The following is a 114,229-nucleotide window of genomic DNA, read 5'->3' as shown; positions in this document are numbered from 1 at the left end:
GCCAGTCGGGGAAGTCGGTGTTCACGAGCACGTCCATGACGCCCCACGCGTGCGCAGCGAAATCGCCGACGTGCGTGCGCCCGATCGCCTCGCGCACGCCGCTGCGCGCACCGTCGCATCCGGCGACGTACTTCGCGCGCACCGTCCGCTCCTCGCCGGCGCGCTCGCCCGCGGTGTGCCGCAGCCGGACCTCGACCGGATACTCCCCCGCGTCGTGCACGGTGAGACCGACGAACTCGATGCCGTAATCGGGCACGATGCGCCCGGGACCGTGCGCGGCCGCCTCGGCGAAGTAGTCGAGCACGCGCGCCTGGTTGACGATGAGATGGGGGAACTCGCTGATCTTGAACGCGTAGTCCTCGGTGCGGGCGGTGCGCACGATGTCGCGCGGATTCTCGGGATCGGGGCCCCAGAAGTTCATGTAGGCGATGTTGTAGGCCTCGGCGACGATGCGCTCGGCGAAGCCGAAGGCCTGGAAGGTCTCGACACTGCGGGGCTGGATGCCGTCCGCCTGCCCGAGCACGAGCCGGCCGTCGCGGCGCTCGACGATGCGCGTGGTGACGTCGGGGAACTGCGCGAGCTGAGCGGCCAGGAGCATGCCGGCGGGACCCGAGCCGACGATGAGCACGTCCATCTCGTCGGGAAGCTCGGTCGGGCGGTCGATGCCGGTGCCGGCGGCGTCTTGGATGCGCGGCTCGCCCGAGACATAGCCGTAGTGGTGGAACTGCATGCGACTCCTCGTGCGACGTCATCGTTGCGGTAGATTCCATCGTGTTCTATATTCGAACGCGATGTTCTACTATTGAACAGATCGTATACGAAGCGCCCTCCCTCCGCCAGGCCTCCCCTTGCCGAGAACGCGCTTCTGTCCCCGAAAGGGTCCGATTTCATGACACAGGTGCGTTCTCGGCAAGAGCAGCCGGCGTCGCAGACGCTGAGCCGCGGCATCCGGATCCTCGAAGTCCTCGCCGACGCGCGCGAGCCCCTCTCGATCGACGACCTCGCGCGGCGCCTCGACGTGCACCGCTCCGTCGCCTACCGACTGCTGCGCACCCTCGAGGATCACGGGCTCGTCGCGCGCGACGGCACCGGACGCGTCGCCCTCGGCCCGCGGATGGCCGCCCTCGCGGCGGGCGTCGCTCACGACCTCCAGGCCGAGGCCCTGCCCGAGCTCACCGATGTCGCGAACGAGTTCGGAATGACCTGCTTCCTCAGCGTGCTCGACCATGACGAGTGCGTGACCCTCGCGAGCGTCGAGCCCCGGCACGCCGTCGCCTCGGTCGCACAGCGGCCGGGAACGCGGCATCCGGTCACCCGCGGAGCGCCCGGCAAGGCGATCCTCTCGCTCGTTCCCGGCGCGTCCTGGCCGGCGGACGCCGATGCGGGCCTGCGCGAAGAGGTGTCGGATGCCTCCTCCCGCGGCTGGTTCGAGAGCCACGACGAGGTCATCCCCAGCCTGCGGGCGATCGCGGTGCCGCTCGAGCTGCGCGGCCGCGGACCCGCCGCGATCGCGGTGGTCTATCTCGCGAGTCGCCACGAGCCGGCCGAGATCGCGGCACGACTGGCGCGCTCGGCAGCGGTCATCCGCGCGGCGCTCGGCGACTGAGCTCGGCCGTCCGGTGCCCCTCCGGTTCCGTTTGTGCGGGCAATAGCACGGAAGACGGCCCGCTCAGGCGTGCATTCGCCCGCACAAACGGAGCTCGTGATGGCGGGGTCAGGCGTACGACGTCGCGAACGTCATGAGCATCGCGGCAACCCGCTGCGGCACACCAGCGAACGCGGCGGCGCGCCCGTCGGAGGCCATGTACTCCTCCTCGAGCGCGAGGAACGCCGCCTCGTCGCCCTCGGCGCTGACCGCCCAGATGAACTCGTTCGTCTCGGGGATCCCGTACGCGAACTCGATCGCGAACCCGGCGGCCGGACGCACGTGCGGCATCCACTCCTCCCACCAGTCGACGAAGGCCTCGTACTCCCCCTCGACGAGCGTGTACCGGCGCAGCTGAATGGTCCTCATGCCTCCATCCTGCCCTCCCGGGCGGTATGGCATACTCGTGTCGTCCGGCGGGGACGAGCCCGCCGGTGCTCGAAAAATGGGCACGCAGCGCAGACGCGCGAGACACATACGGCCCCGATCCGTTCATCGTCTCGCAGGAGTCCCCTCATGCCGACCGTCTCCGCGCACGTCGCGCTCACCCTCGCCCGTCACATCGACCACGTGTTCGGGGTCATGGGCAACGGCAACGCCTACTTCCTCGACGCCCTCGAGCGCTCGACCGGCGCCGCCTTCACGGCGGTGCGCCACGAGGCGGGCGGCGTCGTCGCCGCCGACGCCTACCACCGCGCCTCGGGGCGCCTGGCGGCGGCCACAGCGACCTACGGCGCCGGCTTCACGAACACCCTGACCGCGCTCGCCGAGGCGGTGCAGGCGCACGTGCCGCTCGTCCTCGTCGTCGGCGACGAGCCCACCTCGGGCCCGCGCCCGTGGGATGTCGACCAGATCGCCCTCGCGTCGGCGGTCGGCGCGCGCACCTACACGGTCGGACGAGCGGATGCCGCCGCCACGACGGTCATCGCGATCGAGCACGCCCTCACCTACCGGGTGCCGACGGTGCTGGCGATCCCCTACGACGTCGCATCACGCGACGCCGGGCCGCTGCCCGAGGCGCCCGCCCCCCGCCTCCCCGCGCCGCTCTCCCCCGCCGGCCCCTTCGCGCGCGGCGCGATCGACGACCTTGCCGCCGCACTGTCGGCGGCGCAGCGCCCGTTCCTGCTCGCGGGTCGCGGTGCGTGGATCTCGGGCGCGGGCGAAGCACTCGGCCAGGTCGCCGACGCGGTCGGCGCGCTGACGGCCTCGACGGCGCTCGGGCGGGGGGTGTTCCCGCGAGCCGAGTACGACCTGGGCGTCACCGGCGGCTTCGGCGCGGAGGGCGCGATGGAACTGGTGCGCGCCGCCGACGTCGCCGTCGTGTTCGGGGCATCGCTGAACCAGTTCACGATGCGCTTCGGCGACCTTTTCGCGCCGGGGACGAAGGTGTTCCAGGTGGACGTCGCGCCGGCAGCCACCCACCCGCACGTGGGAGGGTACGTGCGCGGCGATGCCGCGGTGGTCGCTCGCGAGGTGCTCGCCGCCGTCCGGGCACAGGGCGCTGCGCCCAGTGGGTGGCGCGAAACCGCGGACGTCGCCGCGGCGCGCGCGTACGACCCCGGCGAGGGGCTCGCGCCCGACGGACGCCTCGACCCGCGCTCGGTCGCCGCGCGCATCGGCGAACTCCTCCCCGACGATCGCGTGGTCGTGTCGGACGGCGGGCACTTCATCGGCTGGGCGAACATGTACTGGCCCGTCGCCTCCCCCGATCGGATGATGATGATCGGCACCGCCTTCCAGTCGATCGGGCTCGGATTCCCGTCGGTCGCGGGGGCCGCCCTCGCACAGCCCGACGCGACCGTCGTGCTGACGACCGGCGACGGCGGAGGCCTGATGGCGCTCGCCGATCTCGAGACGGCCGTGCGCGTGGCCGGGGGCCGCGGGATCGCCGTCGTCTGGAACGACGCCGCCTACGGCGCCGAAGTGCACCTGTACGGACTCAAGGGTCTCGCGGAGGATCCGATGCGCATCCCCGAGGTCGACTTCGCCGCGCTCGCCGCCGGCGTCGGGGCCGAGGGCGTCGTCGTCCGGTCGATGGCCGACCTCGATCGCTTGGCCGCGTGGGCGGCGCAGGATGCGGCATCCCGCCCGTTCCTGCTGCTCGACTGCCGCATCTCGGGGGCCGTCGTGGCACCGTACCAGGAGGAGATCATTCGCGTGAACTCCTGAGGAGCCGCCGAGTCGGTGCGGGGGGCGTGGGGCGGCGGGGTCACTCGCCCGTGAAGTCGGGCTTTCGCTTCTGCTGGAACGCCTGGAAACCCTCGCGGTAGTCGGCGGTGGTGCGCAGCGACTCCTGGCCCCGCGCCTCTTCGGCGAGAGCATCCCACAGCCGCTCGCCCCGCAGGCGGGCGATGAGGCGCTTCGACGCGACGAACGCAGCGGTCGGACCGGATGCCGCCACCGCGGCGCGCTCGTCGGTGAAATCGAAGAGGTCCTCGACGGCCATCGCCCGGCTGAACAGCCCCGCAGCCACCGCCTCGGCACCCGACATCAGCTCGCCGGTGTAGATCAGGTCGAGCGCGCGGTGGGCGCCGAGCCGCTCGTAGAGGAGCGCGTGGCCACCCGAGTCGAGCATCGCTCCGAGACTCGCGAACGGCGACCCGATCTTGGCGTCGCCGGCGACGTAGACGACGTCGGTGGCGATCGCGAGACCGAGGCCGACGCCGAGGCACGCGCCGTGCACGGCCGCGAAGGTGGGAGCGGGGAACTCGGCGATGCGCCGCATCAGAGTCTCGACGCCTGCGAGGTACTGCGGGACGTCGTCGGTCAGCGGATCCACACCGGCGATGTCGCGGCCCGCACAGAACGCGCGACCCTCGCCGCGGAGCACGAGCGCCCGCACGCCGGCGTCCTCGGCGGTGCGGTACGCGGCATCCATCTCCCCCAGCGCCCGCAGGGACAGCGCGTTGAGCTTCTCAGGGGCGTCGAGCACGACCTCGGCGACGCCGTCAGCGATGTGCAGCTGGATCATGAGCGGGTCCTCACACGTCGTAGTCGACCACGACGCGGTCGGTCGTGGGGTGCGATTGGCAGGTCAGGATGTAGCCGCGCTCGAGCTCGTCCGGTTCGAGCGCGTAGTTCTCGGTCATGGTGACCGACCCCTCCACGAGCCGGGCGCGGCAGGTTCCGCACACGCCGCCGGCGCACGCGAACGGGGCGTCCGGCCGCACGCGCAGCGCCGCGTTGAGAATCGACTCGTGCGCGGCGACCGGGCTCTCCACGCTCGCCGACTGACCGTCGAGGGTGACCTCGATGCGGTGCACGGGCTCATCTGCCCTCACCTGCACCGCCCGGCCGGACGGCGCTTCGACACGACCGGCCTCACCGGTCGTGAACAGCTCGTAGCGCACGTGCGCGGGATCGACGCCGATGTCGGCCAGGGTGTCGCGGCACAGCTGCACGAGCTCGAACGGCCCGCACAGGAACCACTCGTCGACCGTGTCGGGGAGCACGAGAGCGTCGAGGATGCGTCGCAGGCGCTCCTCGTCGATGCGCCCCGACAGCAGCGGAGCGGCGCGCTGCTCGCGCGAGAGCACGTGGTGCAGCGCCAGGCGCGACGGGTAGCGGTCCTTGAGGTCGGCGAGCTCCTCGAGGAACATCACGTCCGTCGTGGAGCGATTCGTGTAGACGAGGGTGAAGCGGGAGGTCTCCGACCGCGCGAGCACGGTGGCCGCGAGCGCCATCAGCGGGGTGATGCCCGACCCGGCGGCGATGCCGGCGACGTGCATGCCGTCGAGTTCCGCGAGCGAGGACGTGAAGGTGCCCTGCGGGCTCATGACGTCGAGTTCGTCGCCGGGTCGCAGCTCGGTCTGCGCCCACGTCGAGAAGCGGCCCCCCTGATCGCGCTTGATGGCGACGCTGATCGTCCCCGTCCCCGTCGCGGGGTCGGCGCCGGGAGGACGGCACAGCGAGTACGAGCGGCGCACCTCGTGGCCGTCGAGGTGGGTGCGCAGCGCGACGTGCTGGCCGGCGAGGTAGCCGAAATCGTCGTGGAGATCCGCCGGGATCTCGAAGGTCACCTCGATCGCGGCATCCGTGAGCGGCCTGACCTCGGCCACCCGCAGGGTGTGGAACCGGGTGCGCCGACGGCCCGCGGCGGAGGGACCACCGACGGCGCTGGCCAGGAGGGCGTCGGCGACGCGCGCGGCCTCGGCGAGGTCGTGCTCGGCCGTCATCAGTGCACCTTGAAGTGGTCGAAGGGCTCGAGGCACGCGCGGCACTCGTAGAGCGCCTTGCACGACGTCGAGCCGAACCTGGCCAGCTCCTTCGTGTCGAGCGACCCGCACCGCGGGCACTTGACGGCGAGCGCGACGCGGATCGGGCCGACCGCCGCGCGTCCGGTCGGCGGAGCGATGCCGTACGCGCGCAGCTTCTCCTTGCCCGCCTCGCTCATCCAGTCGGTCGTCCACGCGGGCGCGAGCGTGACGCGCACCGCGACCTCGGCGAACCCCGCCTCGGTGAGCGCGAGCAGGAGGTCGTCGCGGATGGCGTCGACGGCCGGGCAGCCGGAGTAGGTGGGCGTGATGGTCACGGTCACCCGTCCCGCCTCGACGGACACGTCCCGCAGCACCCCGAGGTCCTCGATCGTGAGGACCGGCACTTCGGGATCGACCACTGCCGCGGCCACGCGGCGCGCGCGCTCGGTCGCGGAGGTCGTGCGCTCGGTCACCGCGGTCACCACGTCGCCCCCGGATGCTGTCGCGCCAGCACCTGCATCTCGGCGAGCAGGTAGCCGAGCGTCGAGAAGTGCGATCCGCGACGCCCGCCACCGGACGAGGTGAAGCCGGCGGGCCTCTCGATGCCGGCCTCGGCGAAGACCACGTCGATGACCGCGTCGAACGGGTCGCGCAGCGTCGACGGGCGCACGGCGACGCCGTCGAGCCGGTCGATCAACGGCTCGTCGCGGAAGAGCTCGTCGACGTAGGGCCACACGTCGGCGACGGCGCGCAGCATCCGCCCACGCGACTCCGCCGTGCCGCCCGCGAGCCGCAGCGTCCACTGCACGGCGTGATCGCGGTGATACTCGACCTCTTTCACGGACTTCGCGGCGATCGCGGCCAGCGTCTCGTCGGACGAGTGCTGCAGCGAGGTGTACAGCTCGAACTGGTAGACGGATGCCGCCAGCTGGCGGGCGATGGTCTGGGCGAAGTCGCCGTTGGGCTGCTCGAACAGCCATGCGCTGCGGAACTCGGGCTCGTCGCGCCAGTACGCCAGGTCGTCCTCGGTCCGGCCGTCCGCCGTGCCCGCGTAGTGCAGGAGCGAACGGGCGTGGCCGAGGAGGTCGAGGGCGATGTTTCCGAGGGCGACGTCCTCCTCGAGCTCGGGCGCGCGGGCGATCCAGGCGCCGAGCTGCTGCGACAGGATCAGGGCGTCGTCGCCGAGCCAGAGCGCGTATTCGGCGACGTCGGCGGAGGCAGCCGTCCCGCCCACGCCGGCGAGTTCGGCCGAGAGCTCGGTCTCGGCGACGGTGACGTTCCCGTGCGGGGTTTGGGGCGCATCCGGGCCGTCGGGGCGCGCGATGTCCGCCCCAACGGACGAATCGCGCCCCGAACGTGACAGGTCGGTCGTACTCACAGGTGCGGCACTCCCTCGGAGGCCGTGTAGTACACGGCGTGGCGGTAGTTCTTGCCCGCGGGGCTCTCGAAGAAGGCACCCTTCGAATCGGGATCGCTCGTGGTGATGGCGTCGGCGGGCACCACCCACACGCTCGTCCCCTCGCCGCGGCGCGTGTAGAGGTCTCGCGCGTTGCGCAGGGCGAACTCGGCGTCGGGCGCGTGGAGCGAGCCGGCGTGCACGTGACTGAGACCGCGGCTCGCGCGCACGAACACCTCCCACAGCGGCCACGTCTCGCGGGCCGAGGCTCCGGGGGTCGTCATCATGCCACCTGTCCTTCCGCACGCGCGGCCTGCTTGCGCGCGTACTCGGCTGCGGCCTCCCGCACCCACGCGCCGTCCTCGTGCGCGGTGCGCCGGTTGCGCAGTCGCTCGCCGTTCATCGGACCGCGTCCGCGCAGCACCTCGTGGAACTCGGTCCAGTCGATCTCGCTCGTGTGCCAGCGCTTCTCGTCCTCGATCCACCGCAGCTCGGGGTCGGGCAGCGTCACGCCCAGCACCTCGGCCTGTGGAACGAGCATCCCGATGAATCGCTGGCGCAGCTCGTCGTTGGAGAACCGCTTGATCTTCCACGCGGTCGACTGCGCGGAGTTCGGGGACTGGTCATCGGGCGGGCCGAACATCATCAGGCTCGGCCAGTACCAGCGGTTCACGGAATCCTGCGCCATCTCCCGCTGTGCGGGCGTGCCCTGCATGAGCGACAGCAGGATCTCGAAGCCCTGCCGCTGGTGGAAGGACTCCTCCTTGCAGATGCGCACCATCGCGCGGCCGTACGGACCGTAGGAGGCGCGGCACAGCGGCACCTGGTTGCAGATCGCGGCGCCGTCGACGAGCCAGCCGATCGCGCCCATGTCGGCCCACGTGGGCGTCGGATAGTTGAAGATCGACGAATACCGCGCCTTGCCGTCGATGAGCTGCTGCGTCATCTCGTCCCGCGTGATGCCGAGGGTCTGCGCGGCGGAGTAGAGGTAGAGGCCGTGGCCGGCCTCGTCCTGCACCTTGGCCATGAGGATCGCCTTGCGCTTGAGGCTCGGCGCCCGCGTGATCCAGTTCCCCTCGGGCTGCATGCCGATGATCTCGGAGTGCGCGTGCTGCGAGATCTGCCGGATGAGCGTCCGGCGGTAGGCCTCGGGCATCCAGTCGCGCGGCTCGATGCGCTGCTCGGCGGCGATGAGGTCGTCGAACCGCGCCTGCTCGGCGGCCTCGTCGGAGGCTGCCATGACCGGTTCCTGAGCCTGTCGAAGGGCGGGTGCAGTCATCGTCGACTCCTCAATTACAGACCGTTCGTTCAGTAAGTCTACTACGCGGGGCCGGCGGCCGCAGCCCGGCCCCTGTCAGTCGGCCGGATGCGAGCGGTGCGTCGTGAACGACCGGCCGCGGAACTCCGCGACCACGTCGCCGGTCTCGTCGGTCACCGTCACGTCGTACAGCCCGGTGCGTCCCGCCAGCGCGCGCCGGCGGGCATGGGCGGTCAGGGTCTGGCCCGCACCGGTCGCCTTGAGGAACGCGATGTCGGCGCCCGCGGCGACCGTGACGTCGTCGTCCTCGTTGCACGCGATCGCGAACGCCGTGTCGGCGAGCGCGAACACCATGCCGCCGTGGGTGATCGCGAAGCCGTTGGTCATGTCCTCGCGCACGCGCATGGAGACGACGGACTCCCCCGGCTCGTCGCGCTCGACGACCATCCCCAGCGCCGCCGACGCGCGGTCGCGCTGCATCATCGGACGCGGCGAGGTCGTCACGGCGCGACCTCGACGGGCTCCTTGGCCACCAGGGTCAGCACGTCGTACGTGGCCACGAGCTCGTCGTCCTGGTTGCGGATGACCGCGTCCCAGCGCACCTCGCCGTACGCGTCGGTCTCGCGCGGAGTGATCTGCTTCGCCGTGAGCACGACACGGATGTCATCGCCCGGCGACACCGGCGTGACGAAGCGGAGGTTCTCGAGGCCGGAGTTCGCGAGCACGGGGCCGGGGTCCGGGTCGACGAACAGCCCGGCCGCCCACGACACGAGCAGGTAGCCGTGGGCGACGCGGCCCGGGAAGAAGGGGTTGGCGGCCGCCGCCTCCTCGTCCATGTGCGCGTAGAACAGGTCGCCCGTGAAGTTCGCGAAGGTCTCGATGTCCTCGAGCGTCACCCGGCGCGACTCCGAGACGATCTGGTCGCCGATCGCGAGCTCGGCGAGCGACTTGCGGAACGGGTGGCGGCCGGTGCGGGATGCCGCGCCCTGGTGCCACACGCCGGTGAGGGCGGTCAGCATCTCGGGCGAGCCCTGGACGGCCGTGCGCTGCATGTGGTGGAGGACCGCGCGGATGCCGCCGAGCTCCTCGCCGCCGCCCGCCCTTCCCGGTCCGCCGTGCACCAGGTGGGGCACCGGGGCGCCGTGGCCGGTCGACGTGCGGGCGTCGTCGCGGTCGAGGAAGAGGATGCGGCCGTTGTACGCCGCGGTGCGCGAGAGCAGGGTCGCGGCTACGGCGGGATCGTTGGTCGCGACGCTCGTCACGAGCGATCCGCCGCCGAGGCTCACGAGGTCGGCCGCCTCCTCGACGGTGTCGTACGGCAGCACGCTGGCGACCGGCCCGAACGCCTCGACGCGATGCACGGCCGGGGCTGCGGCATCCGTGAACCCGATCAGGATCGGCTCGACGAACGCGCCCTGCTCGGCGACACTCGTCGTGCCGTCGGCGCGCACGACGGCCGGCGCCGCGGTCGATCCCAGCAGCAGCCTGCCGCCTTCGGCTTCGAGTTCGGCGACACTGCGCAGCACCTCGTCGCGCTGCGCGAGCGAGACGAGCGGACCCATCGTCACCGAGGCGGCGTGGGGGTCGCCGAGCACGACGCGCTCCGCGATCTTCGCGCGCAGCGCCTCGACGAGGGCGTCGACCTGCCCGGCCGGCACGATCGCGCGCCGGATCGCGGTGCACTTCTGCCCCGCCTTGGTCGTCATCTCGACGAGGAGCTGCCGCACGTAGGCGTCGAACTCCGGCGTGCCTGGCACGGCGTCGGGGCCGAGCACCGAGGCATTGATCGAGTCGGTCTCATTCGTGAAGCGCACACCGCCGGTCTGCACCGACGCGTGCGAGCGCAGGCTGTCGGCCGTCGAGGCGCTGCCGGTGAATCCGACGATGTCGCCGAGCCGGAGGTGGTCGAACAGTCCCGGCACGCTGCCGCTCACGAGCTGCAGCGATCCGTCGGGGAGCAGGCCGGTCTCGACGAGGATGCGCACCCATGCCTCGGCCACGTAGGCGGTCGGGGTGGCCGGCTTCACGAGGCTCGGCACACCGGCGAGGAAGGCCGGGGCGAACTTCTCGAGCGCGCCCCACATCGGGAAGTTGAAGGCGTTGATCTGCACGGCGACGCCCGGAAGGCGCGTGTAGACATGCCGCCCCAGGAACGACCCGTCCTTCGACAGCACCTCGACCGGCCCGTCGAGGTAGACGCGGCCGTTCGGCAGCTCGCGCCGCCCCTTCGACGAGTAGGTGAACAGCACGCCGATGCCGCCGTCCACGTCGTTGAGCGAGTCGCGCTCCGTCGAACCGGCGCTCTTGGACAGGTCGTAGAGCTCCTGCTTGCGCTCGGTCAGCGCCTGGGCGAACTGCTTGAGCAGCACGGCGCGCTGATGGAAGGTCAGCGCGCCGAGGCTCGCCTGCCCCACCGTGCGGGCGTGCTCGAGGGCGCCCTCGAGGTCGACGCCCGCCGTGCTCACGCGGCACACCGTCTCGCCGGTCGACGCATCGCGCACCACGGCGCCGGTGGACGCATCCGTGGGCGTCCACCACTGGCCGCGGAGGTAGCTGGGGAGGAGATCGGTCACTGGTCGCTCCATTCGTAGAATCCGGCGCCGCTCTTTCGCCCGAGGCGCCCCTCGGCGACCATGCGCCGCAGCAGCTCGGGCGGCGCGAAACGGTCGCCCAGCTTCGCGTGAAGCTCCTCGGCGATGCCCAGCCGCACGTCGAGACCGACGATGTCGGTCGTGCGCAGCGGACCGGTGGGATGCCGGTACCCGAGCTCCATCGCGGCGTCGATGTCGGCGGGCGAGGAGACGCCCTCCTCGACCATGCGGATCGCCTCGAGCGCGAGCGCGACGCCCAGGCGGCTGGACGCGAAGCCGGGCGCGTCGCGCACGACGACGGCCGTCTTGCCGAGCGCGGCCACCCAGTCCCGCGCATCGTCGACGAGCGACGGGTCGGTCGCCGAGCCGATCACGACCTCCACGAGGGTCGACGGCGGCACCGGATTGAAGAAGTGGAGCCCGAGGAAGCGCTCGGGCCGGGCGAGCCCCGCGGCGAGGTCGTCGATCGAGATCGAGGACGTGTTGGTCGCGAGAGCCGCGTCGATGGCGACGGACTCGACCCGCCGCAGTCCCTCGAGCTTGAGCTCGCGATCCTCGGGGACGGCCTCGATCACCAGCGCGCATCCGGCGAACGCCGCGGCATCCGTCGCGATGACGAACGCCTGCGCGAGCTCGTCGACGGTGCGGCCGGTGGATCCGCGCTCCACCGCCTTCTCGAGGCTGGCACGGAGGCGAGCGGATGCCGCGCCCGCCGCGTCGTCGTCGCGTTCGACGACGACGACCTCGGCACCGGCGAGGACGAAGGCGTGAGCGATGCCCGCGCCCATCCGGCCGCCGCCGAGCACGCCGACCCGGGACGGAACGCCGGCGCCGGTCATCGGGCGCGCCGTTCGAGGAAGGCGGTCATGCGGCGGTCCTTCTCGGGGCTCTCGAAGAGCTCGGCCTGCAGTTCGAGCTCGATGCCGGGATGCGCGGCGGCCGGCGCGGCGAGCGCGCGCTTGGTGTGCTGCGTTGCGAGCGGGTCGTTCGCGGCGATGCGATCGACGAGGACGTGCGCGGCGGCGAGGAGGCCGTCGGGCTCGTGCAGCGAGGAGAGCAGACCCCAGGCGACCGCTTCATCGGCGTCGAGGATGCGTCCCGTCAGCAGGAGCTCCGCCGCGCGGGCTTCGCCGACGATCTGCGGCAGGCGCCAGGTGGCACCGGCGGCCGCGATGATGCCGAGCCCGGTCTCGGGATTCCCGATCTTCACGCGGGGCGTGCCGATGCGCAGGTCAGCCGCGTAGGCGAGCTCGGCTCCGCCGCCGAGGGCGTAGCCGTCCACTGCGGCGATCACCGGCATCGGGAGCGCGCGCACCCGCTCGAACGCGTGTGTGTTGATGCCGCGGCGCGCATCGGCGGCGCGGCGCTCCCGCAGCTGCGCGATGTCGGCCCCCGAGGCGAAGACGCCTCCGGATCCGATGAGGATGAGCGTGCGCGGGTTCGCCTCGAGCTCGGCGCACAGCTCGTGCAGGCGGTCGACCATGTCTTGGTCGATCGCGTTGCGCACATCGGGGCGGGCGAGCGTCGCGACGACGCGATCATCACGGCTCTCCACGTGCAGCGAGTCAGTCATCGGCATCCTCTCGATCCGCTCCGTCGCGGCCGCCTCCATATTACCTAACCGATCGTTCAGTAATAGTCCTCGCATCGCGCGCACGTGCACAGCGTCGGCACACCCGGCGCGGCCCGCCCGTCAACCCGCCAGGGACGGATCGACCGGGCCGGATCGCCGACGTTGTGCACGCGCCGGAAGCCGAGTGCGACACTGGGACGCATGTCCGCCACCACCGCCGAACCCACCGACGCCGCCGCACCGCGCCGCGGGCGCCCCGGGTACGACCGCGCGCAGGTGCTCGCGATCGCGGTCGCCCTGTTCATCGAGCAGGGCTACGACGCGACATCGGTGGCGGATGTCGCGGCACGCCTCGGGCTGACCAAGTCGGCGCTGTACCACCACTTCGATTCGAAGGAGCAGCTGCTCGCACTCGCGCTCGACGAGGCGCTCAGCGGCCTCGAGGGCGTGCTCGAGCTCCCCGATGCACGCCGGGGCCCGGCATCCGAGCGTCTCGCGGCGGTGCTGCACGGCGCGGTCGGCGTGCTCGTGGAGCGCCTGCCCTACGTGACCCTGCTTCTGCGTGTGCGCGGGAACAGCGCGGTCGAGCGGGCAGCGCTCGAGCGCCGCCGATCGTTCGACCATCGCGTGACCGCGCTCGTCGAGGAGGCGCAGCACGAAGGTCTCGTGCGGGACGACCTCGACGGGGCGGTCGCCACACGCCTCGTGTTCGGCATGGTCAACTCGATCGTCGAGTGGTACCGGCCCGGCGGTCCGGTCGACGCCGAGCGCCTCGCCCACGACGTCGTGGCGGTCGCGCTCGACGGCATGCGCACGCGCTGAGCCGCAGCATCCGCTCCCTCCCCCCAACGCGGTTCGACGGCACGAAACCGACCCCCGGCAGAGCGCCGAGAGTCGGTTTCGTACAGCTGAATCCTGCGCGGGGTCAGGCCCGGGAGAGGCCCCGGATGGGGCTGACCTCCTGCTCGGCCTCGTGATCGGGACCCAGCGGGATGCCGGTGCGATCGCGCAGCAGCAGCGTCGCGAAGAGGCCGATCAGCGTCATGCCGGCGAGGTACCACGTGACCGACATCGTCGTGCCGGTCTCGGCCACCAGCCACGTCGCGATCATCGGGGCGAACGCACCGCCCAGGATCGCGCCGATGGCGTACGAGATCGAGACGCCCGAGAAGCGGATGGATGCCGGGAACAGCTCCGAGTACAGCGCCGCCTGCGGGCCGTAGGTGAAGCCGAGCCCGATCGTGAGGATCACGAGACCCAGGAACAGCAGGCCGATCTCCCCCGTGTTGACCAGCGGGAAGAGCAGGAAGACGCCGGCGAGCTGCAGGATCCATCCGATGATGTACGTGGAGCGGCGCCCGATGCGGTCGGACACGAATCCGGCCGCCAGGGTGGACAGCAGCCACATCACGGCGGAGCCGGCGACGGCCCAGAGCACCGGTCCGCGCTCGAGCCCGATCGGGCCCTCGGGGTTCGTCGAGTAGTTCTGGATGTAGCCGCCGGTGGTCATGTACCCGACCGCGTTGTTGCCGGCGAACACGAGCGCGGCGATGAGGACGAGCAGCGCGTGCTTGCGGAAGAGCTGCACGATCGGCATCTGCGTCTGCTCCTTGCGCTCAGCGAGCTCCGTGAAGACCGGGCTCTCCTCGACGCGGCGGCGGACGTACCAGCCGACCAGGATCAGCACCACGCTGAAGAGGAACGGGATGCGCCAGCCCCATTCGAGGAACGCGTCGCCGGGGGCGATCATCGCCATGACCGCCATGACGCCGGACGCGAGCAGCAGGCCCAGCGGCACGCCGATCTGCGGGGAGGCGCCGAACGCGCCGCGACGGGTCTTGGGGGCGTGCTCGACCGCCATCAGCACGGCGCCGCCCCATTCGCCGCCCGCGGACAGGCCCTGCAGGATGCGCAGCAGCACCAGCAGGATCGGGGCCCAGACGCCGATCGCCTCGTAGGTCGGCAGGACGCCGATGAGCGCGGTTGCGGCGCCCATGAGGATCAGCGTCCACATGAGCACCACCTTGCGGCCGTACTTGTCGCCGAAGTGGCCGGCGAGGAACGCGCCCAGCGGACGGAACAGGAAGCTCACGCCGACCGTGGCGAACGACACGATCAGGCTGTTGGCGCCCAGCGGGGCGAAGAACAGCTGGGTGAACACGAGCGCCGCGGCGGTCGCGTAGATGAAGAAGTCGTACCACTCGACGGTGGTTCCGACGACGGTGGCGAAGACGACGCGGCGCCGATCGACGGGGCTCGCGATGGTTCCGGTGGGCGTGAAACCCACGTCTGACTGCGGACTGCTCATGTGCGTGACTCCTGTGTCTGGGGGTTGACGACTTCGTCACCGGCGATGCGCGCGAGGGGTTGTTGCCGGATGTGCGACGATCATATACGATTTCGGATACGACGCAAGAGTGAGGACGCTCATGATGGACGACACGACGACGGATGCCGCATCCCCCGGCTCCGATCCCCGGTTCGCCGCCCTTCCCGGGCGCCCCGGCAAGGTGATCGCGATCCACCTCAGCTTCGCGTCGCGTGCCGATCAGCGCGGACGTCGGCCGCAGCATCCGTCGTACTTCTTCAAGCCCTCCAGCTCGCTCGCCCCCAGCGGCGCGACCATCGAGCGCCCCGCCGGCACCGAGCTGCTCGCCTATGAGGGCGAGATCGCCCTCGTGATCGGCTCCCCCGCTCGACGCGTCTCGCCCGCCGAGGCGTGGAGCCACGTCGGCTGGGTGACCGCGGCGAACGACTTCGGCCTCTACGACCTGCGCGCGAACGACAAGGGCTCGAACGTGCGCTCCAAAGGCGGCGACGGCTACACGCCGATCGGCCCGGCTCTTCTCGACGCACGCTCGGTCGATCCCTCGAACCTGCGCGTGCGCACCTGGCGCAACGGCGAGATCGTGCAGGACGACTCCTCGGCCGGGATGATCTTCCCCTTCGCGCAGCTCGTCGCCGACCTGTCGCAGCACTTCACCCTCGAGACCGGCGATGTCATCCTCACCGGCACTCCCGCGGGCTCGTCCGTCGCCGCCCCGGGCGATGTCGTCGAGGTCGAGGTCGATGTGCCCGGCGGGCCGACCTCCGGCCGCCTCGTGACGACCGTGGTGCAGGGCGGCATCTCTTTCGACCCGTCGCTCGGATCGCTCCCCGCCGTCGACGACCTGCAGCGCACCGAGGCCTGGGGCTCCCGCGAGGCGGCACGCCTCCCGGCCGAGCCCGTCTCGCCCGAGTCAGGCGATTCGCCGCAGTCAGGACGATCCGGCACCGACTCACCTGATCCGGGCGCATCGCCTGACTCCGGCAGCGCGTCGGGGCCGCGACTCAGCCCGGAGCTGCGGGCGAAGCTCGCGGCCGTGCCGGTCGCCGGGCTCTCGGCGCAGCTGCGCAGGCGCGGACTCGACAACGTCACGATCGACGGCGTGCACCCCCTCCACCCCGGCGCGAAGCTCGTCGGCACTGCCCGCACGCTGCGGTTCGTGCCGCTGCGGGAGGACCTCTTCCAGAGCCACGGCGGCGGCTACAACGCGCAGAAGCGCGCGTTCGACGCGGTCGGCGACGGCGAAGTCATCGTCATCGAGGCGCGCGGCGAGACCGGCTCCGGAACGCTCGGCGACATCCTCGCCCTCCGCGCGCACGCGCGCGGCGCGGCCGGCATCGTCACGGACGGAGGCGTGCGCGACGCCGACGCCGTGACGGCCGTCGGCATCCCGGTGTACACCGCCGGCGCCCACCCCGCGGTGCTCGGGCGCAAGCACGTCCCCTGGGACCACGACGTGACGATCGGATGCGGCGGCACGACCGTCCAGCCCGGGGACGTCATCGTCGGCGATGCCGACGGCGTGATCGTCATCCCTCCGGCCCTCGCCGAGGAGGTCGCCGACGCGGCCCTTGCACAGGAGGAGGAGGATGCCTGGATCGCGCAGCGGGTCGCGGAGGGGCATCCGATCGACGGGCTGTTCCCGATGAACGGCGAATGGCGCGCGCGCTTCGAGGCCGAGCACGGAGGAAGCCGATGATCCCGCTCGCGGCCGAGACCCTCAGCAAATCGCAGCAGGCGTATCGGTGGGTCAAGGAGCGCATCGCGAACCAGGAGTTCACACCCGGTTACCGGCTCGTGCTCAGCACCCTCGCCGGAGAACTCGACATGAGCGTCGTGCCGGTGCGCGAGGCGATCCGCCAGCTCGAGGCAGAGGGACTCGTCACGTTCGAGCGGAACGTCGGCGCGCGGGTCTCGATGGTCGATGACTCGCAGTACCGGTACAGCATGCAGGCGCTGTCGATCCTGGAGGGCACCGCGACGGCGCTGGCGGCGCGGCGGCTCACCGCCGACGATGTCCGCAACGCCCGGCGCATCAACGAGCTGATGATCGAGACGCTCGAGCACTTCGACCCGCGGGCGTTCACCTCCCTCAACCAGGAGTTCCACGCGGCCCTGTACGAGAAGTGCGCCAATCCCCGCATGCTCGACCTCGTGCGCTCCGAGTGGGCGCGCCTCGGCCATCTGCGCGACTCGACCTTCAGCTTCGTTCCCGGCCGCGCGCAGGAGTCCGTGCGCGAGCACGAGAACATCCTCCAGCTGATCGAGAACTCCGCCCCGCTGGGCGAGATCGAGAAGGCCGCCCGCCGCCACCGCTCGGCCACCCTCGACGCCTACATGATCCACGAACACCCCGACGAGGCCCTGGGCCTCCCCGCGTTCTGACCTTCCGCGAAGGAGCATCACCGCCATGACCGACACCTCGACGCAGACGCGCCACGTGCCTGCCGATCTGCCCGATCACATCCGCCACTACATCGACGGGGAGTTCGTCGACTCGGTCGACGGTGACACGTTCGACGTGCTCGATCCGGTGACGAACGAGACCTACCTGCAGGCCGCGGCCGGCAAGAAGGCCGACATCGACCGGGCCGTCGCCGCGGCGCGCCGAGCGTTCACGGAGGGGCCATGGCCGCGGATGCTGCCCCGCGACCGCTCCCGGATCCTCCACCGCGTCGCCGACATCGTCGAGTCGCGCGACAAGCGCCTGGCCGAGCTGGAGTCCTTCGACTCCGGCCTCCCGATCACCCAGGCGCTGGGTCAGGCCCGCCGCGCGGCCGAGAACTTCCGGTTCTTCGCCGACCTGATCGTCGCCCAGACCGATGACGCCTTCAAGGTGCCCGGCCGGCAGCTGAACTACGTCAACCGAAAGCCGATCGGCGTCGCCGGCCTCATCACACCCTGGAACACGCCGTTCATGCTCGAGTCGTGGAAGCTCGGGCCCGCGCTCGCCACCGGCAACACCGTCGTGCTCAAGCCGGCCGAGTTCACGCCGCTGTCGGCGTCGCTGTGGGCCGGGATCTTCGAGGAGGCGGGGCTCCCGCAGGGTGTCTTCAACCTGGTGAACGGACTCGGCGAGGATGCGGGCGACGCCCTGGTGAAGCATCCGGACGTCCCGCTCATCTCCTTCACCGGTGAGAGCTCGACGGGGCAGCTGATCTTCGGAAACGCCGCACCGTTCCTCAAGGGGCTGTCCATGGAGCTCGGCGGCAAGTCCCCGGCGATCGTGTTCGCCGACGCCGATCTCGAGGCCGCGATCGACGCGACCATCTTCGGGGTGTTCTCGCTCAACGGCGAGCGCTGCACCGCCGGCTCCCGCATCCTCGTGGAGCGTCCGATCTACGACGAGTTCGTGCGGCGCTACGCGGCGCAGGCGTCGCGTGTGATCGTCGGCGACCCGCAGGACCCGGCCACCGAGGTCGGCGCGCTCGTGCACCCCGAGCACTACGACAAGGTGATGTCGTACATCGAGATCGGCAAGACCGAGGCTCGCCTGGTCGCCGGCGGCGGACGGCCCGAGGGCCTCCCGACGGGCAACTACGTCGCCCCGACGGTGTTCGCCGACGTCTCCCCCGACGCCCGCATCTTCCAGGAGGAGATCTTCGGCCCGGTCGTGGCGATCACGCCCTTCGACACCGACGAAGAGGCGCTCGCCCTGGCGAACAACACCAAGTACGGCCTCGCCGCCTACCTGTGGACGAGCGACCTCAAGCGCGCGCACAACTTCTCGCAGGCGATCGAGGCCGGCATGGTGTGGCTGAACTCGAACAACGTGCGTGACCTCCGCACCCCGTTCGGCGGCGTGAAGGCCTCCGGCCTCGGCCACGAGGGCGGCTACCGCTCGATCGACTTCTACACCGACCAGCAGGCCGTGCACATCACGCTCGGCCCCGCCCACAACCCCACCTTCGGCAAGCCCGCCGCATCCCACTGACCTCCACCCATGTCGAGTCGCCAAGACACGCCGCTCACCGAACGGCCAACCGGCGTGTCTTGGCGACTCGAGGAACGACACCACGCAAGGACGCGAAATGACCCACCGCGATGACATGACCCTCACCTCTTCGGGCTTCTACGTGAGCCAGGAGGCGCCGATCCGCTCCGACAACCCGGTGCCCACGCCGACGGCGCCCGCTCCCGACGTGCTGCGCTGCGCGTACATGGAGCTCGTCGTCACCGACCTGGCCGCCTCGCGCGTGTTCTACGTCGACGTGCTCGGCCTCTACGTCACCGAAGAGGACGACCAGGCGATCTACCTGCGCTCCACCGAGGAGTTCATCCACCACAACCTCGTGCTGCGGCAGGGCGACGTCGCCGCGGTCGCCGCCTTCTCGTACCGGGTGCGCACCCCGGAGGATCTCGACAGGGCGGTCGCGTTCTACGAGGAGCTCGGCTGCGAGGTGCGGCGCAATCCGGACGGGTTCGTGAAGGGCATCGGGGACTCGGTGCGCGTGATCGACCCGCTCGGCTTCCCGTACGAGTTCTTCTTCCAGACCGAGCACGTCGAGCGGCTGTCCTGGCGGTACGACCTGCACACGCCGGGCGAGCTCGTGCGCCTCGACCACTTCAACCAGGTCACGCCCGACGTGCCGCGAGCGGTGAACTTCATGCAGTCGCTCGGCTTCCGCGTGACCGAGGACATCCAGGACGAGGAGGGCACCGTCTATGCCGCCTGGATGCGTCGCAAGCCCACCGTGCACGACACCGCGATGACCGGCGGCGACGGGCCCCGCATGCACCACGTCGCGTTCGCGACCCACGAGAAGCACAACATCCTCGCCATCTGCGACAAGCTCGGGGCGCTGCGCCGCTCCGACGCGATCGAACGCGGCCCGGGCCGCCACGGCGTCTCGAACGCGTTCTACCTGTACCTGCGCGACCCCGACGGGCACCGCGTGGAGATCTACACGCAGGACTACTACACCGGCGACCCCGACAACCCCGTCATCACGTGGGACGTGCACGACAACCAGCGCCGCGACTGGTGGGGCAACCCCGTCGTGCCGAGCTGGTACACCGAGGCATCCCTCGTGCTCGACCTCGACGGCAACCCGCAGCCCGTCGTGGCACGCACCGACTCGTCCGAGATGGCGGTGACGATCGGCGCGGACGGGTTCTCGTACACGCGCCCCGGCGAAGACTCGATGCCCGAGTACAAGCAGGGCGAGTACAAGCTCGGCCACCAGCTGTAGCCCCGGCTTGCCGAGAACGCACCTGTGTCCCCCGAGCAGCCTCAAGATGTGACACAGGTGCGTTGTCGGCAAGCGAGACGAAGGAGGAGATCGGATGCTGTCACCCGAGCAGATCGCCGCGCTCGCGGCTGAGCTGGCCGAAGCCGACCGCACGCACGGCGTGATCCCGCGCATCACCGCGCGGCACCCCGAGGCGACGATCGAGGACTCGTACGCGATCCAGGGGGTGTGGCGAGACCAGAATCTCGCCGCGGGGCGCACGCTCGTGGGCCGCAAGATCGGCCTGACCTCGAAGGCGATGCAGCAGGCGACCGGCATCACCGAGCCCGACTACGGCGTGATGTTCGACGACACCGTCTACGCGTCCGGCGCGGAGATCCCGGTCGACCTCTTCTCCAACGTGCGCGTCGAGGTCGAGCTGGCGTTCGTGCTCGCGAAGCCGCTCGAGGGTCCCGACGCGACGCTCGACGACGCCCTCGCCGCGATCGACTACGCCGTCCCCGCACTCGAGATCCTCAACTCGCACATCGAGCTGGAGGGCCGCACGATCGTGGACACCATCAGCGACAACGCCGCCTACGGGGCGATGGTGCTCGGCGACGTCCGCAAGCGCCCCGACGAGATCGACCTCCGCTGGGTGCCCGGGGTGCTCTCCCGCAACGGCGAGATCGAGGAGACCGGCGTCGCCGCCGGCGTGCTCGGCCACCCCGCCACGGGAGTGGCGTGGCTCGCGAACAAGTTCGCACAGCATGGCGCGCGACTCGAAGCGGGTGAGATCATCCTCGCGGGGTCGTTCACGCGGCCCATGTGGGTCTCGCGGGGCGACGCCGTGCGCTGCGACTACGGACCGATGGGAGTCATCGAATGCCGCTTCGTCTGAATCCGACGTTCCGCGATGCGCTCGCAGCCGCCGACCGGCCGCTCGCCGGTATGTGGGTGTGCTCGGGCTCGCCGCTCGTCGCCGAGATCTGCGCCGGGGCCGGCCTGGACTGGCTGCTCATCGACATGGAGCACTCTCCCAACGGGCTCGAGTCGGTGCTCGCCCAGCTGCAGGCGGTCGGCGCGTACCCGGTCACCCCGGTGGTGCGCGTGCCGATCGGCGACGTCGTGACCCTCAAGCAGGTGCTCGACCTCGGGGCGCAGAACATCCTCGTTCCGATGGTGTCGTCGGCCGCCGAGGCCGAGGAGCTCGTCGCCGCCGTGCGCTATCCGCCGCGTGGACGCCGCGGCGTGGGCTCGGCCCTGGCGCGTTCGGGCCGGTGGAACCGCGTCGACGACTACCTCGCCCACGCCGACGCCCACGTGTCGCTGTTCGTGCAGATCGAGACCGTCGAAGGTGTCGCGGCGGCGGCCGCGATCGCCGCAGTCGACGGCATCGACGGCGTCTTCGTCGGCCCGAGCGACCTCGCCGCCTCGATGGGGCTGCTCGGACAGCAGACGCACCCGGATGTCGCGGCCGCCGTGCTGCGCGCCTTCGAAGCCGTCCGCGCCGCCGGAAAGCCCGTGGGCGTGAACGCCTTCGACCCCGCCGCCGCGCAGGCCTACCTCGACGCGGGCGCCGCGTTCATCCTCGTCGGAGCCGACGTCGCGCTCCTGGCCCGCGGATCCGAGCGCCTCGCCGCGGACTTCGGCGCCGGCGGCACGGAGACCCGCGCGTCGTACTGACCGGCCGGGCGCGGCATCCGCGCTGCATCCTCGTGCTGTCAACCCTCACACCTTCGCGCCGCAGGCATGACACGCTGTGCACATGCGAAGGGATGTCTCGAGCCGGATCACGCTCAACGTGACCGAACCTGCCGACCTCGTGTTCGCCGTGGCGGCGAGCGCGCAATATGCCGCGGTGGAGGAGGAGTTCTCGGCCACGGTGGGGGGCGTTCCGGCCGAGGTGCGGGAGGTCGCCGACGCGCACGGCACCCGACTGCACCGTGTGAAGGCCGGCGTCGGACGCCTCGAGACGACCTATCGCGCGACGATCCACGGCGAGGCGGAAGCCGACGCGACATCCGAAGCCGACCTTCTCGTGTACGGGAGGCCGAGCCGATACGCCGAGTCGGACGCGCTCGCACCGACGGCCGGGGGCGAGTTCGCGGGCATCCGCGATCCGGCCCAGCTGCTCGCGTCGGTGTCGTCGTGGGTGGGCACGCGGCTCGCGTACGTCTCCGGCTCGTCGCTGCCCACCGACGGCGCGACGCGGACGCTCCTCGCCCGGCAGGGCGTGTGCCGCGACTACGCGCACCTCTGCGTGGCGCTGCTGCGCGGTCTCGGCATCCCGGCCCGGCAGGTCGCGGTCTACGCGCCGGGCCTGATGCCCATGGACTTCCACGCGGTGGCCGAAGCATGGATCGACGGCGCGTGGCGGGTGGTGGATGCCACGACCCTCGCCCCGCGCTCGACTCTCGTGCGCATCGCGACCGGTCGCGACGCCGCCGACACCGCGTTCCTCACCGTCGTGTCGGGCCGTATCGAGCTCCTCGAGATCGAGGTCACGGCCACGGCCGACGTCCTGCCCGACGATGACATCGACGAGCTCGTCTCGATCGGCTGACGTCGCGGCCGATCTCGCGGGCCGGCCGCGCGACGTGGCACAGTGAGTCCATGAAGAAGTGGACCGTGCGATTCCTCTCGCTGCTCGTCTTCAACATCGTCGTGCTGCTGGTGATCGGATTCCTCACTCCCGCGCACGTCGGATGGTCGGCGCTGTGGGCCGCCGTCGTGCTCACCGCGATCTCCATCTGGATCAAGCCGGCCGTGCAGAACTGGTTCCGCACGATGGCGGCGAAGTCCGCGAACCAGCGCACCAAGGCCGGTGAGAAGCTCATCGAGTTCCTCCTGGCGTTCGCGCTCGCGTTCCTGGTGTGGATCGCCACCGTGCTGCTGTCGGGCGTCACGATCGGCGGCGGCTTCTTCGGTGCGTTCTGGGGCTACGTCCTGCCGCCCGTCATCCTGCTGATCGGATGGGCGATCTACGACGCGATCGACGACAGGGTCGAGGCGCACGCGGGCGCCCTGTACGACAAGGCGTCGGGTGGGCGGTCGGCGACGGCGACGGATGCTTCCGCCCCAGCGATTCCGCAGAACCCCGAGGCCTCCGGGGCCGGGCGCCGCGAGTTGGACGACGGCCTCACCGACGAGCAGCGCCGCATGCTCGACGAGCTGGGCAAAGGCTGATCGCGGCGACCTGTCGATCCGCGCCCGGCGCGATCGTCATCGTGGTGTCGCAGCACTGACGAAAGGACGACACCATGCGGTACACGCTTCTCCTGCACTACCCCGAGATGAGCGCCGACGAGCTCGGCCCCGAGGCGATGGCCGAGGGGATGCGCGAGTTCGACGACTACGCCAAGGCGATCGACGCGGCCGGCATCCTCCGCTCGGCCGAAGTTCTCCAGCCCTCTGCGGTGACGACGACGGTCAGCGCCGCGGACGGCACCCTGCGCGTCCAGGACGGACCCTTCGCCGACACCAAGGAGCAGCTCGGCGGCAGCTTCGTGGTCGAGGTGGCCGACCTCGACGAGGCGATCGCGTGGGCGGCGAAGGCGCCCTCCGCCGGGTGGGGCGCCGTCGAGATCCGTCCGACCGCGACGCGCTTCGTCGACGGCGCCTGGACCCCGTTCGCGGGCTGATGTCCGACGGCCACGACGTCCGGGCGGCCGCAGAGCATGCCGCCCGGGCGTCGTACGGCCACCTTCTCGCGCTCCTGGCGTCCGGCATCCGCGACCTCGCGCTCGCCGAGGACGCGCTCTCCGACGCCTTCGAACGGGCGCTGCGGACGTGGCCGGATGCCGGCATCCCCGCCAATCCCGAAGGGTGGCTCCTGACCGTGGCCCGCAACCGGCTCCGCGACGCGTTCGGCTCGGCCGCGCGCCGCACCGGCGTGGCACTGGACGACGTCGTCGCGGCGGCACTCGCGACCGACGACGCGCTCGATCCCTCGGCGGTGATCGAGCGCCGCAACGAGATCCCCGACCGCCGGCTCGAGCTGCTGTTCGCGTGCGCCCACCCCGCGATCGACCCGGCCGCGCGCACACCCCTGATGCTCCAGACCGTGCTCGGGTTCGACGCCGCGCAGATCGCCGCCGCCTTCGATGTGGCGCCCGCGACGATGGCCCAGCGGCTCGTGCGGGCCAAGCGCCGCATCCGCGACGCGGGGATCCCGTTCCGCGTGCCCACCCGCGACGACATGCCGCAGCGCCTCGCCGCGGTGCTCGAGGCGATCTACGGCGCCTACGCGATCGACTGGCTCGACCAGGGCGACACCCCGCGCGAGTCGATCGCCGACGAGTCACGCTGGCTCGCCGTCCTCGTGGCCACCCTCCTCGACGACGAGCCCGAGGCCTGGGGCCTGGCGGCGCTCCTCACCTACGCGCAGTCACGGGCGCCGGCCCGCGTCCACTCCCCCTGGCCGCCGCTGGACGAACAGGATCCGGCGGAGTGGGATGCCGAACTCATCCGAGAGGGCGCGGCGCTGCTGCGGCGCGCCTCAGCGCTCGGGCATCCGCTCGGGCGCTTCCAGCTCGAAGCGGCGATCCAGGCCGTCCATTGCGACCGCGCCCGTACCGGCGAGCTCGACCTGGATGCGCTCGTGACGCTCTACGGCGGGCTCGTCGTCGTCGCTCCGACCGCCGGAGCGACGGCCGCGCTCGCCGCGGTGCGGGCCCGCCGCGAGCGGGATCGCACCTGAGACCGCGCGCCAAGCCGTGGGTCGCGACCCGACGACGTCGAGCGGCCTTGTCAAGACCCGTGCGCGGCGGCGCCCCACCCGACAGTGTGGAGGGAAGGACGAAGGGATTCCCATGTCGGACACGAACGAGCACCCGCACCACGACGCCACCGCTGACGCCGAGCAGAGCACGGCCATGCCCATGCCCCACGGCTCGGACGACGCGACGCCGCCGGTGGATGGCGCGCTGCCCATGCCGCACGAGGGCGACGAGGATCCCGCTGTCGACGGCGCGCTGCCCATGCCGCACGAGGGCGACGAGAATCCGCCCGCCGACGGCGCGCTGCCGATGCCGCACGGCACCGAGGAGTAGCGCCTCCGGCAACAGGTGCACGCGCATCCTGTGCGCGGCCGAACATCGCCTCGGTGTAACAATTCGCCGCCGAACGATCCCGGCACGGCGTCCGCCCGCGAGAATGGGGTGACCGCGCCCGCCGCACAGCATTCGGCACAGCATCCGGCGCGGCATCCCAGCATCCCGGAGGCTCCCATGGTTCGCCGTTCCGTCCGCTTCGCCGTCGTCGGCGCCGCCCTTGTCCTGGCCCTGACCGGCTGCGCATCGAACACCCCCGCATCGCCGAGCTCCGCTCCCAGCGACGACGCGGCCTTCCCGGCCGATGCCCTCATCACGCCGGGCAAACTGACGATCGCGACCGGCGAGACCGCCTACGAGCCCTACGTGATCGACGACGCCCCCGAGTCCGGCGAGGGCTTCGAAGCGGCCGTGGCCTACGCCGTCGCCGAGGAGCTCGGCTTCGACGCGGAGGACGTCGTGTGGGTGCGCACCAGCTTCGAAGCGGCCATCGCGCCGGGCCCGAAGAGCTTCGATGTCAACATCCAGCAGTACACGATCACCGACGAGCGCAAGCAGGCGGTCGACTTCTCGTCGCCGTACTACGAGGCGAGCCAGTCCGTCGTCGCACTGCAGGGCGGCGCGGCCGAGGGCGTCACCGACATCGCGGGGCTCAAGGATCTCGTGCTGGGTGCCATGTCGGGATCGACGAGCGCGACGACCATCGAAGAGGCGATCGCCCCGAACGTCGAGCCGCAGCTCTACAGCTCGAACGAGGATGCCGTCGCTGCGCTGAGCGCGAATCAGATCGACGCGATCGTGCTCGATACGCCGACGGCGTACGTCGCGGCCAACTTCTACATCGACGACTCCTTCATCGTCGGCGAGCTGCCCGCGGCGGGCGTGCCCGACCAGTGGGGGCTGCTGCTGGCGAAGGACTCCCCGCTGACGGCGGCGGTCACGGCGGCGGTCGACACGCTCCGCGACAACGGGACGCTCGAACAGCTGGAGGAGGAGTGGCTCGGCGTCTTCACGGACGGCATCACCCAGCTGCAGTGACCTCGCGCCGCTCCGCTAACGTCGTCACGTGACCCTGCACCAGCCGAGTGCGCTCGAGCTCGATCGACGCGCCTTTCGAAGGCGGCAGTCGCAGCGATCGGTGCTGGTCGCGATCGGCTCGACCATCGCGTTCGCCGCGCTCGCGTGGGTGTTCGTCTTCAACACCGCCGGCTGGACGGCAGTGCAGCAGGCGTTCTTCAACCCCGCGGTCGCCGTCCAGGCGTTCCCGCGCGTGTGGGAGGGCTTCCTGCTCAACCTGCAGGTGCTGGGCTGGTCCGTCGTCACCGTCAGCATCTTCGCGCTGATCGTCGCGCTGCTGCGGACGCTCCGCGGCCCGGTGTTCTTCCCCGTGCGCTTCGTCGCCGCCGCGTATACCGACCTGTTCCGCGGCCTGCCGTTCATCATCGTGCTCTACCTGTTCGGATTCGGTCTTCCGACGATCCTCAACACCCGCATCTCCCCCGTCGTGCTCGGGGTCATCGCGGTCACTCTGACGTACTCCGCGTACGTGGCCGAGGTGATCCGCGCGGGCATCGAGTCCGTGCATCCGTCGCAGCGGCTCGCCGCGCGGGCCCTCGGGCTCGGGCACGTGCAGACGCTGCGACGCGTGGTCCTCCCGCAGGCGCTGCGCAAGATGACGCCGCCGCTCATGAACGACTTCATCTCGATGCAGAAAGACGTGGGTCTCGTCTCGATCCTGGGGGCGATGGATGCTGTCGCCGCCGCGCGGTCGGAGGCATCGCTGGCGTACAACTTCACGCCCTACGTCGTCGCGGGCGTACTGTTCGTGCTGCTCGCGTTCCCCACGATCCGGCTCACGGACTGGTACACCGCGCGGCTGCGCGATCGAGAGCAGGCAGGTTCGGTGCTGTGACCACACTGCTGCGCGCGGAGGGGATCTGGAAGTCGTTCGGCGACCGCCCGGTGCTCGAGGGCGTCGACCTGTCGCTGGATGCGCACGAGGTCGTCGCCCTCATCGGCGCGAGCGGATCGGGCAAGTCGACGCTCCTGCGCTGCCTCAACCTGCTCGAGCCGATCGACGACGGGCGGATCCTGCTCGACGACGAAGACATCTCCGATCCGCGCATCGACGCGAACCGCCTGCGTGCCCGCTTCGGGATCGTCTTCCAGAGCTACAACCTGTTCCCGCACCTCTCGGTGCTGGACAACGTCACCCTCGCGTCCCGCGTGGTCGGGCGAGTGCGGCGGGTCGACGCGGAAGAGCGCGGCATGCGGCTGCTCGAGCGCATCGGACTCGCCGACAAGGCCCACGAGCACCCTGATCGCCTGTCGGGCGGTCAGCAGCAGCGCGCGGCGATCGTGCGCGCGATCGCGACCGACCCCGAAGTGCTGCTGCTCGATGAGATCACCTCGGCCCTCGATCCCGAGCTCGTGGCCGACGTGCTCGACCTCGTGCGCTCGCTCGCCGACGACGGCATGACGATCGTGATGGCCACCCACGAGATGGCGTTCGCCCGCGACGTCGCGGACCGCGTCATGTTCCTCGACGGGGGGCGCATCCTCGAGTCGGGGACTCCGGCGGAGGTTTTCGGAGCACCGCGCGAGGACCGCACGCGCGAGTTCCTCGCCCGATTCACCGCGTGACGGTGAGAATGGCGTCATCGAGCACCGGCATCCGCTCGCGAGAAGTCAGCGGATGACGTACTCGGGTGAGGCCAGCGCGGATCGGACGGCCGCCACGGTCTGATCGACGTCGAGGGCGGTCGTGTCGATGGCGTGCCTTTCGAGCACGCCGAGCTCTGTGAACCTGCCCCAGAGATCGGCGACGACGTCGGCGTCGGTGAGGGCGTTCGCCGCCGTGCGCGATCGTGCCCGCTCGAGGGTGGCATCGAGCGGGGGCCTGAGGACGACGTACCGCAGCGGGATGCCCGGATGCTCCCGCGCCGCATCGCGGTAGTGATCGAGCATCCACGGCCCGACCACCCCGTCGGCGACGACGTCGTAGCCGCCCTCGGCATACGCGAACGCCGCGGCGGCAGTGGCCTCGAGCACGGTGTGGTTCTGCGCGTCGGATCCGGGCAGGTACGGCAGGATCGCGCCGGCCGAGATGAAGTCCCAGAAGTCGTCGGTGTGCAGGTGGACGGAGAGCTCGAGGGACGCGGCGAGCACCCTGGCCACCGTGCTCTTGCCCGCGCCGGCCGGCCCGGTGAGGATCGTGACGCTCCCGCTCACGCCGGCTGCCCCGCCGGCGCGTCGTCGTACTCCCGCCGGAGATACTTCGGCGCTTGGGTGCGCCAGGCCTCGGTGACGAGCTCGGCGAGATGATCGGCGTCGATGCCGCCCATGCGGAATGCGACCTTCGGCTCGCTCCATGCGGTGGTCGCCGGCAGGAACACGTCGGGCTGCATCTCACGCAGGGCGAGGGCGTCGACCCGGTCGGCGATCTTCACCGCGACGACGAGTTCGCTCGCGACGATCGCCCGCACCTCTTCGGGAATGCTCGGCCACGGGTGGCACTCCCAGGCGTACAGCTTGCCGCGCACGAACCACGCCGCCCCGCCGGTGGTCGCGCGCTCCTCGCTGCCCGGCAGGCGGTCCGCGGTTCGCCGGACGTCGTCGAGAATGGCCACACCGCGAGCGTAGGAGGACCCGCCGACATCCAATTCCCCGCTTGCCGAGAACGCGCCTATGTCCCGCCGGGGGCGTCTCATCGTGACATGAAAAGCCGGCTTGCGGGCGCCCGGATGCGAGGCGCCCGAACCAGTGTCAACCAGTTGACTTACGTCGAGTCAACTGGTTGACTCGCAGACGTGTCCGATCGACTGACCTTCACGCTCCACGAGCTGCTCGCCGAACTCGACGCGTTCGCCGACGCCGCACTGCAGCGCGGGTACGGCGTGACGTACAACCACTTCCAGTTCCTCGCGGTGCTCTTCGACGCGGAGCCGGCGGACATGACGACGCTCGCACACTGTCTCGGCGTCACCAAGGCGGCCGTCAGCAAGCGCGTCCCCGGGCTCGTCGACGAGGGATGGATCACGGCCGCATCGCAGCCCGGCGCGGGGCGCAGCATCCTGCTCTCCCTCACCCCGAAGGGTTCCGCGCTCGTCCGAGACGCGGGAGGCGTGCTCGAGCACGCCTTCGCCGAGATGCTCTCGCACCCCGCGCTCGCCGACGACCCCATCGATGCACCCCGCCTCAACGCCCAGCTCGTCGCCCTCACCGCCTTCATCAAGGGACAGCCCGGTCCCGTTCCTCAGGAGAACCGCACATGAACGCTCCCCGCATCCTCGTCATCGTCGGCACCCCGCTCGCCGGCAGCCTCACCCACTCCCTCGCCGACTCGTACGCGAGCGCCGCGCGGGCCGGCGGCGCCGACGTGCGCATGGTCGACCTCGCGCACGACGCCGTGCCGGAGCATCCGTCCGTCCGCGCTCAGCTTCGCGTCCCCCGCACCGACGACGAGGTGGCACTCAGCCCCGACGTCGCCGCGTACATCGCCGATGTCGAATGGGCCGACCACGTCGCGATCTTCTTCCCGCAGTGGTGGGGGTCGTACCCCGCAGCCCTCAAGACCTGGATCGACCGCGTCTTCGTGTCGGGCTTCGCTTTCCGCTACCGTCCCACCGGCCGCCTGTGGGACAAGCTGCTCACCGGCCGCACCGCGCGGATCGTCATGACGATGGACTCGCCCGTCGTCTGGAACGCCTGGACCTACCGCGACGCGCCGATCCGGTCGCTGCGCAACGCCACGCTGGAGTACTGCGGCATCAAGGTGCGCGGCGTGACGCGCCTGTCGGAAGTTCGCCACCGCACGGATGCCGATCGCGAGCGATGGATCGGCGGCATGGCCTCGCTCGGCGCGACCGATGCCGAGTCGGTCCGCGCACGCCCCCGCGAGGCATTCGTCGAAGCCTGACCGCGCAGAACTCAGGCGCGTTCGCGCACGACCCTCGCCGTCGCGGCGGGATCGGGGCGATGCATGACCGACTCCGGGACGATCACGAGCTCGGCGTGCGGCATCGCCGCTGCGAGGCGATCGGCCGCGGTGACGAGGATCGGGAAGGTCTGCTCGCCCCGCAGGATCGTGACCGGGGCGACCGCCTGCATCTCGGCCGTCGGCGTCGAGACCTGCGCGGTCAGCGTCGCGTCGTAGACCGTGGACTGCGCCAGCGGAACGAGCGTCGCGAAGAGATCGCTCTGCCGGATCTGCTCCACCATCGCCGGCGGCAGCTCGACGCCTTCGAGCTGGAAGGTGACTACGGCGTCTTCGAGCCTGCCGTCGTCGACGAGCTCCTGCAGCCTCTCGGCAAGCCGCGCATCGGGCTCGTCGACGCCGAAGCGGAACGGCGGCTCGGAGAGGAACACCCGGCGAAACGGCACCCCCTTCGACGCGGCGTACAGCGCGAGCACCGCACCCGACGAGTGGCCCAATGCGATCGCCTCCCCGCCCACAGCCTCGACCACGGCGGCGAGGTCGTTCACCTCGTCCGCAGGCGTGGAACCTCGGCGGTCTCCGCTCGAGCCGCGGGCGCGCCGGTCGACGGTCACGGCCGTGAAACCGGCATCCGCCAGCGCCTCAGCGATCGCGCGACCGTCGGAGGCCACCGAGAAGGCGCCGCCCACGATCACGACCGCGGGGCCCTCACCGACCCGTTCGAAGGCGATCACGGTTCCATCGGCAGAGTTCGTCGTCTCCATACCGATGAGTGAACCACCCGGTTCCGACAGCAGCCAGGGCAGCTCGAGGCGTATCTCGTCCGTCGGGGCGCATATCGCACGCCCCAAACGGGCGAAACGCGCCCCGAATTCGCCTTCAGGCGCCGCGCTCGGCGGCCTCCACGACGTTCGTCATCAGCAGGGCGACGGTCATCGGGCCGACTCCCCCGGGGTTGGGCGAGAGCCAGCCGGCGACCTCGGCGACGTCGGGAGCGACATCCCCGTGCACTTTCGACTTGCCCGTCTCGGGGTCGACCTCTCGGGTGACGCCGACATCGAGCACCGCAGCGCCCGGCTTCACGTCTTCGGCGCGCACGACGTGCTTCACGCCCGCCGCCGCCACGATGACGTCTGCCTGGCGCAGGTGATGCGCGAGGTCGGCGGTGCCGGTGTGGGTGAGCGTCACCGTCGCGTTGTACTCGCGGCGGGTGAGCAGCAGGCCGATCGAGCGACCGATCGTCACGCCGCGCCCCACGACGACCACATCCTTGCCGTGGAGGTCGTAGCCGTTGCGCGTCAGCAGCTCGATCACACCGCGCGGCGTGCACGGCAGCGGTGAGGTGATCCGCGTGTTCACGTTCAGCACGAGTCGGCCGAGATTCGTCGGGTGCAGGCCGTCGGCATCCTTGGCGGGATCGATGCGCTCGAGGATCGCGTCGGTGTCGATGTGCTTCGGCAGCGGCAGCTGCACGATGTAGCCGTGGCAGGCCGGGTCGGCGTTGAGCTCGTCGATCAGCGCCTCGACGTCGGCCTGCGTGGCCTCGGCCGGAAGCTCGCGCTGGATCGAGTTCATGCCGATCGACTCGGACTCGCGGTGCTTCATCCCGACGTACAGCTGCGAGGCGGGATCGGCCCCGACGAGCACGGTCGCGATGCCCGGAATGATGCCGCGCTCCTTGAGCGCGACGACGCGCACGGCCAGCTCGGCCTTGATGTCGGCCGCTGCGGCCTTGCCGTCCAGTCGGACCGCGACCATTACTGCTGAAGGCCCGGGTAGAGCGGGAAAGCGGCGGTCAGCGTCGCGACACGGGCCCGCAGCGCCTCGACATCCGCACCCGGGAGCAGCGCCAGCGCGATGACGTCGGCGACCTCGGTGAACTCGGCGTCGCCGAAGCCGCGCGTCGCGAGTGCCGGCGTGCCGATGCGCAGGCCCGACGTCACCATCGGCGGACGCGGGTCGTTGGGCACCGCGTTGCGGTTGACCGTGATGTGGATCTCGTGGAGGAGATCCTCGGCCTGCTTGCCGTCGATCTCGGCGTTGCGGAGGTCCACGAGGACGAGGTGCACGTCGGTGCCGCCCGAACGGACCGTGATCCCGGCATCCACGACATCCTGCTGGGAGAGCCGCTCGGCGATGATGTGGGCGCCGCTCAGGACCCGCTCCTGGCGCTCCTTGAACTCGGGGGTCGCCGCGAGCTTGAACGCGGTCGCCTTGGCGGCGATCACGTGCATGAGCGGGCCGCCCTGCTGGCCGGGGAACACGGCCGAGTTGATCTTCTTGGCGATGTCGGGGTCGTTGGTCAGGATGAAGCCCGAGCGGGGACCGCCGATCGTCTTGTGCACGGTCGACGACACGACGTGGGCGTGCGGCACGGGGTTCGGGTGCAGCCCGGCGGCGACGAGGCCCGCGAAGTGCGCCATGTCGACCCAGAGCAGCGCTCCGACCTCGTCGGCGATCGCGCGGAACGCGGCGAAGTCGAGCTGACGCGGATACGCCGACCAGCCGGCGATGATGACCTTCGGCTGGTGCTCGATGGCGAGCCGGCGCACCTCGTCCATGTCGATCGTCGAGGTCTCGGGGTCGACGCCGTACGCGACGATGTCGTAGAGACGGCCCGAGAAGTTGATCTTCATGCCGTGGGTGAGGTGACCGCCCTGGTCGAGCGAGAGGCCGAGCAGCGTGTCACCGGGGCGCGCGATCGCGTGCAGGACGGCGGCGTTGGCGGTGGCGCCGGAGTGGGGCTGCACGTTGGCGAACTCGGCGCCGAACAGCTCCTTGGCGCGGGCGATCGCGAGCTCCTCGGCGACGTCGACCTCTTCGCAGCCGCCGTAGTAGCGACGACCGGGGTAGCCCTCGGCGTACTTGTTGGTGAGAACGGAGCCCTGGGACTGCAGCACCGAGACCGGCACGAAGTTCTCGGAGGCGATCATCTCGAGGTACCCGCGCTGGCGGTCGAGCTCGCGCTCGAGAACCTGCGCGATCTCGGGGTCGACCTCGGCGAGGGGGGCGTTGAAGTACTGATCGGTCATGGCGATCTCCTTGACTGCGGCGATGAAACACTGCGGTTGTTGACGAGCCCGCGAAGCGCGCGTATCGAAACACACATCGGCCCAGGCGTGCGGTCGAATGCCGTAGTCCGTCGCTTCCCGGTGGTGACCCACCTCAACGCCAGTCGCGACACCCCGAGCATAACGGATGCCGCACCCCCCACCGAGTCGCCAAGACACGCCGTGACACGTTCCCCGCGCCGGCGTGTTTTGGCGACTCGCGATTCTGGCATCGGCGCTGTGAGGACGGTAGGCTGGCGTCACGCCTATTTGTTAGGACTCTTTACATGAATCGTCGCCGCAGACGGGCTGTCACCGCAGCCGTGCTTGCGGCCGTCGTGCTGGCGGGCTGCGCGCCCGCCGTCCAGAATGGAGCCACCGTGTCGATCGCCGTCGTCCCCGCCCCCGCCTCGCTCCAGCCGGCCGAGGGCGCACCCTTCAGACTCGAGTCCGCCTCGGTCACGGGAGAGGCGGATGCCGTCGCCACCCTCTCCGCGCTGGTCGCGGCCCGCTCGGGGATCGACCTCGCCGCCGATGGCGAAGGACCGGCGATCGACCTGCGCATCGAGCGGGGCGGCGCGGCCGAGTCCTACCGGCTCACGGCGGACGAGGCATCCGTCGTCGTCACGGGCGCCGACGCGGCGGGTCTCTTCTACGGCGTGCAGTCCCTCGGACAGCTCGTGCAGCCCTCCGGGGACGGATGGATCATCCCGGCCGTCGAGATCGACGACGCCCCCCGCTTCGCGTACCGCGGCGTGATGCTCGACGTCGCCCGCCACTTCCACTCGGTCGACACGGTCAAGGGGTACATCGACCGGGCCGCCGGACTCAAGCTGAACGCGCTGCACCTCCACCTCAGCGACGACCAGGGCTGGCGCATCCACCTCGCGTCCCGGCCGGAGCTCACCGAGCTCGCCTCGTCCACGGCGGTGGGCGGCGACGAGGGCGGCTTCTACACGAAGGACGACTACCGCGAGATCGTCGAGCACGCGGCATCCCGTCACATGATCGTCGTGCCCGAGATCGACATGCCCGGCCACACGCACGCCGTGGGGCTCGCGTATCCCGAGCTCGTCGAGGAGCCGGTGATCACCGACCACATCCGCGAGACCGCGCGGGACTACGGCGGGGAGCTGCCCGTGAAAGGCACGCCGTACGACGGCATGGCGGTGGGCTTCTCGTCGCTGAAGATCCACGACGAGGCGACCTACGACTTCGTCGCCGACGTGTTCGGCGAGCTCGCGGGCATGACGCCCGGCCCGTACCTGCACCTCGGCGGAGACGAGGCGCTCGGCACCCCCGAGGAGGACTTCGCGCTGTTCGTCTCGCGAGCGAGCACGATCATCGCCGATCTCGGCAAGACGCCGATCGCGTGGCACGAGGCCGGCTCCGCCGCCGACCTCGCCGATTCCACGATCGGTCAGTACTGGGGCTACGTGCAGCCCACCGACGGCATGGACGAGAAGGCCCGCGGCTTCGTGCGCAACGGCGCACAGCTGATCCTGTCGCCCGCCGACGCGATCTACCTCGACATGAAGTACCCGACCGGTCCCGAGCTGGGCCTCACGTGGGCGAACGGCCCGACGAGCGTGCAGCGCGCGTACGACTGGGAGCCGTCCGACGTCGTCGAGGGCATCGAGGAGTCCGACATCCTCGGCGTCGAGGCGCCGATGTGGGCGGAGACCATCCGCACCGCGGCCGACATCGACACCATGGCCTTCCCGCGCATCGCCGCGGCCGCCGAGGCGGCCTGGTCCCCGGCCACCGGCGACAGCGACCTGCGCACCTGGGAGTCGTTCCGCACACGCGTGGGCACCCTCGGCCCGCTGTGGACCAGCCTCGGCATCGGATTCCACCCGTCGGGCGAGATCCCCTGGGTCACCGAGTGAGCACACTCGTCCACTCCGTCCGCCTCGTCGACGACGACCACGTCACCGACGACGCGTGGATCCTCTTCGACCGCGGACGCGTGGCCGCCCGCGGCTCGGGACCGGCGCGTCCGGACGCCGACGAGCGCATCGACGGCGGGGGCGGATGCCTCACCCCCGGCTTCGTCGACATCCACGGCCACGGCGGGGCCGGCGTCTCCTACGACGACGGACCCGACGCGATCCGCTCGGCGCGCGCCCTCCACCTCTCCCACGGCACGACGCGGGCGGTCGTCTCCCTCGTGACCGCCTCGCTGGACGACCTCGCCGCCCGTGCGGCGATGGTGGCGGACCTCGCCGAGCACGACGACACGATCCTCGGCTCGCACCTCGAGGGGCCGTTCCTCGATCCCGGCCACAAGGGCGCCCACACCGAATCGCTCCTGCGGGCGCCGGACGCGGCATCCGTCTCCCGCCTGATCGAGGCGGGGCGCGGCACGATCCGCCAGATCACCCTGGCGCCCGAACTGCCGGGCGCCCTGGAGGCGATCACGCGCCTCACTCGCGCGGGAGTGGTCGTCGCGATCGGCCACACCGACGCCGACGCGGATGCCGCGCGGCAGGCGTTCGATGCCGGGGCGAGCGTGCTCACGCATGCGTTCAATGCGATGCGCGGCATCCATCACCGGGCCCCCGGGCCGGTCGTCGCCGCACTGCGCGATCCGCGCGTGACGCTCGAGCTGATCGCGGACGGCGTGCACGTCGACCTCGACGTCGTCGCCACGGCCTTCGCCGCAGCGGGCGGTCGCATCGCCCTGGTGACCGACGCGATGGCGGCCGCAGGATCGACCGACGGCCGCTACGAGCTGGGCGGACTCGCCGTCACCGTCGCCGACGGGATCGCCCGCCTCGCGGACGGCGGCTCGATCGCCGGTTCGACTCTCACCCAGGACGAGGCGCTGCGCCGCGTCGTCGCGGCCGGCGTCGCCCTCCCGACCGCGGTGTCGTCGCTGACGACCGTCCCGGCGCGCGCGATCGGGCGTCCCGATCTCGGACGACTCGACACCGGCGCGATCGCCGACGCCGTGCTGCTCGACGATGCGCTGAACGTGCTGCGCGTGTGGGTCGCCGGCGCCGGCGTCTGACAGGGGACGCCGCGGAAGCCGCCTAAACTGGAGGTCATGTCCGATCCCGTCAGCCCCGCGCCGCCCGCCGAGCCCGCACCCGGCACCCGCGCTCCCCTGTCGGCGATCGACATCCTGGCCTTCCTGTGCGAGCTGTTCGCGATCGCCTCGCTCGCCATCTGGGGTTTCGCCTCCTGGCCGTTCCCGTGGAACATCGTCGCCGGCATCGGCGCCCCGCTGCTCGCCATCCTCGTGTGGGCGCTGTTCGTCTCGCCGCGGGCGGTGTTCACCGTGCACCCGTTCGTGCGCGGGTTCGTCGAGCTGCTCGTGTACGCGGCGGCGACCATCGCGTGGTGGAGCATGGGCCAGGCGTGGACGGGTCTCATCTTCGGCGTGGTGGCCGTCACGATCGGCGTGATCGCCGGGAGGCGTCGCCTGTCGTGAGCGATGCGGAGGCGGTCCTCCAGCGTCTGATCGACGCTCTCGGCGAGCGCGTCGATCTCGCGCCCGAGTCGCGCCAGGCCGCCCGTGCCGACAAGTCGGGGCACGCGGCATCCGGGACTCCTGTGGCAGTCGTCCACGCCCGATCGGTCGAGGACGTGCAGGCGACGCTGCGCATCGCGAGCGAGACCCGCACGCCCGTCGTCACGCGCGGCGCCGGCACCGGGCTCGCGGGCGGCGCGAACGCGGGCGACGGCGAGATCGCGCTGTCGGTGCGGGCGATGGACCGCATCCTCGAGGTGCGTCCCGACGACCTCCTGGCCGTGGTCGAACCCGGGATCCTCAACGCCGACCTCAACGCCGCGCTCGCGGAGCACGGCCTGTGGTGGGCGCCGGATCCGGCGAGCCGCGCCATCTCGACCGTCGGCGGCAACATCGCCACCGGAGCGGGCGGACTGCTGTGTGCGAAGTACGGCGTCGCGCGCGACGCGGTGCTCGGCATCGATCTGGTGCTCGCCGACGGACGCTTGCTGCGTCTCGGACATCGCACGGTGAAGGGCGTCACCGGCCTCGACCTCACGTCCCTCGTCATCGGCTCCGAGGGCACCCTCGGCGTGATCGTGGGCGCGACCCTGAAGCTGCGACGCCTCGTCCCGGGCGAGGTGTGCACGATCGCGGCGACGTTCCCCGATGTGCGCACGGCGGCCGTGGCATCCGCCGCCGTCACCGCGTCTGGCGTGCAGCCCGCGATCATGGAGCTGATGGATGCCGCGTCCCTCGCCGCCGTCCACGCGCTGCTGTCGCTCGAGCAGCCGACGCCCGGCGCAGCGCAGCTGACGATCCAGACGGACGGGCCCGCGTCCGCCGTGGAAGCGGACGCGATCGCCGTGGTGCTGCGTGCTGCGGGCGGGGTCGTGGCGGTCTCGCACGACCGCGAGGAGGGCGAGCGGCTGCTCGCGATCCGCCGGTCGATGCATCCCGCGATGGAGACCCTCGGGACCACGCTCATCGAGGACGTCTCGGTGCCGCGCAGCGCGCTGCCCGCGATGTTCGACGAGATCGCCCGCGTCGAGCGCGAGCACGGCGTGGTGATCCCGACGGTCGCTCACGCCGGCGACGGCAACCTCCATCCCAACTTCATCTTCGACGCCGTCCCCGACGAGTTCGGCGTCGTCGATACGCCCGAGTACATCTGGGCCGCTGCCGACGATCTGTTCCGTGCGGCGCTGCGTCTCGGCGGCACGCTCACGGGCGAGCACGGGGTCGGCGTGCTGAAGCGGCGCTGGCTGGCCGACGAGCTCGGCGAGGACCAGTGGGAGCTGCAGCGTCAGATCACCCGCGTCTTCGATCCGCAGGGCATCCTCAACCCGGGCAAGGTCTTCGGCGCCTGACCGCCCTGCCCCTCAAGGGGCGGGAGCGCGGTTCCGTTTGTGCGGGAGAATGCGTGCCTGGCCCGGGCGCGTTGCGTGCATTCGCCCGCACAAACGGCCACCGGGGCGGGGCGGGCGGGGCCGGGAGCGCGGTTCCGTTTGTGCGGGAGAATGCGTGCCTGGCCCGGGCGCGTTGCGTGCATTCGCCCGCACAAACGGCCACCGGGGTGGAGCGGGGCGACGGGTCGGCCGGGAGCGACGGAAGTGGGACACGGGATGCCGCCGGGACCGAGGAGGCCCCGTCAGGCGGGCGGCGGAAAGACCTGCGCGGGCTCGGCCTCCGCGGCGACCTCCTCCTGTGCCGCGGCGCGCGCGTCCTTCCGTGCGCGACGCCCCGCGGCCGCGCTGATCCAGATCGCCGCGACGCCGAGCACCAGTGGGACGATGAACGTCGAGAAGATGAAGATCGCGTAGGGGACCATGACGATCGGTGCGTAGGCCTCGCCGTTGTTCCACCCGAGGTTCTGCGCCACCTGCACGACGACGATCGAACCCACTACCGCGAGGTAGGCGACCGCCGGGAGCCACCGCCAGCCGCCGGGCACTGCTCCGATCCGCGCGATCTCGAACACCGCGATGAGGCCCGCCACGACGGGCACGAGTGAGAACGCGATCGACAACGGCGGGGGCCATGCCGCCATCACCTCGTACGGCAGGATGGCCCAGACGACCTGGGTGACGTAGGGCCAGACCGCGAAGACGAGCAGCGTGATCACACCGAGGGGCTTGCGCGCGACGACGCTTCCGCCGCTGGGCGCGCCCACCGCGAAGAGCACCATCGCCAGCGCCGACATCGCCCCGCTGACGACTTGCGGGACGATCGTGAACAGGTCGTAGGGGATGAGCCCCTGCTGAGCCCACTCGAACAGGGGACTCGCCGGGGTCTGCGCGAACGCAGCGCAGCCCGCCAAGACGAACATGCTTCCGCCGACGACGAAGACGACTCGTCCGGCCCGCGTCCTGACAGCAGAGTCGGCTCGCATGGCGTCACGGTACACCCGCACCGCCCACTGCGGTCAGAGTCCCTGCCAGTCGGGCTTGTTCGCGAACGCGTAGCGGTAGTAATCGGCGTGGGCGAGATGGGATGCCGCGGCCTCGTCGACGATCACCGTGGCGTGCGGATGCAGCTGGATCGCCGAGCCCGGGAGCGACGCCGTCACCGGGCCCTCGACCGCGCCCGCGACGGCCTCCGCCTTTCCCTCGCCGAAGGCGAGGAGGACGAGGTGGCGTGCGCGCATGATCGTGCCGAGGCCCTGCGTGATGCAGTGTCGCGGGACGTCGTCGATCGAGTCGAAGAACCGCGCATTGTCTTCGCGGGTCTGCTCGGTCAGCGTCTTCACGCGGGTCAGTGACGCGAACGACGAGCCGGGCTCGTTGAAGCCGATGTGGCCGTCGGTGCCGATGCCGAGGATCTGCAGGTCGACGCCGCCGGCGTCGTGGATCGCCCGCTCGTAGTCGTCGCCCGCGTGCTCGATCCCGTCGAGGGAGCCGTTGGGCACACGGATCAGCGCGGGATCCAGGCGGAGCGGCTCGACGACCTCCCGCGCGATCACGGAGCGGTAGCTCTCCGGGTGCGCGGCATCCAGTCCCACGTACTCGTCGAGCGCGAAGCCGCGCACGCGGCTGACGTCGACGCCCGCCAGGCGCGGACGCAGGGCCTCGTACACCGGCAGCGGGGTCGAGCCGGTCGCGAGTCCCAGCACCGTCGCGGGGTGCGCGCGCACGAGCCGCACGATCTCGTCGGCGACGACGGCACCGCCATCGGCGGCGCCCGGGACGATGACGACCTCAGCCATGGGTCAGCGCACCCTCCGTGTCGCGCGCCGCGCCGACGAGCGCCGCCCCGAGGGCGGCCGCGGGCGAGCCGGCGGGAAGGAGCTCGACGCGCTGCTCGAGGCGCAGCGAGCGCATGAACGGGGATGCCTCGGCACTGGCGGCGAGCTCGGCCCGGACATCCGACATGAGCCGGTCGCCGAGGGCGGTGATCCCCCCGCCGAACACGACCGTGTCGACGTCGGCGGTCAGCACCAGCACGCGGACGGCGGCGGCGACGCCGCGCGCCAGACCCGCCCGGAGCCCGCGCGCCTCGGCGTCACCGGCATCGGCCGCGTCGAACACGTCCCGGATGGGGAGCGCGCCCGCACGACCCCAGCGCTCGGCGATCGCGCCGCCGCCCGCGAAGGCCTCGATGCAGCCGTGCTGGCCGCAGCGGCACAGCGGGCCGCCCGGGTCGACGGAGATGTGGCCCACCTCGCCGGCCGTACCGCGAGCGCCGCGCCAGAGGCTGCCCTCGCTCACGATTCCGGCTGCGATGCCGGTGCCGAGGTTGAGGTAGGCCATCGAGCCCGAGCCGCCGTGCAGCGCGAAGGCGCCCAGGGCTGCGGCCTTGACGTCGTTCTCGACTCCGACCGGCACTCCGAGCGCGGGCTGCGTGGCCGCCACGAGGTCGAGCACGTCCACGCCGAGGTTCACCGCATGGACGACACGACCGGTGCCCGGCTCGATCTGACCGGGGATGCCGACACCGACGGAGCGGATCGCCGAGGAGTCGACTCCGGACTGGGCGCCGAGCTCACGGACGGCTCCGATCACCGTCGCGATGACGGCATCCGGCCCCCATCCGGTCGCGAGACGCACGCGACCGACGATCGTTCCGGCCGCGTCGACGGCGACCGCATCGGTCTTGGTCCCGCCGACGTCGAGCCCGACCTTCATCGCCCCGTCTCCCCGTGGGAGAGGGTGTGCAGTGACGCGCGCATCAGCCCTTGACCGCCCCCGACACCAGGCCGCCGGTCATCTTCCCCTGAACGAACAGGAAGAAGATGACGACGGGGATCGCGATCATCGTCGAGCCGGCCATGACGGCACCCCAGTTCACGGCGCCGCCGACCGACGAGGACTGGAAGGCGTTCAGCCACGGCATGAGCGTGAGGTTGTATCCGCGCAGGAAGAGGAGGGCCATCGTGAACTCGTTCCACGCCTGGATGAAGGCGAAGATGCCGGTCGCGACGAGGCCGGGGGCGAGCAGCGGGAAGGTGACCTTCCAGAACGCCTGCGACTTGGTGCACCCGTCGATCATGGCCGCTTCCTCGAGGTCGGCGGGGACGCCGGCGACGAATCCGCGCAGCGTCCAGATCGTGAACGGAACGACCATGGCGACGTAGACGATGCCGAGACCGAGCAGCGTGTTCATGAGGCGCCAGTCGTCGATCATGCCGTAGATCGTGAACATCATCGCCTCGCCGGGGATCATCTGCACGACGAGCACGGCGACGATGAAGGTCCAGCGACCCTTGAACTTGAAGCGGGCCACCGCGATGGAGGCGAGGAAGGCGAACAGCAGCGTCACGATGAGCACGCCCGCCGTGACGGTGATCGTCGATCCCAGCGCGTGCACGAAGTCCGTCTGCCCGGGCGCGGCCTCGCGGTTCCAGGCGGAGTTGTAGTTGCTGAACGTGAAGTCGAAGGGGAACAAGCTCGGGTTGCGGCTGATGATCTTCGAGTTCGGCGTGAACGACAGATTCACCATGTAGTACACAGGGAACACCGAGGCCACGAAGACGACGAGCGCGGCGAGGTTGAGGAACGTCCGCGTCACGATCCGCCGGGGGGACGGCCGGCGGGCGTCGATCGAGCCGCGCTTGGGCTTCTTGGCGTTGCCGACCTCGCCGAGGACCTCGTCGACCCCGACGATGCCCAGCTGCGTGCCGGTGCTGATCTGGGTGCTCACAGTTCCTCCTCCTTGAGGGTGGTGCGCACGTAACCCCAGGAGAGGACGAGCAGCAGGATGACCATGACGACACCGATCGCCGCCGTGAATGCCACTTCCCCGGGGCCTTGGCGGAACAGGAAAGTGCCGATCACGTTGGTCTCGCGAGCGATGCCGCCGCGACTCTGCAGGGCGTACACCTGGGTGAAGATGCGCAGGTTCCAGATGATCTGGAGCACCAGCACCACCGTGAGGACGCTGCGGATGTAGGGGAAGACGATCGCCCAGAAGCGCTTCCACCCGGTCGAGCCGTCCAGCGACGACGCCTCGAGCACCTCGGCGGGCACCTGGCCGAGGCCGGCGTACGTGGTGAAGGCCACGAAGGGCACACCCTGCCAGACGACGATGATGGTGAGGACGAAGAAGAACGAGAGCGGGTTGAGCAGCCAGGAGTGGTTGGTCCAGTTCTCGGTGCCGGTGATGGTGTTGAGCGCCCAGTTGACCAGGCCGTACTGGGTGTCGAAGATCCAGCCCCACACGACGGTCGCCGTCAGTGGCGGCATCGCCCAGGCGAGCAGCAGGCCGACCGACACGACGATGCGCCAGGCGCGGCCGAGACGCGTCATGAGGATCGCGATCAGGACGCCGAACACCATGATGAAGACGGTCATCACGACCATGAGCGCGAGACTGCGGATCAGCACGGCCGGGAAGTCGGACTGCGTGAACAGGTCGAGGTAGTTCTCGAAGCCGACGAAGTTCGGCATCGTGCCCTGCACCTTGTTGCGCACGGTGTAGTCGGTGAACGACTGGATGACCATGAGCACCGCGGGGTAGGCGACCATGACGCCGAGGATGATCAGGGACGGTGCCAGCAGCGTCCAGGCGCTGCGCGCATCGCGGCGGGCGCGCGCCTTCTCTCGTGAGACGGGTGGGCGGTTCTCGCGCGGGGGCTTCGCCGCGGGGCGAGTGGCGGTGGCGGTGTCGCTCATGTCGTCTCCTCTCTGGTGTTGCGGCCGGGCACGACGATGCGTCCGGCGATCTGGGATGTGGACGGGGAGGACCGTTCTCCGGGTCAGGCGCAGGCGTGCATGTCCTGAGTCTGGCCGAGGGCTCGGTCCGGATGAAGGGGTCCCGGTCCCGGTCGGAACCGGGACCCCTCACCTCCGGGGGGACTTACTTGTTGAGGATGTCCTCGATCTGCTGGTCGAGCTCGTCGGCCACCGTCTGGACGTCCTCACCCTGAGCGATGCGCACGAGCGCGTCGGGGATGATCTGCGCCGCCTCGACCTCGCCCCAGTTGGGGCTGGCCGGGGTGAACTTCGAGTTCGCCAGAGCCTCGGCCTGAGCCTTGGCCGAGTCGGTGTCGGGCAGCGCCGAAGCGGCCGACTTGATGCCGGGGACCAGGCCCTGAGCGGCCAGGAGCTCCTGGTAGCCCGAGGAGAGCATGATCTCGAGCGCGGCCTGAGCCTTGCCCGGGGCGTCGCTCTTGTAGGCGACGGCGACGTTCGAGCCACCGGCGAAGATCGGGGCGGTCTCGCCCTCTTCGAGGCCGGGAAGGGCGAACGCGCCGAGGTCCTTGGCGTAGGTGTCGGGGCATCCGTTGGAAACCTCTTCACCGGCGGCCTCGTCACCCCACGGCCATGCGCCGGTCAGGTTGCCCTCGGCCCATGCCGGGGTCGACAGGAAGCCGACCTCGCCCGCGCAGAACGCGATGTTGCCGAGACGCTCGTTGCCGTCGACGGGTGCCACGGTGGCGTTCTCGTAGACGTCCTGCAGCATCTCGAGGCCCTTGACGCTCTCGGGGCTGCCGAACTGCGCGTCCCACACGTCGCCGTCCTGCACGGCGATCTCGCCGCCGTTGGCCCAGACGTACGGAAGGGCGTTGTACCAGTCACGACCCGGCGCGTAGATACCCGAGACGGTCGAGGTGGTCAGGTCCGTGCCCAGCGCGATGTAGTCCTCGAGGGTCGCCGGGAGCGTGTCGCCGACGATCTGCGGCGTGTAGAACACGACGCGGCCACCGGCGTAGTACGGCGCGGCCCACAGCGAGCCGTCGTAGGTGCCGGCCTCGACGAGACCCGGAAGCAGGTCGTCGCCGCCGAGCTGCTCCTGGATGTCGGTGATGTCGAGGAACAGGCCCTTGTCGGCGAAGCCGATGGCCTGCGTGTTCCCGACCTCGACGACGTCCGGCGCGTCGTTGGACGACAGCGCAGCCTCGTAGGTGTCGGAGACGTCGGCCCAGGTCTTCTCCTCGATGGTGAGCGTCCAGCCGTCGTTCTCCTCCTCGAAGGTCTCCTTGAGGTAGTCGCGGGCCGTCTGCGGCGTGTCAGCGCCGACCAGCCACACGGTCAGGTCGCCGGTCGCGGGCTCGCTGGGGGCTGCTTCGCCGCCGCCTGCACATCCGGCCAGAACGACAGCCGAAGCGCCGACGAGCGCGAGGGCTCCGAGCTTCTTGTTCATGGTGTCTTCCTTAGATTTCTCTTGGTGGTTTCGGTCGGGCCGGGTGACCCATCCGGGGGGGAATGGGTGTCCGTCACGACACCCCGAGTTGTCCTGACAGGACCATGACGGCGGCGCCGCGCAGGACGATGTCCTGGCCTTGCTCCGTCATCCGCACGCGCACGCTGTCGTGGAACTGCGCCAGCGTCCGAGCGCGGAGTGTCTCGACGGTCGCTTCCGCGAGAGGTCCGTCGAGAAGTTCGGGGGGGCCGGAGAGCACGATCTCCGACAGGTCGAGGGCGCCGACGACGGGGGCCAGGGCGATGCCCAGCCGCTCGCCCGCGTCACGCAGGATGCCTTCGCGGTCGGACGGAGCGGATGCCTCGCTCAGCCGCTGCGACAGCGACGGCACGGAGAGCCACGCCTCGAGGCATCCGACCTTGCCGCACACGCAGACCGGGCCGCCGTCGGTGCCGACGGTGACGTGGCCGATCTCGCCCGCGGCGAAGCGGCTGCCGCGCATGGGCTGCCCGGCGGCGAGGAGGCCCGAGCCGACGCCGCGGCCGACCTTCACGAGCAGAACGTCGTCGCCGGCGCCGCCGAAGGTGTACTCGGCGAGGACGGCGGCGTTGGCGTCGTTGGCGACGAGCACCGGGAGAGCGAGCGCGTTCTGCAGCGCGCCCTCGAGGTCGAAGCCGGCCCAGCCGAAGTTGGGCGCCGTGAGGATCACGCCGCGGTCGTCGACGACGCCGGGCGTGCCGACGCCGATCCCGAGGACGGGGGCGTGAGAGTCCGCCACGAGCACGCGTGCAAGCTCGACGACGGTGGCCACGACGTCGTCGGCAGCGGGGAGGTCGACCTCGCGGCGGGCGACGATGTCGCCGTCGAGGGTGAGCACGGCGCCGATGAAGGACTCGCTCCCCGACAGGTCGATGCCGACGATGCGGTGGCCGGCGCGGTCGAGGTCGACGAGCATCGCGGGCTTGCCGGGACCGGACGCCTCACGCACGCCGATCTCGGCGACGAATCCGTCGGCGATCAATTCGGCGACGAGGTCGCTGATCGTGACACGCGTGAGGCCGGTCTCACGCGAGAGGTCGGCGCGGCTCATCGCGCCCTGGTGGAACAGCGTCTGCAGCAGGAGCGAGCGGTTGTGGCCGCGCGCGTGCTCGGGGAGCACCTTGGCGCCCTGGCGCAGCGTGCGCCCGGGACCGAACCCACGGCCGGTGCCGGTTCCTGAAGGGTGCGGCGACTCGAGTGTGGAAGAGCCGCGCTGCACTTCCGATGCAGACATGTTTGTTAGTAGACCTTACGAACAAACATGCCGCAACTCTTTGAAGGGGTTTGAACGGCGTATTTACAAAACTGTTACATTCCGTGCCGTCATCGTGGCCAGAACCCCGCCGGGCGCCCGTTCCCGACGCCGTCGCTTACAGTGGGACGATGCGCACGACTGTTCTCTCCCGCCGTTTCGCAGCCATCGTCATCGCCGCAGGAGCCCTCGCCGGGCTGACCGCCTGCACCGGAGGGCCTGCCCCATCGGGCTCGTCGGCCCCCTCTACCTCCGCCGGCGGCGGCTCAGGCGACGGTCAGACGACTGCAGAGGCGTGCCAGCTCGTGACCGACACGATCACTTCGGCGACCGACGAGTTCGAGCAGGCGACGAGCGAGGACGCGACCGCCGCGGCGGAGGCGTTCCACGCCGCGGCCGCGAGCATCGCCGACGCGAGCAGCCAGGTGACCAATGAGGAGGTGGCGGCCCTCCTGCCGTCGCTGCAGGAGCTCTTCGAGAACGTCGCCGACCTCCTGCCCGCCATCATCGAGGGCGACGAGGCGAAGTCCGCGGAGTTCGCCGAGGTGGGCACCGATCTCCAGACGACGATGCAGCAGTTCGAAGAGCTCTGCGCGCCTGCGGAGTAGCCGCACGTACCCTGCGAGTCCGCCTTTGTGATGAGTACGTTGCCGGCCATCCCCCGCGCGTCCTTTACCATTGGTGGAGAGTTGCTCACAACCGGGGGGTGAAACAGTGACGGATCTCGTGACCGACGAGCGCGTCGACGATGCGCTGCCGAACGCGGGCGGTCCTGATTCCCCCGCCTATGCCTGGGCCCCGGCCGAGCCCCGCCCTCGCAAGAGTCGCAAGGCACTGTGGATCGGCCTCGGCGCCGGTGCGGCAGTGATCGCCCTTGCGGCATCCTCCCTCATCCTCATCGCCCCCGGCACCGCCGTGGCAGGTGTGGGCGTCGGTCTCCTCACGCCCGGCGCGGCGATCGACGCCGTTCAGCAGCGTCTCGCCAGCACCACGATCGTGCTCACCGGCGAAGGGGGCGACGCCGTCGTGACGGGCGCCGACCTCGGCGCCTCCGTCGACGCGCAGGCCATGGTCGAGGCCGCGTACGCCGAGCACCCGCTCTGGAACGTGACGGCCTGGTTCCCGGCATCCGCGGTCGCCGAGGTCTCGATCGACGACGACGCCGCGACGTCCGCGCTTCGCGCCGGAGCGCCCCAGCTCTACACCGACCCGATCGACGCGACGATCGCCTTCGATGAGGAATCGGGCGCGTACGTCGCCGATGCCGCCGAGGAGGGCGAAGGCATCGACGTCGAACTCGTGCGCGCAGCCCTGCAGGACGCGTTCCAGTCCGGACAGACCGAGGTCGAGCTCGCGCCGACCCTCGCACCCGTTCAGGCGACGACGCCGACCTACGTCGCCGAGTCCACGGCCGACCAGCTCAACACCATCCTCAAGACCGCCGGGTTCTACGTCGGCGACGAGCGAGTCGTTCCCGTGTCGGCCGCCGTCGCCCAGTCGTGGCTCACGGTGGGCCCCGGCGACGACGGCACCTTCGAGATCACGGCCGACGAAGCGGCGATCGAAGAGCTCGTGCCGACGCTCGCCGCAGCGGTCGATCGCGCTCCGGTCGATGCCCGCGTGATCACCGACTCCGCCGGCGAGGTGCTGCGCGAGCTCGCCCCCGGCGTGACAGGGCGCGTCCTCGGAGACACCGGCGACGTCGCGAGCCAGTTCGCCGCGCAGCTCGCATCGGGCGACGGCCGCTTCCTGCTGCCCGTGGCCGAGACCGAGTTCGCGACGGCGGCCGTCGAGCGCCGCGTCGAAGTCGACCTCGGCACCCAGACGCTGTACATGTTCGAGAACGACAAGGTCGCCCGTTCGTTCCCGATCTCCTCCGGCTTGGCGCACACGCCGACCACGCAGGGCCACTTCCGGGTCTTCGCCTTCGTGCCGATCCAGGACATGGGGTGCTTCCCGGGCGCGGAGTACTGCACGGCGGACATCCCCTGGGTCGCGTACTTCAACGGCGACCAGGCCTTCCACGGGGCCTACTGGCACAGCAACTTCGGCAACCCGATGAGCCACGGATGCGTGAACATGCCGATCAGCACCGCCAAGGCGCTGTACGACTGGCTGGATGTCGGCACCGAGGTGTGGATCCACGCCTGACCCGGCACCGCCGGCCCGCCGTCATTCGGCCGGCGCACGACGGAGCCCCCCGGCCCTGGACGGCCGGGGGGCTCCGTGTCGGATCGGGTGTCAGCCGATCGCGTCGATGATCCCGTTGAGCGTCGCCGACGGACGCATCACCGCCTCCACGAGCTGCGCGTCGGGACGGTAGTATCCGCCGATCTCGGCGGGCGAACCCTGCACTGCGTTGAGCTCGGCGACGATCTTCTCCTCGTCGGCGACCAGCGCCGCAGCGATAGGAGCGAACGCGGCGGCCAGCTCGGGGTCGGCCTGCTGCTGCGCGAGCTCCTGCGCCCAGTAGAGGGCGAGGTAGAAGTGGCTGCCGCGGTTGTCGATCGTTCCGAGGGCCCGGCCGGGCGACTTGTCGTTCTCGAGGAACGTGCCGGTCGCGGCATCCAGCGTGTCAGCCAGCACCTGCGCGCGCACGTTGCCCGTCGTGGTGGCGAGGTGCTCGAGCGAGGCCGCAAGGGCGAAGAACTCGCCGAGCGAGTCCCACCGCAGGTAGTTCTCCTCGAGGAGCTGCTGCACGTGCTTGGGCGCCGAGCCGCCCGCACCGGTCTCGAACAGTCCGCCGCCTGCGAGGAGGGGCACGATCGACAGCATCTTCGCGCTCGTGCCGACCTCGAGGATCGGGAACAGATCGGTGAGGTAGTCGCGCAGCACGTTGCCCGTGACCGAGATGGTGTCCTCGCCCTTGCGGAGGCGATCGAGCGAGTACTGCGTCGCTGCGGCGGGCGCGAGGATCTCGATCGTGAGCCCCTCCGTGTCGAGCTCGCCGAGGTAGGTCTTCACCTTCGCGATCAGCGCGGCGTCGTGCGATCGGCTCTCGTCGAGCCAGAACACCGCCGGGGAGCCGGTCGCGCGGGCACGCCCCACGGCGAGCTTCACCCAGTCGCGCACCGCGATGTCCTTCGTCTGCGTCGCGCGCCAGATGTCGCCCGGCTGCACCGCGTGCTCGAGGAGAACGTCGCCCGCCTGGTCGAGCACCTGCACCGTTCCGGCCGAGGCGATCTCGAAGGTCTTGTCGTGGCTGCCGTACTCCTCGGCGGCCTGCGCCATCAGGCCCACGTTCGGCACCGTGCCGATGGTCGCGGGGTCGAGCGGGCCGTGCGCGATGACGTCGTCGATCACGGTCTGGTAGACGCTCGCGTAGGACGAGTCCGGGATCACCGCGAGCGTGTCGTCCTCGCCGCCGTCGACTCCCCACAGCTTGCCGCCGTTGCGGATCAGCGCGGGCATCGATGCGTCGACGATCACGTCGGACGGCACGTGCAGGTTGGTGATTCCCTTGTCGGAGTTGACATACGAGAGGCGGGGTCCGCGCGCCAGGTCGGCCGTGATCGCCGCGGCGATCGCCTCGCCGCCCTCGACCGACGGCAGCCCGGCGAGGATCGCGCCCAGTCCGTCGTTGGGGGTGAGTCCCGCCTCGGCGATCTTGTCGCCGTAGCGGTCGAACACGTCGGCGAAGTAGGACTTCACGACGTGGCCGAAGATGATCGGGTCGCTGACCTTCATCATCGTCGCCTTGAGGTGGACGGAGTAGAGCAGGTCGCCGGCGGCGGCATCCTTCAGCGTCTCCGCCAGGAACGCGTCCAGCGCCGCCGCCGACAGGAACGTCGCGTCGACGATCTCGCCGGGCAGCACCTTGATCCCCGACTTGAGAGAGGTGACGGTGCCGTCGGCGGCGACGTGCTGAATCGCGAGCACGTCGTCGCCGGCGATGACGGTGGTCTTCTCGTTGGACTTGAAGTCGTCATGGCCGAGCGTCGCGACGCGCGTCTTCGATCCCTCAGCGAACGGCTTGTTGCGGTGCGGGTGCTTGCGCGCGTAGTTCTTCACTGAGAGCGGGGCGCGGCGGTCGCTGTTGCCCTCGCGGAGCACCGGGTTCACGGCCGAGCCCTTGATGCGGTCGTAGCGCGCCCGCACATCCTTCTCTTCGAGCGACTGCGGCTCGTCGGGGTAGTCGGGGATGTCGTACCCGGCGGCCTGGAGCTCGGCGATCGCGGCCTTGAGCTGCGGGATCGAGGCCGAGATGTTCGGCAGCTTGATGATGTTCGCCTCGGGCAGCGTGGCGAGTCCGCCGAGCTCGGCGAGCGCGTCGCCCACCTGCTGCTCGGGGGTGAGCTGCTGCGGAAAAGCGGCCAGGACGCGCCCCGCGAGCGAGATGTCGCGGGTCTCGATGTCGACACCGGCCAGGCCCGTCACGGCCTTCACGATCGGCAGGAAGGACGCGGTGGCCAGCGCCGGTGCCTCGTCGGTGTAGGTGTAGATGATGGTCGAGTCGGTCACCGGTTTCGTCCTTCTTTCGGGGATACCTCCAGCGTATCGCAAGGCGAAAACTATCTTGACATCGAGATATCTCGCTCGATGAACACCATGTAACGGCCGTCATGCGACGATGCCGGATGCCGACATCCGGGCTAGCCTGTCGTTATGGGTGAACTGCGCCTCGTCGAACTCTCCGCCTCGACCATCGTGGCGGTCAACAACCTGTCGCTGAAGCCGGGGCAGGAGCAGTTCCTGGCGCCGGTCAGCTACGGCATCGCGGCGACGGTCGTGGACCCCCAGACCACCTGGCAGCGTGTCGTGCTCGACGCGGACGAGGTCGTCGCCTTCGTCAGCGCCAACTTCGACGACGAGGCGCCGGTCGAGCATTTCCAGTCGGTGCTGTGGCGCATCAACGTCGACGCCGACGACCAGGGTCGCGGTGTCGGCCGGTTCGCGGTCGAGCAGCTGATCGAAGAGGCCAGAAAGCGCGGATTCGACCGCGTGGACGTCATCTACGAAGCCGGCGAGGGCGGTCCTGAGGCATTCTTCCAGCGGGTGGGCTTCACCCCCGTCGGAGAGACCGAGTACGGTGAGGTCATCGCAGAGATCAGACTCTGACGGCACCCTCGCGCTCGATTCGACGAACGCGAGATCGGCCCGCCCAGGCTTCTGAGACCGACGGCGGGGTCTCGAGCAACCCCTCCCCCTTCGAGGCCCCGTCGCCTTCGGTGGTCGTCGCGCCGCTAGGGTGAACCGCGTGGCCGGCATCCCCTCCTTTTCGCGTGTGCTCGCGATCGACGCCGGGCAGACCGGCATCAAGGTGCGCGTGACAGACGGGGACCGCGCGCACGACCAGGTCCTGCCGGGCATCCTCACGCATGAGCCGCTGCTCCCTCAGCTCGCGACCCTCGCCCGCGCCGTGCTCGACCGCACCGACGCTCCTGCCCTCGCAGTGACCGCGGGAGTCTCGGGGCTCACGGGGATCGAGGCGGATGCCGGGGCCCTGCTCTCCACGATCGGCGACCCCCGGGTGCGCGAGGTGCGCCTGGCGCACGACTCCACGACGTCGTTCCTCGGTGCTCTCGGACTCGGCACCGGCGCCGTCGTCGCATCCGGCACCGGAGTGGTCACGCTCGCCGTCGGCTCCGCACAGGTCGCGCGCGTGGACGGCTGGGGCCACATCATGGGCGACGCGGGGAGCGGCTACTGGATCGGCCGCGAGGCCCTCGATGCCGCGATGCGCGCCTACGACGGACGCGGACCGCACACGGCACTGCGCGAGGTCGCCGAAGCGCGGTGGCCCGACCTGAGCCGGGCGTACATCGACCTCCAGGCCTCCGGAGACCGGGTGTCGATCGTCGCGTCCTTCGCCGCGGAGGTGGCGCGTCTCGCGGATGCCGGCGACACCGTTGCGAAGGACATCGGCACTCGCGCGGGCGCCGAGCTGGCGCTCAGCGTCGAGACGGCTCTGCGCCGTGTCGGGGCCGCCGAGGCACCGGCCGATGTGTGCGCGATCGGCGGGGTGCTGCGCTCCGCGTCGGTGCGCGAGGCGTTCGCCGACCGCGTGTCGGCCCGCCTCCCGCACGCGCGGATCGTCGAGCCGCGGGGCGGCGGCATCGACGGCGCCGTCGCCCTCGCGGAGCTGCCCGCGCAGCATCCGCTGGCCGCCGACGTCTCGATCGCGCGGGCGTGATCCTCGCCCCCTCGCCCCTCGCCCCCTGAGTCGCCAAGACACGCCGACGAGGCGCGCGCGACACGGCATGTCTTGGCGACTCGACGACGATCACACGACGGATGCCCCGTCCCCTGCGCGTGCGCGGGGGCGGGGCATCCGGAGTTCAGACGAGCGACTCGCGCCAGGCCGCGTGCAGCTTGGCGAAGCGGCCGTCGCCGCCGATGAGAACTTCCGGCGCGTCGTCCTCGATGATGCGGCCGTGCTCCATGACGAGCACCCGGTCGGCGATCGCGACCGTGGACAGACGGTGCGCGATGATGATCGCCGTGCGGTCGGCCAGCAGTGTCTGCAGAGCGTCCTGGATCTGGCGCTCCGACGGGATGTCGAGCGAGGCCGTCGCCTCGTCGAGGATCAGCACCGCGGGGTCGGCGAGGAAGGCGCGCGCGAACGAGATCAGCTGGCGCTGACCCGCCGACACCCGGCCGCCGCGCTTGTTGACGTCCGTGGCGTAGCCGTCGGGGAGTCGCTCGATGAAGGCATCCGCCCCCACCGCCCGCGCCGCCGCGCGGATCTCCTCCATCGTCGCGTCGGGCTTGCCGAGCGCGATGTTGTCGGCGACCGTTCCGCTGAACAGGTAGGCCTCCTGCGTGACCATGACGATCGCACGGCGGAGGTCCTTCGGGTGCAGCGAGCGCAGGTCGACGCCGTCGAGCGTGACACGGCCCGTGGTCGGGTCGTAGAAACGCGACACGAGCTTGGCGAGGGTCGACTTGCCGGCGCCCGTGGTGCCGACGAGCGCGACGGTCTGCCCCGCCGGGATGTCGAGCGAGAAGTCCGGCAGGATGACCCGGTCCGCCGAGTACCCGAACAGCACGTCGTCGAACGTCACATGCCCCCGCGCGTTCCACAGGTCGACGGGCTTCACCGGGTCGGGAACCGTGGGCTCCTCCTCCAGCACGCCCGACACCTTCTCGAGCGCCGCCGTCGCGGACTGGTACGAGTTCAGGAAGAACGCGACCTCCTGCAGCGGTGAGAAGAAGTTGCGCACGTACAGCACCGCGGCGATGAGCGTTCCGATGAGGATCGAGCCGTCGATGACGCGGATGCCGCCCCACAGCAGCACGAGAGCCACGGTGATCGACGCCACGACCATGAGGCCCGGCTCGAACGTGCCGAACAGCTGGATCGAGCGCATGTTCACGTCGCGGTAGTCGCTGGCGAGCTTGCCGAACTCGTCCTCGTTGCGGGCCTCCTTGCGGAACGCCTTCACGGCGCGGATGCCGGTCATGGTCTCGACGAACTTCACGATCACCTTCGCGCTGACGACGCGCGACTCGCGGTAGACGACCTGCGAGCGCGTGTAGAACCAGCGCATCAGGAGGAACAGCGGGATGCCCATCACGGCCAGGATCACGCCGGACTGCCAATCGATCAGCAGCAGCGCGATCAGCGTGAATCCGCCGTACAGGATGCCGGAGACGAGCTCGTTGAGACCTCCGTCCAGCAGCTCCCGGATCGAGTCGAGGTCACTCGTCTGACGCGAGATGATGCGGCCGGACGTATAGGACTCGTGGAACTCCAGGCTCAGGCGCTGCGTGTGCAGGAAGATGCGCTTGCGCAGATCGAGCATGATCGCCTGGGTGAGGCGCGCGGCGACGACGACGTACCAGCCGATGAGGGCGGCGCCCGCGAAGCCGGTGACGAGGTACACGACGACGACGCCGATCGTCGGCAGCCAGTTCATCTCCTCGACGGCGGCCGGAAGCGCCTTGTCGATGCCGTAGGCGATCAGCGCCGGGCCGAGCACCCGGAACGCCGTCGAGACGACCAGCACGATCCCCGCGAGCCACAGCTGGGCGCGCACGGGCGTGACGAGCGAGCCGAGGAGACGGAGCGAACGCGCGCGGATCGCCTTGCTCTCGTCGCGCGTGTAGTCGGAGCGGTCTTCGCCGCTCGTGCCGGTGACGGTCGTGGTGCTCACAGGTTCACCTCCCAGTCCTGATCCTTCTGTCTGGCTCGCAGTCGTGCCTCTTCGACCTCGAGGCTCGAGATCACGTGCCGGTAGTGCTCGCTCTCGCGCAGCAGGTCGGAGTGCGTGCCGACGGCCGTGATGCGGCCGGCCTCGAGAAGCGCGACGCGGTCGGCCAGCATCACCGTCGACGGACGGTGGGCGACGACGAGAGCCGTCGTGGCGTGCAGCACCTCGCGCAGCGCGTCTTCGACGAGCGCCTCGGTGTCGACGTCGAGCGCCGACAGCGGATCGTCGAGGACCAGCACCGCCGGGCGCGCCGCGACGGCCCTGGCGAGCGCGAGTCGCTGGCGCTGGCCGCCCGAGAGCGACAGGCCCTCTTCGCCGATGATCGTGTCGACGCCGTCGGGGAGGTCGTCGACGAACCCCGCCTGCGCGACCTGCAGCGCCTCGCGCATGATCGCCTCGGCCTCGGGGCTTCCCGCGGCGAGGTCCTCACGACCGAGCAGGACGTTGTCGCGCACGGACTGCGAGAACAGGGTCGCGTCCTCGAACGCCATGCCGACGTGGCGGCGCAGCTCACCGAGCGTCAGATCGCGCACGTCGACGCCGTCGACCGTCACGCGCCCGCCGGTCACGTCGTAGAGACGTGCCGGCAGCGTCGTCAGCGTGGTCTTGCCCGAGCCGGTGAGCCCGACCAGCGCCATCGTCTCGCCGGGGCGCAGCGCCAGGTCGATGCCGTCGAGCAGATCGCGCTCGTGAGTCGCGGCATCCTGATACCGGAAGTGCACGTCCTCGAAGACGAGCTCGCCACGCGGGCGATCGATCGAGTGCGGGCTCTCCGGGTCGACGATGGTGTTCTCCTCGTCGAAGACCTCGAAGATGCGGTCGGTCGCGGTGCGGGCGTCGAGCATGAACGAGAACAGGAAGCCGATCGACTCCATCGGCCAGCGAAGGACCGTGGCCATCGCGAAGAACGCGACGAGCTCGGCCGTCTGCAGCTGCCCGATCGAGGTCAGGTAGATGCCCGCGCCGAGGCACAGGGCGAAGGCGATGTCGGGCAGCAGCACGAGCCAGAACCAGATCCAGCCGATCGCGCGTGCCTTGCTGAGCTCGGTCTCGCGCAGCGTCTCGGCCTGACGGGTGAACTTCTGCAGCGCGTGCTTGCCGCGTCCGAAGGCCTTGAGCACGCGGATGCCGTGGACGCTCTCCTCGACCGACGTCGCGAGGTCGCCGGCCTGGTCCTGGCTCTGGCGCGCCAGCGACCCGTAGGTCTTCTCGAAGCGGTACCCGGCGTACCAGAGCGGCGCCGAGGTGATCAGGAAGATGGTGCCGAGCAGCCAGTGCCAGCGGAACAGCAGCACCGTGCCGACGGCGATCGTGATCACATTGACGACGAGGAGCACGACGCCGAACGCCATCCAGCGGCGCAGCATGCTGATGTCCTGCATCATGCGGCTGAGCAGCTGGCCCGACTGCCACTTGTCGTGGAACGAGACGGGCAGGCGCTGCAGGCGCGAGTAGAACGACTGGCGGATGTCGTACTCGACCTTGGTGGCGGGGCCGAGGACGAACCACCGTCGCAGCCACACCATGAGGGCCTCCGCGAGACCGAGCGCGAGCACGACGGCGGCGCCCCACGCGATCTGGCTGATGTCCCCCGACGCGATCGGACCCGCGACGATCGCCTCGAGGACGAGCGGGATCGACAGCGCGAGAAGACTCGCGCCGAGCGCGCTGGCGGCGCCCAGGGTCAGGCGTGGAAGCACGGGCTTGGCGAAGGGCAGCAGGCGCGCGAGCGCCTTCGCGGTGGACACCTCAGGGCGCGGCGGAGGTGAGGACTGCGGTGGAGCGGCGGTGATGGTCATGATCCTTGTGGGGACGGTGGTCAGGGCGACCCGGATCGGGTCTGAGGAGTGCGCGAGGCGCGACGGAGGTCCCGGTGAGGGGAACGCTCCGAAAGGCGGCGGTATGCCGGATCCGGCCGAAGCCGGGACGAAACGAGGGAGCGACTACCCCTGAATAGGGAGGCGCGCCGGCCCGGCGACCCGGAGGACGAAGGCGGTCTTTGCGGCGATCGTGGCCTGGGACATGGCATCCTCCTGAGGTGAGAGCGGGCGGGACCGTCGATGTCGTAACGACGCGACAGCCCTCCAGCCTATACCTGAGCGTTCGCTGACAGCAACGCCGGATTTCCGTCTCCGGGAGGTTTCTCTCAGACGAGCGCCGGCACTCCGGCCTCGCGGTCGAGCAGCGCGCGCTTGACGTCGAGACCCCATGCGAAGCCGCCCAGCGCGCCGCCGGTGCGCAGCACTCGGTGGCACGGCACGAACAGGGCCGGCGCGTTGCGGGCGCAGATCGACGCCGCAGCGCGTACCGCCGACGGCGACCGCAGTGCGACCGCGAACTCGGCGTAGGTGAGCGGGCGCCCCGGCTCGATGCGGCGCAGAGCCTCCCAGCCGGCGAGCTGCATCTCGGTCCCGTGCTGCGAGACCGCCACCGTGTCGATGGCCGAGAGCTCTCCGTCGTAGTACGCGCGGACGGCGGACGCGGCATCCGTTCGCCCTTCGCGCACGGTCGATGGGCGATTCGCCGGACGCAGGCGCGTCACGATGCGGTCCGCGTCGGCGGTCCAGCCCGAGGCGAGGACCCGCTGCTCCTCGTCGACGAGGAGCGTGAAGGGGCCGTCGGGGGTGTCGACGGTCTGGATGGTCGCGGTGGTCATGGCGTCTCCTCCGGGCGGGTGCTGCGGGATTCTGTGGTGCGTCGAGATCGTGGCGAGCGGGATCCGCCGGGAACCGCGGATCGCTTCGGCGGCGCGGCGCGCCACAGGTGGGCGGTGAAGTAGGTGCGCCACGGCGCCGTCCGCACAGCCCAGTCGGTGAGGGCGCGGGGATCGGACGGGATGCCCGCCGCCGCGGCTCCGGAGCGCACAGCGACATCACCGGGCAGGAACACATCGGGATCGCCGAGAACGCGCATGCGCACATAGTCGGCCGTCCACGGCCCGATGCCCGGCATCGCGAGCAGCGCCTCGCGCTGCGCCCCGCCGTCGTCGCCGGGTGTCAGGGCGAGCGATCCGTCGGCGAGCGCCGCGGCGGCGCCGACGATCGCACGGACGCGGGCCGCCGGGCCGCGCAGCACCTCGGCGCCGCGGTCGGCGATCGCCGCCATCGACGGGAAGAGGCGCGTCGCACCCTCCGGCCCCTCGACGTGCTCTCCGAGCTCGGCGGTGAGCGCCGACAGAGCCGTACGGGCGGCCACGACGGTGATCTGCTGCCCCACCATCGCGCGGATGAGCATCTCGTGCGGATCCGCGGCGCCGGGAGCGCGGATGCCGGGCACGGCGGCGACCAGCGGCGCGAGTTCGGGCTGCCGCGAGAGCGCCTCGTCGATCGCGAGCGGATCGGCGTCGAGGTCGAAGAGCCGGCGTGCCCGTGTGACGAGCGTCGAGAGGTCGCGCAGGTGCGCCAGCCGCGCCCGCAGCCGCACCCGGCCGGAGCCGTCGACCCGGAGCTCGAACCATGCAGGGCCGCCGTCGAGGCGCAGCGTGCGGGCGAACGAGGTCGGTGTCGCGACCTCCGCCCCGTCGACCGCCCGCGCGGCCATCCAGGCGAAGAGCCCGGCGTCGTCGAGGGGGCCGCGGTGCGGGAGGACGAGATCGATCGCCCCGAGGTCGCCGGCAGCGAGTCCGGATGCCGCACGCCGCCGCGCGCGGAGTTCGAGCGGCGTCATGCCGAAGACCTCGCGGACGGTGTCGTTGAACTGGCGCACGCTGGCGAAGCCGGCCGAGAACGCGACGTCGGCGGCCGGCAGGTCCGTGCCAACCAGGAGCATGCGGGCCGTCTGCGCACGATGGGCCCGGCTGAGGGCGAGCGGCCCGGCGCCGAGCTCGGCGCTCAGGAGCCGCGTGAGGTGGCGGGGCGAGTAGCCCAGGCGCCGCGCCAGCCCGGGCACGCCCTCGCGCTCGACCACGCCGTCCGCGATGAGCCGCATCGCGCGGCCCGCCGTGTCGCCCCGCAGGTTCCACTGCGGCGAGCCGGGCGCCGCCTCGGGCAGGCACCGCTTGCACGCGCGGTAGCCCGCCTCGTGCGCCGCGGCGCTCGTCGGGTAGAACGTGACGTTCGACGGCTTCGGCGTTCGTGCGGGGCAGCTCGGCCGGCAGTAGATGCCCGTCGAGCTCACCGCGGTGACGAACTGGCCGTCGAAGCGGGTGTCGCGCGAATCGATCGCGCGATACCGCTCGTCGAAGGTCATCGCGGTGAGGCTCATGCCCCTAGCCTGACACGCTCCCCCGACACCCGCTCGCGGAAATCGGACACGGCGGTGGCCCGTCGGTTGTGCGGGGAAAAGCACGCATGACATCCGAGTTCAGCGGCAATTCGCCCGCACAAACGGAACCGACACGGCGCGGGTCAGTGGAAGAAGTGGCGCTCGCCCGTGAAGAACATCGTGACGTCGGCGGCCTGCGCTGCGGCGATGACCTCGTCGTCGCGCACCGATCCCCCGGGCTGGATGATCGCGCGGATGCCCGCATCGATGAGCACCTGCGCGCCGTCGGCGAACGGGAAGAACGCGTCGGATGCCGCCACCGACCCCGCGGCGCGATCCCCCGCCCGCTCCACGGCGAGGCGGCACGAGTCGACGCGGTTGACCTGGCCCATGCCGATGCCGACGGTCGCCGAGCCCTTCGCAAGCACGATCGCGTTCGACTTGACGGCGCGGCACGCCTTCCACGCGAAGATGAGGTTCGTCATCTCGTCGTCGGCCGGGCGCTCGCCCGACACGAGCTGCCAGTCCTTCGCGACGGAGTCGATGTCGTCGGGGAAGCGGTCGGCGTCCTGCAGCAGCAGACCGCCGGATACGAGGCGCACATCCATGCGCTCCTGGCGCCAGTCGGCGGGAAGCTGCAGCAGGCGCAGGTTCTTCTTCGCCTTGAAGACCTCGAGCGCCTCGGGCTCGAACGAGGGCGCGACGATGACCTCGGTGAAGATGTCCTTGAGGTTCTCGGCCATCTTGAGGGTCACGGTGCCGTTCGTGGCGATCACTCCGCCGTACGCCGAGACCGGGTCGCACTCGTGCGCCCGCAGGTGGGCGCTGGCGATCGGGTCGAGCGCGTTGGGGGCGGTCACCGCGATGCCGCACGGGTTCGCGTGCTTGATGATGGCCACGGCGGGCTTGACCATGTCGAACGCGGCGCGCAGGGCCGCGTCGGCGTCGACGTAGTTGTTGTACGACATCTCCTTGCCCTGCAGCTGCGTCGCCTGCGCGATGCCGTGGCCGCCGAGGCGGGAGTAGATCGCCGCGCGCTGGTGCGCGTTCTCGCCGTAGCGCAGCGTGGTCAGCCGCTCGGCCTTGATGGTGAGGTGCTGAGGAAGGTCGGCGCCACCGAGGGTCTCCTCGGCGAACCACGTCGCGACCGAGCGGTCGTATTCGCACGTGTGCGCGAACGCGCGGGCGGCGAGATCGCGGCGCTGCTGCAGCGTCGTGCCGCCGGCGCCGATCGCCTCGATGATGGCCGGGTAGGACTCGGGCGAGACGACGATGGCGACGTTCGCGAAGTTCTTGGCCGAGGCGCGCACCATCGCCGGACCGCCGATGTCGATCTGCTCGACGACGGCGTCGCCCTGCGCGCCGGAGCGCACGGTCTCCACGAACGGGTACAGGTTCACCACCACGAGCTCGAACGGCTCGATGCCGAGCTCGGTCAGCTGCTGCAGGTGATCCTCGAGCCGCAGATCGGCGAGCAGCCCGGCGTGCACGCCCGGGTGCAGGGTCTTCACCCGGCCGCCCAGCGACTCGGGGAAGCCCGTCACCGAGGCCACGTCCGTCACATCGTGTCCGGCATCGCGGATCGTCGCGGCCGTGGAGCCCGTCGAGACGATCTCGACGCCGGCGCCCGAGAGCGCCTCGGCGAGCTTCAGCAGATCGGTCTTGTCGCTGACCGACACCAGCGCACGGCGCACGGGGACGACGTCGCGGTGGGTGTAGAGGGCGGGGTCGTGGGTCGGGCCGGCCATGGAGGCACTCCTCGTCGGTGGGGTCAGGAAGCGTTCGCGCCCGCCGCGGCGCCAGCCAGGTCGAGGTCGCCGGTCGCGATGCGACGGACGACGTCGATGAGCAGGCGGCGCTCGACGGGCTTGATGCGGTCGTGGAGGGCGTGTTCGTCGTCACCCGGGAGCACGGGCACGCGCTCCTGGGCGAGGATCGGTCCCGAGTCGACCCCGTTGTCGACGATGATGACGCTCGCCCCGGTCTGCGCGACACCGGCCGCGAGCGCGTCGCGCACGCCGTGCGCACCGGGGAACTCCGGCAGGTAGGCGGGGTGGGTGTTGATGATGCGGGGAGACCAGGCGTCGACGAGCGGCGCGGGGAGCAACCGCATGAGGCCGCTCAGCACGACGAGGTCGGGCTGCCACACGGCGAGCTGATCGGCGAGCTCGTCGCCCCACTGCTCGCGCGATGCGAACCGGGCGAACGGGACCATGAAGGTGGGGAGTCCATACTCCTCGGCGTGCGCGAAGCCCTCGGCTTCCCGATCGGCGCCGACGACGACGATCTCGGCCGGGTAGTCGGGGTCGGCGGCCGCGTCGAGCAGAGCGCGCAGATTGGACCCCGTGCCCGAGATGAGGACGGCGACCGTGAGCACGCGGCTATTCTACCGGCGCGCCGGGGCCGGATTTCCGCGGCCCGAGGTCGAGCGTCTCGGCGGCGTCGGGCGTCGGGTGATCGAAGAGCGTCGGCACCGGGGCGACGGTGGGGAACGCGTCGTCGTGATCCTCGGATGCCGCGGTCTCGGCATCCGCCTCGTGACGGCCGCCTCGCGGCGCGAGAAGCAGGATCGAGGCGCCCACCAGCACCTCCAGGCCCACGGCCAGCGCGACCGGACCGGGCTCCGGTCCGACGGAGGCGAGCCGTCCAGGGCCGAGCGACCCGGAGGCGAGCGCCGAGAGGACGGCGGCCGCCGCGCCGGCGAGCACGGCGATGCCGACGGCGATCCCGATACGTGGGCCGAACCGGTCGTGCGAGACCGGCTCCGCGGCGGGCGGCGGCGCCGCGGTCGCGAGCAGACCCGTGAGCGCCGCCGTGCGCTCGTCGTCGACGACGACCTCCGCCCCGCGAGCGTCGGGGACTCCCGCGCCGGCGAGCCGAGAGCGGGCGATCCATCCGGCGAAGGCGCCCAGGCCCACCGGCACCAGCGCCAGCAGCAGCAGCCACGGCGAGGTGGATTCGGGCAGGATGCCGAAGATCGGGATGCCGGGCACCACCCCCACCTGTGTGCCGGATGGCGACACGACCCCGCCGTCGCCGACGACGAAGCCCGGGCCCGCGGTGAAGGCAAGGCCCCACACCACCAGCGTCGGGAGGTACGCCAGCTGGGCGAGAGTGATCACCGTCGCACCGAGTCCGTCGACATTGCCCGCCTGGAAGAGCGCGATGATCTCGCCGCCGCGCAGCACGATCGCCACCGCCGCGACCAGCGCGCCGACCCCGATGAGCCCGACGACGACGACCGCGGTCCCCCGGCCGACGAGGCCGGGCACCACGCCCCAGTGGGCGTTCGACTCGACGCGGTCCCGCAGGTCCGCGATGCGGCCGGATCCGGCCTCACGCCACTCGGTCACGGCCGCTCCCGCGAGGCACGGCAGCGCGAACAGGAGCGTAGGCACGAGGATCGCCTGCCAGAGCTCCGCGTCGGCCACGAGATTCTGGGCGGTGAAGCCGACGATCACGGCGAGCGCCCCGAAGACCAGCGTCCCGGCGGCCACGCCGGTCACCCACGCATCCGCCTGCGAGGCGCGCACGCCCGATCTCACCGCGAAGATCACCGTGAACGACGCGAAGGCGAGCGGCGCGAGGGACAGCGTGAAGGATGCCGCGGCGGGATCGATCCCCGTCGCGGCGAGGTAGTCGCCAGGGAGCGTGATGAGCAGCGGCACGAGGTTCCCGAACTGCCAGATCGTGGCCGACGCCGGCCACAACGCGCCCCAGTCGGCGGTTCCGCCGAGTCCGAACACCCAGACGAGGGTGAGGGGGGCAAGGGTCGCCGCGATGCCGACGGCCACCGCGATGGCGGCGTCGACGGCGGCGAGGAGGGCGACGGTGAGGCGATGCATCCGCTCTCGACCCTACCTAGGGCGCCCGCACCCGACCGCCCGCGACCCGGCTGGTCGCGGCATCCGGATTCCCTGGCGCGGCGCTGGTCCGACGAGCGCTACCCTCGGTCGCGGAGGTCATTCATGAGCACAGCCCCGTCGCCCGCAGCCGACACCGTCGAGACGCCCGAACCGCGGGGCGCCTTCGACAGATTCTTCGACATCACGAGGCGGGGCTCGACCGTCGGCACCGAGGTGCGCGGCGGCGTGGTCACCTTCGTGACGATGGCCTACATCGTCATCCTGAACCCGATCATCCTGTCCAGCGGCGTCGACGTCGACGGCAACACTCTCGGCTTCACCCAGGTCGCCGCCGTCACGGCGCTCACCGCGGGTGTCATGACCGTGCTGTTCGGCCTCGTGACGCGGCTGCCCTTCGCATTCGCCGCCGGCCTCGGGATCAACTCGTTCCTCGCCGTGTCCGTCGTCGGGCAGGTCACGTGGCCCGAGGCGATGGGTCTCGTGGTGATCAACGGCCTCATCATCGTGCTGCTCGCGGCGACCGGGCTGCGACGCATGATCTTCGACGCCGTGCCGATCCAGCTGAAGCTCGCGATCACGGTCGGCATCGGCCTGTTCATCGCCTTCATCGGCTTCGTCGACGCGGGATTCGTCACCGCCACCGGCGCATCGTCACCCCCCGTCGGTCTCGGCGTCGACGGCTCGGTGGCCACCGTGCCGACGCTCATCTTCGTCTTCACGCTGCTGCTGACGGGCATCCTGGTCGCGCGCAAGGTCAAGGGCGGCATCCTCATCGGCCTCGTGACGGGCACCGTCGTTGCCGTGATCGTCGAGGCGATCTGGAACATCGGCCCCAAGTTCGACGGCGACCAGGTCAACCCGGGCGGCTGGGGCCTGTCGGTCCCCGAGCTCCCGGCGTCCCTGGTGAGCGTTCCCGACCTGTCGCTCATCGGGCAGGTGTCCTTCGGCTCGTTCGAGCGCATCGGCGTGCTCGCGGCGCTCATGCTCGTCTTCACCCTCGTCTTCACGAACTTCTTCGATGCGATGGGCACCATGACGGGCCTGTCCAAGGAGGCCGGGTTGGCGAACGAGAAGGGCGACTTCCCGCGCATCAAGTCGGCGCTGATCGTCGAGGGCGTCGGCGCCGTCGCCGGTGGGTACGCGTCGGCGTCGTCGAACACGGTGTTCATCGAGTCGGGCGCCGGAATCGGCGAAGGAGCCCGCACCGGCTTCGCGAACATCGTCACGGGCGTCCTGTTCCTCGTGGCCATGTTCTTCACGCCGCTCGTGTCGATCGTGCCCAGCGAGGTGGCGGCATCCGCTCTGGTCATCGTCGGCGCGCTCATGATGGCGCAGATCCGATTCATCGACTTCAGCGACTTCTCTGTGCTGCTGCCGGTGTTCCTCGCGATCACCGTCATGCCCCTCACCTACTCGATCGCCAACGGCATCGGCGCCGGCTTCATCTCGTGGGTGGTCGTGCGGTCCCTGTCGGGGAAGGCGAAGCAGATCAGTCCGCTGCTGTGGATCGTCGCCGCCGGCTTCGTGCTGTACTTCGCCCGCGGCCCGATCGAGACGATGCTCGCCGGCTGACGGGTCGGAAGAGCAGCGGATGCCTCGGCCGAGGCATCCGCTCACTGGTTCGGGGTGTCCGCTACTGGTTCGGGGCGTCCGCTTCTGGTTCGGGGCGCAGAATCGGCGCAACCCGCCGTGCCGAGCGGCGTGCCGCGGGAAGAGAACGCCCCGAACGGGCGTCAGCCCTCGACGGGCTCGAGGAGGAAGATCGCGATCTGGCGGTCGGTCTTGGCCTGGTAGTTGTCGTAGTCCGGCCACACCTCGACGGCGCGGGCCCACCACTCGGTGCGCTCGCCGCCCTCGAGCTTGCGTGCCACGTAGTCGCGCTTGACGGAGCCGTCCTGCAGCTCGACGTGCGGGTTGGCGACGACGTTCCAGTACCAGTTCGGCGGTAAGGGATGCCCGCCCTTCGACGCCACGGCGAGGTAGCGGCCGTCGTGCTCGACCCGCATCAGCGCCGTCTTGCGCAGGCCGCCGCTCTTCGCGCCGACGGACGTCAGGACGATGATCGGCACCCCGCGCAGCGTGTTGGCCTTCTGGCCGTCCGAGGCCTCGAAAGCCTCGGCCTGCTTGCGGGCCCAGGCGGACGTGGACGGCTTGTACTCTCCGGTCAGCGGCATGCATTCACCCTAACTCGGGACGAGGAAGGCCCCGCCGAAGCGGGGCCTTCCGAAGAGGATGCGGCTTAGAGACCGGCGATGATGCCGCGCATGAGCTCGGCGGCCTCGCTGGGGGTCTTGCCGACCTTGACGCCGGCGGCCTCGAGGGCCTCCTTCTTGGCCTGCGCGGTGCCCGCGGAGCCGGACACGATCGCGCCGGCGTGACCCATGGTCTTGCCCTCGGGCGCGGTGAAGCCGGCGACGTAGCCGACGACCGGCTTGGTGACGTTCGCCTTGATGAAGTCGGCTGCGCGCTCTTCGGCGTCGCCGCCGATCTCGCCGATCATCACGATCGCCTTCGTCTCGGGGTCGGCCTCGAACGCGGCGAGCGCGTCGATGTGCGTAGTGCCGATGACCGGGTCGCCGCCGATGCCGATCGCGGTCGAGAAGCCGATCTCGCGGAGCTCGTACATCATCTGGTAGGTCAGGGTGCCCGACTTCGACACGAGGCCGATCGGGCCCTTGCCGGTGATGTTGGCGGGCGTGATGCCGACCAGCGACTCGCCCGGCGTGATGATGCCGGGGCAGTTCGGCCCGATGATGCGGGTCGTGTTGCCCTTGGACTGCGCGTAGGCCCACGCCTCGGCGGTGTCGCCGACGGGCACGCCCTCGGTGATCACGACGAGGAGCGGGATCTCGGCGTCGATGGCCTCGACCATGGCGCTCTTGGTGAACGCCGGGGGCACGAACGCGATCGACACGTCGGCTCCGGTCGCGGCGATGGCCTCTTCGACCGTCGCGAACACGGGCAGCTCGACGGGATTGCCGTCCTTGTCGGTGTGCAGCACGGTCGTGCCGGCCTTGCGCGCGTTCACGCCGCCGACGACCTGGGTGCCGGCCTTGAGCATGAGCGCGGTGTGCTTAGTGCCCTCGCCGCCGGTGATGCCCTGGACGATGACCTTGGAGTCCTTGTTGAGGAAGATCGACATGTCTGTTCTTTCCTAGTTCCGGATGTCTGAGCTCAGGCGTTGGCGAGCGCGGCAGCCTTGTCGGCGCCCTCGTCCATGGTCTCGGCGAGCGTCACCAGCGGGTGGTTGGCGTCGCGGAGGATCGCACGACCCTCGTCGACCTTGTTGCCGTCCAGGCGCACGACGAGCGGCTTCGACGCGCTCGAGCCCAGCTCGGCGAGTGCGCCGACGATGCCCTTGGCCACCGCGTCGCACGCGGTGATGCCGCCGAACACGTTGACGAACACGCTCTTGACCTGAGGGTCGCCGAGGATGACGTCGAGGCCGGCGGCCATGACCTCGGCCGAGGCGCCGCCGCCGATGTCGAGGAAGTTGGCCGGCTTCACGCCGCCGTGGTTCTCGCCCGCGTACGCGACGACGTCGAGGGTCGACATCACCAGGCCCGCACCGTTGCCGATGACACCGACCTCGCCGTCGAGCTTGACGTAGTTGAGGTCGTTCTCCTTGGCCTTCGCCTCGAGCGGGTCGGCGGCATCCTTGTCTTCGAGGAGCGCGTGACCGGCGTGGCGGAAGTCGGCGTTCTCGTCGAGCGAGACCTTGCCGTCCAGGGCGATGACCTCGCCCTCCTCGGTGAGCACCAGCGGGTTCACCTCGACGAGGGTGGCGTCCTCGCCCTTGTACACGGCGTAGAGCTTGACGAACACGTCGCTCACCTTGTCGACGAGTTCGGGGGCGAAGCCTGCGGCCTCGGCGATCTCGACGGCCTTCTGCTTGTCGATGCCCGCCAGCGGGTCGACCGCGATGCGCGCAAGGGCCTCGGGACGCTCGACGGCGAGCTCCTCGATCTCCATGCCGCCCTCGACGGAGCACAGCGAGAGGTAGGCGCGGTTCGCGCGGTCCAGCAGCACCGAGAAGTAGTACTCCTTGTCGATGCGGGCGCCCTGCGCGACCATGACGCGCTTGACGACATGGCCCTTGATGTCGAGGCCGAGGATGGCCTGGGCCGCCTCGTACGCCTCATCGGGGGTCTTCGCGACCTTCACGCCGCCGGCCTTGCCGCGCCCGCCGGTCTTGACCTGCGCCTTGACGACGACGACTCCGCCGATCTTCTCGGCCGCTGCTCGCACCTCCTCCGGCGTGTCAGCGACGATGCCGGCGAGAACCGGCACCTCGTACTTCTCGAAGAGGTCTCGTGCCTGGTACTCGTACAGATCCACAGTGCATTCCTTCGCGGTGGCGAATGGGGGTGGGATGACGCGAAAAGCGTCTCGACGTCGAGATATCGACCAGTCCCCCAGCCTACTACCGCTTGCTGAGCGCTCCGGACCGCGGCGAGGCGCCCCGGTTCGGCTCAGCATGCACGATGCGGCAGCGCGTGACGCGCCGCTCCCGTGTGCCGGGCGGCGCGGACTAGGCTCTCCCCGAGATGTCCGAGACCGCCGTCGTTCCCCGTCCCGCCCCGCAGGCCGCCGTGGTCGCCGCCGCGCTCGAGCTGTTCGCCCGACAGGGGTTCGATCAGACCTCGGTCGAGCAGATCGCCCAGGCGGCCGGCGTCTCGCGCTCCACGTTCTTCCGCCAGTTCGGCGGCAAGGACGACGTCGTCTTCGCCGATCACGAGCTGCTGCTCGACCGCATCCGCGAGTTCCTCGCCGGAGACCACGCCGACCCGTGGCGCGCGGTGTGCGAGGCATCCGTGCTCGTCTACTCGCATTTCGCCGCCGATCCCGAGCTCGCCCGCCGTCGCTACGCGGTCGTGCGCCAGGTCCCGGCGCTGCGCGAACGGGAGATCGTGACGGTGTTCCGGTACGAGCGGCTCTTCGACGAGTACCTGCGCGCGTCGCTGCCCGGACTCGACCCGATCGATGCAGTCGGGTTCTCCGCTCTCGTGACGGCGATCCACAACCACGTGCTGCGCCAGCTGCTGCGCGGCCCCAAGCGCGTACCGGTCTCGGTGCTGCGCCGCGCGCTCGACGATGCGCTGCGACGGTTCGGCGTACAGCCCTCGGACGAAGACCGCGACGCGGCAGCCGACGACGTCGTGGTGGCGGTCTTCCCGCGCTCGATGCCGACGGCGGAGGTCGCTCGGCGCCTGCGCGAGCGCCTCGACGACTAGCCTCGCCCGCGGCGAAAGATCATCCACCCCGGACCGCGAGCGCCAGGGTAATGTCGGCCCCATGACCACTGTGGACACCCCGCACAGCGCGCCCTCGAAGAGCCCCCTCTGGTACACCCAGGACGCGGACGCCGTGATCGCCGCCCTCGGCACCGATCGCGAACGCGGGCTCACGCAGGCCGAGGCCGCGAAGCGGCTCGCCGAGCACGGCCCGAATGCGATCGCCGCGGAGAAGCCGCCGTCGGTCTGGCAGGTCTCGCTCAGCCAGCTCGCCGACCCGATGAACGTCATGCTCGTCATCGTCGCGATCATCAGCCTCCTGATCGGCCAGGTCAGCGTCGGCATCGTCGTCGGCGCACTCGTCGTCCTCAACGTGTTCCTCGGCGCGAGCCAGGAGATGAAGGCCAAGGCCTCGGTCGACGCGCTGTCGAAGATGCAGATCCCGCAGGCTCGTGTCTTCCGGGACGGGACCCTCGTGCAGATCGCCTCCACCGACGTCGTTCCCGGGGACGTCGTCGCCCTGGAGGCCGGCGACATCGTGCCGGCCGACGGACGGATCCTGCGCTCGGCGACGCTCGAGACGCAGGAGGCCGCGCTCACCGGAGAGAGCGCGCCGATCGCCAAGGACCCCGCCACCATCGCCGACCCCGACACCACGCTCGGCGACCGGGCGAACATGGCCTTCCAGAACACGCAGGTCACGCGAGGCACCGCGACCGTCGTGATCACCGACACCGGCATGACCACCCAGATGGGTCAGATCGCCTCGATGCTCTCGTCGGTGAAGCAGGCGAAGTCGCCGCTGCAGAAGGAGCTCGACGCCCTCACGGGCGTGCTCGGCTGGATCGCCTGGGGTGCTGTCGCCGTCATCGTCATCTTCGGGCTGGTGCGCGAGCAGCCGATCGCCTCGGTCGTCCTGCTCGGCATCTCGATGGCGATCTCCGCGATCCCGACCGGCATGCCGTCGTTCGTTCAGGCGATGCTGTCGTTCGGCTCTCGCCAGCTCGCCGAGCACAAGGCGGTCGTGAAGAACCTCACCGACGTCGAGACGCTCGGCGCGACGAGCGCCATCAACTCCGACAAGACCGGCACGCTCACGATGAACGAGATGACCGTCGAGTCGCTCTACTTCGGCGGCGACTGGTTCACGGTCGCCGGGAGCGGCTACGAGAAGGTCGGAGACATCCGTCAGGTCGCCGGCCTCCCGGTGCCGGACTTCAGCCAGCTCGCCCTCGGCCTCACCCTGTGCAGCGATGCGACCGTGTCCGACGACGGCGTCGTGATCGGCGACCCCACAGAAGCCGCGCTGGTCGTGCTCGCCGCCAAGATGGGCGCGGATGCCGAGCTCACCCGCGCGGAGTACCCCCGAGCGGCGGAAGTGCCGTTCGACTCGGCCTACAAGTTCATGGCGACCTTCCACGAGGTGCCGCACGAAGGGACGACCCGCCTCGTCGCACTCGTCAAGGGCGGGCCGGATGTGGTGCTCGACCGATGCTCGACCGTCTTGACCGCCGACGGCCCGGCACCGATCGAGGCGCAGCTGCAGACCGTGCTCGATGCGAACCGCAAGCTCTCCGAGCAGGGCCTGCGCGTGCTCGCCTTCGCCGTCCGTCGCTTCGAGCCGGGAACGCCCGTCCCCGCGGACCCGATGGCCGAGGTGAAGGATCTCACGTTCGTCGGGCTCGTCGGCATCATCGATCCGCTCCGCCCCTCCTCCAAGGAAGCCGTCCGCATCGCCCACGAGGCCGGGATCGAAGTGCGCATGATCACGGGCGACCACGCGATCACGGCCGCCGCCATCGGCGCGAAGCTGGGACTCGGCCCGGGTGCCGCGAGCGGCGCCGAGATCCAGGCGATGACCGACGACGAGCTGAAGGCCGCTCTGCCGAATCTGCACGTGTTCGGGCGGGTGACGCCGGAGGACAAGCTCCGGCTCGCCCGACTCATGCAGGAGACCGGCGACGTCGTGGCCATGACCGGCGACGCCGTCAACGACGCCGCCGCGCTCAAGCAGGCTGACATCGGCGTCGCGATGGGATCGGGAAGCGAGGTGACGAAGCAGGCCGGCAAGATGATCCTGGTCGACGACAACTTCGGGACCCTCGTCACCGCGGTCCGGCTCGGCCGCGGGATCTACGAGAAGATCGTCAGCTACGTCCGCTACCAGATGTCCCAGCTCTTCTCACTGGTGCTGCTGTTCCTGGTGGCGAGCATCTTCGACATCAACAGCGGCGTGCCGCTCACGCCGATCATGATCCTGTTCCTCAACTTCTTCATCTCGGTGTTCCCGGTCATCGTGATCCTCCTCGACCCGGTGCCCGACGGCATCATGCTCAAGCCGCCGCGCGACCCGAAGAAGACGATCGCCAACGGCGGGGCGATCACCCTATGGTTCGTCTACGGCGGCGTGCTGTTCCTCATGACGCTGGTGCCGCTGCTGGTGTTCTCCGACCTGGCGAGCCCGTCCGAGCCGAATGTGCCGGTCACGATGACCTTCGTCGTCGCTGCCTTCGGCGCCGTTCTCGGCGGCCTCGCCATGCGTCGCGACCCCGAGTCCGGCCTGACCGCCCCGATTCTCACCGCCGTCAAGTGGCTGGCGATCCCGCTGGCGATCACCGTCGCCGCGGTGGAGATCGGCTTCCTCCAGAGGCTCGTCGGCACGGTGTCGCTGAGCGGGAGCGAATGGCTGATCTGCATCGGACTCGCCCTCGTCGTGCCACTGTTCGTCGAGGTCGAGAAGTGGATCCGCCGGCGTCGCATCGCCCGTCGCACCGCCGGCGCGAAGGCCTGACGGCCGATGACGAAGGGACGGATGCGCGGCACGACCGCCGCAGCACTCGCCCTCGCAGCACTGCTCCTCAGCGGCTGCGACGGGTCGATCACCCTGCCGACGGCGCTGCCGACCCCCACGGTCGCGCTGCCGACCGCGCTTCCCACGCCGACGCCGACCGTGACACTCCCCACGCTGCCGACGAGAACTCCGCGGCCCACCCCGACGGCCGAGCCCACCGCGGAGCCGACGCCCGAGCCCACCGTCGAACCGACGTCCGAGCCGACCGTCGAACCCACGCCCGAGCCGACCGTCGAACCGACGCCGACCACCCCGGTCACGCCGACGCCGCCGCCGACGGCCGAACCGACGCCGACGCCCACGGCGACCGAGAGCCCCACACCCACACCGAGCGAGACCCCTGAGGCCGTGCCCGACCAGGACGCGGCCGCGTCGACGGCGGCCTGGCTGATTCCGCTGGCGCTCCTTGCGGTCGGCATCGGCATCGGCGTGTACTTCCTCGTGCGCCGACGCCGGCAGGCTCCCACGCCTCCCGCGACCTGACCGAGTCCGGGACTCCCCGCCAGTTCTCCGGAGTTCGGCGCTTCTCAGGACGTCGCGCGGTGGAACCGTCCTGAGAACGGGCGATCTCCGGAGAAGCGACGAAGACCGGGTGACACTGAGTCCTATGGATCGCGGGATCGAGTACCACTAGACTGATCCTGCGCCAACAGGAGGTACACATGCCGGACTTCACCCCTCGTCCCGGTCACAGCGTCGACGGCTACGACGTCACCACGCGGCTCGGCACCGACTACTACCAGGTGTTCGCCGACATCTCCGACGAGGACCGCGCCGTGTGGGAGCGCGCGCAGGCCTACGTCGACGAGGTCGGCACCCGGATGCAGGACGCGTGGGATGCCGCGGCCTACCCCCTCGACATCGCGATGCGACTGGGCGAGCTCGACCTTTTCAACGACGGCATCGTCCACCCCGACCTCACGCGCTTCTCCCCCCTCGCGGCAGGCCTCGTCAACATGGAGGTCTCGCGCGGGGACGGATCCCTCGGCACCGTCATCGCCGTCCAGGGCGGGCTCGCCCTGCGCACCCTCGCGCTGTTCGGCAGCCACGAGCAGCAGGCGCGCTGGCTGAAGCCGGTCGCTCGCGGCGAGGTTCCGGCATCCTTCGCGCTCACAGAGCCCGACCACGGCAGCGACTCCGTCTCGCTCGAGACGACCGCGCGCCGCGACGGCGAGGAGTGGGTGCTGGACGGCGCGAAGAAGTGGATCGGCAACGGGGCCTCCGGCGGGATCACGTTCGTGTGGGCCCGGGTCGTCAGCCCGGGCGACGAGACCGACGGCGCCGTGCGCTGCTTCCTCGTCGAGCAGGAGGCGACCGGGTACACCGGGACGGTGATCTCCGGCAAGGCGTCGCTGCGCGGCATCCACCAGGCCCATGTCGCCCTCGACGCGGTGCGGATCCCCCGCGACGCCGTGCTGCCGGGCGCGAAGAGCTTCAAGGATGCCTCGACCGTCCTGTACTCGACGCGCTCGGGCGTCGCCTGGTCGGCGCTCGGTCACGCCACCGCCTGCTACGAGGCGGCCCTCGCCTACTCGCAGCAGCGCGTGCAGTTCGGCAAGCCGCTCGCGAAGTTCCAGATGGTCCAGGAACGCCTCGCGCAGATGCTCGAGGAGCTCACGGCGATGCAGCTGTACTGCCGTCACCTCGCCGATCTCGAGGCATCCGGGGGTCTGCGCCCGACGCAGGCGTCGCTCGCGAAGTACCACAACACGCGCGCGGCGCGGCGGATCGCGGCGACCGCGCGCGACCTGCTCGGTGGCAACGGCATCCTGCTCGAGAACGGCGTGATGCAGCACATGGCCGACATCGAGGCGATCCACACGTACGAGGGGACCGAGAGCGTGCAGGCCCTGCTCATCGGGCGCGACATCACCGGGATGAGCGCGTTCGCGTAGCACCCGAGCCGCAGCCCGGCAAGGCGCCGGGACACGTGCGGCGGCACGGTTAGCCTCGGGAGCATGGGCCTGTTCCGCAGCACTCCCCCGCCGATCCGCCTCGAGCCCGCCGACGTCGAGCTGAAGGCGACGAGACCGCCGTGGAGCCTGTGGGCCGACGGCTTCGGCATGCTCGCGATCCGGGCGCTGCAGATCATCGTGGTCGTCGCGGTCGCCGCCGGCGTGATCATCGCGATCCAGTCGCTCACCCTCGTCACGATCCCGCTCGTCATCGCGCTGATCCTCGCGTGCGCCTTCGCACCCGTCATGCGATGGCTGCGACGGCGGGGCCTCCCGTCGGTCGTCGCGACGATCGCCACCCTCCTCGCGATCGTCGTCATCCTCGGTCTGCTGGGATGGCTGATCGTATGGGCGGTCCGCGACCAGTGGGACGAGCTGGCCGCGCAGGCGCAGGACGGCTTCCAGCACTTCCTGGAGTGGGTCGAGACCCTCCCGTTCGAGTTCCTCTCGCCCGCGCAGCTCGAGGAATGGGCCGCCGCGCTCACCGACTTCGTGACGAGCGCGCAGTTCGGCTCGGGCGCGCTCGCGGGAGTCGGCGCCGTGGCGAACTTCGTCACTGGGCTCGTGCTCATGGTGACGATCCTGTTCTTCTTCCTCAAGGACGGCCCGCAGATGTGGGAGTTCCTGCTGCGCCCGTTCCGCGGCGGGCACTACGTGCGGGCCCGTCGCATCGGCGACAAGACGGTCGGAGTCCTGGGGTCGTACGTGCGGGGCACTGCGACGGTCGCCCTCGTCGACGCGATCGGCATCCTGATCGGCCTGCTGATCCTGCAGGTGCCGCTCGCGCTGCCGCTGTCCGTGCTGGTGTTCCTCCTCGCCTTCATCCCCATCGTCGGCGCGACGCTCGCGGGGATCCTCGCCGCCCTCGTCGCCCTGGTCGCGAACGGATGGGTCAACGCCCTGTTCGTCGTCGGCGTGGTCGTGCTCGTGAATCAGCTCGAGGGCAACTTCCTCCAGCCGGTCCTTATGGGGCGCTCGATGAAGCTGCACGCCTTCGTGATCCTCATCGCCCTGACCGTCGGCACCGTGCTCGGCGGCATCGTCGGCGCCGTGCTCGCGGTGCCGATCGCGGCGGCCGCCTGGGGCGTCATCCAGGTCTGGGACGGACCGGACCTGCCCGCCCGATGGGCCCGGCCGAAGCATCCGATCGAATCCTGACCCGCTGAGGTGGGGCGATGTCCCACTTTCCGCCGCTCATGTCCCAGTTTCGGTAGGTTGGCAGCCGCCTAGCGACCGAAGGTGGGACACGGTAGCGGGATCCCGGAGTCGGGACTGACACACGTCGGAGGGTGCGGGCAGGATGGGGGGATGCCGTACGAGATCCCTGCGCCGATGCTGGCCAAGTCCGTTCCCGCCGTGCCGGACCCCGCCAAGACGCCGGGCGGGCTCAGCTTCGAGCCGAAGTGGGACGGCTTCCGCGCCCTCATCTCGTGGGACGGCGAGACCGTTGAGATCGGCAGCCGCGGCGCGAAGCCGCTGACGCGCTACTTCCCCGAACTGGTGGAGGCGTTTGCGCGGCTCCTCCCCGAACCGTGCCTCATCGACGGCGAGATCGTCGTGCCCAAGGGCGAGCCCGGCCGGCAGCGACTCGACTGGGAGTCGCTCACGCAGCGAATCCACCCCGCGGCGTCCCGCGTCAACATGCTGGCCGAGACCACCCCCGCGATGCTCATCGCGTTCGACCTCCTCGCCCGCGGGGATCGTGACCTGCAGTCCGAGCCCTTCGAGGTGCGTCGCGCCGAGCTGGTCGACCTGCTCGGCGACGTCCCGCATCCGGTGCACGTCACCCGCACGACCGATGACCCGGCTCTCGCGGAGCGCTGGCTCGCGGAGTTCGAGGGCGCCGGTCTCGACGGCGTCATCGCGAAGCCGCTCGCTCAGCCGTATGCGCCGAACAAGCGCACGATGTTCAAGATCAAGCATGCGCGGACGGCCGATGTCGTGGCGATGGGCTACCGCATCCACAAGTCGGGCGCGGGCGTGGGGTCCTTGCTCGTCGGCCTGTACTCCGACGACGGCACGCTGTATCCCGTGGGTGGTGTCGCCGCCTGGAGCAACGCCCGCCGACTCGAGCTCATCGACGAGCTCGCGCCCCTGGTCCAGCGCGACGACTCCGGCGCTGCGGTGAAGAGCGAGGGCGAGAAGTCCCGGTTCTCGGCCCCCGACCGCGACTCCTCGTTCGTGCACCTCCGTCCGGAGCGCGTGCTCGAGGTGCGGTACGACCAGCTCGAGGGTTGGCGCTTCCGTCACACGGTGCAGTTCGAGCGGTGGCGCCCGGATCGGGATGCCGCATCCTGCACCTACGACCAGCTCGAGGCCGTCTCGGCCTACGACCTCGGCGACGTGCTCGACTGAGCCGCTGGCACCGCACGGACCCAGTGCGGCTCCGGCCGATTCGCGGGGGTGATGCGGCTCGGCTGAGCCGCCGGGATCACTCCGGCTTCGGCCAGTTCTCGGGGTTGATGCGGCTCGGCTGAACCCGCGGCGGCTCGCCCGGCATCTTGGGGAAGTCGGGCGGGAACGGCAGCTCGCCGAGCCCGGCGTCCAGATCGCGCTGCCACCACTCCAGCAGGGTGTCGATGCGGCCCGGCTTCGCCTGCAGGTCGGCCCAGGGGTCGCCGATGTCGGCCAGTCGCTGCGGCACCGAGCGCACCGTGAAGGCGGCGGGATCGGCATCGGCCACCTCGTCCCACGAGAGCGGCGTCGACACCGTCGCGCCCGGCAGAGCCCGCGGACTGTACGCGCCGGCCATCGTGCGGTCGCGGTTGGCCTGGTTGAAGTCGATGAAGATACGTTCGCCGCGCTCCTCTTTCCACCAGTTCATCGTGACCTTGTCGGGCAGCCGCCGCTCGAGCTCGCGGCCCGCGGCGATCACCGCGTGGCGGACCTCGAGGAACTCCCATTCCGGCTCGATGGGGCAGAACACGTGGATGCCGCGATTGCCGCTCGTCTTGAGGAAGGCCGTGAGCCCCGCCTCGGCGAGGACCTCGCGCAGCGCAGGAGCCACGGCCGCGGCATCGGCGAAGTCCGTGCCCGGCTGAGGATCGAGGTCGATGCGGAGCTCGATCGGGTTGTCGGTGTTCGCTGCCCGGGACGCCCATGGGTGGAAGACGATCGTGTTCATCTGCACCGCCCACACCGCCGTCGCGATCTCGGTCAGGATGAGCTGGGGATGCCGCCGCCCGCTGTTGTAGGTGACGGTCTGCGCCTCGACGAACGACGGGGCGCCCTTCGGCGGGTTCTTCGAGTAGAACCGCTCGCCGTCGACCCCCTCGGGAAACCGCTCGAGCGACACCGGCCGGTCGCCGTTGGCGGTGAGGAACGGCTCGGCCACGGCGATGACGTACTCCGCCAGCTCGTGCTTGGTGATGCCGAGCTCGGGCCACAGCACGCGGTTGGGGCTCGAGAGCCCGAGGTCGCGGTCGCCGTCGGGCCCGGGGACGGTGAGGGTGATGCGCTCGGACGCCATGCTCCGACCCTAGGCGCGGGGAGCGACATCCCGCATCCCCGCGTGTGTGGGTCGCTGTCGAGAAACAAGGAGACACGCCGCACGGAGAGGCCCGCAGGCCTCGGGCCTCGGCGTGTCTCCTGCAATCTCAACGCCGCACCGAGATCACACCCCCTGGGCGAGCATCGCGTCGAGCTTCTCGTATCCTTCGCGCATGCCGCGCTCCATGCCCTCGGCGACCATGTTCTCGAGCACCTCGATCGTCGGGAACACGCTGTGGTCGACGATCCGCGAGCGCCCGCCGGGCAGGGACTCGAAGGCGATGCGGTCCATGCTGACCTCGTCGGGCCATCCCTCGAACTCGAACGTCTGGATGATCAGCTCGTTCTCGCGCACCGTGTGGAAGCAGCCGCGGAACGCGTACTCGCCGCTGCCGTCGCGCTGCACGAAGCGGTAGCCGCCACCGGTGCGGAAGTCCCAGTGGGTGATCTCGGTGCGCTCCTCGCCCGGTCCGATCCACTGCAGGAACAGGTCGGGGTCGGCGTGAGCGCGGAAAAGTGCCTCGACCGGCGCGTCGAACTCGCGCGTGATGTCTGCGTACGACGTGCCCGGCACGGCGTCGATGATGAGCGGATTGCTCATGATTCCTTCTCCTTCGTACGGGTGGTGGGTGTTGTGCGAGGGGTCTGTGCGGCGGTTGCGGATGCTTCGGCTCTGGCGGATGCCGCGAGCACGACGTCGAGTCGGCGGTAGGCGCGCTCGGCATCGAGCCGATAGCGGTCGATCCAGGCGGTGAGGCGTTCGAGCGCGGCGGCGTCGAGGTGGACGGGCTTGCGCTGCGCCTCGCGCGTGCGCCACACCAGCCCGGCCTCTTCGAGCACCGTGATGTGCTTGGACACCGCCTGCAGGGAGATGTCGAACGGCTCGGCGAGTTCGCCGAGGGTCGCCGACCCGCGACTCAGCCGGGCCACGATCGCGCGTCGCACCGGATCGGCGAGCGCCGCGAAGGCCCGATCGAGGGCGGAGTCGGAATCCATTCATCAACCTCTTCGTTTATCAACGTGTTAGTTGATAACGTACGCGCACGGAAGAGGTTCGTCAACCCCGACCTCGGAGGTCGTCCTGGTCAGGCTGACGCGAAGACGGGCGCGAGCTCCTCGCGCAAGAGGCGGATCCACGGGCCGGCGGGATCGACGATCACGCCGGAGATCTCCGGATCCCCGTCGAGTGCGCGGGCGAGCTGCGGACCCGTGAGCGGCGCGGCCTGATCGCCGCGACCCATCACCGCGACTTCGACCGGGTGCGAGTACACCTCGAGGTAGCGCGAGCCGTCCTCGGCACGTCCTTCGGCAAGCCCCGGGCGTCCGTCGGCGACCTTGCCGACGGCGACCCACAGCGGCACGCGGGTCAGCGCTTCGGCGACCGCGGCTCCGGTCTCGGGTGTGCGCTCGGCGGCGAGGAGCGTCTTGACGGTGAGCTCCTCATCCACCCTCTCCATGATCTTCTCGAGGAGCGGCCGGGGAAGCACTGCGCGCGCCGGGGCCGACGACTGGTCGATGATGAGACCCTCGTAGGGCCCCGCGAGAACGTGCCGCAGCACCGAGAGAACCGGCTGCCCCATCGCCGACGTGTCGACGTCGCCGTCGGCGCGCACGCTCGCCTGCAGGGCGGAGCCGCTGGAATACGCCAGCGCGAACTGGCGGTCCTCGACCTTGATCACCGCGAGAGGAAGCTCCCGCCCCTCGGCCAGCAGCGAGCGGGCGTCGCCCTTCACCCGGAGGAACAGGTGCCCCTGCAGCAGCTGCCGGGCGACATCGAGGAGGGCCTGCGGGGCGGTGCCGTCGCCGAGGCGGGCCAGCGCCTCGCGGACTAGGACGTTGTCGCGCAGCCCCGCAACCGTCTCGGCGTTCGTCGGCGCCTCCTTGGTCGCCGCGCGACCTGTGCGGCGCGGCTGGAGCTTGGGGGCGGCCGACGCGGCCGGAGCCGACGAGCCGAGACCGCCGTACGACGAGACGGAGATGGAGACGGATGCTGCCGCCTCCGTGGCCGGGTCGGGCTCGGCGCCCGTCGGCTCGGCGGGGTCGGCGACAGCGTCGGGCTCGGTCGTGTCAGGCGCGGTCGCGCCGGGCTCGGTGGCGCCGGCCGATGCATCGCGCGTCGTCTCGGACAGGCTCTCGCTCGTGCCGTCGTCGGCCGCACTCGCCGCGGCGTCGGCTGCGGCATCCGTCCCCTTCGGGTCGGGAGCGTCCTTGGGCCGGCGCGAGAAGAGAGCCATGCGTCGAGCCTAACCCCGGGGCGCCCTGGCCCGAGTCCCGGGGGTTCGGGGCGCGAACCCGGCGCGACACGCCGAACCTCGCCCGCGCGTCGTGGCAGATTCGCGCCCCGAGCCCGCGAGAGATCGGCTGGAGAGGGCGCGCCGGACCGCCGTGACCGACAGCCACCCCAGGCCCCGCGCCGTCACCGACAGCCGGCCCGAACGGGCAGCGGATCGGGCCGCGGCCCCAGCCGCGCTACAGCTTCTCGATCGGCGCGATCTTGATGAGCAGCTTCTTCGGCCCCGCGGTGTCGAACCGCACGTGGGCGACACGCTTCGCGCCCTCGCCCGTGACCGCGTCGACGCGCCCCTCGCCGAAGTCGTCGTGGCGGATGCGGTCCCCGGGCGCGAGTTCCATGTCGCCGTTGTCGCGCACCTTGGCGGGGATCTTGTTCGCGAACCGCTCGAGGTTGCCGCCGGGTTCGCGCCGTGGGAGCGGGACGAGGTCGTCGCCGTACCGCTTGCCCGCACCGCCGTATCCTGAGCCACTCTGGCGCCGCGCGTTGAGGGCGCGCGACTGCGTGCCGCCGCGCGAGTTGACGTCGCCGGGCGACTGCCGCCAGGTGAGCAGCTCCGCCGGGATCTCCTGCAGGAAGCGGCTCGGCATCGCGACCGTGACCTCGCCGAACTGCGCTCGCGTCATGGCGAGCGACAGGTACAGGCGCTTGCGGGCGCGGGTGATGCCGACGTAGAACAGCCGGCGCTCCTCCTGCGGGCCGCCGGGCTCGTTCGCCGAGATGCGGTGCGGGATGAGGTCCTCTTCGACACCTGTGACGAACACCGCGTCGTACTCGAGACCTTTCGCGGTGTGCATCGTCATGAGCGACACCGAGCCCGACGCGTCCTCGAGGTCATCGGCATCCGACACCAGCGACACTTCGGTGAGGAAGTCCAGCAGCGTGCCCTCGGGGTTGTTGCGGGCGAACTCGCGCGCCACGGCGACGAGCTCGTCGAGGTTCTCGATGCGCGCCTCGTCCTGGGCGTCCTTGCTCGCGCGCAGGGCGTCGTAGTACCCGCTCTTGTTCAGCAGCAGCTGGACGCCCTCGGCGACCGCGGTCGGCGGAGCGAGCTCACCCGACGCAGGCAGCATCAGAGCGGATGCCTCGGCCAGCACCGCGTCGAGATGTGCGATCGCCGACTGGATCTTGGGACCGACTCCCAGTGCAGACGAGTTCGCGAGCGCGTCACGGAAGGTGATGCCCTCCTCCTGCGCGTAGCGGGAGATCGCCTCTACGGTTACGTCGCCGATGCCCCGGCGCGGACGGTTGATGATGCGGCGCATCGCCATCTCGTCGGCGGGGTTGGCGACGGCGACCAGGTAGGCCAGCGCGTCCTTGATCTCGGCGCGCTCGTAGAACTTCGTGCCGCCCATGATCTTGTAGGGCAGCGCCGAGCGGATGAAGATCTCCTCGAGCGCGCGCGACTGCGAGTTGGTGCGGTAGAAGACGGCCACCTCGGAGTAGTTCGCCCCGGCTCGGTGCAGCGCCTCGATCTCATCGGCGACGAACTGCGCCTCGTCGTGCTGCGAGTAGCCGGTGAAGCCGACGATCTGCTCGCCCGCACCGACGTCCGTCCACAGCTTCTTGTCTTTGCGGTCGAAGTTGTTGCTGATGACCGCGTTGGCCGCCGACAGGATGTTCTGCGTCGAACGGTAGTTCTGCTCGAGCAGCACGACTTTGGCGCCGGGGTAGTCGCGCTCGAACTCGCTGATGTTGCGGATGTCGGCGCCGCGGAAGGCGTAGATCGACTGATCGGAGTCGCCGACCACGGTGAGCGAGGCTCCGGCCTTGTCGGGATCGTCGGCAGGATCCGGATCGAAGATCATCATGCCGCCGGCGGAATGTGGCTCGGCGCCGGACCCGATCGGCCGGGTGAGCTCGTGGATCAGCGCGTACTGGGCGTGGTTGGTGTCTTGATACTCGTCGACGAGGATGTGGCGGAATCGGCGGCGGTACACGTCGGCGACCTTCGGGAACGCCCGGAACAGGAACACCGTCTGCCCGATGAGATCGTCGAAGTCGAAGGCGTTGGCGCGCTGCAGCTCGCGCTGGTACGCGGCGAAGAGCTCGACGAAGACCCGCTCCGCCGGATCTGCCATGTTCGCCGAACGGGCGTAGGACTCGGCATCCGACAGCTCGTTCTTCAGTTTGGAGATGCGGCTCTGCGTCGCCGCGGGAGTGAGCCCGTATGCGTCGGCCTCGTGCTCCTTGACGAGTCGCTTGATGAGCGCGCGCGAATCGCCGGAGTCGTAGATGGTGAACGACTTGGTGAACCCGAACTGCTCGGCCTCGCGCCGCAGGATGCGCACGCACGCCGAGTGGAACGTCGAGATCCACATGCCGCGCGCCGAGTCGCCGATGAGGTTCTCGACGCGCTCGCGCATCTCGCCCGCGGCCTTGTTCGTGAACGTGATCGCCAGGATCTGACTCGGCCATGCCTCGCGGCCCCGCAGCAGCGACGCGATGCGACGGGTGAGCACGCTGGTCTTGCCCGAACCCGCGCCCGCGACGATCAGCAGCGCCTGCCCGCGGAACGTCACGGCCTCGCGCTGCTGCGGGTTGAGCCCCGCGAGAAGATCTTCGTCGGGGCGCGCGCCGGGCTGCGAGGGACCCTGATTCGCACCGACGATGACAGGGACGGATGCCGCGCGCTGCGCGGCCGCGGAGGCGTCGGTCATAGCCCTCTGATTCTAGGCGCGCCGCCCGACACCGCGTCCCCCCACCCGAGTGGCCAAGACACGCCGTCGATGCGCGCCGAGCACGGCGTGTCTTCCCGACTCGGGTGTGAAGCCGGGCTGAGCAGCCGCGCACAGCAGGTTCGCGGCATCCGCTTGACATGATCGATGCATGCGCACGCTTCTCAACATCATCTGGCTCGTGCTGTCGGGCTTCTGGATGTTCCTCGGCTACCTGCTGGCGGGGGTGATCCTGTGCATCCTGATCCTCACGATCCCGTGGGGCATCGCCTCGTTCCGCATCGGCGTCTACGCGCTGTGGCCGTTCGGCCGCACGATCGTCGAGAAGCCCCGCTCGGGGGTCGGCTCGTTCCTCGGCAACGTGGTGTGGGTGATTCTCGCGGGCTGGTGGCTCGCGATCGGCCACATCCTCACGGGCGTCGCGATGTGCATCACGATCATCGGGATCCCGCTCGGCATCGCGAGCTTCAAGCTCGTGCCCGTCTCCCTCATGCCGCTCGGCAAGGACATCGTCCGCACCGACGAGGCGCGCGCTCTCGTCCACCACTGACCCGCGTCGCACGTTCGGCGGCGACCCCTTCCGTTTGTGCGGGCGAATGCACGCATCGGCGCCCGCACAGGCGCGCATTCGCCCGCACAAACGGACGGTAGAGGGCGGGGACGCGCGTGGAGAGGCTCAGGCGGGAGCGGATGCCGCGGCCCGGCGGCGCCACGGGAGTGCGAGCAGCAGACCTACCACGAAAAGCACCGCGCCGAACGCGGCGGCGATCCACGGCGTCTCGGGCGGGATCTCGAGGTAGGTCGTGATGCCGAGGATGCGCGCGAGGCCCCAGGGCAGGAGCCCCATCTGGTCGTTCCACAGGCTGAGGGCGGTCTCGAGGCCGATCGCGCCGATCACCGCCGCGGGGATCGCGAGCGCGGCACCGATCGCGGCGAGCACGTAGCCCGTCGCCCGCCGTGCGCCGACCTGCGGTGAGAGCGCCCAACCCCCGGCGACGAAGACCCACACGAACAGCGCGAACGCGACGGCGATGTAGAGCGTGCGGAACACCGGCTCGGTCCAGAAGGCGAACCAGTACCCGCCGGGGCCTGAGAACGAGAGGGCGAAGAGGGTCACGATGCAGCGGAGCACGACGACGCCGCCGACGGCGGCGATGACGGGCCACGGCGAGCGTCGCCGGACGAAGAGCCGCACCACCAGCGCGAAGATCCCCCAGGCCGCGAAGACGACCGCGAGGTGCGCCCACGACAGGAACGAGGTCTGCACGGCTCGCGTGGCCACCAGCAGAGCGGCCGGCACGATGAGCAGCAGCCACCGGTCGAGGTCGAGCATGCCGAGGGTCGACTCGCGCGCCCGCCACGGGCGGACCGAGGCGATCCACGATGCGCGCGCCGCCGCGGCACCCGGTCGGCGCACGAGTCGCGTGCGGGCGGCGAGCATGCCGATCACGACCCACGCGAGGGCGAGCAGGAGCAGCGCGCGCGCGATCCAGGCCATCGCCAGGTCGCGCTCCGCGCGCTCGACGCCGAGCTGCGCGGCCGTGAGGTTGTATGCGGGGTAGTCGATGTTCCCGTCGTAGGTCTCGAGGTGCGCGGCGGCGAGCGCCTCGTACTCGACTCGGTCGGTATCCCACTGGGCGTACGCGTCGGGCGAGAGGGTGTCGTGCCACTGTCCCTGGTGCAGGATCATCGCGCGGTATGCGCCGAGCAGCCGCAGCACGTCGAGCTCGTAGTCGAGCGTTTCCACGAACGCGTCGTGCATCGCGGGATCGCGCCAGGTCGCGGCATCCGTCCCTGACACCGCGTCGCGCATCGCTTCGACCGTCTCGACGGCCTCGCGTCCGCCAGCGATGACCGACTCGATGTCGCCGTCGGTCGCGTCGCGCGAGATGGCGTAGAGCACGTCGAGCACCGCGGAGTCGCCGGTGAGGATGTCCCACTCGAAGATCCACATCATGGGCGGCGGCTCGAGACCGATCGCGAACACGCGCTGGTCGGCGAACGCCTCGATGTACATGCCCTGCTCGATGGCCTCGCGCGAGAGATCCATGGCCTGGACGATCGCCGCCACGGTCGCCGGGTCGTCCGAGAACCACTGACGCGCCCACCCGGCGGTGACGTCGGCGACGTCGGTCTCGGGATCGCGGGCGAGCGCCGAGGCGACGACGGTGTCGAGCTCGTACAACTGCCAGAACCCGGCCTTCAGGTACAGGGTCATCGGACCGGCGCGCCAGGGGCCGCCGTCCTGCGTCCACACCCACACGCCCTCGATGTTCGGGTTCGCGGCGAGCAGCGTCTGCAGCGCGTACTGGTACTCGCGGCCGAGGTCGTTGGGGAAGGCGCCGAAGTTCTCGAACTCGCGCCGGCTCTGGAACTCGACGATGCGCCGCTGCTGCCCCTGCTCGAGGGTGTCGTTGAGCGGGAGCCAGCTGTAGAAGTCGCCGAGCGTGTACTTCGTCGAGACGATCAGCGCCGGCGAGTCGATGCCGCCCAGCACCTCCTCGTACGACTCCGGATTGGTGTGCATGTCGCCGACGGCGCCCACGCCCACGCTCCACGTGCGGAAGATGACTTCGCGATCGGATGCCTCGGCCTGCGCGCTCAGGGTGGTGAGCATCGCCCGCACGGCGGCGGGTGTCCGTACCGCGAGCTGCGAGTAGTAGTCCCAGCCCTCGACGTCGTAGACCTGGCCGGCCTCGCCGATGCGGATCAGGATGCCGTCGAGCGCGGGCTCGGCCGCGTAGAGCTCGTCGAGCCCGGCGGCGTACACGTCCCACAGCTCGGGGTTCTCGGTGTCGAGCGACCCGAACCGGTCGGTGAGGTAGTCCTCGAGCGGCGTCGTGAGGGTGAGCATGTCGGTGCGCAGGAACACGTCCATGCCGAGGTCGTCGGCGTGCTGCCAGAACGGCCCGAACGCGTCGCGCAGCGCGAGCGCCTGCGCGCGGTGCTCATCGCCGGGGGTGTAGACCTCGCCCTCGGCGACCTCGTCGAACGCGACGAACTCGACGAAGCCGGGGAACGCCACCGCGTTGTAGCCGTTGGCGAGCGAATGCCGCACGAACTCGTCGAAATCGGCGAAGGCCTCGGCGAGCGCCGCCTCGTCGATGTAGGGCGCCTCGGGCAGCAGCACCTGCGCGAAGGCCTCGGAGGCGTGCGAGTAGTTGGTGCCGGACTCCCACGCGGCGGGGTCGGGCTCGACGCCGACGGCGCCCATGTCGACCATCCGGAAGGGGAGGCGGGAGGTGATCTCCTCGCCGAGGTGCTCGGCCACCGGCTGCGCGGTGCGCACCTGGTTCGCGAGGTCGTAGATGCCGCGCACGGCCCCGCTCTCGCTTGCGGCCTCGATGCGCAGATCGGCGGCTGTGCCGGTGAGCAGGTAGGTGTCGTCGGCGTCGTCGCCATCGCCGGCGACCACCGTGAGCGAGGTGTCGCCCGCGCGCTCGGCGGCGTCGGCGGTGGCCTCGAGCAGGCTGTCGAGCGCGGCGTCGTAGCGCACGCCCTCCGGCGCATCGACGGTGGTCCAGCGCGGGGCCGGAGCGGGTGCGCCGAGATCGGGAGCCGTCGGAGCAGCGGGCTCCATCTGCGTCGCAGGCTCGGTGCGGATGCCCAGCGCATCCCCCACCACGACGCCGAGTCCGAGGCCGAGAGCGACCAGCACGACGGATGTGACGACGGCGAGGATGCCTCGCCGTGTCGCCGTCGTCATTGCACTAAGGTACCCCGCCGCGACCCGTGGTTCTGACAGGTCTGGAGGCCGCTGGATCAGCCTCCGCCGAGCGTGCCGCGGACGAGCCCCGCGCTCGCGAGCGCGTCGGCGGCGAGTCTGCGCTTGAGCTCGATCGACTGGCCGATCTCCTGCGCGAGCAGCGGGCGCGAGCGGACGAGTTCGTCGACCGTCGCGAGGGGCACTACGAGCACCGTGAGCACGTCGGCGGCGATCGCCGTCGTGAGGGTCTTCTCCCTCGTCAGGGCTGTCTGGCCGACGTAGTCGCCCGGCTCGGCCGATCCGAACTCGAGGCGTCCGCCGCCCGCTTCGACCGCGAGCCGCACGCGACCGTCGACGATGAACCGGATGTCGTGCGGCAGCACTCCCTCGGGCTGAACGATCTCACCGAGGCCGTACCGCTCGAGGTGAGAGGTCGCGAGCACGAGTTCGCGCTCCTCCTCCCCCAGGTGCAGCGTGGGCCCGACGACCTCGACCGCACGCTCGAGCATTCCCGGCTCGGCGATGGGATCGGACGCATCGCCGTCGAGCGCAAGACCGCGGCGCCGTGCCGCGTACCAGAGCCAGGCCAGGTACAGGCTGAGCGCCTGCGGCGCGAGCTCCGGCCCGTTGATCGGAAGGCTCACCGAGTACTTGCCCGACCCCGCGTAGTCGGCGCTCGCGCGCTCTTCTCCCGCCCGCATCGGCAGCGAGTCCGCCACCTCGATCAGCAGCGCGATCACCTCGTGCGGCGGGTCGTCCGTCGTGAACGCGACCGACGTAGACACGTGGTGCGGACCGGCCGGCTGGCTCAGGTTCGTGAAAGACGCGCCGGACAGCGTCGAGTTCGGGATGATCTGGATGCCGGAGCCGGTGTCGATGTGCACGGCACGCCAGTTCACCTCGATCACGCGCCCCTGCACGCCGGCGGCATCCAGCCAGTCGCCGATCTTGAAGGGCTGCTCGAACAGCAGCAGGAGGCCCGAGATGACGCCGCCCACGGCGTTCTGCAGGGCTAGGCCGATGACGATCGACGTCACGCCGAGCGCAGCGATCAGGCCCGCGACATCCGCCTCCCACACCCACTGGAACAGCAGTGCGAGTCCGACGACGACGAGGATGAGCCGCGCGAGCTCGACGAAGATCGACGGGATGCGCTCCTGCCAGCTGCCCGCCTTCGCGTTGGCGAAGAGCGCGACGTTGAACGCCGAGAGCACGAGCAGGATCAGGAGGAAGCCGAGCACGGTGGCGACCACCCGTGCCCACACCTGGTCGGCATCGGACTGGAAGGCGAAGACGAGGAGCGCGAACAGCGCCGCCACCGGCACGATCCAGTTGCGCAGCAGCCTGACCGGTCCCGCCGCGGGATTGCCGCGGCGAGTGAGCGCGCCGAGGATCTCGGTGAGGATCACCAGCGCGACCGGAACGGCGATCGCGATCGCGATCGCCCAGCCGAGCCAGCCGTCCTGGAACGGATCCATGACTACTCGATCCTCCACACGTCCTGCGCGGTGCCGCGCAGTTCGACGGAGCCTGCCGGCGTGAACGTCACACTGTCCTGCATGCGGTCGCGCACCGCCTGACTCACGTAGATGCCGGGCTGGCCGGTCACGCTGCGGACGCGGTAGGCGAGGCTGACGGCGTCGCCCCACAGGTCGTAGGCGAGACTCGTCCGCGCGACCAGGCCGCTCGTGACCGTGCCGGTGTCGACGCCCGCACGGATGTCGAGCTCGGTGCCGTTCTGGGAGTTGAACCGCTGCACGACCAATCGCATCTCCCGCGCGAAGTCGACCGCGCGGCGCACGTTGTCCACACGCGGCACGATCAGCCCCGAACTCGCGAGATACCCGCCGCGCAGCGTCCGCACCTTCTCGACGCCGGCCTTCTGCGCCGCCTCGTCGAAGCCTCGCATGAGCGCGTTGAGCTGGGACGTCTCGCTCGCCCCGGAGAGACCCTCGGCGTACTCCTCGAAGCCGACGAGTTCGGCGAAGACCACGGAGACGTTGTCGTGCTCCTCCGAGATCGTCTCCTCCCCGTCCTTGTAGCGCTTGGCCACCGCCTCGGGCATGAGGGTGAGCATGAGCTTGCGGTTCTCGGTCTGCTGGGCGTCGATGAGGTCCTGCTTGATCCGCAGGCTCGAGGCCATGTCGTTGAACGCCGATCCGAGATCGCCGATCTCGTCGCGCGAGTCGATCGGCACCTGGACGGCGAGGTCGCCTCCGGCGATGCGTCGCACGGCATCCACGAGCTTGCGGATCGGGCGCGTGAACACCTGCGCGAGCAGGAGCGAGAGCACGCTGACGGCGAGCACGATGCCGAGCAGCGACAGCACGAGCGTGCGCGTGAAGTCTGCGACCGGCGCGAAGGCCTCTGCGGTGGTGATCCGCGCGACCGCGACCCAGTTGAGGCCGTCGATCTCCACCGGCGTCCAGGCGGCGATGCTCTCGTCCCCGAGGTACGAGGTCGAGATTCCAGATCCGGTGCGACCTTTCAGCGCCTCGACCACGGGTGCCGTGTCGATGGGCTGAAGGAGCACCGTGCCGTTGACGGCCACCACGCGGTCGGCGATCGCCGGCGGCGTTCCCGCCGAGATGGCCTTCTGGGCGTACTGGTCGGGATGCTCGACGAGCTCACGCGAGATGCTGCGCATCAGGTGGTCCTGGCCGACGACGTAGACCTCGCCGGTGTCACCGAGGCCCTGTTCTTTCCACTGCTGGTCGCCGGTCATCGCATTGTTGATCGTGTCGAGTGGGATCTGTGCCGCGAGCACACCGGTGATGGTCGAGTCGTTGCCGATCGGTGACACGACCCACATGGCGGGGATGTTCAGAGACGGGATCCAGCGTTCGAAGTCGGTGGTCTTCACCGCGTTCACGCTGTTCGTCGCGACGACCTCACGGTACGCGTCGGCCAACGACGAGTCCTCGTACGGCCCGTCGAGCAGATTGCTGCCGAGGTCGACGCCCTTGTAGGCCGAATAGACCACGTCGCCGTCGAGGTTCAGCACCAGCAGGTCTTCGTAGCCGACCTGCGAGACCAGCCGAGTGAGGTAGTCCCCGTACTGCTCCGCGGCGGCGGAGTACGGCGTGCCGTCCGCCGCGGTGTTCGTCGCGAGAGCCTCGTCGAAGTCTGCGAACTGCGCCGTGTAGTGATACTGCGCCCACTTGCCGGCGTTCGACTCGGGGATGAACGCGGTCGAGCTGTATGTCTCCCCCGTCCTCGCCTCGAGCTCGGGGTTGAAGGTGTCGGCGTAGTACGCCTCGAGCTCGGCCAGCTGCTCCGGAGACAGCTCGCGCGTCTGGAGGTCGTCCCACCCGGCGTTGAGCTCTCGGGAGAGCGTCTGCGCGCTCAGGTTTCGCGAATCGAGGCGAACGCCCTTCTGCACGCCTTCGAGGGTGTGCTCCAGCTCGTTCACTCTGAGCTCGCGGATCGTGGTCAACTGGTCGATCGCCGCCGCCTGCAGCGACTCACGCCCGTTGATGTAGCCGATGACGCCCACGATGACCGAAGAGATGAGGCTCACCGAGAGCAGCATGATGAGCAGCTTCGACTGGATGCTGAGTCCCCCGCGACGCCGTCTGCGTTCGGCCTGGGGAGCGGACTTCGCGGCTTCCCGCTCGATCTCGTGCGCGCGCAGGCGCTCGGCCTCGGTGATGGGCGTGTGCTGTGCCCCTGTGTCCGTCGTCGCGCTCACGCGTGTGACCCCCCGGTCGCCTCGTGGGTCACTCTAGCCACACCCGAAACATCCGGGCAAGAAACGATTCGAACACGCGTTTCGTCTCGCTTCGCTCGCTCAACGACCGGGGGTCGAGCCCTTCCGGTCGTTGAGCGAGCGAGCGCAGCGAGCGAGACGAAACGCGTGCGGCCTAGCTGCTCTTGCGCATCGCGCGGATGCCGGCCCACAGGCCGAGCGCCGCGAGCACGAGGGCGGCGATCCAGCCCCACAGCACCTCGATCGCGCCGAGGTCCCCGGCGAACAGGGCGCGCTCGGCCTGCACGACCCAGTTGACCGGGTTCACGGCAGCGACCGCGCGCATCCAGGCGGGGCCGTCGTCCAGCGGCAGGAGCATGCCCGACAGGATCAGCAGCGGGAAGATCAGTGTCTGCTGCACCCCCCAGAACAGCCACTCGCGGTCCTTGGTCTTCAGGGCGAGCGTGTAGGAGAGCGAGCCCAGACCGACCCCGAACACGGCCAGCAGCGCGAGCCCGATCACGAGGCCCGGCACGTTGATCGTGAAGCCGAAGGGCCACGCGATCAGCACGATGAGGAGAGCCTGCACGACGATCGGCGCGACCTCCTTCAGCGCGCGGCCGACCAGCAGCGACGATCGCGCGAGCGGCGCGACCAGCGTGCGCTCGTGGGAGCCCGTCATCATCTCGTACTGCAGGTTCGAGCCGGTCGCGCCGGTGCCGAACAGCACGATCATCACGAGCACGCCGGGAACGAACCACTGCAGCGTCTCGCCGACGGGCTGACCCGACGAGCCGATCAGCAACGGCGCGAACAGCCCCAGGAAGACGAGCGGCTGCACCAGACTGAAGATCAGCGTGAACGGGTCGCGTACGACCGGCTTGAGCTCGCGTGTGAGCACGTTCCAGGTGTCGCGGGCCGGATTGGCGCGCACGACGGTGTCGGGCCGTGCGTCGGTCTGTGGGGTGGTCATCGCTGGGCTCCCGACTTCTCCGCCTCGGCGGTGGATGGATCGGATGCCTCGGTCGCGGCATCCGGGTTCTCGTTCGTCTCTTCTTCCGACCCCTCGCCCGCCTCGCGGAGCGTGCGCCCCGTGAGGGCGAGGAAGACGTCGTCGAGGGTCGGCGGAACTCCCGTCGCGCGCGCGACCTGGATCCCGGCGGCGTCGAGGGCTCGCACCGCGGCCGGCAGCAGGGCGTCGCCGTCGGGAGCCGTGAGGCTGACCTCGGCGTCGCCCTCGCGCCGCACCTCGCGGTCGGTGAGGCCCTGCACGACCGAGACGGCGGCCGCGGCATCCGCCGGTGAAGCGAAGCCGAGCGTGAGGACGTCTCCGGCGAGATCGGCCTTGAGTCGCGCAGCGGTGTCGTCGGCGATGACCCGCCCCTTGTCCATGACCATGACGCGCTCGGCGTAGCGGTCGGCCTCTTCGAGGTAGTGGGTCGTGAGGAACACGGTCGTGCCGTATCTCTCGCGCAGATCGAGGATGTGCTGCCACAGGTTCGCTCGGCTCTGCGGGTCGAGTCCGGTCGAGGGCTCGTCGAGGAAGATGAGCGGCGGAGCGTGCATCAGGCCGAGCGCGACGTCGAGGCGCCGCTTCTGACCCCCCGACAGCTGCTGCACGGAGCGGGTCGCGAAGCCGGCGAGGTCGAGCGACTCGATGAGCTCGTCGGCCCGCGCGCGTGATGCCACCTTGGACATGCCGTAGAAGGCGCCCTGGCTGAGCAGCTCGTCGCGGGCCCGCTGCGCGAAGCTGCCGCTCGTGAGCTGCCCGACGTACCCGATGCGCGCACGCACGTCGGCGGGCTGTCGCAGGATGTCGAAGCCGACCACGCGGGCTGTGCCCGAGGTCGGCGGGATGAGAGTGGTGAGCATGCGCAGGCTGGTGGATTTGCCCGCGCCGTTGGGTCCCAGGAACGCGACGAGCTCGCCGCGCTGGACCTGGAACGTGAGATCGGTGACCGCCTCGACGGTCTTCTTCTTGACGGAGAAGCGCTTGGTCAGACCCTGCGCCTCGATGATCGGTTCATTCGCCATGAGGCAAGGCTAGGAACCATTGCGGACAGATTCGGTCCGCGATGTGTGGGAATCTTTTCGCATGTCCGATACGACCACCCGAGCGCTGTCGCTGCTCAATCTGCTGCAGACCCACCGGCACTGGCCGGGGTCCGAGCTCGCCGATCGGCTCGGCGTGACCGATCGGACGGTCCGCCGGGACGTCGAGCGGCTGCGTGAACTCGGCTACCGCATCGAGTCGATCTCGGGCGCCGCGGGCGGCTACCGCCTCGAGGCCGGCAGCGCCGTGCCTCCGCTCCTCCTCACCGACGAAGAGGCTGTGGCCATGGCGATCGGGCTGCGGGTGGCGGCATCCCAGCGTCTCGTCAGCGGTCCCGAGACGACCATCACGGCACTCGCCAAGCTCGAGCAGGTGCTGCCCGCGCCGCTGCGCCGCCGCGTCAACGCCCTGGCCGAGACAGTGCAGCCGGCGGGCCTGAACGCCGGGGCTGCGGTGTCGAGCGAGGTGCTGGGGGAACTCGCCCTGGCCTGTCGCGACCACGAGCGCGTGCGATTCACCTACACCGCGGCATCCGGCGAGGTCACGGTGCGGCGGGTCGAGCCGCACTCCCTCGCGCCGGCCGATCGCCACTGGTACCTGCTGTGCTGGGACGTCGAGAAGGAGGACTGGCGCACCTTCCGCGTCGACCGGCTCACCGGCGTCGAGCACACGCGCGTGCTGTTCGAGCCGCGGCCGCTGACCGCCGAGCAGGTCGAGGAGTTCATCTTCGTCGCCCGCTCGTGGGTGCGGCAGGCGGTCGAGGCGGATGCCGTGATGGACCTCTCGCTCGATGCGATGCGCGAGCTCTTCGGGCAGTGGGGGCAGGGTGCATCGGACGAGGGCGACGGACGCACCCGGTGGCCCGTCGGCGGCGCGGACTTCCGCGAGACGATGTACGGCCTCACGTGGATCCCCGCCGGCGTCGAGTACACCACCGACCTCGCCTCGCCGGCGCGCGAGGAGCTGCGCGAAGTGCTGGAGCGGATGCTGCGAGCGCTCGACGCTCCCCCGCCCGAGGTGCCGCCCGAGCGCGCTGCGCAGAGGGCGGGCGTCGCCGGCTAGGCGTGCGGGCTCGGCGCCTCGTGGCGCCGACCGCTGCACTTTGCTGCGAGTGCTGCGCTTCGCGACGCAGCGGTCGCAGGAAACTGCAGCGCTCGGCATCGGGCCGGCGCGGTACCGTCGACGCATGAGCGAAGACGCCCGCACGACCCTCGCCCGCGTCGAGCGCGAGGAGGCCGAGCTGGTCCTCCCCCGCTTCGATGTGACGGATGCCTGGACGCTGGGCTCCCGCATGCGCGAGGCGGCGGCATCCGCTCGTCTGCCGATCGTGATCGGGATCACGCTGGGCGAGGCGCGCATCTTCCACTCCGCACTGCCGGGATCGAGCGCCGACAACGACGGCTGGCTCGAGCGCAAGACCCGTGTCGCCCGCCGGTACGGACGGTCCTCGTACGGTGTCGGGCTGTCGTTCCGCGCCGTTGGCAAGGACTTCGACACCGATGCACGGCTCGACCCGGTGCTCTACGCTGCGCACGGCGGAGTGTTCCCGATCACGATCGCCGGCGTCGGGATGGTCGGCACGGTCGGAGTCTCGGGACTGCCGCAGGCCGACGATCACGCGTTCGTCGTCGAGCACCTGCGGGCGCTTCTGACCGACATCCGCTGAGGCGGCCGGCGTCATGCCGAGACTCACAGCGAAACCTCGGTTAACGGTTATGTGCAAAGGCGCGGATCGGGACTAGTTTTGCCTCATCGCGGCGATCCGGGCGGTCCCGGGCACCGGCTCATACCCGGGAGCGCTGCGGGTTCGACTCCCGCCGTCGCGTCCACTTCACGAGGGCTCCGATCCCTTGTTCCGACGGGGATCTCGGTTCTCAGGTTTCTCCGCAAAGGGCCTTTTGCCCACACTTTTCGTGGGCATGCATGGCGATCAGCGGTCCTCACAATGCTCACACGCGCCGCGGCCGCGAGTCTGATCACTCATCGGGATCCCTGACGCGATCCCTGGCCTCCCGCAGGTGCACCCTGTAGTCGCTCGCGAACAACGCAGGATTGGCCGACTCCAGCGCAGCCTCGAGATCCCACACGACTCGCTGCTCAGCTTGATCCTCAAACTCGATCTGAGGGCTCTCGTTGACGCGGTGCAGCCATTCGAAGAGTACGAGCACCTCATCTTCGGACAGCTCGATTGAGATCTTTCGCGTGGTCACCAGAGCCTCCCGGTTGTCGGAGACGCCAAAGTCTTGGGCATGTTTGAATTTCTTCTGCAACTGCGTGGCCGCCCGCATCAGTACGGTGCTCGAGGCTAACAGTATGGGTTGCATCCTCAGCGCATCCCTTCCGAGCCACAATGCATGGCGCGTGCCCAGATCCAATCGCGGCGTCCTCAACGAGACCGTCGACAATCTCGAGAACATTTTCTCGTAAGGACGGGTGGTGCAGTATGGCTCTGTGTCTCAGGCGACGTTGCAGACAGACCGAATCCGACTGATCCCCTTGGGCGATGAGCATCTGGAACTCGAGGTCGAGTTGGACTCCGACCCGGAGGTGATGCGCTACTTGAGCCGTGACGGTCGCGGTCGCACCCGCGCCCAAGTCGAAAACGCTCACGGGCTCCGGCTCGAGACAGCAGAGCCCGTCGCGGGGCTCGGATTCTGGGTCGGGTTCGTCGACGACGAGTTCGTCGGCTGGTGGTTGCTGCAGCCTGCCGGCTGGGGAGGGGAAACCCTCCTCCCGGGGCAGGCCGAGCTGGGGTACCGACTGCTCCGGCGGCACTGGGGCAAGGGACTGGCCACCGAGGGTGCACGCGAGATGGTGCGTCACGCGTTCCGAGACCTCGACATGCAACGCGTGTTCGCTCTCACCATGACGGTGAACGAACGATCCCGGACCACCATGTCCTCAGCCGGCCTCCAGTACGTCCGCACCTTCTACGAGGAGAACGACGACCGCACCGGCAGCGAGCTCGGCGCCGTCGAATACGCCATCACCCGAGACGAATGGGAATCCACACAGGCCGACACCCATCTCGCGGCACCCTCAGCGTGAGCTAGCCCGCCTGTGGCGGGTGGATGGCGCGCTCGATCCGTCGCCGGCTCGTGGTGACCGGTTCCCGCTATTGGCGTGCGATGGCGATGCGGAGTCGTTCGTCGGGGTCGATGAGGTGGTCGTGGTCATCCTCGCCGGTGTCGATCTGCACCCAGCGGATCTTGCCGGTGAAGCGGCTGGTCTGTGCGGTGTACTCGGCGCTGACGGTGGTTCCGGATTCGTAGCCGACGTCGGTGGTCTCGTCGGCGGAGAAGATCATGGCCTGGGTGGCGCCGACGCGCCCGGTGCCGACCGGGTTGCCGTCGTAGTAGAGAGTGACGTCGCCGCCCTTGGCGAGACCGCCGCCGTCGTAGGCGAACTCCACGCGCACCTGGTGCTTGCCGGCATCCAGTCTCGAATCCGCGTTGGTGGTGAACTGTTGCAGGCCGACTAGTTGTAGGTGAACGCCATGGCGCCGGCGGTGAAGTAGAGGCTCCACCCGCCGAACGCTCCGCCCTGGGCGATGATCACGCCCTCCGCTCCGCGTGCCGGCACGTCGACCTCAGCGGTGACGGCGAAGGACTTGTTCTTGATGCTGATGACACTGTTCTCGGACAGCCTCCCCATCCCTGGATACAGCAGCTGAGAGGTGCCGTGGATCAGGGTGGGGCGGCCGGCGAGCTCGGGGTTCATTCGTTCCGCGCCGCGGTCATCGATGGGCAGCACGTTGTACTTCACGGCTTCGATGAGCCAGAGTCGCTGCAGATCGTGCAGCCTCTCGGGCTGGTCGGCGACCAGATTGCGGGCCTGACTGTAGTCGGTCGTGCCGTCGTAGAGCTCCCAGACGTCGTCGTCGAACGCGGGCACTGCGCCGCCGGTCATGATCCACGGGGTGCGGTGCTTGGTGACCGCGCTCCACCCCCTGAAGTAGATGCCCCGGTTGCCGAACATCTCGAAGTACTGCAGGTCGTGCCGCTCCGCGGTGTCCGGCTGGTCGAACGTGTAGAGCATGCTCGTGCCCTCGATCGGCGACTGCTGCACACCGTTGACGATCGTCGGTTCCGGGAGTCCCGCCGCCTCGAGCACGGTGGGCGCGAGGTCGATGACGTGCGTGAACTGGGAGCGCAACCCGCCCTTCTCCGCGATTCCCTTCGGCCAATGCACGATCGTGCCGTTGCGCGTGCCACCCCAATGCGAGGCGACCTGCTTGCTCCACTGGAACGGGGCGTTCATCGCCCACGCCCAGCCCACCGCATAGTGGTTGTACGACGTGGGGGTGCCGAGCTCGTCGATTCTCGACAAGGGGTACTCGGGGGTCTCCAACGCCGCCATGCCGTTGAAGTTCGCCATCTCGTTGAACGCACCGTTCAGCGTGCCCTCTGCCGAGGCGCCGTTGTCGCCGATGATGTAGTAGATCAGTGTGTTGTCGAGGACGCCGAGGTCTTCGATGGCGTCGATCACTCGGCCGACGTGGTGGTCGGTGTGCTCGAGGAAGCCCGCGTACATCTCCATCTGCCGCTCGAGCACCGGCTTGAGCTCGGCGGGCATGTCATCCCACGCAGGGATCTCCGGGTGGCGTGGCGTGAGCTCTGTGTCGGCGGGGATGACTCCCAGCTCTTTCTGCTGTGCGAACGTGCGCTCCCGCTGCGCATCCCACCCGTCGGCGAAGGCGCCTTTGTACTTGTCGGCCCACTCCTGCGGCACATGGTGGGGTGCGTGCGTCGCGCCGGGCGCGAAGTAGACGAAGAACGGCTTGTCGGGCATGAGCGCGTTCTGGGTGCGGATCCAGCTCACCGCCCGATCCGCGAGATCCTCGGTGAGGTGATACCCCTCCTCGGGGGTGGCCGGCGCCTCGACCGCCGTCGTCCCGTCATACAGAGCCGGCTCCCACTGGTTGGTCTCGCCGCCGATGAAGCCGTAGAACGTCTCGAAACCGCCACCACCGGACGGCCACGCATCGAACGGTCCCATCGGCGAGGTCTGCCACACCGGCACCTCGTGACACTTCCCGAACTGCGCCGTCGAATAGCCGTTCAGTTTCAGCGTCATCGCCAACGGGGCCTTGGTGTTCGGCCGCAGCGAGCTGTTCCCTGGTGCAGAGGTCGCCGTCTCGGTGACGCTGCCCATGCCGACGGAGTGGTGGTTGCGGCCGCTCAGCAGCGCTGCGCGCGTCGGTGCGCACAGCGCTGTGGTGTGGAACCGGTTGAACTTCAAACCCCCGGCCGCGAGCCGCTCCGCCGTCGGCGTGGCCACACGGTCCGCCGAACGCGCTGGATGCCCCGAACCCGGTGTCGTCGATCAGGATGACGAGCACGTTCGGTGCGCCTTCGGGTGGCAGCAGCGGTGTGATCGGCGGATACGACGTGTCAGAGTCCTTCGCGTCGTACGTCGTGAGACCGGGCGCCTGACGGTCGGGAATCGGCAGGATGCTGCGCGCGTGACGATCAGGAACCAAGACGAATCCTCCAGGGTGAGTGGCCGGCGACTGCAACGTAGCGCGAGCGACCGGGCCGCCACCTCACCCTCTGTGAGTGACACCTCCGCGGTGGGTCTATCGGGCGGCGACGGGTACCGAGGACGCCGCATGCAGCCGCAGCGCGTGTGTGACGCCGAAGACCCAGATGGCGATCCGATCGGCGGCGGCCATCGGCGTCTGGCCGATGGGAACGAGCTCGGGTGCCGTCGCTTCGATCTCGTGACCGTCGTGGAGCAAGGTCGCGCCGCCCGCGGCGCGGACGTTGCGCAGCCACTGGGTCCCCTCGCCGTAGGGCAGCGAGATGTACAGCTCGTCGCCGACGCGCTGAACCCCGACAGGCGTGTCGTAGACCCTGCCGCTGACCCCGCCGGGTGCGCGGACGACGGCCCAGGGGGATCCGGGGGTACCGGCATCCCGCAACGCTCCGGGATTGATCACGTCCCGCTGCATCTCACGCGCGAAGCGCAGCACGCGGGGAGTCCGAGTGCGTACCCCCACGACGAACACCGCCGCAGCGAGGAGAGCCACGCCCACCAGCAGTGCCAGGAAGAAGGAGAGCACGCGCACAAAGGCCATGCCCCCACTCTCACCAGGCGATGCGGCGGACACAAGAGGATCGACCCTCAGGGACGGCTCGACTGGACCAGTCCGAGGAGCGGGCCGGGTCTCAGCGATCGGTTTCGGCGGCGACATCGGCGGCCGGCGCTGCCGATGCTGCTCTCTCGGCCACCGCAAGGGTGCGCGTGAACAGCAGCAGGCACCCCACCACCAGTCCGGCGCAGATCATCTCGTGGGTCGCGAGGGTGTAGTACCCGACCCAGAACAGGACCGCGGAGAAGACGATGCCGCTCGCGACCGCGACGGCGAACGCGATCATCGCGCGCGGCAGGCACGGCAGTATCCAGCGCAGGCCGAGCAGGAACGCCCCGAAGACCACGGCCATCCCGATCGCGAAGACGTTGTGGCCCACCTGGCTGGTGGTGACCGGCACGAGAGCCGCCCCGATGAAGCACGCCGCGAGCGCGAGGAACACCGCGAACACGATGATCATCCGCGCGCGCGTCAGTCGCGGTTCGGTGTGCGCCCACTGCTCCAGGCTCGTCAGCAGGTAGAGCGCGAGCAGCGCTGTCACCCCGCCCGCCAGGATGAGCGTTGCGTTGAAGATCGCTCCCGTGACACCGCCGCGACCACCGAGCTCACTGAAGTGGTACTGGTACCAGCCGTCGTCGCGCGTCGTCGCGACACTCACGGCGAACCCTGTCGCCACGACGGCGAACAGCAGCACCACGAGCCGGCTCGGGGTGACGTGCGCGGCGACGGTGAACGCGGTGTAGCCGGAGGTACCGGCCACGAGAGCGACGATCATGGTCGCCGTCAGCGTATCGACGGCGACCCCGGGCCAGATCAGCGACGCTGCGTGGAACAGCATCCACAGGATCATTCCGAACACCGCGGCGAGTGAGACTGCGAGCGCCGAGGTCATCCATACCCGCCGGGAGCGGGCGATGTCCTTGAGCCACGCCTGCATCGGATCGCGAGCCGCGAGGCGGTAGCTCACCGACGCGGTGGCGAGGGTGATGGATGCTGCGACAGCGATGCCGCCCGCGCCGACCGACGCGCCCTCCCACACCGGCACCGCGCGACCCCAGAACCCCACAGCGCCGCCGGCAAGCCCGGCTCCGAAGGCGAGGGTCGCCACCACGATCGCGCGCGCCTCGGTGCGCACGGCGAAGCGTCGCGCATCGAGCACCCCGCGGCGGTGCAGCCGCGTCTCGATCCGCATCGCGGCGGCCTCGAGGTGGGCTCTCTGCGTCCACGCAAAGCGTGCCATGACACGATTGTCCATCCATCGTGGCCGAATCGGGTCACCTTCCGAGGATGACGAGACTTGATGGGCAGGCAGCGCGGTCTCAGGGATCGCGGGGCCTCTGCCGTCGGGGAGCCAGGCATGGGGCGGGCAAGGGCGCTACAGTTTGGCGGTGAGCATCCGGCGTCGGTCGAGGGCCGAGCGGGCACGTTCGCGACGGGCCCGGTTCCGACTTCATCCGGCCCAGGCGGTCGCAGGCGGATTCGGACTCGCGATCGTGGTGGGCACCGCCCTGCTGATGCTTCCGATCTCGAAGACGGGCCCGGGCGGCGCGACCATCGTGCAGGCACTGTTCACCTCGACGAGTGCCGTGTGTGTGACGGGCCTGACGGTGGTCGACACTCCGACATTCTGGTCGCCGTTCGGACAGGTCGTGATCCTCCTTCTGATCCAGGTCGGCGGACTGGGGATCATGATCTTCGCGGCTCTGGTGGGCTTGGTGCTGGCACGGAAGTTCACCGTGCGCTCACGGCTGAACACCGCGGCGGAAGCGAAATCAGTCGGCCTCGACGACGTCCGCGGGGTGGCACGCGGCATCGTCCTCACGTCACTCATCATCGAAGCGGTCACGTTCGGGATGCTGTTCGTCCGCTTCCTCGCGGGATACGGGTATTCGCTGGGCGAAGCGTCGTGGTTCGCCCTCTTCCACGCCGTCTCCGCATTCAACAATGCAGGCTTCGCGCTGTACAGCGACAACCTCATGGGGTTCGTCGACGATCCGTTCATCTGCCTGCCGATCGCGGCGGCGATCATCCTCGGCGGGTTGGGATTTCCCGTCCTCTTCCAGCTCCGCAAGGAGTTCCGCCGTCCCCTGCACTGGTCGATGAACACGAAGATCGTGGTGTGGGCGTCGGGCGTGCTTCTGATCGCTGGGACCGCGTACATCACGCTGATCGAGTGGAACAACCCGGCCACGTTCGGGAACCTGGATCCGTGGGCACGGGTGCTGGCGGGATTCTTCCAGTCCGTCCAAACCCGCACCGCCGGCTTCAACTCTGTCGACATCGGCGCCATGTACGACGAAACGTGGCTCGGAATGGACGTGCTGATGTTCATCGGCGGCGGACCCGCGGGCACAGCCGGCGGCATCAAGGTCACGACCTTCGCCGTGCTGTTCTTCATCATGATGACCGAGCTGCGCGGTGATGGAGCGGTGAACATCTTCGGCAAGCGACTCTCCCGCGCGGTGCACCGTCAGGCGATCACTGTGGTGCTGCTCGCGGTGGCAGCGGTCGTCTCCGGTGCAGGCCTCCTCATGCTCCTGACCGGCGAGGAACTCGACCGCGCCCTCTTCGAATCTGTCTCGGCGTTCGCGACGGTCGGTCTCTCCACAGGTATCACCGCAGACTTGTCCGAACCCGCACAGATCGTGCTCGTCGCCCTGATGTTCCTCGGCAGGCTGGGCCCATTGACCCTGGGTTCCGCGATCGCCCTGCGCGAGCGCCGGATCCTTTACGAATTCCCGAAAGAGAGGCCCGCCATTGGCTAAGTTCTCGATCTTCTCCAACGACACGTCACGTCGTATCGCCGAGGCCGACTCCGTCGCGGTGATCGGCCTCGGCCGCTTCGGCAGCGCCTTGGCGCTCGAGCTCATGTCCGGCGGGACGGAGGTACTGGGGATCGATGTGGACGAAGAACTCGTTCAGTCGCTGAACGGTGAGCTGACTCAGGTCGTCCGCGCAGATTCGACGAGGGTCGAGGCGCTGAACCAACTGGCGATCGACGAGTTCGATCGGGTGGTCGTCGCGATCGGCGGCGACATCTCGGCATCGATCCTGACCTGCTCGGTTCTGCTGAGCATGAACATCCCCGTCATCTGGGCGAAGGCCGTCGACGACCGACATGGCCAGATTCTCGAGCAACTCGGCGTCCATCACGTCATCTACCCCGAGAAGGACATGGGTCGCCGCGTCGCGCACCTCGTTCGCGGCGCCGCACTCGACTACATCGAGGTGGCACCGGGCTACGCCCTCGTCAAGGCCCCGGCTCCGGCGAGGATCCAGGGTGTCGCGCTGGGCGACACGAACATCCGACGGAGCCACGGAATCACCATCGCCGCCTACCAGCACGGCGATCAGGCCTGGACGAACGCGGACAACACCACCGTTCTCGAGGCGGGCGACACGATTCTCGTCGTCGGACCCACAAGGGACGCCGAGGCCTTCGCGCAACTGCGGTGACGGTCGCCGCCCTCCTCTCACCGGTCCAGCTGCAGGCGCGCCCAGGTGATGGCCGTGGCGATCACCGCCGCAGCGGCGAACGGAACGACCAGCACGAGCTGCAGTGGTGAGACGGCCGTCCCGCCCGAGACCGCCCACAGCGCGGGCGCAGCGAGCGGCATCCATCCACCGATACCGGCCAGCACGGACACCTGGGCGACGACCACCAGTGCGATGGCGACGCTCACCCCGCCCAGCACGGAGCGGCTCAGCGTCGCCGCCCACGCCACAGGAATCGCGATCGCCGCGGACATCACGCCCAATGCGAACTGGCGAACAAGTGACTCCGCGTCGGCGGTGGTGAGCGGGCCGAGGCCGGCGATCAGTCCGACGAACAGGAGTGAGAGTCCGAGCGCGGCACTCATCGCCACGGCCCACGCGGCGTACACGAGCAACTTGGCGAGCGAGATCGTCGACCGTCTCACCGGAAGGGCGAACAACCCCGTGATCGTGCCGTCACCGAACTCGCGACCGAACATCCACGCCAGCACGACGGCGAAGCCACCCATGCCGCCCGCCCCCGTGATCTGGGCCGCGCCGAGCAGGAAGCCCGTCCAGTCGCCGCTCGCCACCGGGCCGAGCTTGGCCAGCAGCTGCGCGTCGTCGGAGTGGGCGGCCAGCAGCATCGAGCCGCTGAGCACGGATACCCCCACCACCACGGCAACGGAGCCGACCCGGCCCACGGTCGATCCGGCCAGCTTCATCCCTTCGGCCCACAGCGCCGCCTTCATGTCGCCATCCGCTCGTCATCCGCTCTGACCGCTTCGAAGAACGCGTGCTCGATATCAGGTGTGGCGACCTCCAGATCGCCGATGAGCCTCCCTGCGTTCATCACGACGATGCGATCCGCGATGCGCGCGACCTCGTCGAGATGGTGACTGCTCACCAGGACGGCGGCGCCAGCCCCCGCCCGCCTCACCAGGCTCTCGCGCAGACGGATCACGCCGGCCGGGTCGAGCGAATTCGTCGGTTCGTCGAGGACGATCACTCGCGGATCATGCACGAGCGCCGCAGCGATCCCGATCCGTTGCTTGTTGCCGAGCGACAGCGCCCGATAGCGGCGGCCGGCGTAGGCGTCGAGAGCCAGCTCCGACATGATCCGATCAACGGCGGACTCGACATCGAGGACGCCGCGCAATCTGGCGCTGAGCTCCAGATTCCGGCGCGCGGAGAGCTCCGGATAAGCGAGCGGGTATTCAACCAGGTGCCCGACGTGCGCCCACTCTTCGAGCGGCGCCTCCGCCAACCGGAACCCGCCGAGCCGCACCTCGCCGCTGTCGGGACGCAGCATTCCCAGCAACACCCGCATCAGCGTCGTCTTGCCTGCGCCATTCAGGCCGATGAGCGCGACGATCCGCCCCGCGGCGAGCTGGAGGTCGACGTCGAAGATCCCTGCCTCGCTGGAGAAGACGCGAGTGGCGGCCGCAGCTTCCAGACGAACGTTCATCGTTCGTTTCCGAGTACACGGAGCGCAGCGTCTATGGCCGTGCCGAGATCGGCATCCTCGCCGTCCGCCCAGTCGAGAAGTGAGGCGTTCAAGGCCCCCAACGTCGCGGAGGCCGCGATCCGGGCATCACCGGGATCTGAGCCGCGCGCGACGAGCGCGTCGGCAATTGCACGCTCGGTCTGCACGCTGTTGCGCGCCAGGGCACCGCGGAGGGACGGGGTCCGCGAAACCACCCGGAGTCGATCCCGGACCTCGGAGCTGGCGGGAGCAGGAAGGGATGTCCACGCATCCCTCACGCCGGCAGCTGCAGCGGCCAGCGGAGGCATCTCTGCGGGCTGCCTCTCGATCGCATCCGCGATGACGGGATCGTACGGATCCTCGATCAAGACCGCGTCCTTCGACGGGAAGTGCCGGAAGAAGGTCATCTCGGTCACACCGGCGCGCGCGGCGATCGCCGCTGCGGTCGTCGCATCGTAGCCGCGCTCCTCGAACAGCTCCATCGCCGATCGCAACAGAGAAGCGCGTGTTCTCTGAGTCCTCGTCACGCCCTAATGTTAGTCACCAACATTGTGAGATTCAAGGCGGAAGGTCGGCGCCGTCGCGTCCACTCCGAAGGTCTGAGCGGGCTCCCGCCTCAGGGAGCCTCGGCGGTCGCGTCGCCGACGAGGTCCGCGGACTGCCGGCGAAGGAACTCCGCGTAGCCGCCCGGTGTGCGCCCGACGAATCGACCCGACGTCAGCACCTCGGCGTCGTCATCGCCGACGACGACGGCGCCCAGCGCCCGGCAGCGAGCGACGAGGTCGACGTCCTCATGCTCGCCGATCGATGCGAAGCCTCCGGCATCGAGGTAGGTCTGCGCCCGCACGCCGAGGTTCGCCCCGTGCACGTTGCGATTGACACGTCCGCGCGGGTGCGTCCGGCGCCACCGGTCCCGCTGGATCGGCGCGAGGTCGCCGAAGTCCGGTCGCACGGTCCCGAGGTAGACGTCGGCCGCGCAGGAGACCGCGCGCTGGTGGACGAGCCAGTGGGGTGGCACCTGCGAATCCGCATCGGTGCTCGCGAGCCACACGCGATCCGCGGCGACGTCCTCGAGGCCGCGGAGACCTGCCGCGACGCCGAAGCGCCGGGCGGCACCGACACGAACCGCGTCGCACTCCAGGATCGTGAAGTCGAAGCCGGCGGCGATGGCACCGGAGGCGTCGGTGCAAGCATCCAGCACGATGCGGACCTCGCACTGCAGCTGCGCGTCGCGGGCGGACTCCACCGCGACCGTGAGTGCGCGCAGGCTGCGTGGGAGCAGCTCCGCCTCATTCCGGACCGGGACGACCACGACCATCGCCTCGGCAGCGGGGCGGGTCATACGAGACCCTCGCGTTCAGCCACGGACTTCGCCGTGTGCGGCGCGAAGATGTCGAGCACGAAGTCGCGTTCGCGATGCGTGACCAGCGTCTGCCACTCGATCAGCTCGTGCAGGACGTCGTGCACGTCGTCACCGGTCTGCGGGTACTCGGCGACAGGATGCCGCCAATGGCACGCGACCACGCAGCCTCGCTCGCTGAGCGACCCCCGCACCCGGTGGAGCAGGCGGTTCAGGTCGGACGCGGACAGGTAGTAGCCGACCTCCGACAGCACGATCGTGTCGAACTCACCCTCGGGCCAATCGTCGGGGGCTGTTCCGCGCAGCACGGTCACGCGAGGATCGTCGCCGATTCGCTCGCGTGCCCGCGTCACGGCGATCTGGGCTGGGTCCATCGCCACGACCGCATCGGCGCGTTCGGCAAGCTCAGCGGTCAGGACACCGGTGGAACAGCCCACCTCGAGCACGCGGCCGAGCTGCCGCTCGGGCAGCGACGCGAGCAGGATGCTGCGCTTGCGCTCCTCGTACCACCGGGTCTCGAAGCCCCAGGGGTCGTCGCCGTTGCGGTCGTAGAAGTCGTCGAACCACGCGGCGTCCAGACCGGCCGTGCTCTCGCCCGGCTCGCCCTCGACGAGGAAGATCTCGACATCGCGCTCGAAATGGGATCGCATGCCCGCGTGCAGCAGGACCTCGTCTCCCTGCTGCGACGAGAGGGGCTCGATCTGGGTCGTGTGGCACGCGATCGCCCGGCGCTTCCGGTCCGCCTCCTCGGGATCGAGCCGGAGCGCGCGCGCCCGGGACCACGGCAGATCCTCCGTGCTCCCCCAGTGCCAGACCCATACGGGGTAGCCGACATGCCGGATGCCGCGACTGGCGCAGACGGCAGCGCAGACCTCCGCGACGACGCGGTGATCGCGGTGCCCGTCGCCCGACCACGGCGCGGCGACCAGCACCCGGCCGGCCGTCGCGGCTGCCGGTCCGTCGACGACGAGCGCGACGCCCGCGCCCAGTGCGGCCAAGTGCGTGTCGAGTTCGCCGTCGGGCAGGCCGAGGAACCGGACGTCGGCTTCCGGCGCGACCAGCGAGACCGCGCGCGCTGTCTCGATCCTCCGCAGCCGAGCCAACTCCTGCCGAGTGTGAGTGGGCGACGCGGGATGCGAACCCTCGCCGTCGCTGGCGACCACGACGGCGATCGGGATGCCGCTCCTCGCAGCGCGGGACATGAGGCCTGCCGCCCCGAGCGTCTCATCGTCGGGGTGCGCGGCGACCACGACCAGGAAGTCGAGGTCGGCATCCAGGTCGGAGACGGTGCGCCGGCCGAGGGCGTCCTGCCACTGCGTCTCCGGAGTACCCGGGTCGAGGTGGCTGAACCCGCCGCTCACGGCGAGCCTTCCGCCTCGAGCACGAGTCGACCGAGCCGCGCGGAGTCGCGCATTCCGTGATGCTGCCGGAGGTAGAGGTGAAGGTCGGCGACACGCTGGGCGTGCCGCTCGTCGGCGACCAACGGCAGCGGGCCCAGTGCGGCATCCGACTCGGACAGGACCCGGGTCGCCGCATCCGCCGTGGTCCCTCGGACGCGCTCGGCGAGAAGCCGCATGTCGGTCGTGCTGCGGCGATCGACGAGGTCAGCCGCTTCGCGCAGCACCGCGCGGGCGGCCCACAGCGCGGCATCCGCCCGTCCGAGATGAACCAGGGCGACCTGATCGGCGCGCTCCGAAGCGGCGGCGACGGCGAGCGCATCGCGCAGCCCGAGAGCCCCGCCCCACCAGCAAGCAGCGACCGACATGCCTCCCCACGCGAATCCGGGACGGCGCAGGTACCACCCGACGTCGCCGACGGGCACCGCCGCCGCACCGGCGAAGTCGACCGACGCGCTGACGACGTCGCGCAGTCCGCGTGCGATCCACGGTCCGTCGTGCGCCGCGACGCCCGGCTGCCCGAGCGAGACGGCGAAGAGGCGTCGCTCCGCTCCGACGAAGGCGGTGACCAGCGCGTGGGTGAGGTGCGCGGCGAGCGAGCACCACGGCTTGGTTCCCTCCAGGATCCACCCCGACGCCGTCTCGTGCGCCTCGAGTCTCAAACCGGCTCCCTCGGCGGCGAAGACACCCCACGACGAACCGGCGTCGACTCCGACCGACCGCAGCCCCCACGGATCGCGGTCACCATCGAGGTCCGTTCCCGCCTGCGTCAGGATGCCGAGCGCGTCGAGGTGGGGTTCGAGCATGCGCGCGAGCGCGACATCCCGGTACGCCGTGTCGGCGAGGATCTCCCAGAGATCCGCGGTGGCGCCCTCGCCGATCCGCGGCGCCGTTCGTCCGACGTCGACACACCATGCGACGGCGGACGGGATGTCGCCGACGACGACGCCCGCAGCATCCGACCATCCGGATGTCGATGGGGCGAGAGCCGCATCGCGGTCGGAGAGGAACGACCGCCCGAGCGCGGGCTCCGGGGTCGACGGCGGTCGTGCGGCGCTCACGCTAGGGCTGCTCGGGCGTCGATTCCGAGTCCTCACCCATCCCTGGGCCGGGACCCGGCCGGACCGCGGCGGTGTCCGCGATGTCGATGCGGGTTGCGTCGGGACCGTGCGACACGACGATGCGCGGCGCCGCGTCCGCCTCGGTCGAATTCTCCGCGCGCAGGAGCTGATCGCGACGCTTGTCCTCCGCGGTCATGCCGTCCTCAGTCGATTCGATCATGAGGCCCACGGTAGGCCTCGTCGCCGTCCGGACAGCGGCCCTGGACGGACACCGCGGCTCGTGCTAGCGCCGCGGGCTCCGCGGGAGTGAGGACACCGCGGCCAGGCGATGCCGGGTGCGCACCGGCGACTGCTGCGCGTCAGGAAGGACGGCTGAGCCTCAGATCCCGTACTCCGAGTAGTACTGCGCGTCCGTGTCAGGCTCGTCGACCGGGGCGCTCACCGTGGGCGAGTTCTGACGGCGCAGCTGCCTGGTCTTGGCGAGGAGCTCCTGCACGAGCGTGGCGTCCTCGATTTCCGGCAGGTCGACATCCGCGCCGGTCGCGATGAGCTGGCTGGACGGGCCGACCAGCACTTCGGCCATTCCCCGGTGCCCGTCGGGCTGCACCATCGGGATCTCGACGGTGGCGGCTTCGCCCGCCTGCGCGAGAGCCTGGGCGTACTGGAGCAGGGCGTGCGCGATCGCACTCCCTGTGAGGAAGCTGTCACCGGAATAGTTCACGCGCTCCATGACTCAGGTCTACCGCGTGATGACGTCGGACCTCTCGGGGTTCCCCCCGGCCGGACCGTGTGGTAGCGGGCGCACCGGATCGCCCTCGCCCGGCGCACCCCGAGTGGAGAGCTTCCTCAGCCCGTCACCTCCGCCAGCGCCGGGGTGAGCTCGGCTGCGAGTTCGCGCGCGAGGAATCCGATGCCCGTGCGCGCCGTCAGACGGTCTCCCGCCCGGGCGTGCACCCAGCTGCCCCACACCGCAGCTCGACCGGGTTCGATGCCGCGCGCGGCGAATCCCGCGATGGCGCCCGCCAGGACGTCGCCGCTTCCCGACGTGCCCAGACCCGCTCCCCCGCCGTGGATCGACCAGCTCGAGCCGCCGGGCGCGACCACGTCGCCGTAGCAGTTCACGACGGCGCGATAGCGCTCCGCGATCTCCCGCAGATCGCTCAGCGCGTCGTCGGCGTCGAGTTCGCGATCGAGCAGGAGGGAGGCTTCCTCACGGTTCGGGTTCAGCACGAGGAGGTCCGGCAGCGTATCGCGTTCGACCTCGGGCAAGACCCCCAGGCCGAACGCGTCCAGAACGAGACAGGCCGGTTCCCACGCCGCGACCGCGAGAAGAGTTGCGCGCGTCTCGCCGGGGTCGTCGAAGCCCGGCCCGACGAGGACCGCATCCGCCGCCCGCAGCTCCTCGCCGATCGACGGCGGGATGGGATCGTCGGAGTCGCCGGGAAGCGCCATCACCGCCGCCTCGGGAATTGCGATGCCCAGCTGCGACTCGATCGACGCGGGCACGAGCAGGCCGAGACGACCCGCGCCGACACGGAGCGCCGCTTCGCCGGCGAGCGTGACCGCACCGGGCGTGCGGCGGGATCCGCCCACGACGACGATCCGCCCGCGCGACTTCTTCGACTCGCCCGGGTCGGGCACGCCCCACGAGCGGAGGACCTCCGCGGTCACCTGCTCACTCGGGTTCGACATCAGGGCTCCCCGGATGCACGGTGACCGGCGCGCCCTCCGCAGCGAGGTGCGACACATCGGAGAACTGCTCCAGCGACCACCCGTCGCCGGCGCGGACGAGGTGGGTGACCGAGGCGTTGAGGACGGTATGGGAAGCCGCGAACTCGAGGAGCGCGGGCTCGTCCAGAGGCAGCAGGAGCGAGAGGATCAGCATGACGACGGCGTCATGCGCGACGATCATGACTCGGGCATGATCGGTCTCCGCGAGGTCTCCCAGGAAGGAGCGCAGCCGCAGCGCGACGTCGGCCCATGACTCGCCACCCGCCGGGCGATGGTAGTACTTGCCGAGGTGCCGGCGCCGCTGGGCTTCTTCGGGATGCCGCCGCGCGACACCGCTCCGCGTGAGGAGGTCGAGAATGCCGAGCTCGCGATCACGCAGTCGCTCATCGACGATCAAGGCGCGGTCCGTTCCGCCGCCCAGGGCGATGCTCAGTGTCTCCCTCGCGCGGAGGTACGGCGACGCATAGAACGCGTCGATCCCCTGACCGGCGCGCACCATCCAGTCAGCCAGCGCCGAGGCCTGCTCGCGGCCGGCCTCCGAGAGAGGCACGTCGGCGTCGCGGAGATCGATGGGGATGACCTCCAGCCCTTCCCGCTCGGCGCGCGTCGCTGCGACGTTGGCGACGCTCTCCCCGTGTCGCACGAGCCAGAGTTCCGTCGCTGTCATGCGGCCAGGCTATTCGGGCGATCCTGGTCGACCACACGGGTTGACAAGCGCCGGCTGCTGGATCGAGCGCTCCGCACCCGCCCCCGAGCCGCGGCGGAAGCACCGCCGCGACCCGAGGATCGAGTGTGTCGCCTCCTACGGCTCGACGATCTCCCGGCGCCGCGCGCGACGCACGAGGTACAGCCCGAGGAGCAGCAGGAGCACCGCCATCGCCGGAAGCAGGCCGAGCGCCGTTCCGGTTGCCGCGAGGAGCGAGCGGTCCACGTTGCCCGTCGCCGTGGCGGAGGGGCTGTCGGGGTCGGCGACCGAGGAGACCGTCGCGGTGTTCTGGAGCGATCCCGAGGCATCCGCCGCCACGTTCACGGTGAGGACGAGGACCGTGCTCTCCCCCGCTTCCAGCGGACCGACCGTGCAGGTCACTTCGCGCCCGGCGACCTCGCAGGTGGTCGCGACCCCGTCGAGGGTCGCGCTGCGGTACGTCAGCCCCGACGGCAGCACGTCGGTGACCGTGATCGGGCCGGGATCGGCCGTCGGGCCCCCGTTCGTGACGGTGATCGTGTAGGCCCCGGTGAAGCCGGCGTACAGCGTCGAGGTGAGCTCCTTCGTGATCGACAGGCTGCTGAGCGCGGGGACGGTGGAGGTGACCGTCGACGTGTTGTCGGCGAGCGTGTCCGGATCCTCCGGCGTGGCCGCCGTGACGGTCGCGGTGTTCGACACGGCCGGGTAGGCCGCGGGGAGCACCGTGACGGTGACGGTGATCACCGGCGCGGTGCCGCCCGACGCGAGCTGCGGCCGGAGGCACGTGATGTCCGTGGGCGCCCCTTCGGCGGGAACCACGGCGCACGTCCAGGTACCCGCGTCGATCGCGTCGACGGTGAGCTGCGCAGGCACGGCATCCTCGATCACGATGCCACGAGCATCCGAGGGCCCGGCGTTGGTCACCGTCAGCGTGTAGCTGAACTGCTCCCCCACCCGCGGTTCTCCGACCGCCTGCTTGACGATCGCGAGATCGGCGAGCTCGCTCACCGTGCCGGATACCGACGACGAGTTGTTCTCGAGGTCGGGATCGGGGGTGGCCGCGCTCACGACGGCAGTGTTCTCGAGGTCGCCCTCCAACTGGGACTCCGCGTCGACCGTCACATCGAGCACGATCGTCTCACCGGCCGGAATCGGCTCGGCGAGGTCGCAGACGACGGTGGTCGGCTCGATCTCGTCGGGCTCGCAGCTCCATGTGAAGCCGTCCGTCGAGACGGCGATCCCGGCGTAGCTCAGTCCGGCGGGAAGCGTGTCGGTGATGACGACGCCCCGCGCGTCGGACGGGCCGAGGTTGACGATGCTGAGCCGGTACTCGCCGGTCCCACCCGCGGTGATGGTGCGGGCGATCGTCTTCGTGAGCGCCAGATCGGCACTCTCGGTCACCTCGTCAGTCGCGGTCGCCTCGTCCGGTCCGGGGCCGTCCTGCGGCTGCTGCGTGAGCCCAGGCGTGACCACGGCGATGTTCGTGATCGAGCCCTGCACCGATGCCGAGACGACGCCCGTCACCGTGATCTCGGGCGCAGCCTCGACCAGCAGCGTCGTGTCGCGCGTGCACTCGACCTGCTCACGCCCATCGTCGGTGAGCGCGAGCGGCGTGCAGTCCCAGCCCTCGCCGGAGGCGGTCGCCCCCGTGACGCCGGCGGGCAGCGTGTCGACGACGGTGATCGGCGCTGCGGGCGACGCGTCGGAGTCGGACGGACCGAGGTTGCGGACGGTCACGGTCCAGGAGATCGCGCCACCGGCCACCACCGGATCGGTGACGGTCTCCTTCTCGATCGACAGGTCGGCGACCTCGATGACCGTGATCGTGTCCGTGTCGGTGTCGGGCCACGGGTTGCCGTCGGGCTGCGGGGTGAGTCCCGGGAAGACCGTCGCCGTGTTGGTGAGGGCACCGGACGCCGTCTCGGCGATGTCGACGGCGAGCGTCAGCTCGAGCGTCTCCCCCGTCGGCAGCGTCGTCGTGCGCTCGCACTCGACCACCTGGGGATCGGCGCCGGGATCGACCACCGTGCACACGGTGTCGACACCGCCGGACGCAGGCGTTCCCGCGAGGGTCACACCCTCGGGCAGCGTGTCGCGCACGAGGATCGGGTCATCGGCCGTCGCGACCGAGTCCGACGGACCGTGGTTCGTCACCGCGAGCGTCCATTCGAACGGAAGGCCGGCCGTGGGCACGGCGCTCGGGTCGTGCGACTTGACAAGCTCCAGATCGGCGTGCGTGACGACCGTGACGGGTGCCTCGTCCTCCGCACCGTCGGGCGAGGACGGCGACGACGCCACAGCGGTGTTGGTGAGCGTACCGGCGCTCTGGTCCGCGCCGATCGTCGCCGACACGGCGAGCAGCGGTGCGGTCGCGCCCGCCGCCAGCGTGACGACATCGCCCTCGTCGGTGAGCTCGCACGTGAGCACCTGTCCGTCGATGACGCAGTCCCACGCGCCCGGTCCGCCGGACGTCGACGCGGCGAGGTAGGTCATGCCCGCGGGCAGCGTGTCGACGATCGTGACCGGGTCTGCGGCATCCGACGGCCCGTCGTTGACGAGGCGCAACGTGAACGACGCCACATCGCCGGCGTCGACCACGTCTTCGACGGCCTGCTTCACGAGGGTCAGCGCCGTCACGGCGATCACCTCGACGGCGTCCTCGCCCTCGGCGGTCGCGGGCTCACCCGTGACCGGGTCGATCGTCGTCGACTGTGCGGAAGCGGTGTTCGGGATGCTGGTTCCGTCGGGCACCGACGAGGCCACGGTGGCGACGATCTCGATGACGACCGATTCCCCGGCGGGCAGCGTGCCGATGGTGCAGACCACCTCGGTCGTGCCGGTGCAGTCGACCCTGTCGGTCTCGGATTCGGCGCTCACGAGTGTCAGGCGATCGTCGAGGTCGTCGGTCAGCGTGACGGCCTGCGCGTCGGACGGGCCGTCGTTGGCGACCGTGACCGTCCAAGTGACCTGCTCGCCGGCGACGACCGTCGGCGCGGCCTCCTTGGTGACGGTGAGCGCGGCGCGCTGGAGGACCGGCAGTGCGGCGGTGTCGGTGTTGTTCGTCAGGTCGGGGTCGGGCGTCGGCGAGGTGACGGTCGCGCTGTTCGTGAGCGCCGAATCGGTGACGTCGGCGTCGACGAGAACGGGCAGCTCGATGGTCCACGGGTCCTCCGCGACATCCAGTCCGTCTGCTTTGTCGCACTGGACCTGCACGCGTCCCGACACCTCGGTCACCTCGCACCCTGCCGGGGGCGCGTCGACCAGGCTCATACCGGCAGGAAGCAGGTCGGTCACGGTGATCGACCCGACGGCGTCGGACGGTCCGAGGTTGACCACCGACAGCGTGTAGGTCGCCGCGGTGTCGCCGCCCGCGACGATCTCTGCCGCATCAACGGTCTTGGTGAGGGCGAGGTCGGAGGAGGCGGTGGATCCCGTCGTGACCGACGCGGTGTCCTGGTTCGCCCGCCACGTGGATGACACCACGGCCGTGTTGGTGAGGTCGCCGATGACGCCCGCGCCGACCGTCGCGACGAAGTCGAACTGCGTCGACGCGCCGGCGGCGAGGTTGCCCGAGAGCATGAACAGGATGTCGCCGCCCTGGGCCGTCGCCGTCCAGCTTGACCCGCCCGCGACGATGGACGAGAACGTCAAGCCCACCGGGAGGTCGTCGAGCACGGTCACCCCACGGGCGTCCGACGGCCCGGCGTTGGTCACCGCGATGCGGTAGGTGAGTGTCTGCCCGGGCACCACCACGGGCGGCTGCGGCGCGATGATGCTCTTGGAGACCGACAGCGCCTCCACCACGTCGACGGTGGTCGTGGCGGTCGACGAGTTGTTGCCGGCGACAGGATCGGTGGTCACCGGGGTGACCCGCGCGGTATTGCTGATCGTGGAGCCGGGTGCCGCAGACGAGGCGATCGTCCCGTCCAAGGCGACCGAGACGCCGTCGCCGACGGCGAGGTCGAAGGGCACCTCACAGGTGAGCGTTCCGCCCGTGATCTCGCAGTCCACGCCGTCCGTGACAGTGCCCACCTGCACACCGGTGACCGCGGACGGAAGAACATCGGTGAGAACGATCGGCGACCCGGCGGATCCTCGCGAGACCGATGGTCCGAGGTTGACGAGCGAGATCGTCCAGCCGAGCGCCGTTCCGGCGGTGGCGGTCGTGCGCGTCGGCGTCTTGGTGACAGCGAGGTCGGCCTGCGCCCTCACCGTCGCCGTCGCCGAGGCGCTGTTGTTGCCGGGGGTGCGATCCTCGGTGCGTGCCGAGACCGTCGCCGTGTTCGGGATCTGCGTGCCGTCGACGACGGATGCCGCGACCGCAGCCGTGACCGTGAGCGTCCAGGAAGCGCCCGACGCGAGTGTGTCGGCGGCGTTCGTGCGTGTGCACGTGATCGAACCGTCGGACGGCGCCGAGCACGACCAGCCGGTTCCCGTGGCGCCGACGACGGTGACGCCGGTCGGAGCGGTGACGGTGTCGACGACGGTGACGCCGGTGGCGGCATCCGGTCCCGCGTTCGTGACCGTGAGCGTGTAGGTGCCCGATCCGCCCGCGACGAAGTCGTCGTTCGCGGTCTTGGTGATGCGCAGGTCCGCCGCGGCGATCCGCGCCGTGGCCGTGCCGGAGGCGCCGATGTAGCTGCCGGCGCCGCCGTTGTAGGACGTGCCTCCGGTCGCATCGGTGACATCGGCGGCGACGGCGGTGTTGGTGTGCGCCACGCTCAGGCCGACCTGGGCGGACGGACCGGCGACCGCACGGTAGGTGACGACGATGCGCTCGTTGGCGAGCAGGTCGACGGAGCTCCCGCCCACGTCGTTCCAGCGGAGCGTCTGGCCGGTGATCGTCGGCTCGACGGCGACCGCGCTCCCGGTGCGCACCGTGACGGCGGCGGAGTCGGCCACATAGGTCCAGCCCGCGGGGAGGGTGTCGACGGCGTCGAGCGACGCGGCGGCTCCCCCGCCGGTGTTCGTGAGCTCGAGACGGAACGACACCTCCTGGCCGATGTACACCGGGTTGGCCGGTGAGACCTGGGCCTTGGCGGTGGCGATGAGCGGGAACTGCGGCGTGACGGTCGCCGTCGCCGCCGTGCCCGGTCCGTAGGTCTTGCCGGCCGAGTCGAGCGACGTCCACGACTGGGGCCGCACGGAGTTGGTGAGCGCGGCGCCGGTGAGGCTCGACGCGGGTGCAAGTCGCGCGGGATACGTGCGGGTGACGGTGTTCGCCGCCCCGGGCGCGAGCGTGGCGACCGTCCAGGTGAGCGTGCGGGCGGTGGAGTTCCACACCCCTCCGCTCACGGTGCTGCCGCCGTTCGCGAGCGGGTCGCCGGCCGCATCGAGCGGGACCACTCCCGCGGGCACGGTGTCGACGATCGCGACGTTGAAGGCCGGGACGTTGCGGGTGCCCGCGGTGGTGACCGCGGTCACGGTGTAGGTGAACGTCTCGCCCTGAGCCGGCTGCGCGGTGCTCACCGCCTTCGTGACCGTGACCTGGGGGTCGCGGACCTGTGTCACCGCGCTGGCGCTGACGTTGGTGCTCCACGTCGCGTTGGTCGCGGTCGGCGGCGTCTGCGCGGTGTAGTTCCAGCGGAACTGCGCCGTGTTCGTGAGGTTCGCGCCCTGCACCGACGTGGTGTTCGCGGGCAGGCGCGTCGTGAGCGTCAGGGTGACCGTGCGCGAGGCGGCCGCCGGGGCGATGTTGCCGAGGTACACGCCGAGGTTGCTCGCAGGACTCGCGGTCAGGAGGGTCGCCGGCAGGCAGTCGCCGATCCAGGCCGCGTCGCCGCCGCCGCACGAGACCGACCACGACGTCACCGCGGCCGCGTTGCCGAACGGCGTCGGGATCACGTCGACGAAGGCCGCGTTGAACAGCTGCACATTGGCGGGGACGGTCGCGGTGACCGTCCAGGTGATGCTCTGGCCGGGGACGACGGTCGCGCTGGACGTCGTCTTCACGAGCGAAGCGCGGTTGACGGTGATCGTCCGTGACGCGAGCGCCTGGTAGGTCCGCTCGCCGGTCACCGCTCCCTGCACGGAGGAACCGGAGAGGGTGGCGTTGTTGGTGTACTGCTGTCCCGACGCGGCGCCCGTCGGGACCGTCACCGGGTACTGGATCGACTGTGCGACGCCCGCCAGAAGCGGTCCCGAGAGCGTCCACGTCAGCCGCTGGGTCCCCGTGGGGCAGCCGTTGGATCCGGTGCCGGCGACCGGCCCGGCGATCGCGCCCGGCAGGGTGCCGACCGCGAGGGCGGCGGGCACGCAGTCTACGACGACACCGTCGAACAGCGGCGGCCGGCCGGCCGCGTTGGTCGCCGTGAGGGTGTAGTTGACGGTCGAGCCGCCCGCGACGGCGGTCGCCGACGACGTCTTGGCCAGTGCGGCGGAAGGCTCGACGACCGCGATGGATGCCGAGGCCGTGCCCCGCTGGGTGAGGCTGCCGTTCACGGTGAGGGCGCTGCGGAAGGTCGCCGTGTTGGGGATCGACGTGCCGTGGATGTTGCCGGCGACGTCGACGACGCGCGTGGGCAGCGTCACCGTGAACACCGCGGGAGTCGCGGTCGAATTCGTCCAGGTCGTCGGGAAGCGGAGGGTGCCGTCGTCGCAGAGTCGGAACTCTGAGGCATCCGCCGTGCATCCCGCGCCGACGGCGATGCCGGCGGGCGAGGTCGTGAGGGTCGGGTCACCGGTCTGCACGAGAAGCCCGCCGGTGGGCAGGCCGTCGTCGAGGATGCCCGAGAACACGCTGGTGCGGGCGGGGATGGTGACGGTATACGCGTAGCTCACCGACTCGCCGATCGTCGCCTGCGTCAGGGCGCTGTTGCCGGGGCCGTTCACCCCGGTGGCGGCCACCTGCTTGGCCACGTTCGCGTCGGCGAGGGTCACCGTCGCGGTGTCGCTCGCCTCGGGCGCGTTCGGGGTGATGCCGGGATTGGCGCCGAGGTCGTTCTCCGGGAAGAAGGACACGTCGCCCGCGGAATCCGGTGTGCCGTCGGTCGTCGGGGCCGTGTAGAGCGTGACCGCCGCCTCGTTGGTGTGCGACGAGGAGATCGACAGCGGGGTCGGAATGGTGAGGCTGTAGGTCACGGTGACGGTCTCGCCGGCGGTCAGCAGGCCGTCGGCGCCGAGCGCCGCTGCGCTCAGGTTCCACACGACGACGTCGCGTCCGCTCGTCGGACCCGTCGTCGACGTCGCGCAGGACGTGGATGCCGGGGTGCTCGCGGTGATGTCTGCGCACTCGAAGCCCGCGGGCAGCGCAT

At 70.3% G+C, this 114,229-nt stretch carries 100 protein-coding genes, 1 tRNA gene, 1 pseudogene and 1 riboswitch (2 of these 103 running past the window's edge); of the genes and pseudogenes, 41 read left to right on the top strand and 61 right to left on the bottom strand.

The window, feature by feature from the left end; translation table 11 throughout:
- Positions 1 to 730 carry the start of an FAD-dependent monooxygenase gene (locus tag ASD93_RS01820; RefSeq protein ID WP_056117999.1) on the bottom strand. 1,166 nt of this gene lie to the left of the window's left edge, so the window shows 730 of its 1,896 coding nt (coding positions 1–730); its start codon is at positions 728 to 730; its stop codon lies beyond the left edge, outside the window.
- A 159-nt stretch (positions 731 to 889) separates the two neighbouring features.
- Between ASD93_RS01820 and ASD93_RS01815 the strand changes: the two genes are divergently transcribed.
- Positions 890 to 1,606 carry an IclR family transcriptional regulator gene (locus ASD93_RS01815; protein ID WP_056117996.1) on the top strand — a complete coding sequence of 239 codons (717 nt, stop codon included), beginning with the start codon at positions 890 to 892 and terminating at the stop codon, positions 1,604 to 1,606.
- A gap of 108 nt (positions 1,607 to 1,714) precedes the next feature.
- Here ASD93_RS01815 and ASD93_RS01810 read toward each other — a convergent pair whose 3' ends face one another.
- Entirely contained in the window at positions 1,715 to 2,014 is a 300-nt protein-coding gene (locus ASD93_RS01810) for a hypothetical protein (RefSeq protein ID WP_056117994.1), read from the bottom strand.
- Positions 2,015 to 2,161: 147 nt separating this feature from the next.
- On the opposite strand from ASD93_RS01810, the gene ASD93_RS01805 reads away from it, so the two are divergent.
- Entirely contained in the window at positions 2,162 to 3,814 is a 1,653-nt protein-coding gene (locus tag ASD93_RS01805) for a thiamine pyrophosphate-binding protein (RefSeq protein WP_056117992.1), read from the top strand.
- Positions 3,815 to 3,854: 40 nt separating this feature from the next.
- On the opposite strand, the gene ASD93_RS01800 is transcribed toward ASD93_RS01805, so the two are convergent.
- From ASD93_RS01800 to ASD93_RS01755, 10 genes are all read right to left on the bottom strand, one after another.
- Positions 3,855 to 4,616 carry an enoyl-CoA hydratase/isomerase family protein gene (locus ASD93_RS01800; RefSeq protein WP_056117991.1) on the bottom strand — a complete coding sequence of 254 codons (762 nt, stop codon included), beginning with the start codon at positions 4,614 to 4,616 and terminating at the stop codon, positions 3,855 to 3,857.
- Between the two features lie 10 nt (positions 4,617 to 4,626).
- On the bottom strand, positions 4,627 to 5,820 hold the full coding sequence (paaE, locus tag ASD93_RS01795; RefSeq protein WP_082569105.1) for a 1,2-phenylacetyl-CoA epoxidase subunit PaaE: 1,194 nt from the start codon (positions 5,818 to 5,820) through the stop codon (positions 4,627 to 4,629).
- Positions 5,820 to 6,314 carry a 1,2-phenylacetyl-CoA epoxidase subunit PaaD gene (gene paaD / locus ASD93_RS01790; RefSeq protein ID WP_056119069.1) on the bottom strand — a complete coding sequence of 165 codons (495 nt, stop codon included), beginning with the start codon at positions 6,312 to 6,314 and terminating at the stop codon, positions 5,820 to 5,822. Before paaD ends, paaE begins: the two co-directional genes overlap by 1 nt.
- 5 nt (positions 6,315 to 6,319) lie before the next feature.
- Positions 6,320 to 7,219, bottom strand: coding sequence for a 1,2-phenylacetyl-CoA epoxidase subunit PaaC (gene paaC, locus ASD93_RS01785; protein ID WP_082569104.1), 900 nt, complete (start codon positions 7,217 to 7,219; stop codon positions 6,320 to 6,322).
- A complete protein-coding gene (gene paaB / locus ASD93_RS01780) occupies positions 7,216 to 7,521 on the bottom strand; it encodes a 1,2-phenylacetyl-CoA epoxidase subunit PaaB (RefSeq protein WP_056119062.1) in 306 nt (101 codons plus the stop codon). Before paaB ends, paaC begins: the two co-directional genes overlap by 4 nt.
- Positions 7,521 to 8,477: a 1,2-phenylacetyl-CoA epoxidase subunit PaaA gene (paaA, locus tag ASD93_RS01775; RefSeq protein ID WP_056117989.1), complete on the bottom strand. Its 957-nt coding sequence runs from the start codon at positions 8,475 to 8,477 to the stop codon at positions 7,521 to 7,523. Before paaA ends, paaB begins: the two co-directional genes overlap by 1 nt.
- Before the next feature lie 114 nt (positions 8,478 to 8,591).
- Positions 8,592 to 8,999: a hydroxyphenylacetyl-CoA thioesterase PaaI gene (gene paaI, locus ASD93_RS01770; protein ID WP_321163610.1), complete on the bottom strand. Its 408-nt coding sequence runs from the start codon at positions 8,997 to 8,999 to the stop codon at positions 8,592 to 8,594.
- Positions 8,996 to 11,080 (bottom strand): phenylacetic acid degradation bifunctional protein PaaZ, encoded by a 2,085-nt coding sequence (paaZ, locus tag ASD93_RS01765; protein WP_056117988.1) that lies wholly within the window; start codon positions 11,078 to 11,080, stop codon positions 8,996 to 8,998. The genes paaI and paaZ overlap by 4 nt, the downstream gene beginning before the upstream one ends.
- Positions 11,065 to 11,925 (bottom strand): 3-hydroxyacyl-CoA dehydrogenase family protein, encoded by an 861-nt coding sequence (locus tag ASD93_RS01760; RefSeq protein WP_056117986.1) that lies wholly within the window; start codon positions 11,923 to 11,925, stop codon positions 11,065 to 11,067. The genes paaZ and ASD93_RS01760 overlap by 16 nt, the downstream gene beginning before the upstream one ends.
- Complete coding sequence (locus ASD93_RS01755; protein WP_157536836.1) at positions 11,922 to 12,659, bottom strand: enoyl-CoA hydratase/isomerase family protein; 738 nt, start codon at positions 12,657 to 12,659, stop codon at positions 11,922 to 11,924. Before ASD93_RS01755 ends, ASD93_RS01760 begins: the two co-directional genes overlap by 4 nt.
- Before the next feature lie 201 nt (positions 12,660 to 12,860).
- Between ASD93_RS01755 and ASD93_RS01750 the strand changes: the two genes are divergently transcribed.
- Positions 12,861 to 13,481 carry a TetR/AcrR family transcriptional regulator gene (locus ASD93_RS01750; protein ID WP_056117984.1) on the top strand — a complete coding sequence of 207 codons (621 nt, stop codon included), beginning with the start codon at positions 12,861 to 12,863 and terminating at the stop codon, positions 13,479 to 13,481.
- A gap of 103 nt (positions 13,482 to 13,584) precedes the next feature.
- On the opposite strand, the gene ASD93_RS01745 is transcribed toward ASD93_RS01750, so the two are convergent.
- Positions 13,585 to 14,967, bottom strand: coding sequence for an MFS transporter (locus ASD93_RS01745; RefSeq protein WP_056117982.1), 1,383 nt, complete (start codon positions 14,965 to 14,967; stop codon positions 13,585 to 13,587).
- A 124-nt stretch (positions 14,968 to 15,091) separates the two neighbouring features.
- Between ASD93_RS01745 and ASD93_RS01740 the strand changes: the two genes are divergently transcribed.
- The 14 genes from ASD93_RS01740 to ASD93_RS01675 all read left to right on the top strand — a co-directional run bounded on the left by ASD93_RS01740 (position 15,092) and on the right by ASD93_RS01675 (position 27,853).
- Complete coding sequence (locus ASD93_RS01740) at positions 15,092 to 16,684, top strand: fumarylacetoacetate hydrolase family protein (protein WP_200950565.1); 1,593 nt, start codon at positions 15,092 to 15,094, stop codon at positions 16,682 to 16,684.
- Positions 16,681 to 17,370, top strand: coding sequence for a GntR family transcriptional regulator (locus ASD93_RS01735; RefSeq protein WP_056117978.1), 690 nt, complete (start codon positions 16,681 to 16,683; stop codon positions 17,368 to 17,370). Before ASD93_RS01740 ends, ASD93_RS01735 begins: the two co-directional genes overlap by 4 nt.
- Positions 17,371 to 17,395: 25 nt before the next feature.
- Positions 17,396 to 18,919, top strand: coding sequence for a 5-carboxymethyl-2-hydroxymuconate semialdehyde dehydrogenase (gene hpaE / locus ASD93_RS01730; RefSeq protein WP_056117977.1), 1,524 nt, complete (start codon positions 17,396 to 17,398; stop codon positions 18,917 to 18,919).
- A gap of 97 nt (positions 18,920 to 19,016) precedes the next feature.
- On the top strand, positions 19,017 to 20,177 hold the full coding sequence (gene hpaD / locus ASD93_RS01725) for a 3,4-dihydroxyphenylacetate 2,3-dioxygenase (RefSeq protein WP_056117975.1): 1,161 nt from the start codon (positions 19,017 to 19,019) through the stop codon (positions 20,175 to 20,177).
- 94 nt (positions 20,178 to 20,271) lie between these two features.
- Positions 20,272 to 21,057: a fumarylacetoacetate hydrolase family protein gene (locus ASD93_RS01720; protein ID WP_056117973.1), complete on the top strand. Its 786-nt coding sequence runs from the start codon at positions 20,272 to 20,274 to the stop codon at positions 21,055 to 21,057.
- The gene (locus tag ASD93_RS01715; RefSeq protein ID WP_056117972.1) at positions 21,042 to 21,842 is read left to right on the top strand and encodes an HpcH/HpaI aldolase family protein; all 801 of its coding nucleotides are present in this window, start codon (positions 21,042 to 21,044) and stop codon (positions 21,840 to 21,842) included. Before ASD93_RS01720 ends, ASD93_RS01715 begins: the two co-directional genes overlap by 16 nt.
- Before the next feature lie 82 nt (positions 21,843 to 21,924).
- Positions 21,925 to 22,722, top strand: a complete 798-nt coding sequence (locus tag ASD93_RS01710) for a transglutaminase-like domain-containing protein (protein ID WP_056117970.1) — start codon at positions 21,925 to 21,927, stop codon at positions 22,720 to 22,722.
- 50 nt (positions 22,723 to 22,772) lie between these two features.
- Entirely contained in the window at positions 22,773 to 23,345 is a 573-nt protein-coding gene (locus ASD93_RS01705) for a hypothetical protein (protein WP_056117968.1), read from the top strand.
- 74 nt (positions 23,346 to 23,419) lie between these two features.
- Positions 23,420 to 23,800: a YciI family protein gene (locus tag ASD93_RS01700; protein WP_056117966.1), complete on the top strand. Its 381-nt coding sequence runs from the start codon at positions 23,420 to 23,422 to the stop codon at positions 23,798 to 23,800.
- Positions 23,800 to 24,858, top strand: coding sequence for an RNA polymerase sigma factor (locus ASD93_RS01695; protein ID WP_056117963.1), 1,059 nt, complete (start codon positions 23,800 to 23,802; stop codon positions 24,856 to 24,858). Before ASD93_RS01700 ends, ASD93_RS01695 begins: the two co-directional genes overlap by 1 nt.
- Positions 24,859 to 24,970: 112 nt before the next feature.
- Complete coding sequence (locus tag ASD93_RS01690; protein ID WP_056117962.1) at positions 24,971 to 25,210, top strand: hypothetical protein; 240 nt, start codon at positions 24,971 to 24,973, stop codon at positions 25,208 to 25,210.
- Positions 25,211 to 25,387: 177 nt separating this feature from the next.
- On the top strand, positions 25,388 to 26,248 hold the full coding sequence (locus ASD93_RS01685; RefSeq protein ID WP_056117960.1) for an ABC transporter substrate-binding protein: 861 nt from the start codon (positions 25,388 to 25,390) through the stop codon (positions 26,246 to 26,248).
- A 28-nt stretch (positions 26,249 to 26,276) separates the two neighbouring features.
- Positions 26,277 to 27,122, top strand: a complete 846-nt coding sequence (locus tag ASD93_RS01680) for an amino acid ABC transporter permease (RefSeq protein WP_056117958.1) — start codon at positions 26,277 to 26,279, stop codon at positions 27,120 to 27,122.
- Positions 27,119 to 27,853, top strand: coding sequence for an amino acid ABC transporter ATP-binding protein (locus ASD93_RS01675; protein ID WP_056117956.1), 735 nt, complete (start codon positions 27,119 to 27,121; stop codon positions 27,851 to 27,853). Before ASD93_RS01680 ends, ASD93_RS01675 begins: the two co-directional genes overlap by 4 nt.
- Positions 27,854 to 27,898: 45 nt before the next feature.
- Here ASD93_RS01675 and ASD93_RS01670 read toward each other — a convergent pair whose 3' ends face one another.
- Positions 27,899 to 28,441: an AAA family ATPase gene (locus ASD93_RS01670; protein WP_056117954.1), complete on the bottom strand. Its 543-nt coding sequence runs from the start codon at positions 28,439 to 28,441 to the stop codon at positions 27,899 to 27,901.
- Positions 28,438 to 28,839, bottom strand: a complete 402-nt coding sequence (locus ASD93_RS01665) for an MmcQ/YjbR family DNA-binding protein (RefSeq protein ID WP_056117952.1) — start codon at positions 28,837 to 28,839, stop codon at positions 28,438 to 28,440. The genes ASD93_RS01670 and ASD93_RS01665 overlap by 4 nt, the downstream gene beginning before the upstream one ends.
- A gap of 180 nt (positions 28,840 to 29,019) precedes the next feature.
- Between ASD93_RS01665 and ASD93_RS01660 the strand changes: the two genes are divergently transcribed.
- Positions 29,020 to 29,484 carry a MarR family winged helix-turn-helix transcriptional regulator gene (locus ASD93_RS01660; RefSeq protein ID WP_056117949.1) on the top strand — a complete coding sequence of 155 codons (465 nt, stop codon included), beginning with the start codon at positions 29,020 to 29,022 and terminating at the stop codon, positions 29,482 to 29,484.
- Positions 29,481 to 30,128, top strand: coding sequence for an NAD(P)H-dependent oxidoreductase (locus ASD93_RS01655; protein ID WP_056117947.1), 648 nt, complete (start codon positions 29,481 to 29,483; stop codon positions 30,126 to 30,128). Before ASD93_RS01660 ends, ASD93_RS01655 begins: the two co-directional genes overlap by 4 nt.
- A gap of 11 nt (positions 30,129 to 30,139) precedes the next feature.
- On the opposite strand, the gene ASD93_RS01650 is transcribed toward ASD93_RS01655, so the two are convergent.
- The 3 genes from ASD93_RS01650 to glyA form a co-directional block, all read right to left on the bottom strand.
- Positions 30,140 to 30,910 carry an alpha/beta fold hydrolase gene (locus tag ASD93_RS01650; protein WP_056117946.1) on the bottom strand — a complete coding sequence of 257 codons (771 nt, stop codon included), beginning with the start codon at positions 30,908 to 30,910 and terminating at the stop codon, positions 30,140 to 30,142.
- A gap of 115 nt (positions 30,911 to 31,025) precedes the next feature.
- Entirely contained in the window at positions 31,026 to 31,904 is an 879-nt protein-coding gene (locus ASD93_RS01645) for a bifunctional methylenetetrahydrofolate dehydrogenase/methenyltetrahydrofolate cyclohydrolase (protein WP_056117941.1), read from the bottom strand.
- Complete coding sequence (gene glyA / locus ASD93_RS01640) at positions 31,904 to 33,178, bottom strand: serine hydroxymethyltransferase (RefSeq protein WP_056117940.1); 1,275 nt, start codon at positions 33,176 to 33,178, stop codon at positions 31,904 to 31,906. The genes ASD93_RS01645 and glyA overlap by 1 nt, the downstream gene beginning before the upstream one ends.
- Before the next feature lie 72 nt (positions 33,179 to 33,250).
- Positions 33,251 to 33,335: riboswitch (ZMP/ZTP riboswitch) on the bottom strand.
- A 148-nt stretch (positions 33,336 to 33,483) separates the two neighbouring features.
- Between glyA and ASD93_RS01635 the strand changes: the two genes are divergently transcribed.
- From ASD93_RS01635 to ASD93_RS01620, 4 genes are read left to right on the top strand one after another with little or no spacing between them, the layout of a single operon-like run.
- Complete coding sequence (locus ASD93_RS01635; RefSeq protein ID WP_082569103.1) at positions 33,484 to 35,085, top strand: beta-N-acetylhexosaminidase; 1,602 nt, start codon at positions 33,484 to 33,486, stop codon at positions 35,083 to 35,085.
- A complete protein-coding gene (gene nagA / locus ASD93_RS15830; RefSeq protein WP_056117937.1) occupies positions 35,082 to 36,209 on the top strand; it encodes an N-acetylglucosamine-6-phosphate deacetylase in 1,128 nt (375 codons plus the stop codon). The genes ASD93_RS01635 and nagA overlap by 4 nt, the downstream gene beginning before the upstream one ends.
- Before the next feature lie 36 nt (positions 36,210 to 36,245).
- Positions 36,246 to 36,632 (top strand): YrdB family protein, encoded by a 387-nt coding sequence (locus tag ASD93_RS01625; RefSeq protein ID WP_056117936.1) that lies wholly within the window; start codon positions 36,246 to 36,248, stop codon positions 36,630 to 36,632.
- Positions 36,629 to 38,020: an FAD-binding oxidoreductase gene (locus ASD93_RS01620; protein WP_056117934.1), complete on the top strand. Its 1,392-nt coding sequence runs from the start codon at positions 36,629 to 36,631 to the stop codon at positions 38,018 to 38,020. Before ASD93_RS01625 ends, ASD93_RS01620 begins: the two co-directional genes overlap by 4 nt.
- A gap of 281 nt (positions 38,021 to 38,301) precedes the next feature.
- Here ASD93_RS01620 and ASD93_RS01615 read toward each other — a convergent pair whose 3' ends face one another.
- From ASD93_RS01615 to ASD93_RS01585, 7 genes are all read right to left on the bottom strand, one after another.
- Positions 38,302 to 39,042: a hypothetical protein gene (locus tag ASD93_RS01615; RefSeq protein WP_157536835.1), complete on the bottom strand. Its 741-nt coding sequence runs from the start codon at positions 39,040 to 39,042 to the stop codon at positions 38,302 to 38,304.
- Between the two features lie 33 nt (positions 39,043 to 39,075).
- A complete protein-coding gene (locus ASD93_RS01610) occupies positions 39,076 to 39,855 on the bottom strand; it encodes a glucosamine-6-phosphate deaminase (protein ID WP_056117929.1) in 780 nt (259 codons plus the stop codon).
- The gene (locus ASD93_RS01605; protein WP_056117927.1) at positions 39,848 to 40,774 is read right to left on the bottom strand and encodes an ROK family protein; all 927 of its coding nucleotides are present in this window, start codon (positions 40,772 to 40,774) and stop codon (positions 39,848 to 39,850) included. Before ASD93_RS01605 ends, ASD93_RS01610 begins: the two co-directional genes overlap by 8 nt.
- A 43-nt stretch (positions 40,775 to 40,817) precedes the next feature.
- On the bottom strand, positions 40,818 to 41,789 hold the full coding sequence (locus tag ASD93_RS01600) for a carbohydrate ABC transporter permease (RefSeq protein WP_056117925.1): 972 nt from the start codon (positions 41,787 to 41,789) through the stop codon (positions 40,818 to 40,820).
- Entirely contained in the window at positions 41,786 to 42,760 is a 975-nt protein-coding gene (locus ASD93_RS01595) for a carbohydrate ABC transporter permease (RefSeq protein ID WP_056117923.1), read from the bottom strand. Before ASD93_RS01595 ends, ASD93_RS01600 begins: the two co-directional genes overlap by 4 nt.
- A 184-nt stretch (positions 42,761 to 42,944) precedes the next feature.
- Positions 42,945 to 44,231, bottom strand: coding sequence for an extracellular solute-binding protein (locus ASD93_RS01590; RefSeq protein ID WP_056117921.1), 1,287 nt, complete (start codon positions 44,229 to 44,231; stop codon positions 42,945 to 42,947).
- Between the two features lie 73 nt (positions 44,232 to 44,304).
- A complete protein-coding gene (locus ASD93_RS01585) occupies positions 44,305 to 45,504 on the bottom strand; it encodes an ROK family transcriptional regulator (protein ID WP_056117919.1) in 1,200 nt (399 codons plus the stop codon).
- Positions 45,505 to 45,653: 149 nt separating this feature from the next.
- Between ASD93_RS01585 and ASD93_RS15825 the strand changes: the two genes are divergently transcribed.
- The gene (locus ASD93_RS15825; RefSeq protein ID WP_157536834.1) at positions 45,654 to 46,130 is read left to right on the top strand and encodes a hypothetical protein; all 477 of its coding nucleotides are present in this window, start codon (positions 45,654 to 45,656) and stop codon (positions 46,128 to 46,130) included.
- A 106-nt stretch (positions 46,131 to 46,236) separates the two neighbouring features.
- Entirely contained in the window at positions 46,237 to 47,673 is a 1,437-nt protein-coding gene (locus ASD93_RS01575; RefSeq protein ID WP_056117915.1) for a L,D-transpeptidase family protein, read from the top strand.
- A 90-nt stretch (positions 47,674 to 47,763) separates the two neighbouring features.
- Here the strand turns inward: ASD93_RS01575 and ASD93_RS01570 are convergent, their stop codons facing one another.
- On the bottom strand, positions 47,764 to 49,983 hold the full coding sequence (locus ASD93_RS01570) for an NADP-dependent isocitrate dehydrogenase (RefSeq protein ID WP_056117914.1): 2,220 nt from the start codon (positions 49,981 to 49,983) through the stop codon (positions 47,764 to 47,766).
- Positions 49,984 to 50,127: 144 nt separating this feature from the next.
- On the opposite strand from ASD93_RS01570, the gene ASD93_RS01565 reads away from it, so the two are divergent.
- Both ASD93_RS01565 and ASD93_RS01560 read left to right on the top strand, forming a co-directional pair.
- The gene (locus ASD93_RS01565; RefSeq protein WP_056117912.1) at positions 50,128 to 50,580 is read left to right on the top strand and encodes a GNAT family N-acetyltransferase; all 453 of its coding nucleotides are present in this window, start codon (positions 50,128 to 50,130) and stop codon (positions 50,578 to 50,580) included.
- A gap of 139 nt (positions 50,581 to 50,719) precedes the next feature.
- Complete coding sequence (locus tag ASD93_RS01560; protein ID WP_235566847.1) at positions 50,720 to 51,655, top strand: N-acetylglucosamine kinase; 936 nt, start codon at positions 50,720 to 50,722, stop codon at positions 51,653 to 51,655.
- Positions 51,656 to 51,800: 145 nt separating this feature from the next.
- On the opposite strand, the gene ASD93_RS01555 is transcribed toward ASD93_RS01560, so the two are convergent.
- The 7 genes from ASD93_RS01555 to ASD93_RS01525 all read right to left on the bottom strand — a co-directional run bounded on the left by ASD93_RS01555 (position 51,801) and on the right by ASD93_RS01525 (position 61,723).
- Complete coding sequence (locus ASD93_RS01555; protein WP_056117910.1) at positions 51,801 to 53,618, bottom strand: ABC transporter ATP-binding protein; 1,818 nt, start codon at positions 53,616 to 53,618, stop codon at positions 51,801 to 51,803.
- Positions 53,615 to 55,474 carry an ABC transporter ATP-binding protein gene (locus ASD93_RS01550; protein WP_056117908.1) on the bottom strand — a complete coding sequence of 620 codons (1,860 nt, stop codon included), beginning with the start codon at positions 55,472 to 55,474 and terminating at the stop codon, positions 53,615 to 53,617. Before ASD93_RS01550 ends, ASD93_RS01555 begins: the two co-directional genes overlap by 4 nt.
- Before the next feature lie 347 nt (positions 55,475 to 55,821).
- A complete protein-coding gene (locus ASD93_RS01545) occupies positions 55,822 to 56,331 on the bottom strand; it encodes a methylated-DNA--[protein]-cysteine S-methyltransferase (RefSeq protein ID WP_056117905.1) in 510 nt (169 codons plus the stop codon).
- Positions 56,328 to 57,878, bottom strand: a complete 1,551-nt coding sequence (locus ASD93_RS01540) for an AlkA N-terminal domain-containing protein (protein ID WP_056117903.1) — start codon at positions 57,876 to 57,878, stop codon at positions 56,328 to 56,330. The genes ASD93_RS01545 and ASD93_RS01540 overlap by 4 nt, the downstream gene beginning before the upstream one ends.
- 143 nt (positions 57,879 to 58,021) lie before the next feature.
- Positions 58,022 to 59,626 carry a bifunctional phosphoribosylaminoimidazolecarboxamide formyltransferase/IMP cyclohydrolase gene (gene purH, locus ASD93_RS01535; RefSeq protein ID WP_056117901.1) on the bottom strand — a complete coding sequence of 535 codons (1,605 nt, stop codon included), beginning with the start codon at positions 59,624 to 59,626 and terminating at the stop codon, positions 58,022 to 58,024.
- A gap of 23 nt (positions 59,627 to 59,649) precedes the next feature.
- The gene (gene purN / locus ASD93_RS01530; protein ID WP_056117899.1) at positions 59,650 to 60,255 is read right to left on the bottom strand and encodes a phosphoribosylglycinamide formyltransferase; all 606 of its coding nucleotides are present in this window, start codon (positions 60,253 to 60,255) and stop codon (positions 59,650 to 59,652) included.
- A gap of 4 nt (positions 60,256 to 60,259) precedes the next feature.
- A complete protein-coding gene (locus ASD93_RS01525) occupies positions 60,260 to 61,723 on the bottom strand; it encodes a DUF6350 family protein (RefSeq protein ID WP_200950564.1) in 1,464 nt (487 codons plus the stop codon).
- Positions 61,724 to 61,846: 123 nt separating this feature from the next.
- Between ASD93_RS01525 and ASD93_RS01520 the strand changes: the two genes are divergently transcribed.
- Positions 61,847 to 63,316 (top strand): NCS2 family permease, encoded by a 1,470-nt coding sequence (locus ASD93_RS01520; protein ID WP_056117897.1) that lies wholly within the window; start codon positions 61,847 to 61,849, stop codon positions 63,314 to 63,316.
- A 161-nt stretch (positions 63,317 to 63,477) separates the two neighbouring features.
- Here the strand turns inward: ASD93_RS01520 and ASD93_RS01515 are convergent, their stop codons facing one another.
- From ASD93_RS01515 to sucC, 3 genes are all read right to left on the bottom strand, one after another.
- A complete protein-coding gene (locus tag ASD93_RS01515; protein ID WP_056117896.1) occupies positions 63,478 to 63,918 on the bottom strand; it encodes a nitroreductase family deazaflavin-dependent oxidoreductase in 441 nt (146 codons plus the stop codon).
- A 65-nt stretch (positions 63,919 to 63,983) separates the two neighbouring features.
- Positions 63,984 to 64,886: a succinate--CoA ligase subunit alpha gene (gene sucD / locus ASD93_RS01510; protein WP_056117894.1), complete on the bottom strand. Its 903-nt coding sequence runs from the start codon at positions 64,884 to 64,886 to the stop codon at positions 63,984 to 63,986.
- 32 nt (positions 64,887 to 64,918) lie between these two features.
- On the bottom strand, positions 64,919 to 66,082 hold the full coding sequence (sucC, locus tag ASD93_RS01505) for an ADP-forming succinate--CoA ligase subunit beta (protein ID WP_056117892.1): 1,164 nt from the start codon (positions 66,080 to 66,082) through the stop codon (positions 64,919 to 64,921).
- A 209-nt stretch (positions 66,083 to 66,291) separates the two neighbouring features.
- Between sucC and ASD93_RS01500 the strand changes: the two genes are divergently transcribed.
- From ASD93_RS01500 to ASD93_RS01475, 6 genes are all read left to right on the top strand, one after another.
- Complete coding sequence (locus tag ASD93_RS01500) at positions 66,292 to 66,978, top strand: TetR family transcriptional regulator (RefSeq protein WP_056117890.1); 687 nt, start codon at positions 66,292 to 66,294, stop codon at positions 66,976 to 66,978.
- A 61-nt stretch (positions 66,979 to 67,039) separates the two neighbouring features.
- The gene (locus ASD93_RS01495; RefSeq protein ID WP_056117887.1) at positions 67,040 to 69,769 is read left to right on the top strand and encodes a cation-translocating P-type ATPase; all 2,730 of its coding nucleotides are present in this window, start codon (positions 67,040 to 67,042) and stop codon (positions 69,767 to 69,769) included.
- Between the two features lie 21 nt (positions 69,770 to 69,790).
- On the top strand, positions 69,791 to 70,312 hold the full coding sequence (locus tag ASD93_RS01490; protein ID WP_056117885.1) for a hypothetical protein: 522 nt from the start codon (positions 69,791 to 69,793) through the stop codon (positions 70,310 to 70,312).
- A gap of 179 nt (positions 70,313 to 70,491) precedes the next feature.
- Positions 70,492 to 71,724, top strand: coding sequence for an acyl-CoA dehydrogenase family protein (locus tag ASD93_RS01485; protein ID WP_056117884.1), 1,233 nt, complete (start codon positions 70,492 to 70,494; stop codon positions 71,722 to 71,724).
- A 63-nt stretch (positions 71,725 to 71,787) separates the two neighbouring features.
- Complete coding sequence (locus ASD93_RS01480; RefSeq protein ID WP_056117882.1) at positions 71,788 to 72,942, top strand: AI-2E family transporter; 1,155 nt, start codon at positions 71,788 to 71,790, stop codon at positions 72,940 to 72,942.
- Between the two features lie 150 nt (positions 72,943 to 73,092).
- Positions 73,093 to 74,139 (top strand): ATP-dependent DNA ligase, encoded by a 1,047-nt coding sequence (locus tag ASD93_RS01475; protein WP_056117879.1) that lies wholly within the window; start codon positions 73,093 to 73,095, stop codon positions 74,137 to 74,139.
- A 76-nt stretch (positions 74,140 to 74,215) separates the two neighbouring features.
- Here the strand turns inward: ASD93_RS01475 and ligD are convergent, their stop codons facing one another.
- From ligD to ASD93_RS01450, 5 genes are all read right to left on the bottom strand, one after another.
- Positions 74,216 to 75,253 carry a non-homologous end-joining DNA ligase gene (ligD, locus tag ASD93_RS01470; protein ID WP_056117877.1) on the bottom strand — a complete coding sequence of 346 codons (1,038 nt, stop codon included), beginning with the start codon at positions 75,251 to 75,253 and terminating at the stop codon, positions 74,216 to 74,218.
- A gap of 144 nt (positions 75,254 to 75,397) precedes the next feature.
- Positions 75,398 to 75,874: an SRPBCC family protein gene (locus tag ASD93_RS01465; protein WP_056117875.1), complete on the bottom strand. Its 477-nt coding sequence runs from the start codon at positions 75,872 to 75,874 to the stop codon at positions 75,398 to 75,400.
- Complete coding sequence (locus tag ASD93_RS01460; RefSeq protein WP_056117874.1) at positions 75,871 to 76,269, bottom strand: ArsR/SmtB family transcription factor; 399 nt, start codon at positions 76,267 to 76,269, stop codon at positions 75,871 to 75,873. Before ASD93_RS01460 ends, ASD93_RS01465 begins: the two co-directional genes overlap by 4 nt.
- An 89-nt stretch (positions 76,270 to 76,358) precedes the next feature.
- Positions 76,359 to 77,507, bottom strand: coding sequence for an SseB family protein (locus tag ASD93_RS01455; protein ID WP_056117872.1), 1,149 nt, complete (start codon positions 77,505 to 77,507; stop codon positions 76,359 to 76,361).
- Positions 77,508 to 77,742: 235 nt separating this feature from the next.
- Complete coding sequence (locus tag ASD93_RS01450; protein WP_056117870.1) at positions 77,743 to 80,223, bottom strand: ATP-dependent helicase; 2,481 nt, start codon at positions 80,221 to 80,223, stop codon at positions 77,743 to 77,745.
- A 169-nt stretch (positions 80,224 to 80,392) separates the two neighbouring features.
- On the opposite strand from ASD93_RS01450, the gene ASD93_RS01445 reads away from it, so the two are divergent.
- Positions 80,393 to 80,791 (top strand): YccF domain-containing protein, encoded by a 399-nt coding sequence (locus ASD93_RS01445; RefSeq protein WP_056117868.1) that lies wholly within the window; start codon positions 80,393 to 80,395, stop codon positions 80,789 to 80,791.
- A gap of 126 nt (positions 80,792 to 80,917) precedes the next feature.
- Here the strand turns inward: ASD93_RS01445 and ASD93_RS01440 are convergent, their stop codons facing one another.
- The 5 genes from ASD93_RS01440 to ASD93_RS01420 form a co-directional block, all read right to left on the bottom strand.
- Positions 80,918 to 83,947 (bottom strand): hypothetical protein, encoded by a 3,030-nt coding sequence (locus ASD93_RS01440; RefSeq protein WP_056117866.1) that lies wholly within the window; start codon positions 83,945 to 83,947, stop codon positions 80,918 to 80,920.
- A 56-nt stretch (positions 83,948 to 84,003) separates the two neighbouring features.
- Positions 84,004 to 85,425, bottom strand: coding sequence for a mechanosensitive ion channel domain-containing protein (locus ASD93_RS01435; protein WP_056117864.1), 1,422 nt, complete (start codon positions 85,423 to 85,425; stop codon positions 84,004 to 84,006).
- A 2-nt stretch (positions 85,426 to 85,427) separates the two neighbouring features.
- On the bottom strand, positions 85,428 to 87,638 hold the full coding sequence (locus tag ASD93_RS01430; protein ID WP_082569102.1) for an adenylate/guanylate cyclase domain-containing protein: 2,211 nt from the start codon (positions 87,636 to 87,638) through the stop codon (positions 85,428 to 85,430).
- 172 nt (positions 87,639 to 87,810) lie between these two features.
- Positions 87,811 to 88,608 carry an ABC transporter permease gene (locus ASD93_RS01425; protein ID WP_056117862.1) on the bottom strand — a complete coding sequence of 266 codons (798 nt, stop codon included), beginning with the start codon at positions 88,606 to 88,608 and terminating at the stop codon, positions 87,811 to 87,813.
- Positions 88,605 to 89,669 (bottom strand): ATP-binding cassette domain-containing protein, encoded by a 1,065-nt coding sequence (locus ASD93_RS01420; RefSeq protein WP_056117861.1) that lies wholly within the window; start codon positions 89,667 to 89,669, stop codon positions 88,605 to 88,607. The genes ASD93_RS01425 and ASD93_RS01420 overlap by 4 nt, the downstream gene beginning before the upstream one ends.
- A gap of 61 nt (positions 89,670 to 89,730) precedes the next feature.
- Here ASD93_RS01420 and ASD93_RS01415 point away from each other — a divergent pair, with 61 nt between their 5' ends.
- The 3 genes from ASD93_RS01415 to ASD93_RS15820 all read left to right on the top strand — a co-directional run bounded on the left by ASD93_RS01415 (position 89,731) and on the right by ASD93_RS15820 (position 91,517).
- Positions 89,731 to 90,750 carry a helix-turn-helix transcriptional regulator gene (locus ASD93_RS01415; RefSeq protein WP_056117858.1) on the top strand — a complete coding sequence of 340 codons (1,020 nt, stop codon included), beginning with the start codon at positions 89,731 to 89,733 and terminating at the stop codon, positions 90,748 to 90,750.
- Positions 90,751 to 90,874: 124 nt separating this feature from the next.
- Entirely contained in the window at positions 90,875 to 91,354 is a 480-nt protein-coding gene (locus ASD93_RS01410; RefSeq protein WP_056119046.1) for a heme-degrading domain-containing protein, read from the top strand.
- Positions 91,355 to 91,441: 87 nt separating this feature from the next.
- A tRNA-Met gene (locus ASD93_RS15820) sits at positions 91,442 to 91,517 on the top strand.
- Between the two features lie 147 nt (positions 91,518 to 91,664).
- Here the strand turns inward: ASD93_RS15820 and ASD93_RS16100 are convergent.
- Entirely contained in the window at positions 91,665 to 92,063 is a 399-nt protein-coding gene (locus ASD93_RS16100; RefSeq protein WP_235566846.1) for a hypothetical protein, read from the bottom strand.
- A 58-nt stretch (positions 92,064 to 92,121) separates the two neighbouring features.
- Here ASD93_RS16100 and ASD93_RS01400 point away from each other — a divergent pair, with 58 nt between their 5' ends.
- Positions 92,122 to 92,736, top strand: coding sequence for a GNAT family N-acetyltransferase (locus ASD93_RS01400; RefSeq protein WP_321163608.1), 615 nt, complete (start codon positions 92,122 to 92,124; stop codon positions 92,734 to 92,736).
- 67 nt (positions 92,737 to 92,803) lie between these two features.
- On the opposite strand, the pseudogene ASD93_RS01395 reads toward ASD93_RS01400, so the two are convergent.
- From ASD93_RS01395 to ASD93_RS01385, 3 genes and pseudogenes are all read right to left on the bottom strand, one after another.
- Positions 92,804 to 95,170, bottom strand: a pseudogene (locus ASD93_RS01395) (sulfatase-like hydrolase/transferase).
- Positions 95,171 to 95,266: 96 nt separating this feature from the next.
- Entirely contained in the window at positions 95,267 to 95,767 is a 501-nt protein-coding gene (locus ASD93_RS01390) for a hypothetical protein (protein ID WP_056117856.1), read from the bottom strand.
- A gap of 91 nt (positions 95,768 to 95,858) precedes the next feature.
- Positions 95,859 to 97,022, bottom strand: a complete 1,164-nt coding sequence (locus tag ASD93_RS01385) for a hypothetical protein (RefSeq protein ID WP_056117855.1) — start codon at positions 97,020 to 97,022, stop codon at positions 95,859 to 95,861.
- Between the two features lie 154 nt (positions 97,023 to 97,176).
- On the opposite strand from ASD93_RS01385, the gene ASD93_RS01380 reads away from it, so the two are divergent.
- Both ASD93_RS01380 and ASD93_RS01375 read left to right on the top strand, forming a co-directional pair.
- Positions 97,177 to 98,547, top strand: coding sequence for a TrkH family potassium uptake protein (locus ASD93_RS01380; RefSeq protein WP_056119037.1), 1,371 nt, complete (start codon positions 97,177 to 97,179; stop codon positions 98,545 to 98,547).
- Entirely contained in the window at positions 98,540 to 99,238 is a 699-nt protein-coding gene (locus tag ASD93_RS01375) for a potassium channel family protein (RefSeq protein ID WP_200950563.1), read from the top strand. Before ASD93_RS01380 ends, ASD93_RS01375 begins: the two co-directional genes overlap by 8 nt.
- A gap of 17 nt (positions 99,239 to 99,255) precedes the next feature.
- Here ASD93_RS01375 and ASD93_RS01370 read toward each other — a convergent pair whose 3' ends face one another.
- The 11 genes from ASD93_RS01370 to ASD93_RS01320 all read right to left on the bottom strand — a co-directional run.
- A complete protein-coding gene (locus ASD93_RS01370; protein WP_056117853.1) occupies positions 99,256 to 100,008 on the bottom strand; it encodes an ABC transporter permease in 753 nt (250 codons plus the stop codon).
- Positions 100,005 to 100,724 carry an ABC transporter ATP-binding protein gene (locus ASD93_RS01365; RefSeq protein WP_056117852.1) on the bottom strand — a complete coding sequence of 240 codons (720 nt, stop codon included), beginning with the start codon at positions 100,722 to 100,724 and terminating at the stop codon, positions 100,005 to 100,007. The genes ASD93_RS01370 and ASD93_RS01365 overlap by 4 nt, the downstream gene beginning before the upstream one ends.
- The gene (locus ASD93_RS01360; protein ID WP_056117850.1) at positions 100,721 to 101,269 is read right to left on the bottom strand and encodes a TetR/AcrR family transcriptional regulator; all 549 of its coding nucleotides are present in this window, start codon (positions 101,267 to 101,269) and stop codon (positions 100,721 to 100,723) included. Before ASD93_RS01360 ends, ASD93_RS01365 begins: the two co-directional genes overlap by 4 nt.
- Positions 101,270 to 101,358: 89 nt before the next feature.
- The gene (locus tag ASD93_RS01355) at positions 101,359 to 102,084 is read right to left on the bottom strand and encodes a glycosyltransferase (protein WP_056117849.1); all 726 of its coding nucleotides are present in this window, start codon (positions 102,082 to 102,084) and stop codon (positions 101,359 to 101,361) included.
- Complete coding sequence (locus tag ASD93_RS01350; RefSeq protein WP_056117847.1) at positions 102,081 to 103,463, bottom strand: PIG-L family deacetylase; 1,383 nt, start codon at positions 103,461 to 103,463, stop codon at positions 102,081 to 102,083. The genes ASD93_RS01355 and ASD93_RS01350 overlap by 4 nt, the downstream gene beginning before the upstream one ends.
- Positions 103,460 to 104,560, bottom strand: coding sequence for an acyl-CoA dehydrogenase (locus ASD93_RS01345; protein WP_235566844.1), 1,101 nt, complete (start codon positions 104,558 to 104,560; stop codon positions 103,460 to 103,462). The genes ASD93_RS01350 and ASD93_RS01345 overlap by 4 nt, the downstream gene beginning before the upstream one ends.
- A 1-nt stretch (position 104,561) precedes the next feature.
- A complete protein-coding gene (locus tag ASD93_RS01340) occupies positions 104,562 to 104,780 on the bottom strand; it encodes a hypothetical protein (protein ID WP_056119029.1) in 219 nt (72 codons plus the stop codon).
- Between the two features lie 159 nt (positions 104,781 to 104,939).
- Complete coding sequence (locus ASD93_RS01335; protein WP_056117845.1) at positions 104,940 to 105,290, bottom strand: hypothetical protein; 351 nt, start codon at positions 105,288 to 105,290, stop codon at positions 104,940 to 104,942.
- Positions 105,291 to 105,406: 116 nt separating this feature from the next.
- The gene (locus tag ASD93_RS01330) at positions 105,407 to 106,252 is read right to left on the bottom strand and encodes an NAD(P)H-hydrate dehydratase (protein WP_056117844.1); all 846 of its coding nucleotides are present in this window, start codon (positions 106,250 to 106,252) and stop codon (positions 105,407 to 105,409) included.
- Positions 106,236 to 106,958, bottom strand: coding sequence for a histidine phosphatase family protein (locus ASD93_RS01325; RefSeq protein WP_056117842.1), 723 nt, complete (start codon positions 106,956 to 106,958; stop codon positions 106,236 to 106,238). Before ASD93_RS01325 ends, ASD93_RS01330 begins: the two co-directional genes overlap by 17 nt.
- A 135-nt stretch (positions 106,959 to 107,093) precedes the next feature.
- A protein-coding gene (locus tag ASD93_RS01320; protein WP_157536833.1) for a DUF11 domain-containing protein crosses the window boundary here: on the bottom strand, positions 107,094 to 114,229 show its 3' portion. The gene runs 2,269 nt beyond the window's last position; 7,136 of the gene's 9,405 nt are visible here — the last part of the coding sequence; its start codon lies off the right edge, out of view; its stop codon occupies positions 107,094 to 107,096.

It is taken from the genome of Microbacterium sp. Root180, assembly GCF_001428485.1.
GTDB lineage: Bacteria > Actinomycetota > Actinomycetes > Actinomycetales > Microbacteriaceae > Microbacterium.
This window is presented reverse-complemented; position numbering and strand designations above follow the sequence as displayed.

What these genes read in the sequence shown, in the direction of transcription:
- ASD93_RS01385 (WP_056117855.1), bottom strand. Translation starts at nt 97,022, where the DNA reads ATGGCACGCTTTGCGTGGACGCAGAGAGCCCACCTCGAGGCCGCCGCG.
- ASD93_RS01355 (WP_056117849.1), bottom strand. Translation starts at nt 102,084, where the DNA reads ATGACCCGCCCCGCTGCCGAGGCGATGGTCGTGGTCGTCCCGGTCCGG.
- ASD93_RS01655 (WP_056117947.1), top strand. Translation starts at nt 29,481, where the DNA reads ATGAACGCTCCCCGCATCCTCGTCATCGTCGGCACCCCGCTCGCCGGC.
- ASD93_RS01710 (WP_056117970.1), top strand. Translation starts at nt 21,925, where the DNA reads ATGCGAAGGGATGTCTCGAGCCGGATCACGCTCAACGTGACCGAACCT.
- paaB (WP_056119062.1), bottom strand. Translation starts at nt 7,521, where the DNA reads ATGACGACCCCCGGAGCCTCGGCCCGCGAGACGTGGCCGCTGTGGGAG.
- ASD93_RS01490 (WP_056117885.1), top strand. Translation starts at nt 69,791, where the DNA reads ATGCGCGGCACGACCGCCGCAGCACTCGCCCTCGCAGCACTGCTCCTC.
- ASD93_RS01615 (WP_157536835.1), bottom strand. Translation starts at nt 39,042, where the DNA reads ATGCGAGCCGACTCTGCTGTCAGGACGCGGGCCGGACGAGTCGTCTTC.
- paaZ (WP_056117988.1), bottom strand. Translation starts at nt 11,080, where the DNA reads ATGGAGCGACCAGTGACCGATCTCCTCCCCAGCTACCTCCGCGGCCAG.
- ASD93_RS01500 (WP_056117890.1), top strand. Translation starts at nt 66,292, where the DNA reads ATGTCCGAGACCGCCGTCGTTCCCCGTCCCGCCCCGCAGGCCGCCGTG.
- ASD93_RS01720 (WP_056117973.1), top strand. Translation starts at nt 20,272, where the DNA reads ATGCTGTCACCCGAGCAGATCGCCGCGCTCGCGGCTGAGCTGGCCGAA.
- paaA (WP_056117989.1), bottom strand. Translation starts at nt 8,477, where the DNA reads ATGGCAGCCTCCGACGAGGCCGCCGAGCAGGCGCGGTTCGACGACCTC.
- ASD93_RS01700 (WP_056117966.1), top strand. Translation starts at nt 23,420, where the DNA reads ATGCGGTACACGCTTCTCCTGCACTACCCCGAGATGAGCGCCGACGAG.
- ASD93_RS01475 (WP_056117879.1), top strand. Translation starts at nt 73,093, where the DNA reads ATGCCGTACGAGATCCCTGCGCCGATGCTGGCCAAGTCCGTTCCCGCC.
- ASD93_RS01325 (WP_056117842.1), bottom strand. Translation starts at nt 106,958, where the DNA reads ATGACAGCGACGGAACTCTGGCTCGTGCGACACGGGGAGAGCGTCGCC.
- ASD93_RS01750 (WP_056117984.1), top strand. Translation starts at nt 12,861, where the DNA reads ATGTCCGCCACCACCGCCGAACCCACCGACGCCGCCGCACCGCGCCGC.
- ASD93_RS01460 (WP_056117874.1), bottom strand. Translation starts at nt 76,269, where the DNA reads ATGGATTCCGACTCCGCCCTCGATCGGGCCTTCGCGGCGCTCGCCGAT.
- ASD93_RS01480 (WP_056117882.1), top strand. Translation starts at nt 71,788, where the DNA reads ATGGGCCTGTTCCGCAGCACTCCCCCGCCGATCCGCCTCGAGCCCGCC.
- ASD93_RS01685 (WP_056117960.1), top strand. Translation starts at nt 25,388, where the DNA reads ATGGTTCGCCGTTCCGTCCGCTTCGCCGTCGTCGGCGCCGCCCTTGTC.
- purH (WP_056117901.1), bottom strand. Translation starts at nt 59,626, where the DNA reads ATGGCCGGCCCGACCCACGACCCCGCCCTCTACACCCACCGCGACGTC.
- ASD93_RS01690 (WP_056117962.1), top strand. Translation starts at nt 24,971, where the DNA reads ATGTCGGACACGAACGAGCACCCGCACCACGACGCCACCGCTGACGCC.
- ASD93_RS01705 (WP_056117968.1), top strand. Translation starts at nt 22,773, where the DNA reads ATGAAGAAGTGGACCGTGCGATTCCTCTCGCTGCTCGTCTTCAACATC.
- ASD93_RS01550 (WP_056117908.1), bottom strand. Translation starts at nt 55,474, where the DNA reads ATGACCATCACCGCCGCTCCACCGCAGTCCTCACCTCCGCCGCGCCCT.
- ASD93_RS01485 (WP_056117884.1), top strand. Translation starts at nt 70,492, where the DNA reads ATGCCGGACTTCACCCCTCGTCCCGGTCACAGCGTCGACGGCTACGAC.
- ASD93_RS01435 (WP_056117864.1), bottom strand. Translation starts at nt 85,425, where the DNA reads ATGGATCCGTTCCAGGACGGCTGGCTCGGCTGGGCGATCGCGATCGCG.
- ASD93_RS01370 (WP_056117853.1), bottom strand. Translation starts at nt 100,008, where the DNA reads ATGAAGGCGGCGCTGTGGGCCGAAGGGATGAAGCTGGCCGGATCGACC.
- ASD93_RS01335 (WP_056117845.1), bottom strand. Translation starts at nt 105,290, where the DNA reads ATGGAGCGCGTGAACTATTCCGGTGACAGCTTCCTCACAGGGAGTGCG.
- ASD93_RS01540 (WP_056117903.1), bottom strand. Translation starts at nt 57,878, where the DNA reads ATGAGCCTCACCGCGATGACCTTCGACGAGCGGTATCGCGCGATCGAT.
- hpaE (WP_056117977.1), top strand. Translation starts at nt 17,396, where the DNA reads ATGACCGACACCTCGACGCAGACGCGCCACGTGCCTGCCGATCTGCCC.
- ASD93_RS15825 (WP_157536834.1), top strand. Translation starts at nt 45,654, where the DNA reads ATGCGCACGACTGTTCTCTCCCGCCGTTTCGCAGCCATCGTCATCGCC.
- ASD93_RS01390 (WP_056117856.1), bottom strand. Translation starts at nt 95,767, where the DNA reads ATGGCCTTTGTGCGCGTGCTCTCCTTCTTCCTGGCACTGCTGGTGGGC.
- ASD93_RS01715 (WP_056117972.1), top strand. Translation starts at nt 21,042, where the DNA reads ATGCCGCTTCGTCTGAATCCGACGTTCCGCGATGCGCTCGCAGCCGCC.
- ASD93_RS01745 (WP_056117982.1), bottom strand. Translation starts at nt 14,967, where the DNA reads ATGAGCAGTCCGCAGTCAGACGTGGGTTTCACGCCCACCGGAACCATC.
- ASD93_RS01590 (WP_056117921.1), bottom strand. Translation starts at nt 44,231, where the DNA reads ATGAACAAGAAGCTCGGAGCCCTCGCGCTCGTCGGCGCTTCGGCTGTC.
- ASD93_RS01635 (WP_082569103.1), top strand. Translation starts at nt 33,484, where the DNA reads ATGAATCGTCGCCGCAGACGGGCTGTCACCGCAGCCGTGCTTGCGGCC.
- ASD93_RS01415 (WP_056117858.1), top strand. Translation starts at nt 89,731, where the DNA reads ATGTCCGATACGACCACCCGAGCGCTGTCGCTGCTCAATCTGCTGCAG.
- ASD93_RS01650 (WP_056117946.1), bottom strand. Translation starts at nt 30,910, where the DNA reads ATGGAGACGACGAACTCTGCCGATGGAACCGTGATCGCCTTCGAACGG.
- ASD93_RS01425 (WP_056117862.1), bottom strand. Translation starts at nt 88,608, where the DNA reads ATGACCACCCCACAGACCGACGCACGGCCCGACACCGTCGTGCGCGCC.
- ASD93_RS01800 (WP_056117991.1), bottom strand. Translation starts at nt 4,616, where the DNA reads ATGATCCAGCTGCACATCGCTGACGGCGTCGCCGAGGTCGTGCTCGAC.
- ASD93_RS01610 (WP_056117929.1), bottom strand. Translation starts at nt 39,855, where the DNA reads ATGGCTGAGGTCGTCATCGTCCCGGGCGCCGCCGATGGCGGTGCCGTC.
- ASD93_RS01760 (WP_056117986.1), bottom strand. Translation starts at nt 11,925, where the DNA reads ATGACCGGCGCCGGCGTTCCGTCCCGGGTCGGCGTGCTCGGCGGCGGC.
- ASD93_RS01695 (WP_056117963.1), top strand. Translation starts at nt 23,800, where the DNA reads ATGTCCGACGGCCACGACGTCCGGGCGGCCGCAGAGCATGCCGCCCGG.
- ASD93_RS01810 (WP_056117994.1), bottom strand. Translation starts at nt 2,014, where the DNA reads ATGAGGACCATTCAGCTGCGCCGGTACACGCTCGTCGAGGGGGAGTAC.
- ASD93_RS01465 (WP_056117875.1), bottom strand. Translation starts at nt 75,874, where the DNA reads ATGAGCAATCCGCTCATCATCGACGCCGTGCCGGGCACGTCGTACGCA.
- ASD93_RS01755 (WP_157536836.1), bottom strand. Translation starts at nt 12,659, where the DNA reads ATGACTGACTCGCTGCACGTGGAGAGCCGTGATGATCGCGTCGTCGCG.
- ASD93_RS01420 (WP_056117861.1), bottom strand. Translation starts at nt 89,669, where the DNA reads ATGGCGAATGAACCGATCATCGAGGCGCAGGGTCTGACCAAGCGCTTC.
- ASD93_RS01520 (WP_056117897.1), top strand. Translation starts at nt 61,847, where the DNA reads ATGAGCACAGCCCCGTCGCCCGCAGCCGACACCGTCGAGACGCCCGAA.
- ASD93_RS01625 (WP_056117936.1), top strand. Translation starts at nt 36,246, where the DNA reads ATGTCCGATCCCGTCAGCCCCGCGCCGCCCGCCGAGCCCGCACCCGGC.
- sucD (WP_056117894.1), bottom strand. Translation starts at nt 64,886, where the DNA reads ATGTCGATCTTCCTCAACAAGGACTCCAAGGTCATCGTCCAGGGCATC.
- ASD93_RS01330 (WP_056117844.1), bottom strand. Translation starts at nt 106,252, where the DNA reads ATGTCGAACCCGAGTGAGCAGGTGACCGCGGAGGTCCTCCGCTCGTGG.
- ASD93_RS01585 (WP_056117919.1), bottom strand. Translation starts at nt 45,504, where the DNA reads ATGTCTGCATCGGAAGTGCAGCGCGGCTCTTCCACACTCGAGTCGCCG.
- ASD93_RS01645 (WP_056117941.1), bottom strand. Translation starts at nt 31,904, where the DNA reads ATGGTCGCGGTCCGACTGGACGGCAAGGCCGCAGCGGCCGACATCAAG.
- ASD93_RS01455 (WP_056117872.1), bottom strand. Translation starts at nt 77,507, where the DNA reads ATGGCTCTCTTCTCGCGCCGGCCCAAGGACGCTCCCGACCCGAAGGGG.
- ASD93_RS01495 (WP_056117887.1), top strand. Translation starts at nt 67,040, where the DNA reads ATGACCACTGTGGACACCCCGCACAGCGCGCCCTCGAAGAGCCCCCTC.
- ASD93_RS01340 (WP_056119029.1), bottom strand. Translation starts at nt 104,780, where the DNA reads ATGATCGAATCGACTGAGGACGGCATGACCGCGGAGGACAAGCGTCGC.
- ASD93_RS01440 (WP_056117866.1), bottom strand. Translation starts at nt 83,947, where the DNA reads ATGACGACGGCGACACGGCGAGGCATCCTCGCCGTCGTCACATCCGTC.
- ASD93_RS01410 (WP_056119046.1), top strand. Translation starts at nt 90,875, where the DNA reads ATGAGCGAAGACGCCCGCACGACCCTCGCCCGCGTCGAGCGCGAGGAG.
- ASD93_RS01515 (WP_056117896.1), bottom strand. Translation starts at nt 63,918, where the DNA reads ATGCCGCTGACCGGAGAGTACAAGCCGTCCACGTCCGCCTGGGCCCGC.
- glyA (WP_056117940.1), bottom strand. Translation starts at nt 33,178, where the DNA reads ATGACCGATCAGTACTTCAACGCCCCCCTCGCCGAGGTCGACCCCGAG.
- ASD93_RS01740 (WP_200950565.1), top strand. Translation starts at nt 15,092, where the DNA reads ATGGACGACACGACGACGGATGCCGCATCCCCCGGCTCCGATCCCCGG.
- ASD93_RS01595 (WP_056117923.1), bottom strand. Translation starts at nt 42,760, where the DNA reads ATGAGCGACACCGCCACCGCCACTCGCCCCGCGGCGAAGCCCCCGCGC.
- ASD93_RS01735 (WP_056117978.1), top strand. Translation starts at nt 16,681, where the DNA reads ATGATCCCGCTCGCGGCCGAGACCCTCAGCAAATCGCAGCAGGCGTAT.
- ASD93_RS01445 (WP_056117868.1), top strand. Translation starts at nt 80,393, where the DNA reads ATGCGCACGCTTCTCAACATCATCTGGCTCGTGCTGTCGGGCTTCTGG.
- ASD93_RS01565 (WP_056117912.1), top strand. Translation starts at nt 50,128, where the DNA reads ATGGGTGAACTGCGCCTCGTCGAACTCTCCGCCTCGACCATCGTGGCG.
- ASD93_RS01545 (WP_056117905.1), bottom strand. Translation starts at nt 56,331, where the DNA reads ATGACCACCGCGACCATCCAGACCGTCGACACCCCCGACGGCCCCTTC.
- ASD93_RS01815 (WP_056117996.1), top strand. Translation starts at nt 890, where the DNA reads ATGACACAGGTGCGTTCTCGGCAAGAGCAGCCGGCGTCGCAGACGCTG.
- hpaD (WP_056117975.1), top strand. Translation starts at nt 19,017, where the DNA reads ATGACCCACCGCGATGACATGACCCTCACCTCTTCGGGCTTCTACGTG.
- ASD93_RS01365 (WP_056117852.1), bottom strand. Translation starts at nt 100,724, where the DNA reads ATGAACGTTCGTCTGGAAGCTGCGGCCGCCACTCGCGTCTTCTCCAGC.
- ligD (WP_056117877.1), bottom strand. Translation starts at nt 75,253, where the DNA reads ATGGCGTCCGAGCGCATCACCCTCACCGTCCCCGGGCCCGACGGCGAC.
- paaE (WP_082569105.1), bottom strand. Translation starts at nt 5,820, where the DNA reads ATGACGGCCGAGCACGACCTCGCCGAGGCCGCGCGCGTCGCCGACGCC.
- ASD93_RS01525 (WP_200950564.1), bottom strand. Translation starts at nt 61,723, where the DNA reads ATGCATCGCCTCACCGTCGCCCTCCTCGCCGCCGTCGACGCCGCCATC.
- ASD93_RS01605 (WP_056117927.1), bottom strand. Translation starts at nt 40,774, where the DNA reads ATGAAGGTCGGGCTCGACGTCGGCGGGACCAAGACCGATGCGGTCGCC.
- ASD93_RS01805 (WP_056117992.1), top strand. Translation starts at nt 2,162, where the DNA reads ATGCCGACCGTCTCCGCGCACGTCGCGCTCACCCTCGCCCGTCACATC.
- ASD93_RS01450 (WP_056117870.1), bottom strand. Translation starts at nt 80,223, where the DNA reads ATGACCGACGCCTCCGCGGCCGCGCAGCGCGCGGCATCCGTCCCTGTC.